Raw genomic sequence first — 100,042 nt, forward strand, 5'->3', positions numbered from 1 at the left:
GCCGGCGTCGGGGGTGAAATCCACGTCAAATACTCCTTGAAAGTAAAGTCTTGCTGATTGCTACTGGTGACAACGCTACCGGGTGGAGGGGATATTCCTCACCTTGTTGCAGGGTGGGTGCCTGTGCCGCGCTGGCAGTCTGTGCCACTATGGATCCCATGTGCGGACGATACGTTATGGCGAGGGCAGTGGGCGATCTGGTGGCGGAGCTGGAAGCGGAGGCCGAGGCGTCCCTTGAGCTGCGGAGCTCCTACAACGTTGCCCCCACCACGGATGTGCCCATTGTGCTGGAACGGCTCATTGACGGGGCGGTCCACCGGCAAATCCACGTTGCCAAGTGGGGCCTGGTGCCGGGCTGGGCCAAGGATCCGGCCGTGGGGGTGCGCGCCTTCAATGCGCGCAGTGAAACAGTGGCGGAGAAGCCTACGTTCCGCTCGGCCCTGAAGTCCAAACGGTGCGGCGTGCCCGTGCAGGGCTACTACGAATGGAAGAAGTCGCCGGACGGCAAGAGCAAGCAGGCCTATTTTGTGCACAGCGCCGACGGCGCGTTGATCACCTTTGCCGGGCTCTACGAATGGTGGAAGGACCCTGCCAAGGACAACGGGGCGCCCGATCAGTGGCTGCTGTCCGCCAGCATCATCACCATGGCCTCGCCTCCTGAGGGTGAGCTGGCCACCTTGCATGACAGGCTGCCGGTGCCCCTGACCGCTGAGGGATTGGCCGAATGGCTCAACCCGGAGGCTGGTGCGCCGGCACAGCTGCTGGAGATGGTCCTGGCGGATGCCTACGGCCAGGCCGCCAGCTGGCGGCTTGACCCTGTCAGCGCCGCAGTGGGTAATGTGCGCAATGACGGCCCCGAACTCATCGAGCCGATCGCACTGTAGGAGGTCAGCGCTGTAGGGTGCCGGGTACCAGCTAGACGGTGACGTTTCCGGCGTCGTCCACGGCCCAGGTGGGATTGAACGCAACTTCCCAGCGGAAACCGTCAGGATCGGCAAAGTAGCCGCTGTACCCGCCCCAGGGCTGTTGCACGGCGGGATGATCGACGACGGCGCCCGCCTCGAGTGCCTGCGCCAAGACGGCGTCGACCTCGGCAACACTGCCAACGTTGTGGCTCAGGGTGATGGGAGGGACGCCGTCGGAGGGTTCAACACCCAACTCGGCGGCCATGGCTTCCCGGTTCCACAGCGACAAAATGAGCCCATGGTTCAGCTGCAGGAAAATGACCTGGCCGGGCACTTCCTGATGAGCCGTCCAGCCCAAACCTGTGAGATAAAACTCACGGGAGCTTTCCACATTGCGGACTCCCAAAGAAATAAACGTCAACCGCTGGTCCATGGTGGAGGTTTAGTCCTCTTCGGGGGACCAGCGGCGGAAGTCCAGTGACAGGTACAGGGCCAGGGCTGCGGAATTGGTGGATTCCACCCGCAGGGCCACATCCGCCTTACCGTCGTTGAACAAGGTGTCCATGGTGGCAAGGACCAGATCCTCGGCCAGGCCGCGGCGGCGGTGTTCACGGTCGGTGATCAGTTCAATGATGAAGGGGGCATCGGGAGTGTCGTTGCCAATGGCGTGCTCCACCACGAGTACGGCAGCCACGATTTTGCCGTCGTCATCCAGGGCAACATGGGAGGCGTTGGGGAGGAAATGGCCGTATTTGCCCGCCAGGGAAGCCTGCATGTCGGCCAAGGCAACTTCGATCGAATCGCCAGCGGCGCCGGCGTCGTAGGCGGTGAAGTACAGCTCACCGAGGCGTGGGAGGTCTGACTCCTGCACGGTACGGGAAGCCATCTTGAGCTCCCGTTCCAACGGAGTGGTCTTGGCGATGAGGGTGACCATGTCAGTCATGGAACGCTCCTTCAAAAAATCGTGGTGACGCCGTCAGTGCGACTAGGCCAATGGCCATAAGGCCATGCTAGACGTCAGTTGCGTTGTCAGCTATCTACATAACGCTTTATGCGCAGAACAAATGTCCGCTCCGGCGTTTCTTCCCAATAAGCGGGTTACTTTCCGCGTGAAACTGAGCGTACACTTAAATCTATTCGGATATATGTACTAATAAGTCATTCGGATCAAGAACATGATGCTGAGTTGGCGTCGCCGGGTGGAGGTGGAGTGCACGCATGGGCACCTTTAGCGAATCAGTTACTGTGGTGCGCTCAGCCGAGGGGGTGCTGGTGCAGCTGTGGTGGCGTGGACGGCTCCATGACCTTGCCGCCGAACCATTGTGTTGGTATGAACGGCGGCCCTGGTGGGAAAGCGAGACCCGCATGCGTCCGGGCGAGGGAGTGGGATCTGTGGACACCCAAATGTGGCGGGTGCAGGTGCGCCAGGAGGGAAGTGCGGAGCTGTTAACCCTGGACCTGGTGAGGTACCGGCCCAGCGACCGCTGGCGTGTCATAAAAATCCATGACGCACTGGATGAGCACTTTAAGGAGTTGCAGGAGGGTGCATAACTTTGTCCACTTGCATTGCGCCTCGGCCTTCAGTGCCCACTACGGGGTGTCCTGGCCCGATGACTTGGCTGCAGCCGCAGCAGCTGACGGCGCCAACGCGCTTGCCATTACCGACCGGGACGGGCTCTACGGTGCCGTCAAACACGTCAAGGCCTGCATGGCTGCCGGGATTGACCCCCTTCTTGGTGTTGACCTTGCCGTGCTGGAAGAGGGGCACAACGGTGTGGAAGTGGCGGGGCGGGTGGTGATCCTGGCCCATGGTGGGGGATTCGTGGCGCCGGGCGCAGGGTACGGTGCCCTGTGCCGCCTCATTTCTGCCGCGCATGAGCAGCCCCTGGTGGGCCTCACCCTGGCCCAACTGGCCACAGCCGTGCTGGATCCGGCGTCCGGCAGGGCCGCGCTGACAGTTTTGCTGGGTCCCGCATCTCCCGTGGGCAGGGCGCTCAACGGGCGCAAATACCTCCTTCCACGCACCAAATTCCTTGCATGGCGCAATGCCATGCCCGTGGGGTCCCTTGTGGTGGAAATCCTGAGTCACCTGAGCGCTCCCGGCGCGCCCATGAGCACCTCCCATGCCGTGCGCATGCTGAAACTGGCGCAGGAATTTGATGTGCCTGCCGTTCTGAGCAACGCCGTGCGCTACAGCTGTGAAGACGATGCCCCAACGGCGGATGTCCTGGACGCTGCCAGGAACATCTCGCCCCTGGAAAAGCTCAATGACCTGCAACCCACGGGGCAGGCCTGGCTTAAAAATGCTGCCCAGATGCAGGCAGTGGCCCAGGAGATTGTCCACCAGGGCGGCTATGGCGGTGCCGAGCTGAGGCAGTTGTGGTCCAACACGGAACAATTGGCGGACAAGTGCAGGCTTGACCCCGCAGCCGATCTTGGCTGGAAGCAGCCCAAAACCCCGGAGTCATCGGTGTTGGGGCTGACGCAGCCAGCAGGCATGGAGCTGCGTCAACGCACTGAAGCCGGGCTGAACCAGCGCTTTGGGGGACTCCCGGACGGACAGCTGCGCACGGTGCGCAGCCGGTTGGAAACAGAACTGGCCACCATCAGCGGCTTGGGCTTCGATTCTTATTTTCTTACCGTGGCCGAGGTCTCGGAGATGATCCGTGACATGGGGGTGCGCCGGGCGGCACGCGGGTCCGGGGCGTCGTCGCTGGTCAACTATTTGCTGGGCATCAGCGCGGTTGACCCCATCGCCAACGACCTGCTCTTTGAACGGTTCCTCTCCCTAGACAGGTCAACGCTGCCGGACATTGACCTTGATGTGGAAAGCGCCGAACGCCACAACGTGTACAGGCGCATCTTTGAGCGTTTCGGCCCACAACGGGTCACCCTGATGAGCATGCAAAACAGCTACCGGGCCCGCGGTGCTGTCAGGGATGCGGGCCTGGCGCTGGGCATGGACAAAGGTGAGATTGACCAAATTGCCAAACAGCTGTGGCGGTTTTCGGCTGGATCCTTCAGGGAAGCATTGGAGGAGAAACCCGAGCTGCGTGACTTTGCCGCCCAGGTGGAAAGCTCCCGCAATGCGCCAGGAAGCGCCCAGCTGGATCTGCTGGTTGACCTCACCGAACGCCTGGACAGTTTGCCTAGGCACATTTCCATGCACCCGTGCGGGGTGATTCTGGGGGATTCGACCCTGCTGAACAGGACGCCCGTGCAACCGAGCGGGCTGGGCCTGCCCATGAGCCAATTTGATAAACACGACATGGATGCCATGGGCATGCTCAAACTCGATGTGCTGGGTGTGCGCATGCAAAGCGCCATGGCCTATGCCGTACGGGAAATCATCCGCCTGCACCCCTCCAGGGAAGCCGTTGCCGCCGAGGGCGGGCACCCCCCGGAGGCGCCGTTCATCAGCGACGGCGGCGGCATTGACCTAGATGCCGTCCCGTTCGACGACGAACCCACCTTTGAACTGATCCGCAGCACCCACACGCTGGGCTGTTTTCAGATTGAGTCCCCGGGCCAGCGTGAACTGGTGGGCAAGATGGCGCCCACCGAGTTCAGTGACCTGGTCATTGACATTTCCTTGTTCAGGCCCGGGCCCATGAAATCAAACATGGTGAAACCGTTCCTGGAGAACAGGGCGGGCTTCACCCCCGCCCACTACGCTCACCCGGATCTCATCCCGGCCCTTGCGGAGACGCATGGGGTGACGGTTTTTCATGAGCAGGTGCTGCGGACCTTCAGCGTCATGACCAAATGCACCCTGTCACGTGCCGACGAGTTCCGGCGCGGGCTGGGAAAACCGGCAGTGGAGCCAGCCATCGAAAAGTACTTCAGGGAACACGCGGCTGCGCACGGCTACAGCACGGCTGTCATTGATGAGGTCTGGGAGACACTGAAGGCTTTTGGGAGTTTTGGTTTCTGCAAGGCCCATGGGGCCGCTTTTGCCGTGCCCACCTATCAGTCGGCGTGGCTGAAGGCGCACCATCCGGCCGAGTTCCTGACGGGGCTGTGGGAGCACGATCCCGGTATGTACCCGCGGCGTCTGCTGGTGGCCGAGGCCCGGCGCCTGGGCATCCCCATTCTGCCGCTGGACATCAACGCCAGCGGTGGCCAATACAGTGCCGAGCGGACGGCCGGCAATGTGACGGGCATCCGCATGAGCATGGCCGGCGTGTATGGACTCTCCGGGACGGAACTGAAACGGATCCTCAACGGCCAGCCCTATGACTCGCTGGCTGATCTGCGCGATCGGGCCAGGCTGAGCCGGCCGGCGTTGAAGCGGCTCGCCCAGCTGGGTGCCCTGGATTCCCTGCACCACCAGGCGCAAAGCCTGACCGGCAATACGGCAAACCGGGCCGACCTCATAGCCCATGTCAACAGCCTGCCCGCGGGCAAGTCCAGCAAGCGCAACCATCCCATTGCGGGCCAGCTGCACCTGCCCATGGGGGATGTGGAATTGGGCGCTTTGCCAGCTGTGCACCCGGCGGCCAGTATGGCGGAGACGGTGCGCACAGAACTTGACCTGCTGTCCATGGACGTGAGCGATCACCTGATGGGAAGTTATGCACCACTTCTGAATCAGTTGGGGGTGAGCCGGGCGGATCAGCTGCTGGGCCTGCGCAATAACAGTGAGGTGTTGGTGGCAGGGGTTCGGGTGGCCACGCAAACGCCACCCATGAGGGGCGGGAAGCGGGTGGTGTTCATCAGCATTGACGACGGCACCGGGTGCGTGGACACCACCTTCTTCACGGAGGCGCAGGAAAAGTCGGGGCCCTTGCTTTTCGGCACTAGGATGCTCCTGATCCGGGGCCTGACGCGGCGCACGGGACCACGGGGGATCACTGTGCAGGCATTGGAGGCCTGGGACTTGCAAAACACGCCCCTGCTCCCGGCGCCTCCCGTGTTGGAAGGGGTCCCACCAACCCGATACCATCAAAGAGGCTCACAGCAACCCCCGTATGTTGCTTAGACATGGAGCCACACAGGACAAAACAAGGAGTTAAACGTGCCAGTGGATACACAAATCACCATCAATGTCGAGGGCGTCGCGACTTCGGTGGCCACCGGCACCACCGGCGCGGAGCTGTTCTTTGAACGCCGCGAAGTAGTTGTCATGCGCGTGGACGGGGTGTTGAAGGACCTTTCGGCAGTGCTGGATGCGGACGCTTCCGTGGAGCCCGTGGCCATTGATTCCCCCGACGGCCTAGACGTTTTGCGCCACTCAACGGCCCACGTCATGGCCCAGGCTGTGCAGCAGCTGCGCCCCGACGCCAAGCTGGGCATTGGCCCGTACATCACCGACGGCTTCTACTTCGATTTTGACGTGGCCGAGCCCTTCACACCCGAGGACCTGAAGACCCTTGAGAAGATGATGCTCAAGATTGTCAACCAAAACCAAAAGTTTGCCCGCCGCGTGGTGACCGAGGACGAGGCCCGCGTGGCCATGGCCAACGAGCCCTACAAGCTGGAGCTTTTGGGCAAGAAAAACGACGACGCTGCCGACTCCGCCGAAGGCGTGAACGTTGAGGTCGGCGCCGGAGACATCACCATCTACGAAAACGTTGACCGCAAGAGCGGCGAGGCAGTGTGGTGCGATCTGTGCCGCGGCCCGCACCTGCAAAACACCAAGCTCATCTCCAACGCCTTCGCGTTGACCCGCACCTCCGCGGCCTACTGGCTGGGCAACCAGAACAACCAGCAGCTGCAGCGCATCTACGGCACGGCCTGGCCCACCAAGGAAGCCCTGAAGGCTTATCAGGAGCGCATCGCCGAGGCCGAGCGCCGCGACCACCGCAAGCTGGGCGTCGAGCTGGACCTGTTCTCCTTCCCCGACGAGCTGGGCTCCGGCCTGCCCGTGTTCCACCCCAAGGGCGGCATCATCCGCAAGGAGATGGAAGACTACTCGCGCAAGCGCCACGTCGAGGCCGGCTACGACTTCGTCTACACACCGCACATCACCAAGGGCCACCTCTACGAAGTCTCCGGGCACCTTGACTGGTACCGCGATGGCATGTTCCCGCCCATGCACGTTGATGCTGAGCTGAATGAGGACGGCACGGTGCGCAAGCCCGGCCAGGACTACTTCCTCAAGCCCATGAACTGCCCCATGCACAACCTGATCTTCCGCTCCCGCGGGCGCTCCTACCGCGAACTGCCGCTGCGCCTGTTCGAATTCGGCTCGGTGTACCGCTACGAGAAGTCCGGCGTGGTGCACGGACTGACCCGTGTGCGCGGCATGACACAGGACGACGCCCACATCTACTGCACCAAGGAGCAGATGAAGGATGAGCTCACCGAGACGCTGAACTTTGTCCTCTCCCTGCTCAAGGATTACGGCCTGGAAGACTTTTACCTGGAGCTCTCCACGAAGAACCCGGAGAAGTTCGTCGGCGACGACGACGTCTGGGACGAGGCCACGCGCACGCTGGCAGAGGTTGCCGAGGCGTCCGGCCTGGAACTCGTCGCCGATCCCGGTGGAGCCGCGTTCTACGGTCCCAAGATCTCCGTGCAGGCCAAGGACGCCCTGGGCCGCACCTGGCAGATGTCCACCATCCAGCTGGACTTCAACCTGCCCGAGCGTTTTGAACTGGAATATCAGGCAGCCGACGGCACCCGCCAGCGCCCGGTCATGATCCACCGTGCGCTGTTCGGCTCGGTGGAGCGTTTCATGGGTGTTCTGACCGAGCACTACGCCGGCGCGTTCCCGGCCTGGCTCTCACCCGTCCAGGTTGTGGCCATCCCGGTTGCCGAGGCGTTCAACGACTACATGTTCGACGTCGTCGCTCAGCTGAAGAAGGCCGGCATCCGTGCCGAGGTGGACATCTCCAGCGACCGTTTCCCCAAGAAGATCCGCACCGCCAGCAAGGACAAAGTTCCCTTTGTGCTGATTGCCGGTGGTGACGACGCCGATGCCAACGCTGTTTCCTTCCGTTTCCGGGACGGCAGCCAGGACAACGGTGTGCCGGTATCCGAGGCCGTGGCCCGCATTGTTGAAGCCGTTCGGAACCGCACGGCGTGAGTGAAATCGGTGGGGCGCCCTGGCCCGTTGTGGACAATTTTGAACTCCCCGGGGTTCCGGATGCCTTTCAACGTCTCTGGACGCCCCACCGGCTCGCCTATGTAAAAGGCGGGCAGGAGCAGGTCACTGGCAGCCACAACTGCCCTTTCTGTGAGGCCCCCTCGCGCAGCGATGAGGATTCACTCATCGTCCACCGCGGGGAACTGGCCTATGTTGTGCTGAATCTTTTCCCGTACAACCCCGGCCACCTGCTGGTGTGCCCCTACCGCCATGTCCCCGACTACACGGACCTGACCCTGGCGGAGACGGCAGAGTTTGCCGCGCTGACGCAACAGGGCATGAAGGTGCTGCGTGAAGTGGCCAACCCCTCAGGATTCAATTTGGGCATGAACCAGGGTGTCACGGGCGGGGCAGGCATTGCCGCCCACCTGCACCAGCACATTGTGCCAAGGTGGGGCGGGGATGGAAACTTCATGCCCATCATCGCCGGCACCAAGGCCATCACCCAAACTCTCGGTGACGTGCGCCAGCAAGTCTCTGCAGCATGGGCAGCGGCTGGCGACAACACGCTCACGCCCGAAAAGGACAGCGATGCTTAACAAGTACGCTCGCGCGCTCTTTGCCGCGATCTTCACCCCCGTCGCCGCCATTTTGGTGCGTTTGAAGGTTTCCCCTGACGCGGTCACCATCATCGGCACCCTGGGTGTGGCGGCCGGCGCACTGATCGGCTACCCGCTGGGTGAATTGTTCTGGGGCACGGTGGTCATCACCGTATTTGTGTTCTCTGACATTGTTGACGGGCTCATGGCGCGCATGTTGGGCCGCTCCGGGCCTTGGGGCGCCTTCCTGGACTCCACCTTGGACAGGGTGGGGGACGGGGCGGTCTTTGCCGGTATCGTCATCTGGTTCTACACCGGCGGCAACAACCACTTCATCGCCGCCATGGCGTTGACATGCCTAGTGCTTGGCTCCATCGTCTCCTACGCCAAGGCGCGGGCCGAGGGCCTGGGCATGACGGCCAACGTTGGCATCGCCGAGCGTTCCGACAGGCTGGTAGTGGTGCTCGTGGCGACCGGGCTGGTGGGCCTGGGCATCCCCGAAGCCGTGCTCGCCGTCGTGCTGGTCCTGCTCGCCGCAGCGAGCCTGGTGACAGTGTTCCAAAGGGTGGGAACTGTGCGCAGGCAGGCCCTTGAGCAGGTCTTGCCCAACGGGCAGTAACACTCGTTTCAACTGCAGGAAACCCCCGGAATAGAATGATCCTGGCTGTGCGGCGTATCACGTCCACAGTGACTCTTTTTCGTTCCTTCCCAGAGGGGTTTTCTGTGTCTACACCCGAAGCAACACCTGTGACCGGCAGCAGCCGCGTCAAGCGCGGCATGGCCGAGATGCTCAAGGGCGGCGTCATCATGGACGTTGTCAACGTTGAACAAGCCAAGATCGCCGAAGATGCCGGCGCCGTTGCCGTCATGGCCTTGGAGCGCGTTCCCGCGGACATCCGCGCCCAGGGCGGCGTTTCCCGCGCCAGTGACCCGGACATGATTGACGCCATCATTGCTGCCGTCTCCATCCCCGTCATGGCCAAGGCACGCATCGGCCACTTCGTTGAGGCCCAGGTCCTGGAGTCCTTGGGCGTTGACTACATCGACGAGTCCGAGGTCCTGACCCCGGCCGACTACGAGCACCACATCGACAAGTGGAACTTCAAGGTTCCGTTCGTTTGCGGTGCAACCAACCTGGGCGAGGCCCTGCGCCGCATCAATGAGGGTGCCGCCATGATCCGTTCCAAGGGTGAAGCCGGCACCGGCGACGTTTCCAACGCCACTGGCCACATGCGCAAGATTCGCACCCAGATCGCCCAGCTGGCTGCCCTGCCCGAGGACGAGCTGTACGTTGCCGCCAAGGAACTGCAGGCCCCGTACGAGCTCGTCAAGGAAGTTGCCGCAACAGGCAAGCTCCCCGTGGTCATGTTCACCGCCGGTGGCATTGCCACCCCGGCCGACGCTGCCATGATGATGCAGCTCGGCGCCGACGGCGTATTTGTTGGCTCCGGCATCTTCAAGTCCGGCAACCCGGCGCAGCGTGCCGCCGCAGTGGTCAAGGCAACCACGTTCTTCGACGATGCGTCCGTGATTGCCAACGTCTCCCGCGGCCTGGGTGAGGCTATGGTTGGCATCAACGTAGCCGACATCCCCGAACCGCACCGTCTGGCCGAGCGCGGCTGGTAACCCCCGCCCTCAACGCTCTCGCAGCAATGGTCACTTTTTGACCGACGCTGTCGCAGTTTTGACGCCGAGCCTGCCGAGATCAATTGATCCTGGCAGGCTCGACGACGTTAAAGGGAGTAGCCGAAGTCCTTGCGCGTGAGAATCTTCCCGTGAAGGTTCACTCTGAAATAGGAGGGAACGGTGTTGAATCCTGTGTAGTGCTGACCACAAATGGGCAGAGCTTCAGCAGCCAACGTCTCGGAGTGCCTCTACGTGATCTGGACCCTGCCCGTATCCGCCCAGATCTTGTTCCAACCGAGCGGAGCCGTGCCACCGTTCCTGGGTGCCCTCCAGGCCTCGCTGCCCGGGCTCAGCTTTCTCCGCACCACACGCGACAGCGGGCGGGAACTTCTTCGCCCCACCGTAATGGTTGTACTGATTTTTGTCAGTTGTGGACTACTGGCCGGCTTTATTCTGTGCGTGGGGATGGCCTTCATGGCCTTCATGGCCGAGGCAGCCCCAATGGTGAGAGATGTGTCCATGTGGGTGGGTATCTCGTCACCGATTCTGGCCGTCGCCCTGTCCATGCTCCTCGCCGGAATCGTCCGGACCAAGGAGGCGGGGGAGCCGGAATCAAGGCGACTCAAGGCCACCAAAGACTGGCTGTACCTGTCCCCGACGGCGTTCTTCCTGATCTGCCAGGCACTGTTCATCGTGGGCAGCCCCGTCGGATGACCTATAAAGGCCGCCAACTCATGCACCAGCGAGGCCTCCCAGACACCGGATGCTCACTGCTGCAAACTAGCTGCCCGTCAGGCAACTACGTTGAAAACCGGAGTGAACGCTTCTGCTGGGATGAGACCTTCTCCTCCCACGACGACGGGAAAGATGGTCCCGATATGGAAGTCCGTCCCCACCGATGCTGGAGTAGAGGCCGACTCTGCGAGAGTTCGCAAAGGCGGCCACTTGGAACGCCGTAGAGCGTTCCCGAACGGGGCGCCGTCTCGAGTCGTAGAACTTCATGCTGGCCGTAGAAACTACGCTCTTGACATGCTCCGATGAGACCGGCTCTCCTCGGGGCTTCTGCTTTGCCCGGACATCAGATCCGGGACAAAGCTAGACAAGCGGCCCAGCTGAGCCTCATTTGCCCGGGCGGCCGGTCTTGGGTCGACGCAGGCCGAGCACCACAAGGATGATGCCGACGCCCGCGACGATCAGCCCGATGGAGAGCCACATTCGGTTGCCGGTCATGAAACTTCCCGGGATCAGGTTCATTCCCTGCCCGGCGAATACTCCACCGATGATCACAGCGATCCAACCGATGGCGATGAGGGCGATGCGCCCGACACTACTGGTCACATTGCCTAGCTTACCCTTGACCACTTCGCGCTGATCGGAGACCGCCATCAACGTGCCTGTCTCAGGGCCAAGAACGCGGGTGGAATCACTGTCGGATGGATCCATCATCGCGATCAGCTCGTTCCCAGTTGCGCCACATGGTGGTGAGTTCGCTCAGCCACTGTTGGATCCCAAGTTGCCTTTCCTCAACGGATCGTTCTGACCTGCGACTCTGTGCAGGCGCAGTCCACTCAAATTCTCATTATCGTGTCATTTTGCTTACAGACTGATTTCCGTTGATGAAGATGACGGCGCTACGTTCCGAGTGCGACGAGCCAACTATCTGCGCCGTCGGGTATTGGCGCTCATGAACTCAGCGATTGTCGGAGCCAGAAGACTGGCCACATATTGACGGAAATCATGTCCCGCATAGGGGCCGGGCATTTTCGCGGGCGGGGTATACGGGAATTTGGCGAACGCGGAAGCACCCGGATAGTTATTCCAAGGAATTGTGGTGGTGGCTGGACCCGTCACGGACCGGCTTGCGGGACGGCATGGGAGCATTGTGAAATGCCTACCTTTGACCTTCGTCCGCTACCGGCCGGACAAGTGGAATTGCACGATGCACGACGGAAACACCGTTGGACCGTCCATCTGGAACCATTCGAGATTGGGGCCATCTCCGTCACCACGGTGCAGTACGCGCAGCTGATGGGTAATAGCGAAACAGGCTCCCAAGCACCTCTAGTAGATATCAATTGGTTGGAAGCCATCAAGTTGTGCAATGCAGCGTCAATGAATGAAGGACTTGCCCCTGCATACATCTTCGAGGCAGGCGAGGTGAGTTGGCAGACCAACGCCTCCGGGTACCGCCTGCCTACCGAAGCCGAATGGGAATATGCGTGCCGCGCTGGCACAGTGGGGCCACATTATGGCCCCCTCGATGCCATTGGGTGGACAGCGAATGAAAAGCTAGAGAACCCGAAAGAAGTTGGTCAAAAACTACCCAATGCCTTCGGACTCCACGACACCCTTGGAAACGTCTGGGAATGGTGCTGGGATCTACTCGATCCGGCCCGCTACGACGATTACCGAGTCTTCCGCGGGGGAGGTTTTGCTGATAAGTCGTGGAGCGTGCGGGCTTCCACACGTCGCGGTGGTGCGCCTGGGATGAGCCACCCAGACCTTGGTCTGCGCATGGCACGGGGTGCCTTCGATGATGCACAGGCAGCGCAAGGCTGGTCAGCCGAGGCTGATTCTGAACGGGGAAAGATAACTGGCATGCTGCCATCCGGGTGGACACCCCGGCGATACTGAGACTGACCAATGCAGGTCAGCCCATATACACGGCGGCGGGTGTCCCACAGGAGGTCGGCTATTGGACCCGCCGATAGAGCCCCAGTCTCCTACGGCCTGGTGTCTGTTGATTTGGGGCCGTCAAGACCAGCCCCAATTTGGTATTCGTTAGGCTGGCAGTCATGAATCAGATCGATAGCGCACCAACAGTTTCGAGCCACAGTGCTGTTCTGCATGATGGTGTTCGTCCTGTCTGGTCGGCTGAGGCGGTTTCGTGGCTGCTGGGGTCACCCGTGCGCGGCCACCTCCTGTCAGTCCTGGATCTGGGAGCCGGCACAGGCCTAGGAACCCGGACCGTCGCAGCTCTCGGACATACCGTCACCGCAGTCGATACTGACAAAGAGATGCTGTCTGTGCTCCGAAAGTCCTCTGAGGAACTCCCGCCCGAAGTCGCTGATAGGATCATGCCGGCTAGCGGCTCAGCGGAGTGCATCCCTCTGGAAGATCAAAGTGTGGACGCCATTGTTTGCCTCCAAGCCTGGCACTAGGTGGATCCCGAACGGGCAACGTCAGAATGCAATCGTGTACTCAGGCAAAACGGCATGATGGGTCTGGCCTGGCACACCTGGGACCGCACCAGCGAGTGGGTGAAGGCACTCGCTGCAATCGTCGAGCCTGACGGAACCCCTGCTGACCAAACCCGAGGCGTACCCGTAGAGTTTGCCGGGCGAGGCTCCTTTGAACGCAAGGATTTCCTCTTCAATTACGAGTTGTCCGTCGACCAACTCGTTCAGCTTGCCAGCTCATGGGCATTCGTCGCACAGAGATCGGACCAAGGCGCCGCCTTGGCGAAAATCCGTCGTCTGGGCGAACAAGCGGAGTCACCTGACACAGGCCTTGTTGGATTCCCACACATCACGGCCGCCTTTCGCCTACAACGGCTAGGCAGAGCAGTCGTGGAGTAGGTGGAACAACGTTTCACAATGAGAGTGCAACTAACGCCGAAAAGTGTCCGAAGTGATCATCCCGTAGAGCGTTCCTGTTCGAAACATTGTGAACCGAGAGTCATTGCGTTTGGCGTTGGGAGATTTGGCGTTGAAAGCCACAACGGTGGGCTTTCCCGCCGCCAAGACTTGTTGTCAGCCTCGGGCGAGGAAGGGCAATGAATTAGAGTGTGTTGATCCAGTAGCGGCGCTTACCGTTGCGGCTGTCTTCGAAGACGCCCCCATTCTTTTCGATAGTGGCACGGGAACCGGCATTGTCCTCATCACAGGTGACGAGAACCCGGGAAATCTCCAGATCGTGGGCAATGACCAAGGCGTCATTCAACGCCTTGGAGGCATGCCCGCGGCGGCGCGCGGATGGGCGAACGCTGTATCCAATGTGCCCGCCTTCATGCAGCAGGAAATCATTGAGTTCATGGCGGATGGCAAGGGAACCAAGGACCACTTCTCCTTCAACGATCCACAGATAGGTGCACGGCACGTAGCCAGGCTTCCGTGGGCTCTCGGGTAGTGCGCCAGCAACTAGTTCGTCAACGAATCGGCCGAAGTCCAGCGGATTTCGGAGGTCTTCCAATGACCAATCCTCACCTCCGCCACCATCCCGGTGGACCCCATTGAATTCCATGGCAGCTTCTAGCCAGGAGGATTGGAAATTTGTGTTGGGAGCGATGAGGATAGCCATTTAAAGATCCTAGCCGCCTGTTTTGCTCTTTCTGACACCCTGCACGATAGCTTTGTACCGTTGTCAGAGTCTCTCCGCGATATTGAATTCTCATTCAGGGAAGAACAACGCACAACTGGCGATCATCTGTCCCGTAGAGGGTTCCAACAACGGCCTCATTCCGCACCGCATACGCTATAAGTTCGGCGAACAAAAGGACTGGAGTGCTTTGTGAGAGCCTCCTTCGACTCTATTGGGTTCACCCGGCCAAAAGGACAACCATCATGGCATGCTCGCCTAGTGGTCTAGTGTCACCAGCGCCGCGCCTGCTGAAGGTTCAGCCTGCGGACTGGCCAGGCGTCGAACGTCATGCTTCCACCCCCGAGAATCCGGTAGTCGGTCATCAACCAGCTTGCGGGGCAAGTCGCCGCCCAAATGTCAGGGTCGCTTATGAGCTCCAAGTGTGCCCGACTGGTCCACGTCATGAGGCAATAGGAATTTTCACTGCCCGTATGATCTGAGGGCATCCGGTTACCAAAAGGAGTCCCAATGTCAGCCTTGCAGGAGTTTGTCTCTCCCACCGCAGTTGCAGAACAGGTGAATCGATCACAAATCCTTTCATCTGAAATTCAGCCACTGTGGGAAGGTGCGAAACTGAGCGGGCCAGCCTATACGGTGCGCTGCGCCCCGGGAGACAACTTGATGCTCCATGCAGCGATTCACCGCGCACCTGCTGGTTCAGTGCTCGTAGTCGATGGTGGTGACGCGTCCCATGCGATTGCCGGCGGAAACGTTTGTGCCGTCGCGCACCGACGCGGGATCGCTGGCCTTACAGTCGACGGCGCCATCCGCGATGTCAAAGAAATCCGTGAACTCGGGTTTCCAGTATTCGCCCGGGCTGTGGTGCCCAAGCCCGGACTGAAAGCTGTTGTTCTTCCACTGCAACAACCCGTGAACTGCGGTGGCGTTCTCGTGCACTCAGGTGATTTCATGACGGCAGACGAGGATGGCATCGTCGCCGTGCCAGCCGAACGAGTCAAAACTGTACTAGCAGCAGTGGCGGAGAAGGCCAGCCTGGAGAAAGCCCAAACACTTTACGAGTGGGATGCCGAACACAATGCGACGATCGACTCGATTTTGCGAGCTGCTGGCGTGGATTGGTAAGCAATTAGGCGTAGGCCAGGATCCTCGCGATATAAGCATCTGAACGTATCAGCTAGACAGTGTCCCGGTCAGTGTTCCCGTTGCGGGTTGAGCCGGTTGGTGATGTTCCTGACGCACCATGTCCTTGAGCTTCCACCACAGGCCACGCCGCGATCCCTCGAATCCGCAACGACGACACAACCTTCCGTCCGCCCCGTGGGAATCGTCAGGCACATCGAGGTCTTCCGAATAGCCTGTGTGTGAACTTCCGTCATCGGGAGACCTCGACCCCTACCCTGGTGCCGACGTGCCGCTATCGACGACATCATGCGCCCGCTATACCCTCAACTGTGGAGAGCTGCTAATGTGGGGCACCCCAAAGCAAAGGAGCGCCCCGTGGGCAAGATTGTCATGAACGGCTCGGTGTCGGTGGATGGCTTCGTTGCGGACGAGAACGACCAGCCCGGACCGTTGTTCGACTGGTTGTCCAGCGGTGACGTCCCGTTGGACGTGAGCGGCGAGTTGAAGGTGTCGCGGACATCCTATGACTACACCCGGCCGTATTGGGATCAGATCGGGGTGACAATCGTGGGCCGCCACGTCTTCGACATGACGGACGGCTGGGACGGGAAGCCTCCGGGCGGGGTCGACCACGTGGTCGTCGTGACGCACCGGCCCATGCCCGAGGGCTGGGACCCTGAGACGCCATTTCACTTCGTTGACGGTGTGGAAGCAGCCGTGGCCAAGGCGCAGGAGCTCGCAGGTGACCGCATCGTCGAGGTCGCCGCTGGCGACGTCGGTGGACAGGTGCTTGCCGCGGGCCTCGTTGACGAGGTGCGTATGGACGTCGTTCCGGTCGTGCTCGGATCCGGCAAGCGCTACTTCGGGCCGGTCCACTCACAGCACCTGTTGGGAGATCCCGACGTGGTGATTCAGGGCAACCGGGTGCTTCACCTGCGCTATCGGGTGCGCCATTGACCGGTCAGAGTGGGCCTCTTGCTGCGGTTGCGCATCGCTGCCCTGGGACAGGCGCGACGCCGTGAAGGGCTTGGGAGGAGTGCGGCTACGTGCGAGGAAGCGACAGTGAATAGTTCCAAAAACACCCGGCTGAGACGAGGTGCGGCCATCGTTGCACTTGCGGCCATGGTTGCGGCGTTCGCCGCCATTGCTGCCATCAGCCTTGTTGTGGGGTTGGTGGCAAAATCGAAAGCCGCCAGAACCAGCATGTAGGGCGGCCTACGCGTTGGCCCCGTTTTGGGCGCCCAGCTGCGGCACCTGGTACCACCAGGTCTGGCCCTTCCCGATGAGCTCAAAGCCATAGTTGCGGTAGAGTCGCTGGCCGTCGGGGGTGGCGTTGAGCAGAAGATGCTCGGCGCCGGCGTTGAAGGCCGCCTCGGAGAGCTTGTTGAGCAGGGACGTGCCCAACCCCAGACGGCGGTATTCTGCCTCCACCGACATGTCGAAAATCCCGGCCAAATGCTTGGTCCCCTGCTCCGGCGGGAAGTACGCATAGGACTGCCCCACTACATCCAAGCCGACCCGGGCCGTGGCGAGCCACACCTGATTCTCCACGGCGTCGTTGACGGTAACGCGGTCATCAACCGCCTCGCTGGCCGCGGCCACGGTTTCCACATCAAGGCTCCGTGTCATCCACCACGGCTGGCCGCCCGGTTCAAAACGGAAGTTGGCCAGGTGCCCGGCCCGGACGGCAGCATTGAGCCAGATGCCCACAGTCGCCGCCCCGCGCCGTTCGGCCTCGGCCAGGGCAGGAAAAAGGCCGGCCTCGGTGACGTTGGTGGGGAACATGCACAGCATTTCCCGTGTCTGCGGCAGCCACACCCAGTCCATCTGATGCGTGGTAAACGAACGTCCGCCCGTGGCCTCGGCAAGTGCCCTGAACCAGGCGTGCTGGGTGCGCTGACAATCAGCGATCGTCACCATGATGTATCTTCCGTTTGTGAATGGGCTATTTAACAGCGTGAGGCGCGCACCCAGCGAAGGGTGCGCGCCTCGGCGCCAGTGGTGCTACTTCTGGGTGAACACCAGAGACATGGGGGTTGTCTCGGTGGTCTGGCCCTGCGGGTTGTCGCGGAAGATGTTTTCCAAGACTGCCTTGGGCAGTGCTGTGTCGTGGCCCAGGGCTACAACACCGAGATCGTTGGCGTCCATGATGGCGGTGCCAGCAAACGTCGCCGCAAACTCGGCCGGGACAGCGGCCCGGACCAGGGCGCTGAGGCGGGCTGCCACGCCGTCGGGGTCGATGGGAGCATACTTCACGGAGTGCGTGGAGGTGCCCACCTGGTAGCCGGCGGCGCCGTCGATCGCGTTGATGTTGTGGCCAACCACCTCGTAGAACACGCCCGACTTGCCCTGCAGCTTGCCAATGACGGAGCGTGCGGAGGCGTACATGATGCGGGGCAGGCCCACCTCGTCAATGGCCAGCTGCATGGACCAGGGACTGGCCAGGCCAATGCCGCCCGGGTTGCGGGTGACGAACTTGCTGAAGATGCGTGCGGCGTTGGAGACCTTGATGTCCCACACAGGGATGGAGCGGCCCTGGGTCATGGCAACGATCTTTTCCGACACGAACAAGTACCACGGCGTGTTGGCCGTGGCCGCAACGTGGTCCCCGCCTGCTGTGGGCAGGCCGTCGAAGTAACGCTTGACGTAGGTCATCACGGCCGGGTCAAAGTCGGTTTCCTTGTAGAAAACCTCTGTGCGCAGCGGGTAGCGGCGGAACGTTCCGGCGCCGTCGGGCACCGTGATGTCCAGGTCCTTGTCGGCGTTGGGGATGTAGTCGCTCTTGCCCTCGATGCCGGCCTTGACCTCTGGCTCGTCAAAGAACTCGCGCAGCCACAGCTCGGTGTTGATCAGGCGCCAGAACACCATGGTGGAGCCGGCGGACTTGCCGCTGAGGTATTCCTCGAACGCGTAAATGACCGCGTCCTGATTCCAGTAGGGCCGTGAACCGAAGGAGGAGGAAAGGAAGATCTCGTAGATTTTTTCCTTCATCAAGCCAAACCACTCGGCCTCTGGGGTGGTGAAGCCGATCTTGTTGCGGCGGTTGCTGATCATCTCCGGCAGCAGCTCGCGGGTGGCGTCACGCAGGATGCGCTTGTTCCAGCCGCCCTTGATGATCGACTCATCGGAGAGGCTGAAGAGGAACTTCACCACTTCCTTGTCCAGGAACGGCACGCGGCCCTCCAGGGAGAAGCGCATGGTGTTCTTGTCCTCGTAGCGCAGCACGGCCGGCAGGGACTTGTGGAAGAGGTCATCAATGAGACGCAGCTTCAAGTTGTCCGGGATGTTGGAGAACGTCTCGGACTTGTGCGCGGCGGTGAACTTCTTGTTCAGTAGCGGGGTGATCCCCGCAGCCTTCTTGAAGGTCAGTGCACCCTGAATGCGGAAGCGGGCCAGGCGGAACAGGATGTCGGAGCTGGAGACCAATTCCTTGGCCAGTTTGGCGTTCTGGCCGTTCTTTTTCAACTGGCGCAGGTACGCGAAGTAGTAGGGGATGTAGCCGGCCATCATCTCATCGGCGCCCTGGCCGTCCAGGAGCACCGTGACGTGCTTGGAGGCCTCGCGCATGACCTGGTACTGGGCGTACGGGCCGGAGGAGATGATGGGTTCCTCCATGGTGCGCACAAAGTCCTCAAGGTCTTCCACGAACTCGGAGGCCTGCGGGCGGATCTTGTGGCTGATGACGTTGCCTTCGCAGCGGGCCAGCACGGCGTCGGCGTACTTTTCCTCGTCATTGAGCGAGTTGGGGAACACTGCGGAGAAGGTCTGCTGCTGGGCACCGAGGGAATCGGTGGCAGCTGCCTTCTCCTGCATGAGTTTGTTGATGGTCACCACGACGGCGGAGGAGTCCAGTCCGCCGGAAAGGGCTGTGCCCACGGGGACCTCGGACTGCAGGCGCAGGCGGACACCCTCGGTGAAACGTTCCCGGTATTCGTCAATGACGGCCTTGGAGTAGGGGGTTTCAATCTTGGCCAGTTCGGCCAGCTCTTCCTTGAAACGCGTGTAGGAACTGATGGTGACGGTGCCAGCTGGGCCGGCTTCCGTATCAACAGTGTTCAGCACCAGCTTCTCGCCGGGCATCAGTTTTTGCACGCCGTTGAAGAAGGTGGCGGATTCGTCGTCGTGAATCCGGAACTGCAGGTAGCGGTACAGGATCCGCTCGTTGACGCCGGTCTCAATCTTGTTGGCAGCCAGCAGGGGCTTGATCTCGGAGCCGAACAGCAGCGTGGGGGCCGCGGCGGTGCCGGAGGTGGCGTAGTACAGCGGCTTGATGCCGAAGTGGTCGCGGGCCAGAACCAGACGGTTGTTCTTCCTGTCATGGATGGCAAAGCCAAACATGCCGTTGAACTTGTCAAACGCGGCGTCGCCCCACTCCTCGTAGGACTGCAGCACCACTTCGGTGTCCGACTTGGTGGAGAACGTCCGGCCCAAGGCTTCCAGCTCGGCACGCAGGTCAAGGTAGTTGTAAACCTCACCGTTGTAGATGAGGACGGTTTCCCCGTCGGCGCTGTACATCGGCTCCTGGCCGTGGGCCACATCGATGATGGAGAGACGGCGGTGGGCCAGGCCCACGTTCCCGTGGGTGTAAATGCCCTCACCGTCGGGGCCGCGGTGCACAATGCACGCGTTCATCTCTTGCAGGAGCGTTTCGTCCGCTCCATAACCGTAATAACCAGCGATTCCGCACATACTACTTACCTCATCTTTAGCACGTCAGTCCTCGCACAATGCTACTTGCTTGAGCACTGCGGTGCTGCCAACCGTCACGGCGCGTAAGTGAAGTAATCCATGTGACTTTGCGCCCAACTAAGATGTAAATGTGACTATGACATCCCATGAAACCCTTGATTCCGCAGCGCCCAAACAGCCCCTGGTGGGTGTTTTGGCTCTGCAGGGCGATGTGCGCGAACACGCCCGGGCCGCTGAGGCCGCCGGCGCGCGTGTCATCAGTGTTCGACGCCGGTCCGAGCTGGCCGCCGTCGACGGTCTGATCCTGCCCGGCGGGGAATCGACAACCATTGACAAACTGACCCGCATCTTTGAACTGCGTGAGCCCCTGCGGGAGCGGATCGCCGCCGGCATGCCCGTCTACGGCAGCTGCGCGGGCATGATCCTGCTGGCCAACGACATCGCCGATCCCGCCAAGGATCTCAAGGGTGAGGCGCAGCAGACCCTGGGCGGGCTGGATATCACCGTGCGGCGCAACGCCTTTGGCCGCCAGGTTGACTCCTTTGAGACCGAGCTGAACTTCACCGGTCTGGCCCTGGCCGGGGAGCCTGAAACCCCCGTGCATGCCGTGTTTATCCGGGCACCGTGGGTGGAGCGGGTGGGGGAGTCCGTGCAGGTCCTTGCTAGTGTTGAACTCCCTGCGGATGAGCAAACCGGTAGAATCGTCCCAGAAGTCCGTGCAGTAGCCGTTCGATCGCAGCATTTGCTGGCCACCTCCTTCCATCCGGAAGTGACGGGTGAGCGCCGCATCCACGAACTGTTTATTCGAATGATTAGAGGGGAAGCGTAACCATGTCAGGCCACTCCAAATGGGCAACAACCAAGCACAAAAAGGCGATTCTTGACAGCCGCCGCGCAAAGTCGTTTGCCAAGCTCATCAAGACCATTGAAGTTGCCGCGCGCGGTGGCGGAGCTGACCTCCAGGGCAACCCTGCGCTTGAATTGGCCGTCTCCAAGGCCAAGAAGACTTCGGTTCCGGCAGACAATATTGACCGCGCCATCAAGCGCGGTGCCGGCCTGCTCGGCGACGCCGTTGACTACCAGACCATCATGTATGAGGGCTACGGCCCCCAGGGCACGGCCATCCTGATCGAGTGCCTTACCGACAACAAAAACCGCGCAGCCTCAGAGGTCCGCCTCGCCGTGGGCCGCAACGGCGGCAACATGGGAGACCCCGGCTCGGTGGCCTACATGTTCACCCGCAAGGGCATTGTCAGCCTGCCCAAGAACGATCTCAGCGAAGATGACCTGCTCATGGCGGTCCTGGACGCTGGAGCCGAAGAGGTCAAGGACCAGGGCGAAAGCTTTGAAATCATCTCCGATCCCCAGGACCTGCCCGCGATCCGTGCAGCCCTGGCCGAGGCCGGCATCGAGTATGAAACTGATGAGGCAGGCTTTGTCCCGTCCATGCAGGTTGAGCTGGATGTGGACAACGCCCGCAAGTTCATGAAGCTCTACGACGCCTTGGAAGACCTGGATGACGTCCAGAACATCTACTCCAACGCTGACATGAGCGCCGAGGTTCTCGCCGCACTCGAAGAGGACTAAGACCTGCGTGTTTTAGGAGTCGACCCGGGCTTGACCCGGTGCGGGCTCGGCGTCGTTGACGTTGCCCCCAACCGCACGGCCACCCTGGTGGGTGTTGGTGTGGTGGGAAGCTCGCATGTTTTAACGTTGGACGCCCGGCTGCTGGTCATCGCGGAAGCGATCGATCAGTGGCTGGACGCGTTTAAGCCCGATGTTTTGGCCATTGAACGCGTGTTTGCCCAAACCAACCTCAGCACAGTCATGGGCGTGGCACAGGTGTCAGGTGTTGTCATGGTGGCTGCTGCCCGGCGCGGCATACCCGTGGCCATGCACACCCCGTCGGAGGTCAAGGCCGCCGTGACGGGCAATGGCCGCGCGGACAAAGCCTCCGTCACAGCCATGGTGACAAGGCTTTTGCGCCTGCCCGAGCCGCCCAAACCCGCCGATGCGGCCGACGCCCTGGCCCTGGCCATAGCCCATGCCTGGCGCAGCGGCGTCGCCTTCTCCCAAGGCTCCACCAGTACGACGGCGGCGCAACAGTTATGGCGCGACGCCGAGACCAAGTCCAAGGTCCAAAAGAACAAGGAAAAGCCCGGGGCCACCTGGCACTAGTTGTTAGTACGTATGTTCTATATACTGGCTGTAATTCGTTTGCTAGTCAGTTACGGTTTGGTTCCAGTGTTTCCAGTGTGTTGTCAGGAGCAGTTGCAATGATCAGTTTTGTCCGGGGACCCGTGGCCCATCTCTCGCTGGCCCAGGCCGTCATCGACGTCAACGGGGTGGGCATGCTTGTTCATGCCACGCCGAAGACTCTCGGCAACTTGCGCCTAGGGGAGGAGTCCACCCTCACCACCACCATGATTGTGCGCGAGGACTCCATGACCCTCTACGGTTTTGCCGATGCGGACGAGCGCGAAGTTTTTGACGTGTTGCTCAGTGTCAGCGGCATTGGCCCCCGCCTTGCCCTGGCCATCTTGGCTGTTCTGGAGCCCGAAGCCATCCGGCGGGCTGTGGCGGACGGTGACGGGAAGGCCTTCACCAAGGTTCCCGGCGTTGGACCCAAGGTGGCTGGGCGCATTGTTCTTGAGCTCAAGGGCAAGCTCGTCCCCACCGGTGCCCCCGTCACAGCTTCCAAGCCGGCTGTGGCCATGGCCTGGAAGGACCAGGTGGTTGCCGCCATGACCAGCCTTGGCTGGAATGAACGCGACGCACTCAAGAGCATCGATGCGGCCGTTGCCGACGATCCGGAACTGGCTGAAAGCGCCAACGTGCCCGCCATCTTGCGGGCCACACTGCGGTGGCTGGGCCAGGACAACTCCCGTTCAAGCACTAGGGTGCGCTAGGCCATGGCGCCTTCCGAGGAGCCCGGCCTCCTGCCGGGACAAATCAGCATTGGCGGCGGCACGGGCCGCACGGGGAATGCCGCCGATTTGGCTGTGCCCGCCCCCGAGCCCGAGGAGCGGGAGCTTGAAGCTGCCCTGCGCCCTAAAAACCTTGATGATTTTGTGGGTCAGGAGCGGGTTCGCAAACAGCTCTCGCTGGTCCTTGCCGCGTCCAAGATTCGTGGCCGCAGCGCCGACCACGTCTTGATGTCCGGTCCGCCCGGCCTGGGCAAGACCACGCTGGCCATGATCGTTGCCGCTGAAATGAATGCGCCGCTGCGCATCAGCTCCGGCCCCGCCATCCAGCACGCGGGTGACCTGGCCGCGATTCTCTCCTCACTGTCCGAGGGTGAAGTTCTGTTCCTCGATGAGATCCACCGCATGTCCAGGCCAGCCGAGGAAATGCTGTACATGGCCATGGAGGACTTCCGTGTGGACATCATTGTGGGCAAGGGTGCCGGCGCAACGGCCATTCCACTGGAACTGCCACCGTTTACCCTGGTAGGCGCCACCACGCGTGCGGGCCTGCTTCCAGGTCCCCTGCGTGACCGATTCGGTTTTACCGGCCACCTGGAGTTTTATTCCGTGGGGGAACTGGAACTCGTGTTGCGCCGTTCGGCTGGCATGCTGGATTTGAAGCTGACCAGCGCTGGGTTTTCCGAGATTGCCGGGCGCTCCCGAGGCACACCACGCATTGCCAATCGACTGTTGCGGCGGGTGCGTGACTGGGCGCTTGTTCACGGCATAGAGACCATTGACGCACGCACAGCATCGGCCGCCCTGGACATGTACGAGGTGGATGTCAGGGGCCTTGACCGCCTGGACAGATCGGTGCTGGAAGCCCTGGTCAACAAATTCAATGGCGGCCCGGTTGGCCTGTCCACCCTGGCCATTGCCGTGGGAGAGGAGTCCGAGACTGTTGAAACAGTGGCGGAACCTTTCCTGGTGCGGGAAGGGCTGTTGGGACGGACGCCCCGGGGGCGCATAGCGTTGCCTGCGGCGTGGGAACACCTTGGCTTGAAGATGCCGCGAAATGCTGTGGCGGCTGCCATGTTGCCCTTTGATGAGGATGCCGACGAGCAATAGCGGCCGCCTATACAGTGATCTTGGACAAGCGGAACTGGCACTGCTTGTATCGCTGCAGCCCTGAGTTCCTGCGCCTGGGTGCCAATGTCACCCCTTGGGCCGGTCCAGCAACGACACAATGCGCTTCGTTGTGTGTATTTGTGAGCAATTGTGGGCGGTTTATCATCCAACGTTCAGTTTTACCCTCTAGACTGGTATGACGTCCGGCACGTTTGCTCCGTGTCTGGATCCACGTGTACTTAAAAGAATGGAACCCTAGCTGTGTCCTTCAGCAGTATTTTAGCCGCCGATGCGCCCGCCGCACCCAGTCTGTTCAGCGGCACCAACATCCTTTTGTTCGCCATGTTCGGTTTGCTCATCTTCATGATGATGCGCAAACAAAAGAAGACCAAGGCAGCTGCAGCAGAACAGCGCTCCAAGCTTGCCCCGGGTGTTGAAATGATGACCAACTTTGGCTTGTTCGGCAAGGTCCTCTCCATTGATGAGGATGAGAACAAGATCGTTTTGGAAATCTCCCCCGGCGTCACCGCAACTGTCCACCGTCAGACAGTTGCCAAGATCATCGAGCCCGAGACGGTCGAGGCCATTGTTCCCGATGACGCTTCCGCCTTGACCCTGGATCTTGAGAAGAAAGCACCTGCCGGGGAAACCGTTGAGGAATCCCTTGAGCGCCTAAAGAACGACAACAAAGACAACTAGCCTTATGCGGGTTGGCAGCTGCTGTGCCGGAGGAAATCCTGCACAGCAGCATTGCCATGTTCTCTACACCCGTGACCAATAGAAGGATCCCTTGATGGCACGAACAGGTCCGACGTCCACAGCCCGCAGAACTCTTCTGTGGCTTGCGGCGATCATCATTGCATGCACCTTGGCGGTAGGCGGCGGCGTCCTCGCCGGAGCCGCCTCATGGTCGCCAAAACTGGGTCTTGACCTTGAGGGCGGTACCCAGATGATTCTGGCGCCCAAGGTTGAAGGCGCTGGAAGTATCACCAGCGAGCAGTTGGATCAGGCTGTGTCCATCATCCGTCAGCGTGTTGACGGTTCGGGTGTTTCGGAAGCGCAGATTTCCACCGAAGGCGGTAACAACGTTGTTGTGAACATGCCTGGCAAACCCACGGATGCAGAGCGCGATCTCATCAAGGCCTCGGCCAACATGAACTTCCGCCCTGTCATTGTTGCCACACAGGTTCCCAGCGGTGCCGTGCCGGAAGCCGAGCGGACTCCCGCGGACAAGCTACCGGTTCCCACGGCCGCCCCCGTCAATGCGAGCGACCCCAACTGGGTTGACGCCGCGCTGATGAAGCAGTTCGAGGCGACCAGCTGCATCCCCCCGCTCACCGACCGACCCACAAGCTCGGATCCAAACAAGCCGCTCGTGAGCTGCGAGCCTGACTCCGGCATCAAGTACATCCTCGGCCCGGTGGAGATTCCCGGCAAGTGGATCAAAACCGCCAGCTACGGCCTGCAGGCTGGCGCGCAGGGCGCAACCACCAATGAATGGTCTGTTCAGCTCACGCTGACCAAGCCTGAGGGTGCCCAGGCATTCAAGGATGTCACCCAGCGTTTGAACGCCAAGTACCTGGCCAACCCGCAGGATCCGCAGTCACGATTCGCCATTGTGCTCGATGACAGTGTCATCTCCGCCCCGGCGTCCATGGCTGTCATCACGGACGGCCAGTCCTCCATCACCGGACAGTTCACCGAAGAAAGCGCAAAGTCGCTGGCGGACAAGCTCAAGTTCGGTTCGCTGCCCATCAGCTTTGAGATTCAGAGCGAACTCCAGATCTCGGCAACACTTGGTTTGCAGCAGCTGGAAATGGGCATGTTGGCCGGTTTGATCGGTCTTGGCCTGGTGGTCATCTACTCCCTCTTCCAGTACCGGGCCCTTGGCCTTGTCACCATCATGTCCCTGGTGATCGCAGGTGTCATCACCTACTTGGCCATCATCTTGCTGGGTTGGGCCGAAAACTACCGCCTCTCACTGGCCGGTGTGGCGGGCATCATCGTGGCGATCGGCCAGACTGCCGACTCGTTCATTGTTTACTTTGAACGTGTCAGGGACGAGCTCCGTGACGGCCGGGGGCTGGTGGCCGCTGTTGAAAACGGCTGGGCACGCGCCAAACGCACCATCCTGGCCTCCAAGGCAGTGAACCTCTTGGCCGCCTTGGTGCTGTACTTCGTCTCCGTAGGAAACGTCAAGGGCTTCGCCTTCACGCTGGGGCTCACGGCCGTGGCTGACCTCATTGTGGTCTTCATGTTCACCCATCCCACCTTGCAGTTGCTGGCTCGCACCAAGTTCTTCGGTGAAGGCCACCGCTTCTCCGGCCTTGATCCCGTTCAGCTTGGCGCCATTCCCTTGTACCGCGGTGCGGGCCGTTTGCGGACGCCCGAAGAGACCATGGAAGTAGTCAAGGGCAAGAACGCCCGCGCAGCCGGCGAAGCAGAACGCCGCCAGACCATTGCGGAACGCCGTCTGGCAGCCAAGGAAGCTGAATTGGTTGGCAGCAGGGGTGCCGGGGCTGCAAAGTCCGAGTCCAACGACGACTCGAAGGAGAACAAGTAATGAAGAGTTTCGCCACTTTTGGTAACGAGCTTTACACCGGTGAACGGTCCTACGAGTTTGTAGGGAAACGCAAGATCTGGTTTGGTATCACGGGCCTTGCGGTTCTGCTGTCGCTGCTGATTCCCATGTTGGGTGGTGGCTTCAACTTCGGCATTGAGTTCCGCGGTGGGTCACAGTTCACCATCTCCGAAGTTGCCCACACCGATGCCGCCATTGGTGAAGAGGCTGTTGCCAAGGCTGTGCCCGGCACGGCAGCCGTGGTCACCAACATTGCTGGCAAGACCATGCAGGTCCAGACCGACAGGCTCTCCGATGACGAGACCTTGAAGGTCAAGGACGCGTTGAAGACTGCCTACGGTGTAACGGAAGACCACATCACCTCCACGTTCGTTGGGCCCACCTGGGGACAGGACGTGTCACGTCAGGCCATCATCGGCTTCATTGTCTTTGTGCTTCTGGCAACAGTGTTGATGGCCGTCTACTTCCGAACCTGGCGCATGTCCATTGCCGCCGTGGTGGGCATGCTGGTGGTCATGGTTGTCACGGCCGGCGTTTACGCGGCATCCAACTTTGAAGTCACGCCGTCGGCCATCATCGGCTTCCTGACCATTTTGAGCTACTCGCTCTATGACACGGTGGTGGTCTTTGACAAGATTCGGGAAAACACGGCCGACATCAGCACCTCGGTGCGCAGGACTTTTGGCGAGGAAGTGAACCTGGCCGTCAACCAGACCCTGGTCCGCTCCATCAACACCATGATGGTTGCCGTGCTGCCCGTTGGCTCCATCTTGTTCATCGGTGCGTTCCTGCTCGGTGCCGGAACGCTGCGGGACCTGTCCCTGGCCTTGTTCATCGGCATTATTGTGAGTACTTTCTCCACGATCTTCGTTGCGGCCCCGTTGTACGCCTGGTTGCGTGAGCGTGAACCGGAACTGGCCAAGCAGGCCAAGAAGGTGCACTCGCGTCGCGCCGGCGAAGCAAACGAGACGGCCAAGACCGTCACCGTCTAACAGCGCTCCAGTTTGGCCCGTAGCCGGGGGAGGATGCACAGCATCCGCCCCCGGCTATCCTTTTGGTCAAAGATTCCCCATCTGCGCCTTACACTGGATAAATGCTCCGCAGTGGGAGCGTACGGCCGCAAATTCGAGGGAGGTAATGCGTTGAACGATGAATCGCCCTCGCATGAGATATTGACGGAATCCGGGTCCCCACCTCCCGGCGACTCCAGTGTTTCCAAGCCGCGCCCTGCGGAACTGCGCCCCACCTTTCCGGGCCGCCGCGAGCGCACCCGGTCGCGTCTGGCCCGCCTGACAGGTTGGTCCAATGAGAGCTACTCGCCCATCCTGGAGCCGTTGCTGCGTATTGTGCGGGCCAAGAACCCCAAGGAAGACTTTGAGCTAATTCAGCGTGCCTTCTCGGTTGCCGAGAAGTACCACGAAGGCCAGAAGCGCAAGAGCGGTGACCCCTACATCACGCACCCGGTTGCCGTGACCACCATCCTTGCCGAGCTGGGCATGAGCGGCAGCACTCTCGCCGCTGCCCTGCTGCATGACACGGTGGAGGATACCGCCTACACCCTGGCCGAGCTGGAACGGGACTTCGGCCCCGAGATCACCATGCTGGTGGACGGCGTTACCAAGCTGGACAAGGTTGAGTTCGGTGATGCGGCACAGGCGGAGACGGTCCGCAAAATGGTCATCGCCATGGCCAAGGACATCCGGGTGTTGGTGATCAAGCTTGCGGACAGGCTGCACAACGCCCGCACGTGGAGGTTCGTCTCGGCAGCCTCTTCCGAGAAGAAAGCCCGGGAAACCCTGGACATCTTCGCGCCGCTGGCGCACCGGCTGGGCATGAACGCCATGAAATGGGAGCTCGAAGAACTTTCCTTCGCCGCCTTGTACCCCAAGGTGTATGAAGAGATTGTCCGGATGGTCCAGGACCGCTCTCCCGAGCGTGAAAAGCAACTGAGCATCATTCGCCGTGAAATTGCCGAGTCCATGCGGGTCTCCAAGATCAAGGCGGAGATCACGGGTCGGCCCAAGCACTACTACTCCATTTACCAAAAGATGGTGGTGCGCAACAAGGACTTTGATGACATCAACGATCTCATCGGCGTCCGTGTCTTGGTGGACACGGTGGGTGACTGCTATGCCGCACTGGGCCAGATTCACTCGCTGTGGAACCCCCTGGTGGGGCGTTTCAAGGACTACATTGCCCTGCCAAAGTTCAATATGTACCAGTCGCTGCACACCACAGTGGTGGGCCCGGGCGGCAAATTGGTTGAAATTCAGATCCGCACCCTGGAAATGCACCAGCGGGCGGAATACGGTGTGGCCGCCCACTGGAAGTACAAGACAGGGAACAAGGCCCCCGTCACGAGCCAGGACGACATGAACTGGCTGCGCACCTTGGTGGACTGGCAGCAGGAGACCAAGGACCCCAACGAGTTCCTGGAATCACTGCGCTATGAGATGAACGCCAAGGAAGTGTTTGTCTACACGCCCAAGGGCGCGGTCATAGCACTGCCTGAGGGTTCCACGCCCGTGGACTTTGCCTACAGCGTCCACACTGAGGTGGGCCACAGGACCATTGGGGCGCGCGTCAACGGCAAACTGGTGCCGCTGAACAGTGAGCTCTCCCACGGTGACACGGTGGAGATCTTCACCAACAAGGCGGAGGGTGCGGGCCCCAGCCAGGATTGGCAGAACTTTGTCAAGAGTGCCCGTGCCCGCAACAAGATCCGCCAGTGGTTCACCAAGGAACGACGCGAAGAGTCCATTGAAAAGGGCAAGGAACTCCTCACCAAGGGCATGCGCAAGGCCAACCTGCCCTTGCAAAAAATGATGACGCACGACGCCCTCATGGCCGTCGCGGAACATTTCCACTATACAGACATTGCCGGCCTCTATGCGGCTGTGGGGGACGGGCACACGTCCACCCAATCGGTGGTTGAGCGGCTGCGTGAAGTTCTCGGCGTCCACCACGACATAGACGACACTCCGGCACCGTTGGACACCCATGTCTCCACCAGCCGCCCCCGCATCTCCGATTCCGGCGTGGTTGTCCACGGTGTTGGCGAAGTATTGGTGAAGCTGGCCCGGTGCTGTACCCCCGTGCCCCCGGATCCCATCTCCGGGTTCGTCACCAAGGGCTCAGGGGTGTCAGTGCACCGCCAGGACTGCCCCAATCTATTGAATCTTCAAAATGAGCCTGACCGGCTCGTTGAGGTTGAATGGGCCCAAGCGCAAAAGGGCGTGTTCCTCGTGGAGATCCAGGTGGAAGCCCTGGACCGGAAGAGTCTGCTCTCCGATGTGACGCGTGTGCTGGCCGAATGCCACGTGAACATTTTGGCGGCCAGTGTCAGCACCACCCGCAACCGGGTGGCCATGTCCAAATTCGCCTTTGAAATGGGCGATCCAAAGTACCTCGACAACGTGCTCAACGCTGTGCGCCGCATTGACGGTGTCTACGACGTCTACAGGGCCACCGGATCACAACGGCGCACCTAGGGCAGCTGACCGGTGCTGAGCATGCTCTGGACCAGACGCTGTGCCCGGAGCTTGCCGGGTACATGCGTGGCTGCGGCCAGGGCCCGCAGCATGGCGTCCACGCTGCACTCCAATGCGCACTCCCCGGCCATGGCCGTCAGGACTTCCCGCGCCGTGCCTTCCGGGGCGGAACGGGCCACATCCAGGGCAGTCCGCAGCGGGCTCGTCACCAAGGCGCCGCCCACGCGTTGCACATCAGCCGCCGCCAGATGGACCTGGCGCAGGGTGCAGCCGCTGTGGACTGGCAGTGATGCGGTATTTCCGTCATTGTCCACAAGGAGTGAAATGACCAGCGGAGGGGGAGCACAACCGTAAACCCATGCCGCCGCCAGCTGCCCCAGCACGGCCCGCTTTTCCAGCGCCGCGGGAACGCTCAGGTACAGCGCCCCGGCCCGCAATGCGGGCGTCTGGGCGACCGCACAGGGGCGAAACGCCTCGCCCACCACAGGGGCCAGCACGCCGTCGAGCTTCATGGCGTGAAGTTCCCCCAGGATGAACAGGTCCCCGGGAAACAAAAGTGCGCCGGGGCTGCTACTTGTTTCGCTCATGCACCAAGACTGCACCTGCGCACGGCAAACGCAAAGGCCCCACGGCCGGATTGTGGACAACCCGGCCCTGGGGCCCTGTGAACTGCTGAAAATACTTGCTAGGAGAAGTCCGCAGCTGCCTTCTGGATCTGTTCCAGCCACAGCTCGCGGGCTGCCAATGCTTCAGTGGCCTTGGCAACCTTGCGGGCGTCCCCGGCCTTCTGGGCCTTGGCAAGATCGTCCTTCAAGCCAGCAATGGTCGCCTCAAGCTGGCTCAGGGCCCTGCTGGTGCGGGCCTTGGCTTCGGGGTCGCTGCGGCGCCAGTTGTCCTCGTCGGCGGCACGAACGGCGTCCTCAACCTTGCGGAAACCGGCTTCAACACGCTGCATGTCGTTGCGGGGAACCTTGCCGGCTTCCTCCCACTTGTCACGAATGGCCTGCAGGGCCTTCTTGGTGGCGTTGAGGTCCTTGATGGGCAGCAGAGCCTCGGCCTCGGAAATCAGGGCTTCCTTGACCAGCAAGTTGGCGCCGAATTCCTCATCCAAGGCGTTGTTGGCTGCCTGGCGGGCAGCAAAGAACTTGTCCTGCGCACCGCGGAAACGGGCCCACAGGGCGTCGTCGTCCTTGCGGCTGGCGCGCGGCGAGCTCTTCCACTGGTCCATCAAGCGGCGGTACTCGCCAGCGGCGAAGCCCCAGTCGGTTGACGTTGCCAATTCCTCGGCAGCCTCAATCAAGGACTCCTTGGTGTTCTTGGCTGCGGCGTTGTTGTTGTCCAGCTGGGAGAAGTAGGCGCGGCGATGACGGTCAAACACGGTGCGGGCACTGCGGAACCGCTTCCACAGGCCTTCCTCCGTGGCACGGCCAAGACGCATGCCGGACTTCTGTGCCTGCTTCCAGAACTCAAAGAGTTCATTCATGCGGGCGCTGCTGACCTTCCACTGAATGGCTGCGGGGTCTTCGGCCGCAATGGCTTCAGCCTCGGCCACAATGGCCTCGCGTGCTGCCAGCTCCACCGCGCGGGCAGCCTCATGGGTTGCGCGCTCCGCGGCGGTCAGCGCCTTGATGCTCTCATCGAGAGCCACCAGACGGGCCAAGGCGGCGTTGACGTCACCCACCGACGTGCGTTCGCCAAGCTGCTCACGCAAGTGCGTGACAGTCTTGTGCATGTCGGTGGTGGGGGCCTTGGCCTCAACACGCTGCTCAAGCAACGTCACCTGGGCCAGGATGTCCTCGAACTTGCGAGCAAAGTAGGCCAAGGCCTCATCCTTGCTGGCACCCGGGTACTGGCCCACAGGGAACTCTTCGCCGTCCAGCAGCAGGAAAACGTGTCCGTCTTCTTCGGCGCGGCCAAACTTGGCAGCTTCCACCAGGTTCACAGCCGGAACTGCCACGGCAGGAGCGGCAACAGGGGCCGCCGGTGCTGCAGGAGCCTTGGGCCGGGCAGCAAAGGCAGCCGGTGAAGGTGAAGGTGAGGGAGCTGGAACAGGGGCCTGTTCCGCGTCGGCAACAACCGGTGCAGAGCTTTCCTGGGCAGGCATGGCCGGCTCGGTTGTTGAGGCAAGTGTTTCGTCGGATTCTTGACTGTGTGTCACCGCTAAAAGTCTTTCGCTGGAGGGAACTGAGGGGTGGAGCAAAACGATCTGGCCATGATCGCGCTGAAACGTATTTTCGGGGCGGGCGTTAATGCATTCCGCCGGGAGTGGCCGTGTGAAATCTAATCAAGCTTGAACGAGTCTATCGTCACCTTGGTCTTGGGTGCGCCGTCTGTGGCGTCTGCCGCGATGCCGCCGTCGGCAATTGCGTTCACAACATCCAGGCCGCTGGTGACCTTGCCAACAATTGTGTAGCCGCCGGTGTCCTGCGGCAGGACCGTGTCCTTGAAGGTGATGAAGAACTGCGTGCCATTGGAGAAGGTGGTGTTTGCGCGGGCTACGGCAATGGTGCCGGCGGGGTATTTGCCATCAGCCGGGGTGTTTTCCACCGGGCCCCACAGGTAGCTGGGATCCCCCTGGCCGTCGCCCTTGAGGGAACCGCACTGCAACACACCGAAGTCGGGCGCGTCGGCCAGACGGTGGCAGCTCTTGCCCGTCATGAAGCCGGTATCAGCCAGGGACTTGAAGACGGCCGCAGCTTGGGGGGCCGTGGTGCCGTCCAGGCTCACGCCCACGGGCTGGCCATTGAGGCTCAGGGATCCGGTGAAGGTTTTGCCCTTGGCGGTGTCAGCCTTGGGAACCGTGGGGCTGTTGGTCTGGGCCGGGGCGGCGGTTGTGGGCGCTGCCGTGGCTGCGGCGGTTGCCGTGGGCTCCGGGTCGGCGGAGGCCTTTTCCTTGGGGGTGAACACAGTCAACGCCAGCACAATGGCAACCACCAGGGCAACAGCAATGGCGATGGCCGCAATCAAGTTGTCGCGTTTGCGGCGATTCAGCTGCTCCTGGTGCAGGGTCTGATTGGCCTGCATGCGGGCAACGCGTGCCTTTGCCTCGCGGTTGGACTTATTGCTGTTGACCAACTGTGCCTCTCCTTCTGGTGAGACCCGCGCCGTGCAAGCGTGGCGGGGGTAGGTTAGGGGTGGAGTGCCAAACCTTATAAAATGGCATTCGGTGTCAGTTTACTCATGTATTTGCCGCAAAGCTGCGAGCATGACTGGGGCAGGCTCACACCATGACGTTTACCCGCCCCGCCACAACTCGAGATTGAACTCCTTTGAGTGGCGCATGTTAGGAGAGCATTACCCATGGCACGCAACGCCTCCTTGTCCGGTTTTCCCGAGTGGCTTCCCGAGGAACGGCTGGTGGAACAGCATGTGTTGGACACCCTGCGCCGCACCTTTGAACTCCACGGGTTCAGCTCAGTAGAGACCCGGGCGGTGGAGACTGTGGGCCAACTTCTGCGCAAGGGCGAGATTGATAAAGAGGTGTACGCGCTCTCCCGCCTGCAGGACGACGACGGGAACGCGGCCGCAGCTGCCAAGGCCGACCCCAACCAGCTGGCCCTGCACTTTGACTTGACTGTGCCCTTTGCCCGCTACGTGGTGGAGAACGCCGGATACCTGTCCTTCCCGTTCCGCCGCTACCAGATCCAGAAGGTGTGGCGCGGCGAGCGTCCGCAGGAGGGACGCGCCCGCGAGTTCACCCAGGCAGACATTGACGTAGTGGCCGACGGCGAACTTCCCTTCCGCTACGACGTGGAACTTGCGCTGGTGATTGCCGAGGCACTCTCCGCCCTGCCCATCCCCGCCTTCAAGCTGCGCATCAACAACCGCAAATTGGCTGAAGGCTTCTACCGGGGGATTGGCCTCACCGACACGGCCGGGGTGCTGCGCAGCATCGACAAGCTGGAAAAGATTGGCGCGGACAAGGTTGCCGAACTGCTCAAGAACGAGCTCGGCGCCACCGACGAACAGGCCGCCAAGGCCCTAGCCCTGGCCTCCATCCGCACCGAGGACACCTCATTTGTGGCTGCCGTGCGTGCCCTGGGTGTCACCGACGAGCTCATGGAGGAAGGCCTGAACGAGCTGGAGCAGGTCATTGCCGCAGCAGTGAAGAGCGCCCCCGGCTCAGTGGTGGCTGACCTCTCCATCGCCCGAGGCCTGGACTACTACACAGGAACCGTCTACGAGACTGTCCTGGTGGGCCACGAAGCCCTGGGCTCCATCTGCTCCGGTGGCCGCTATGACGCACTCGCCTCCAAGGGCAACCGCAAGTTCCCCGGCGTCGGGCTCTCCATTGGTGTGACCCGCCTGGTGGCCCGCATCCTCAGCCAGGAATTCGCCAAGGCCTCCCGCAGCGTCCCCACGGCCGTGCTGGTCACCCTGGTGGATGAGGACAGCTGGTCGGACGCCCAAGATGTGGCCGCAGCCTTGCGTGCCCGCGGCATCTCCACCGAGGTTGCCGCCAAGGCGGACAAGTTCGGCAAGCAGATCAAGTACGCGGACAAGCGCGGCATTCCCTACGTGTGGTTCACCGACGAGTCTGGCACCCACCAGGTCAAGGACATTCGCAGCGGCGAGCAGGTAGTGGCGGATCCGGCCAGCTGGACGCCGCCAGCTGCTGATCTGGTCCCGCAGATCGTTCAGGCGTAGTACCAGCCGCACCCGTGGTCACCTAACGGGGCAGGACCGGCTCCGGCGGGAACCGCGAACCATGCGGGGAAATCCATCCCCGCTCCGAGGTCCGCGATTCCCACCGTGGCGAGACGTGCCCGCCACGGGTGCCTGTCTCATCACGGTAAACTTCTAGACAAACTCTTTCCACGGCAGCCGATCGCGCGCCGTTCACCACCATTGAAAGGAATGCTGTGCTGCGCACACATGACCTGGGCTCCCTGCGGGCCGAACATATTGGCCAGACCGTCGTACTCTCAGGCTGGGTTGCCCGCCGTCGCGACCACGGTGGTGTTGCGTTCCTTGATCTGCGTGACTCCTCGGGCGTGTCGCAGATTGTGGTGCGTGAAGAGGACGTGTTCCATGCCTTGCGCAACGAATTCGTTTTGCAGATCACCGGAACTGTTTCCCGCCGCCCCGAGGGCAACGAGAACCCGGCCCTCGCCACAGGTGAGATCGAGGTGATGGCGGATTCCGTCGTCGTACTCAATGAAGCAGCCCCCCTGCCGTTCCAGGTGGACGAGCACGTTGAGGTGGGTGAGGAAGCGCGCCTGAAGCACCGCTACCTGGACCTGCGCCGTCCCGGCATGCAGCGCAACCTGCGCCTGCGCTCCGAGGCCAACCGTGTGGCCCGCAACCTGCTGCACGAGCAGGGCTACACCGAGATTGAAACGCCCACGCTGACGCGTTCCACCCCCGAAGGTGCCCGCGACTTCGTGGTGCCCGCCCGTTTGGCCCCGGGATCCTGGTACGCGCTGCCGCAGTCCCCGCAGCTGTTCAAGCAGCTCCTGCAGGTGGGCGGCTTTGAGAAGTACTACCAGATCGCCCGCTGCTACCGCGACGAGGACTTCCGCGCGGACCGCCAGCCGGAGTTCACCCAGCTGGACATCGAGGCAAGCTTCGTTGACCAGGATGACATCATCGCCCTGGGCGAGAAGATTGTCTCCGAGCTGTGGAAGCTGATCGACGTCGAGATCCCGCTGCCCATCCAGCGCATGACCTACCGCGACGCCATGGCCCGCTACGGCTCCGACAAGCCCGACCTGCGTTTCGGTCAGGAACTGACGGAGATGACGGAGTTCTTCAAGGACACCGAGTTCGGCGTCTTCAAGGCACCTTACGTGGGTGCTGTTGTCATGCCCGGTGGCGCCTCACAGCCCCGCCGCCAGCTGGATGCCTGGCAGGAATGGGCCAAGCAGCGCGGCGCCAAGGGCCTTGCTTACGTGCTGGTCAAGGAAGAAGGCGAACTGACTGGCCCGGTTGCCAAGAACCTGACGGACACCGAGCGTGCCGGCCTGGCCGACGCCGTTGGGGCCAAGATCGGCGACTGCATCTTCTTCGCCGCCGGTGAGGTTTCCCCCTCCCGCGCACTCCTGGGGGCAGCCCGCGTTGAGATCGGCCACCGCACCGGCTTGATCAACCCGGCCGACTGGGCGTTTGTGTGGGTTGTTGACGCACCCATGTTTGAGCCTGCCTCCGACGCCGTTGCCTCCGGTGACGTTGCTGTTGGTGCCGGCAAGTGGACCGCAGTGCACCACGCGTTCACCTCGCCCAAGCCCGAGTTCATGGACACCTTCGACACCGATCCGGAGTCGGCACTGGCGTTTGCCTACGACATCGTGTGCAACGGCAACGAAATCGGTGGCGGTTCCATCCGTATCCACCGCAACGACGTGCAGAAGCGTGTCTTTGAGGTCATGGGCCTGAGCAACGAAGAGGCAGAAGAGAAGTTCGGCTTCCTGCTCGAGGGCTTCAAGTTCGGCGCCCCGCCGCACGGCGGCATCGCCATTGGCTGGGACCGTGCCGTGTCCCTGCTGGCGGGCGTGGATTCCATCCGCGACGTCATCGCGTTCCCGAAGTCCGGCGGCGGCTACGACCCGCTGACGGCAGCACCGGCGCCCATCACGGCACAGCAGCGCAAGGAAGCCGGCGTTGATTTCAAGCCGGAAGCCAAGTAGCACCTGCTCCACGTAAATGCCGGCTTCCCCTGATGGGGAGGCCGGCATTTTTTGGTCCTGGCCTCCGGCGGTGATCGAGTCGAGCGCACCGTCAGCGCCGCCCGGCTACGATGAACAATGTGAATGACTCTGCGTCGCAAGACTGTACAGTGGGCGCCGTTGAGGTGTTGCTGAATGCGGCCTGGCCTGCCCCGGAGGCTGTGGACAGCGGTGGTTGGGTGCTGCGATCAGCTAGCTCCGTCACCCAGCGGGCCAACTCGGTGTGGCCGCGGTCTCAGCCCGCCGACCTTGAGGCGGCGCTGCGGGAGACTGCGCGCTGGTACGCCGCGCGCCGTCAGCCCGTCATCTTCCAAATGACGCAGCGCCCGGAAAATGGCGCTTTGGAAGAGTTACTGGATCTGCAGCGGTACTCCCGCCAGTCGGAGACAGTGATCATGAGCGCCGGTTTCGGTGTTGACAAGGGCTTTCCCGCGCCGGCGGGCGTTGCGCTGACGTTGAGCGATTCGCCGTCGAAGGAGTGGATGGAGTTGTGGTGGCGGGTCGACGGCAGGGGAGGGCCTGCAGAACGCGAGGTGGCTTGGGGGATTCTTACGGGCATCCCGTCGCTCTACGCCTCGGCTGTGAATGGCGACGGCGTGGTGGTGGGCACGGGGCGGCTGACACTCGTCAACGGCTGGGCCGGGATCTATTGCATGAGTGTCCATCCGGACTTTCGCCGCCAAGGGATTGCGGCAGCCATAATGTGCCAGCTCCTTCACGCGGCCCGTGAGAGGGGCGCGGCGCAGGCGTGGCTGCTGGTGACCGCCGCGAATTTCGGTGCGCGGGCACTATATGAGGGCGGTGGATTTAGCGAAGTTGGCAGGTACCATTACCGGCAGGCTCCGCTACGCCGAGCACCCATGGCCTGTTGAGCGGCAGCACCGGGGAAGAAACGTCCACTCGCATGTGAGCTAGAGAATGAGCTTGAACCCCACGTGCGATGCGGTGAATCCCAGCCGCTCATAGAAGCGATGCGCAGCGTCCCGGGATTTGTCGCTGGTCAACTGGACCAAGGAGGCTCCCCGGCGCCGCCCCTCCGCCACAGCCCATTCCAGCATTGCCGATCCTAAGCCGTTGCCACGCAACCGCTCGTCCACCCGGACAGCCTCCACCAACAATCGGGTCGCCCCCAAACGGGCCAGCCCCGGAATAACCGTCAACTGCAGGGTAGCCACAACGGTTTCCAGATCATCCACGACGGCGACCAGCAACTGTGCGGGGTCCGCGTCGATGGCGTGGAAGGCAGCCAGATACGATGCGTGGTCCCCGGGCGCGGCGGAATTCTCCGCCTGCCGGATTGTGTCGTTGACCATCAGTTCTACTATCGGGACAACATCGGCTTCGGCGGCCCTGCGCAGGTGAAAGTTCTTGCCGGACAGGACGAAAGTTTCCAGGATCATGAACTGATCCTTTCACGCCCACACGCCACCTGGAGTTTCGCCGGCATCCTGGCCGTGCAGGATTATGTGGAACAGGTTGTGGTCCTGCCACGCCCCGGCGATCAACAAATACTTCGGTGCCATCCCTATCTTGTGGAAGCCGGCCTTCAACAGCACCCGCTGCGAGCCAGCGTTGTGCAGAAGGGTTCCAGCCTCAATGCGGTGCAGTCCGAGATCGTCACGGGCGGTGTCGACGATCACCCTGACAGCAGCGGATGCCAGGCCGCGGCCCGCGAACTGCCGGTCCACCCAGTAGCCCAGCCCAGCGCTCTGGAAGGGGCCGCGGACAATCCCCGCCAAGCTGAACCGGCCCACCAGGTCATCGCCGGCAAACAAGCCGAAGGGATACCCCAGGCCGGCTTCAGCGGCGTCGAGCCTGCTGGCAAGGTCGCCAGCCTGCCAGGCCTCGGTGTAGTACTCCTCGGGGCGCACTGGTTCCCACGGGGCGAGGTAGTCACGGTTGCGGACGTAGGCTGCGGCAAGCGCCGGCGCATCGCCGGGCCGCAAGATACGCATGCGAACGTCGTCGCTCAGTTTGCAGGATTCAAACACCCGCCAACCCTACGCCATGCGTGCTTCCTATGGCTGGGAGTTGTCGGTGAGTGTTAGCCGCATGAAGACGCTGTGGGGGTCAAGGCTATAGGTGCCAAAGGGTGGGCGCCGGGTGAATCCGTGCCGTTCGTAAAGTCGCCGGGCCGGTGCGAAGAAGTCATGGCTACCGGTTTCCAGATAGAGATACTTGTAGTTGCGGAGCCGGGCCTCTGCAACAATCCTGTGGAGAAGCAGGGCCGCAATGCCCTGTCCACGCGCGGCAGGTGCGGTGCGCATTGACTTGACCTCGGCGGTGGCTGAGTCAAGGACTTTCAGGGCGCCACAGCTGAGCAGCTCTTCGCCGCAGCGCACGGTCCAAAACGTCACACCTTGTTCGGAGAGCGCCGAATGGTCAAGGGCATGGACGCTGCCAGCGGGCGAGGTGGCAAACATGTCGGCCAAATGATCATCCAGCAGTCGCCGGACATCAGCCTTCTTCGGATCGTCAATCTCAATCAAAACCATGGGAAGAATATACCTTCACCTCTTGCCCGATGAGCCAGCGGACGACGTCGGGCACGTCACCTGCGGCGCATATGCTCTACTCTCCCCGTGGCGCCGTTCCTCATCGGCGGGTCCCTCTGGTATTTTTCCCAGAATGCCGGAGGCTGGGATGAGCTGAGATTCTTCCTCATCCTGATACTCTCGATGCCCGTCCTCGCCGGGATGGCAGCTTTCTCAGTCGTGTTCGCGTTTCGGAAGGATGACGGCGTCCGCAAACTGAGGCTAACATCCAGGGTCGCCAGTGTTGTGTCACTGGCCGTGTTCGGCGGCCTGGTGCTCATGGGCTGTGCTGGAATCATCCAATCCCTCCGGTTTTAGTGTCCGGGGCGTGGACTTTCCAGGCGGTCTGCGATTCAAGTCGAGCAGGATCAAAGAAGCGCAGCCTTCCGGCCCGGCCTAGAGTGGAAGCCGTACAGCAGACCATTGAAAGGAACCCGCCATGAGCACCACTTTCAGCGCCGAGGAAAAAGCGGCGATGCGTGCGGCCGCGGCCGAAGCCAAGGCCGCACAACAGGGCGCGGACCTGGAAGCGGCGTGTCTGGCCGCAATTTCCGCCATGACCGGCACAGACCGGGAACTGGCTGAGACCCTGCACCAGCTGGTCAAGACGCACACATCACTGGGAGCAAAGACCTGGTACGGAATGCCGGCCTACACCAACGCCGATGGCAAGGTGGTGGTGTTTTTCCAGAGCGCCGCCAAGTTCAAGGTGCGCTACGCCACCATCGGTTTCCAGCCCGATGCCAGGCTTGATGACGGCAACTTCTGGCCTAGCTCCTACGCCGTGACAAAGCTCACCGCGGCGGACCAGCAACAACTACTGGCGTTGCTGCAGAAAGCCGTTGGCTAGAGGCGCCGGACGCGGCCCCTGACCCCGGAAACGGGCACAAGCACCTCCGGTCTCCGCCACGGGAGCAGAACAACCTAGAGTTACTCCGGCCCGCAGTGTCTGCAGCATGAATATCCCGCATTGCCGGAAGGGTGGCTGTGCCAAGTTCCCGATCGTGAAAGCATGCTCAGGAGATATGGAGTCGCCATGGACAACAATGGATTTTGGGACCTGCAGGAAAAAGTACGCGGCCAGGTCATCACGTCCCACGGCCCCATGGCATGATTCTCAAGTTGCGGATGTCATCGCGAGAGTCAACTGTGCGCGCTGAGGGTCTGGACCTTGCACGTTGAGGTGGCCGGCACATCCTTGGAGGTCGGTCTGCGTCCCGTCGAGGTGGTGCACGGCGGTATCGTCATCTACCGGCTCGAGCACCTTCCATCAGGGCCCGCTCCCGTACCCGATGCTCGACACTCTTTTCGACCCGCTTCTGCCCCCAGGCGAGCAAGCAAATTGGCATGCGGAGTTCCGCCCAGAACTAAGCGACGTTGTGATCGGCGCTGCCCAACGCGTATCCCAGGAAGAGGCTGCCTATCCTTACCGGGACGTCAACGTCTCGATAGTCATCGCCGGAATGTGGGAATCCCCGGCGGACAACGAAGCCAGCACGCAGTGGGTCAAAGACTGCTATCAGGCACTCCATCCCCACGGGGCCCGGTTGGCAAGGATCAAGGCGAAGTGCGATCCCAGCAACCCGTTCCATATCAATCAGAACATCCAACCGGTGGCCTGAAACGCGCAAAAGTGTTCACTGAGCGCAGCTACTGAGGGAGGCATGGGACGGGACGGAACAGGCATGCACCATGATTGCTCCTGCCCTCAGGTCACACCGCCCGTGGCCGACGCCCATTCAGCGGTCGGAAAACCATTTGAAATCCGTCATCGAGCTCAACACGGCGAACCCCGATCTGGTATGCGGCCTCGACGTTGCCCTTGGTCAAAACCTCTGAGGGTGATCCCTGAGCAACGACACGCCCTTGATGAAGCAGTAGGAGGCGGTCGCAGTATGTCGCGGCCAGGTTCAGGTCATGGAGAATTACGGCTACCGCGTGCTTGCTGCTGTGGGCAAGGTCGCGCACCAATTCGAGGACTTCATGTTGGTAGCGGACGTCAAGGTGGTTGGTTGGCTCATCCAAAAGCAGGTGAGTGGTTTGTTGCGCCAGGGCGCGGGCAATGAGCACCCTTTGCCGTTCCCCGCCGGATAGTTGCTCGAAATGCTGGCCTGCAAGAGCCAGCATACCCACGCGCTCCAGCGCAGCAGCGGCGATTCTTTCATCCATGCCGGTGACCCGATTGAAGGTTCCCCGGTGGGGAGTGCGGCCCAACAAGACCATGTCCGAGACCAGCAGTGGAAGGTCCCCAGGATTTTCCTGCACCACCACGGACACGGTGCGTGCAATGTCCCGGGCACTGAGCCGGTGTATCTCGGAATGGTCCAGAAACACTTTGCCCGCACTTGGGGACAAAGATCCGTAGAGGGTTCGCAGGAGCGTGGTCTTCCCGCTTCCATTGGGACCCACCAACCCCAGAACTTCCCCACGGCTGGCGCGCAGATCCACGCCGTCGAGCACCTCGCGGGAGCCGTACGCGAAGGAGATGCCGGCGCCGGAAATCACTGGCGGAACCGTTCGATGATGCGTTCCAGGCCCTCGATGGTCAGGGGAGAGGCAGGTTCGGTGAAATTGAAAAGCTGCGTCATGACGTCATGATTTGCGATGGCCGTGATTGATTCGGCGCCCTTCATGGACAGGATGGCGTTGGAAATCTGTTCCGGATGCCCGGTCGAGTGCAACAGAACCAGGACATCGGGGTTCCGCCCAATAAGTTCTTCCCGGCTGACCTCGAAGACCCGCTGGTCGACGTCGGCGAACACGTTGGTGAAACCGGCCGCCTCCAATTGGGGGTGTGCCATTGATTTGGTGCCGTAGGCATACGTGACGCCGCCGCCAAGGGTTGGATAGAGTACGGCTGCGGTGCGCTTATCCGAAACGCCCGTTGGGAGTGCGGCGTTCTTCACCCGTTCCTCGAGTTCAAGGGTAGCCGCCGCCCCGCCGTCCGGGATTCCGAAGGCCCGCGCGTAGATCTTCATCTGCTCGCCAATAGTGGCAAAACTTGGGTGCTCCGGGGATTCCGGGCAGAAGGAGGGCTCCTCTAGGAGCGGTATGCCGGAGGCTGCAAGGGTTCCGCGATTCATGCCCTGGGCCGTGCCCAGCACCAGGTCCGGCCCCTGGGTCATGATGACTTCTTGGGAAATCTGCAGGTGGCCTGCTGTGTCCAGTTTGTCCGTCAACAACGGGATCCGCTCGATTTCCTGCCGGGTTTCTGCGTCGAAGTATGCGGTGGGGTAGGTGCCTGCCCTGGCCACGACTTTGTCCAGGACGCCCAGTGCGTGCAGATAGCTTACAGGTGAGCTTTCCAGCAGCACCACCCGTTCGGGGGCTTTTTCCAAGGTGACGGCTGTTCCGCAATTCATGATGGTCAACGGGAAGGAAATGGATGCGTGGTCACTGCTTCCGGCTGTGCTCCCGCACGCGGTCAGTATGAGTGCGGCCAGGCTTGCCGCGGCAAGCGGCTTAACACCGAGTTTCATCAGGTGACTCCAAAATAGTGGTTCAGGGGTGGCGCTGCGTTGCCCCCGGCATCAGCTGCCGGGGTGCAGGCGGCGGAGAAGGTAGATCAGGAAGGGGGCGCCAACCAGGGCGGTAATGATGCCGATGGGGAGTTCCTGCGGCTGCATCAGAATGCGGGCCAACAAGTCTGCCCACACCAGGAAGATGGCTCCCAGCAGTGCTGACACAGGAACCGCCCACACATGTGCGGCGCCGACAAGCCGACGGGCCAGATGCGGAATCACCAGGCCCACGAAGCCAATGCTGCCCGAAGAGGCCACCACCACGCCGATGCACAGCGAAACGAGAATCAGCAACAGGATGCGGAATCTGGCCGGCGAAATGCCCAAGACAAGGGCTGTCTCGTCGCCGATCGCCAGAGCGTCGAGGCGGTGACCCCACAGCGTCAGCACCGTGCCGGTAAATATCACGACGATGACGACCGCCGCCAGGGGAGTGCCCCAACCAGCCATCGAGAGGGAGCCGAGCAGCCAAAACATCATGGATCTGGCCCCTTCGGCGGAGCCGGACGCGAAGATCAGGAAACTCGTCACGGCCGTCAGGGCGTAGCCGATCGCAACACCGGACAGCAGCAGCCTCATGGACGTCACACGGCCAGCTGCGCGGGCAACCACAAGCACCACGAGCGATGCGGCCAGCGCACCCACAAAAGCGCTGACCGGCAGTGCATGTTCGCCCATGCCCAGCCCAACACCAAAAAGAATCATGGCGGCGGCACCACTGGAGGCTCCGGAGTTGATGCCCAGCAGGTAGGGATCCGCAAGCATGTTGCGCACCATCGCCTGGAGGGCAACGCCGCACATTGCCAGCCCCGACCCCACCGCGGCACCCAGGATGACGCGCGGCAACCGAACGCCCCAGACGATGGCGTTCGCGGTCGCATCGGCATCCGATCCGAGGTCTGTCAGGGCCAGATGGAAACCCAATATCCTTGCCACGGTCCCCGGGGCAATTGTTATGGGTCCGATGGCGACTGCCATGACGATCGAGACCAGCAGGGCCAGGCACAATGACGCGAGCCACGCCGTGTTTCTGCGACGGCGCAGGGAGCGCCCGAGGGGGTCTGATGTCAGCAAATCGAGCATGGTGGTGGTTTTGTTTTTGCGCGCGGCAAAGCCGGGCAGGAAAGAGAAAATGGTTGCCTCCGAGGGGATGTTTCCAGCTTAGCCACTTGGTCACAGATGGCAAACGCAGGGACTCGGGCCCTGCGTTTGGCGATTGGACTCCCCGGAAAAAATATTGACAGCATGCTGTCACCTGCGGAAGAATGACAGTACGCTGTCAATGGAAGAGATAGGGCAGAAAATGAAGAATGTGGTTCTTTACGCGACAGACACCATGGCGGACTGGGAGTATGGCTATCTGCTCGCCGGCCTCACCATGGCTGAGCAGGCAGCACCTGGCCGGTTCACGTTGTTGGTGGCCTCCGCGGGAACGGGGCAGCAGGTGACAACCATGGGCGGCTTGCGCATTCACCCAGATGTGCAGCTCAGCGAACTAAAGCTCGACGACATTGCTGTGCTGATCCTCCCCGGAGCCGATACGTGGAACGCCGGTCATGAAAGTGTGCTTTGTCTTGCCGGGGATCTGTTGCTGGCGGGCACGCCCGTCGCAGCAATCTGTGGAGCAACGCTTGGGCTGGCGCGGGCGGGGTTGCTCAATAATGCGCGGCACACCAGCAACGCCCCAGAATTTCTCCTGGGCGCCCCCGCGTACCAAGGGGCGGCCCGCTATCTGGCACAGAAGACAGTCACCGATGGAAACCTCATCACCGCCCCGGCAACGGCTCCCATTGAGTTCGCCAGGGCCGTTTTTGAGCGGCTGGAGTTCTTCCCCCAGCCGGTTATCGATGCCTGGTACGGGCTGTACACCACCGGTGACAAAAAGTACTTTGACCAGCTGGTTGGCGCATCTGAATGAGCGATCGAACCGCCGGCGGTGATGCGCTGACCAGCCTGGTCCTGCCGATCTTCGAACTACACGGAGAGTTTCTTGCCGCCGCCCGCGACATTGCAGAACCGGCCGGACTCACTCCCGCCTGGTGGCAAGTCTTGGGCGCAACATTGGATGAACCGCGGACGGTTTCCGAGATTGCGCGCCGTGTCGGTTTGGGCCTGGCCCGCCAGAGCGTGCAGCGAAGCGCCGACATTCTCGTGGAGAAGGGGTGGGCCGAGTATCTTGAGAATCCGCGGCACCAGAGAGCCAAGTTGCTCACGCCAACCCCGGGCGGCCGGGCATCAATCATGCGATTGCGCAATGCCCAGCACCAGTGGGCCGACGCCGTGGGGGATGCCGTGGGTGAAAATGAACTGCTGGCCGTCCAGGCGACGATTCAACGCATCATCGCGGCGTCGCGGGCATACCGGGGGGATCTGCCGCAGCGCCTCGAAGGGATCTAGCACCACCCTCCCCGGCTGAACGGCGTGGATTGGGGCGGTGGCATGACGAGTTGACGAGTGATCTTTGATCAGGCTCGACGGCGAAAAACCCGCCAGGCCCGGCTTGCGCCAATGAAGGACAAGGCCGCAAGCCCCAGCGGGAACCAGAGGGCGGCGTCCCCTTCCCAGCCAATGCCAATCCCGTCGGCGGTGGAGAACGCCAGGACGTCCACAAAGAAAAAGTGTGAGTTGAATCCCCCACCTGCCTGGTGGGCCACGGAGAGCATGCCCAGGGTGTAGGTGAACAATAGAATCCAGTACACGAGCAGGGCCGCCAGCCCGGCCGCCACCCCAATTGTCCACAAGATGTGGGTCTTGGACGTGCCCTCGGCATAGCTGGCAGCCAGTTCGCGGGGCCGGCCGAGTCCTGACATGACCTCATTCAGTGTGGTCAGCTCAGCTTCGGCGTCGATGACGTTGCGAAGTTCGCGCAGAATTTCCTTGCGGCGCCGGCCGGGGACGCGCCCGTCCAGGTATAGATCGACGTTGAACAGATACCACTCCCGCCGCATGGCGTGGCGCAATTTTCGCGATGTGCCCGGGGCCTTGCTCGAATGTTCTGTGCCCAGCTGCTGGTGGCTTTGCGTCATGACGTGCTCCGATCTGTTGGCTGCTCTGAGGTGTTGTTGGCGGGGGAGAGGCCGCGCTCGGCCACGTCGGCAATGTCCCGCCACCCCCGCACCGCAACAACACGGGCCAACTGGCCTTGCTTGGTCAACAAGTAGTACTTTCTGGCCGGTCCTGATGGGGACTTCTGGGTGTAACTGCTGAGCAGGCCGTCGCGTTCAAAGCGGCTCAATACCGGGTATACGGCGCCTGTTGCCAAGCCTGCCAGTCCCAGGGCCCGCAGGCGTTCCACCAGCTCATAGCCATAGGATTCCCGGACACCCAACAAGGCAAGGATCAGCATGGGCAACACGCCGCGCAGCAGTTGGGGGTCATGTGGTTCGGCTGCTCTGTCCATGAGCGGTAGTCTGCCACAACTATTACTCAATAACTAGTAGTTCCCAGCTGATAGGTGGCAAAATGGGCAAGAGTGTGGTTGCCTCAAGGGTGAAGCAACGAGGAGGGAACGTCGTGGCGCAAATGCATGAGTTCGCCAATACCGATGCCTGGGAATCCTGGCTCGCCGGGCACCACAGTGAAGAGAATGAGGCGTGGCTGCGGGTCGGCAAAAAGCATGCAGCCCTGGAGCTGATTACCATTGCCGAAGCCGCTGACGTTGGCCTGTGCTTCGGCTGGATCGACGGTCAGCGCAAGGGCTGTGACCAATTCTCCTTTCTGCAGCGGTACTCGCGTCGGCGGCCAAAAAGTTCCTGGTCACTCATCAATGTGCATAAGGTGGAGGCGCTGGTGGCCGCCGGGCGCATGCGTCCGTCGGGGCTCCTGGAGGTCGACGCCGCCAAGGCTGACGGTCGGTGGGCGGCAGCCTACGAACCGCAGCGGACAGCAAGCGTTCCGGCGCTGCTGCTTGCCGCGCTGAACACCAACCCATTGGCCCGCGAAGCGTTCGAGGGCTTGGGCAAGTCCGAGCGTTACCTGATGATGCTGCCGCTGCTCAAGGCTGTCACCGACGTTGCCAGGGCGAAGGAGCTAGAGCGGATCCTTGCGCAATTGCTCAACTAAGCCAACGCGTCGGCGATCCGGATGCGAATCGAGCAAAAATCCGCCGCGGCCCGCGTCAGCACATCCATCTTCGGGTCCGTGACGGCAAGGGGTGCCAGCCGGGGCAGCCTTGCGTAGTGGCGCAGGGCAGGGGCTGCCAGGACGGACTCCACCAGCAGCTTGTCGCCACCTGCGGCGAGGTATTCAAAGTTCGCCGTGCCAAAGATCCTGGCAGCCTCCTGCGCGGCCCGTTCGGCCACGGCGGCACCGGCGTCACCGCCGCGGGACCGTGCGGAGGCACTGCCCACCTTGTGAGCCAGCAGTTTTCCCGCCACGGCAACGCCCACGGCAAAGCCACCGCGGCGCGCCAACAGAATCCCGAGCCGGCGTTCCTGCGCGGCCACGGACACCAGCCGCTCCAACGCATCAGCCCCACGCCCGGGGCGTCCATCGTCCGGCCACGGCGCGCCCAGCAGCGCGGTGGCACCGTCGCACATGCGCAACTCCACGCCGTCGTCCGTGTCTTCGGCGAGCTCCAAACCTCCATGGGCGGCGGAAAACCGCTCCACCCAGCCAGGTGCGCGGGCGGCGGAAACAAAAGCGGTGCGGTTGGGGGTGTTCACGCAGCAAGACTACCGGGGGATAGCCTAGAGGGGTGAGTGACCTCTTTAGCAGTGCAAACGACGGCGACGACGACATGGACGACGCCGGATCCCTCACCTTTGGGGGCGGCTCCAGCACGCAGGCCTCGCGCCCGCGCAGCCCTCTGGCGGTGCGCATGCGCCCGCGAAGCCTGGAGGAAGTGGTGGGCCAGCAGCACCTTTTGGGCCCCGGCTCCCCCTTGCAAATGTTGGCGGCCGGCGGCAGTGCCGGCGGTCCTGCCGGACCCGCCTCCGTCATGCTGTGGGGGCCTCCCGGCACCGGAAAAACCACTCTTGCCCATGTCATTGCGCGCGGGCCGGGCCGCAAATTCGTGGAGCTCTCGGCCATCACGGCCGGCGTGAAAGATGTGCGCCGGGTCATGGACCAGGCGCTCACCGACAGGGACCTGCACGGGCGCACCACCGTCTTGTTCCTCGATGAGATCCACCGCTTCAACAAGGCCCAGCAGGATGCCCTGCTGCCCGGAGTGGAGAACCGCTGGGTGGTGCTAATAGCAGCCACCACCGAAAATCCGTCCTTCTCCGTGGTGGCGCCGCTGCTCTCACGCTCCATTTTGCTGACCCTGCAGCCGTTGACCAATGCGGACATCCAGGGCCTGCTGGAACGGGCCATCCTTGATCCGCGCGGCCTGGATGGGCTGGTCACGGTCACCGATGACGCCATGGACCACCTGGTGCGGTTGGCCAGTGGCGACGCACGGCGGGCGCTGACCACCCTGGAGGCCGCGGCCGGTGTTGCGCTGTCGGAGCTGGAAGGCACTCTGCTCGACACGGCAGGGCCCGAAGCGGCAGACGGCCCCGTGGCTGTTGACCTGGCCATTGCCGAGCGGGCCATTGACGCCGCCGCTGTGCGCTACGACCGGGCAGGTGACCAGCACTATGACATCATCAGCGCCTTCATCAAATCCGTGCGCGGCTCCGATGTGGACGCGGCGCTACACTACTTGGCCCGCATGCTCGAGGCGGGGGAGGACCCCCGCTTCATCAGCCGGCGCATCATGATCTCCGCTGCGGAGGATGTTGGCATGGCCGATCCCACCGCCCTGCAAACGGCTGTTGCCGCGGCCCAGGCTGTGGCACTGATTGGCATGCCCGAGGCCCGAATCATTCTGGCCGAGGCCGTGGTGCATGTGGCAACGGCGCCCAAATCCAATGCCGCCTACCTGGGCATCAACGCGGCCATTGCCGATGTGCGCGCGGGCAAGGGGACCATGGTGCCGCCGCCGTTGCGCGATGCCCACTATTCGGGCTCCGCAGGGTTGGGGCACGGCAAGGGCTACATTTACGCCCACGATGCGCCCCACTCCATCGCCGCCCAGCAGTACCCGCCGGATGACCTGGTGGGACGCAACTACTACGTGCCCACGCAGAACGGCCACGAACGGGATCTGGGCACACGCGTGGCACGGCTCCGGGAGCTCATCCGCGGCACGGAACCCGGCACCAAGCGCTAAAGTGGCGCGCTGACACGGGCGGCAACTTGGTGCCCGTGTTGGGTGAAGTGGTAGAGTTGATGCTGCACTGGCAAGCCTTGGCTCCATACACAACATCACCGCTGAAAAAGCGCGAATCTTCGCGCCCTTTCACTAGCTTGTTGCGCATGCCCAGGTGCTGTAGCGATGGGTTGCAATAGCCCCAACTCTCCACAATGGAGGCCAGGACAAATACTTATTGCAAATATTGGAAGGACACAAGTGGCTAACAACACACGTGCCCGCCGTCAGGCTCGCCTTTCGCGAGCCCTCGGCATTGCTTTGACCCCGAAGGCTGCCAAGTACCTGGAACGCCGCCCGTACGGCCCCGGTGAGCATGGCCGCGCCCGCAAGAAGCAGGACAGCGACTACGCGGTACGCTTGCGCGAAAAGCAGCGTCTGCGCGCCCAGTACGGCATCCGCGAAGCACAGATGACCCGTGCCTTCGAAGAAGCCAAGCACACCAAGGGCATGACCGGTGAGAACCTGGTTGAGATCTTGGAAACCCGTTTGGACGCTTTGGTTCTGCGTGCCGGCTTCGCCCGCACCACGGCCCAGGCTCGCCAGCTGGTTGTGCACCGCCACATCATGGTTGACGGCGCCCGCGTGGACCGCCCGTCATTCCGCGTTGCCGAGGGTCAGCTGATCCACGTGCACCCGCGCAGCCAGTCCATGGCTCCTTTGCAGCTTGCTGCAGCTGGTGCTCACCGCGACGTGCTCCCCGCCGTCCCGGCCTACTTGGATGTGAAGCTGGAGAGCCTGCAGGCTCGTCTGGTTCGCAAGCCCAAGCGCGCCGAGGTTCCCGTAACCTGTGAAGAGCAGCTGGTTGTTGAATTCTACTCACGCTAAATTTCATTAGCGTCGGTAGAGCTTACGATCATACGTAGCTTGAAACACAAGACAGCCCGCGGCACGCGCCGCGGGCTGTTTTGTAGCCAAAGCACCTTTACTGTTCGGTAGGGTACTTAGGAACGAAACTTACGTCCACGAGCCAAGGAATTGAGGCAGCCCTCCATGAGTGGTGGCGATATTGCAGGATTGATAGCGGCAGGCGTCTTTGCCGTCTTGGTCGCCATACTGGCTGTTCCCATTCTGAAATTGGGCAAGGTCTTCGATGAAATGCGCGTGACCATCAAGCAAATCAGTGACGGCACGACGCCCCTCATTGATGAGGTCACAGCCACTGTGGCCACCACCAACACGGCCCTGGGCAAGGTGGACGGCATTTCCAACAACGTTTCGGACGCCACAGCCAATATTTCGGCCCTCTCGGCGTTGGTGGCCGCCACGATCGGCTCACCGCTGATCAAGGTCGCAGCGTTTTCCTACGGCGTGCGCCAGGCCTTTGCCGGCCGAGGCAAGCCCAAACGCGGCAAGCGCAGCCGCTAAAAGAAGCCACTGAAGGAGAAACTCATGAAGAAGATCTTTTGGCTTGGGGTGGGCATCACCATAGGTGTCATTGCCGCCCGCAAGATTTCCGCTGCACAGGGCGCCCTGGGGCCCGCGGGCCTCAACCGCGCGGTTGGCCGTGTCAGCGACTCGATTCACGACTTTGCCGATGCGCTGCGTGAGAACATGAATGAGCGCGAATCGGATTTGCGCGTGGCACTGGGCGTTGATCCGGCCAGCGGCTCCGAACGCCGCTAAACACTTTTCACACGCCTGCACATTTGTTGTACTTTTTTGCCCGCTAGAACGCTAGAACTATTGAAGGAGCCACCAGGCTAATGAAATCGCACGACATTGCAAGCCGCTGGGTAGATTTTTTCGCCAGCAAGTCACACACCCCCGTGCCCTCAGCTTCACTGGTGTCCTCCGACCCGTCACTGTTGTTCACAGTTGCCGGCATGGTTCCGTTCATTCCCTACCTCACGGCCCGTGAAGTTCCCCCGTTCCAGCGTGCCACGAGCGTGCAGAAGTGCATCCGCACCGGCGACATCGACGAGGTGGGCAAGACCGTCCGCCACGGTACCTTCTTCCAAATGTGCGGCAACTTCTCCTTTGGCGACTACTTCAAGGAAGGCGCCATCAGCTACGCCTGGGAGCTGCTGACCAGCCCCCTGGCTGCGGGCGGCTATGGCCTGCCGGCCGAGAAGCTGTGGGTCACCGTCTACCTCGACGACGAGGAAGCCCTGGAAATCTGGCGCGACAAGATCGGCGTCCCCGCTGACCGCATCCAGAAAATGGGCAAGGCGGATAACTACTGGTCCACCGGCCAGCCCGGCCCCGCCGGCCCCTGCTCGGAAATCTTCTACGACCGCGGCCCCGAGTACGGCGTGGACGGCGGCCCGGCCGCTGATGACACCCGTTACATTGAAATCTGGAACCTCGTATTCATGCAGTTCCAGCGCGGCGAAGGCACCGGCAAGGACAACTTTGAGATCCTGGGCGAACTGCCCAAGAAGAACATCGACACCGGCCTTGGGCTGGAGCGCCTGGCCATGATTCTCCAGGGCGTGGAGAACATGTACGAGACCGACCAGGTCCGTCCCGTCCTGGACAAGGCCGCCGAACTGGCCGGCAAGAACTACACCTCCACCGAGGACCCCAAGGACCCGCACCACACCGACGACGTGCGCCTGCGCGTGGTTGCCGACCACATCCGTTCATCCCTGATGTTGATTTCCGACGGCGTATCACCCTCCAACGAGGGCCGCGGCTACGTGCTGCGCCGCCTCATCCGCCGTGCCGTGCGCGCCATGCGCCTGCTGGGCGTGGAAACCGCCGTGCTGCCGGATTTGCTGCCCGTCTCCCGCGACGCCATGAAGGGCGCCTATCCCGAGGTTGAGACTGACTTTGCGCGTATTGCCCGCATTGCCTACGCCGAGGAACGCTCCTTCCTGCGCACCATCGCCAGTGGCACCGCACGCCTGGAAGAGGCCGTCAAGGAATCCAAGGCCGCCAACACCAACCTGTCAGCTGCCGAGGCCTTCGCCCTGCACGACACCTACGGGTTCCCCATTGACCTGACCTTGGAAATGGCTGGCGAAGCCGGCCTTGCCGTGGATGAAAGCGGCTTCCGCGCCCTCATGCTGGAGCAGCGCCAGCGCGCCCAGAAGGATGCCAAGGCCAAGAAGAGCGGCCACGCCGATCTCACAGTCTTTCACGAGCTGCTGGCCAAGGGTGAAACCGTCTTCACCGGATACAACGAGTTGGAGAGCCAGGGCCGTGTGCGCTCCATCCTCTCCAACGGGGCGCCTGTGGCGTTCGCCTCCACCGGCCAGGAAATCTCCCTGATCCTGGACGAGACACCCTTCTACGCCGAAGCAGGCGGCCAGGCGGCAGACACCGGCCTGATCACCGGCGACGGCTTTGTGGTGGAGGTCCTGGACGTCCAGCGCCCCATCAAGGGACTGAGCGTCCACCAGGCAATCGTTCGCGAGGGTGAACTGCCCGCCGACGCCGTGGTGCGCGCCGCCGTCGACCGTGAACGCCGCCACGCAGGCGAGCAGGCCCACACGGGCACGCACATTGTGCACGCAGCCCTGCACCAGATCCTCGGCCCGGAGGCACTGCAGCGCGGCTCCTACAACAAGGCCGGATACCTGCGCTTCGACTTCTCCTGGGGTGAGGGCCTGAGTGCTGCCACCCGTTCGGAAATTGAAGAAGTGGCGAACATTGCCATCCGCAACAACTACCGCGTTGACACCAAGGTCATGGACCTGGACGCCGCCAAGGCGCTGGGCGCAACGGCCCTGTTCGGCGAGAACTACGGTGCGCAGGTGCGTGTTGTGGAGATCGACGGCGCATGGTCCCGTGAACTCTGCGGCGGCACCCACGTGGACAGCACGTCCCGCATCGGTTCGCTGACGTTGTTGGGCGAGCAGTCTGTGGGTTCCGGAAACCGCCGCGTGGAGGCCTTTGTGGGGATGGATGCGTTCCGTCACCTAGCTGCCGAACGCGCACTGGTCAGCTCCCTCTCCGACATGCTCAAGGTTCCCTCCAACCTGCTCCCGGAGCGCGTGGCGGCAACCCTGGCCAAGCTCAAGACTGCGGAGAAGGAACTGGAGCGTCTGCGCAAGGAACAGCTCGGTGCGGCCGCGGCCAACCTGGCCGGCTCCTTTGTGGAGGCCAACGGCGTGCGGGTCATTGCGCACGACGCAGGCGAGGTCAGCAGCGCCGACGACCTGCGCGCCCTGGCCCTGGATTTGCGCGACCGCCTCGGTTCGCCGCCGTCCACGATTGCCGTCGCCGGTGCCAGCAATGGCCGGCCCATCATCCTGGTGGTCACCAATGAGGGTGCACGCGAGGCAGGCATTAAGGCAGGCAACCTGGTCAAACTGGCATCGGGCATCCTCGGCGGCGGTGGCGGCGGCAAGCCGGACATGGCTCAGGGCGGCGGCAGCGACGTGAAGGCCATTGGCGCCGCGTTGGCTGCTGTCAGTGACGCCGTGAAGAACCGGTCATAGGGTTCTGGTGCCGGAGAAAAATTACCCGCAGGGGGTCAAACTTGGTGTGGACGTTGGCATGGTCCGTGTTGGTTTGGCCTCCTGCGACCCTGATGGGATTCTCGCCACGCCGGTGAAAACCTTGAGCCGCGATCTGAAGAAGAACAGCGACATCAAGGTTTTGGTCAAGGAAGCGGCCGCGCGCGGCGCATGCCAGGTCTTTGTGGGCCTGCCACGGACCATGAAGGGTGAGGAAAAAGCTTCGGCACAGATGGCGCGCAGCTACGCCCAGCTCCTGGCACAGGCGCTGGCGGCTGCCGAATTGGCGGTGCCGGTGTTGCTGATTGATGAGCGGCTGACAACTGTCAGCGCCCACAATGCTCTGCACAGCGCTGGTGTGAGTAGCCGTGAACACCGTAAAGTAGTAGATCAAGTTGCAGCTGTCGAGATATTGCAACATGCTATCGATATGCAAAAAGCGCGCAACGCCAATGTTGGAGAGCAAGTGCGCGTACATCAGCCGAGCGTTGTGGGGACTGCCGGTGAATCTGACCACGAAGAGGTTTCCACCATTTCCACGCCAAGCAGTGTGCCGGATGAATCGAGCACGGCCCGATGAATAATGTATTCCGGGACGGTACAGACGCCCCGCACGATGAACAGGCCCAGCACGACGGCGACCCCGAAGAGTTTTGGGAGCACGAACACGCTCCCGAGGATCACGGCACCGAATACTTTGCCGAACCGCACCGCGAGGACCACGAGGAAGCCCTGCCATCGCGCCGGACCAGCCGTGTGTCCAAACGGGTCCGCAAGCGCCGCCGCAGCCTGGTGTTCTTGATCATTCTGGTCATGTTCGCCGCAGTGGTGTACTTTGCCGTCCAAGCCGTGCGGCCCATGCTCGGCGGCTTCACGGTTGCCGACTACCCCGGCCCAGGTACGGGGTCTGTGCAGATTGTGGTGCCCACCGGTGCCACGGGCCGCACCGTGGCGAGCGAGCTCAAGTCCAAGGACGTTGTGGCCAGCGAGCAGGCGTTCCTGGATGCGCTAAAGGCGGCCGACGGCTCCGGATCCTTGCAGCCGGGCAACTTCTCGATGAAGCTGCAGATGAAGGCCGCCGACGCGGTCACCATCTTGCTGGCCGCCGGCGATGACAAGGTCCACTACGCAGCCGTGGCACAAAACCTGCGCATCAATGACACCCTTGCCGTTTTGGCCAAGAGCACGGGCATGCCTCTGGCCGACTTTGAGGCGCTGGCCAAACAGCCCAAACTCTTTGAACTGCCCGCCCAGGCCAAAAACCTTGAAGGCTACCTGGCCCCGGGGGAGTACCGTTTCCCCATTGAGCTGGACGCCAAGGGAATTCTTGCCCAGATGGTCACGGCCACCAAAAAGTCACTCACCGACACAGGAATCACCGATCCGGCTGAACAGTACCGGGTGTTGACCGTTGCAAGCATCATTGAATTCGAAGGCAATGAGGCAAACTACGCCAAGATTTCCGGTGCCATTGAGAACCGCATCAACAACCCCAACGGCGAAACCGGTGGCAGGCTCGAATCCGATGCCACTGTGGCCTACGGGCTGGGCCTGAAAACGTACAACCTGACGGCCGAACAAAAAGCTGACAAGACCAACCTGTACAACACCTTCGCCCTGCCCGGCCTGCCGGTGGGTCCCATCGGCTCACCCGGCATCAAGGCCATCGAGGCGGCAGCACACCCGCAGTCAAACCCGTACTACTTCTGGGTGACAGTGGATCTGAAGACAGGCGAGACGCTGTATGCGGCCACGTTTGCCGAGCACCAGGTCAATGTGGCCAAGTACGTGGCCTGGTGTGAAGCGAACCCGGGAGAGTGCAAGTAATTGGCTGATCCGCTTCGCGGCGCGGTGCTGGGCCACCCCATTGGCCATTCCAAGTCACCGGCCCTGCACAACGCTGCCTACGCCGCCCTGGGCGCCGATCTGGCCTACACGGCCATCGACGTCCAGGAGTCCGGCCTGGCGGGCTTCCTGGCCCAGGTGCGGGCCGAGAAGAACTGGTATGGGCTCTCCGTCACCATGCCGCTGAAAAACGTGGCCGTGGAGCTGATGGATGAACTCACCCCCACGGCCCGGGCGCTGGGTGCCGTCAACACCATTGTGTGCACCCAAACGCCCGCAGGTGTTGCCCACCTGCGCGGCGACAACACGGATGTTGCGGGCCTTGTCAACGCTTTGCGCCATGCCGGGGTGGTTGAGCGTCCGCGTGCAGCCATCCTGGGCGGCGGCGGCACGGCCGTTTCGGCCGTGGCCGCGCTGGCCCAGCTGGGTGCCCCGGAGATCACCGTCTTTGTGCGCAAGCTGGCCAAGGGTGCCGAGGTGCAGGCGGTCGCGGCGGCGCTGGGGGTCACCCTGTCACTTGAGCTCTTCGACGGCGCCCCGGGCGCCCTGGCGGGGTTCGACGTCGTCATCTCCACCCTGCCGCCCCGCGCGGCGGATGCCACGGCGCACGCCTTCGCCGGGCAAGGGTCAGCGGTGGAGGGTGCAGTGCTGCTTGACGCCGCCTATGACCCCTGGCCCAGTGCGTTGGCGCAGGCATGGGAGCAGGCCGGCGGCGTTGTGGTGGCCGGCATTGAAATGCTTTTGTACCAAGGTGTGGAACAAGTCAAGCTGTTTGCAGTCGCTGGAGGGTACAGCGCACTGGACGCAGCACAAGTAGGGGACGTCATGGATGTGATGTGCGACGCAATCGGCGTCCATCGGCGGGATCCCCACGAGCAGAACATGGCAGGATAGAGAGTATGTTGCGTTGGTTGACCGCCGGAGAATCACATGGCCCGGCACTCGTGGGAATTATTGAAGGCGTGCCTGCCGGTGTGGAGCTCACGAGCGCCCACATCCAGGACGCCCTGGCACGGCGCCGGCTGGGCTACGGCCGCGGTGCCCGGATGAAGTTTGAGCAGGACGTGGTGACCATCTTGGGTGGTGTCCGCCATGGACTCACGCAGGGCGGTCCGGTGGCCATCCAGATTGCGAACTCGGAATGGCCCAAGTGGGAGCAGATCATGTCTGCTGACCCCGTGGATGCCGCCGAGCTTGCGGGTCAGGCCCGCAACGCCCCCTTGACGCGTCCGCGCCCCGGCCACGCAGACTTCACCGGCATGCAGAAGTACTCCTTCAGTGAGGCCCGCCCCGTGCTGGAGCGTGCCAGCGCCCGCGAAACAGCCACCCGCGTGGCCCTGGGTGTTGTTGCCGCCCAGATGCTCGCCGCCGTTGGGGTTGAACTGGTCAGCCATACGGTGCAGATTGCCGGCGTTGCCTCACCCGAGGACGCGGCACTGCCGGTCTTTGCAGATGTTGTAGCCCTGGACGCAGATCCGCTGCGTTGCTTTGACGCAGTCACCTCCGCGGCCATGGTTGCCGAAGTTGACACGGCCCAGAAGCAGGGCGAAACCCTGGGCGGCGTCGTAGAGGTTTTGGCCTACAACCTGCCCCCCGGTTTGGGTAGCTACGTGCATTGGGACCGCCGCCTGGATTCACGCCTGGCCGGTGCCCTCATGGGCATCCAGGCCATCAAGGGTGTTGAGGTGGGCGACGGCTTCGCCACGGCCGCCCGCAGGGGTTCGGCTGCACACGATGAGATTGTGCGCGACGCCGACGGCCGGATCATCCGCACCTCCAACCGCGCAGGCGGCATTGAGGGCGGCATGAGCATGGGGGATGTGCTGCGTGTCCGTGCGGCCATGAAGCCCATCGCCACGGTGCCGCGCGCCCTGAAGACGATTGATGTTGCCACCGGCGAGCCCGCCAAGGCGCACCACCAGCGTTCGGACGTTTGCGCAGTGCCCGCGGCAGGCGTTGTGGCCGAGGCCATGACAGCCCTGGTGCTGGCCGAGGCACTCGTGGAGAAGTTCGGCGGGGACTCCATTGCCGAAACCAAGCGCAACATGGACAGCTACCTGGCCGCGATCCCGGCGAATCTGGACACCCTGGCGCACTGATGGCAGCTGACAAGGAACCGGGCGCGGCACAGCGCTTCACGCCACACCGGCCCATTGTCATGATCGGCCCCATGGCCGTTGGAAAATCCGTGATTGGGGCAGAGTTGGCCCGCGTCCTGGGGGTGGAGTTCATTGACTCCGACCACAAGATCGTGGCCAAGCACGGCCCCGTGGCCCGCATCTTCGCTGGGCGCGGGGAGCACCACTTCCGGCAGCTCGAGGCCCGGACCATCGCCGATGTGCTCGATTCGCCCAAGCCCAAGCCCGTGGTCCTGTCCCTGGGCGGGGGCGCCGTGCTGGATTCGGGTACGCAGCAACTGCTGGCCCGGGCCACGGTGGTTTTCCTCAGCGCGGATGTGGAAACCGTCAGGGAACGCATCCTGCGCAACACCGGCCGGCCCCTACTGGCCAGCGACCCCGTGGCCACCTGGCAGCGACTGGCCGGTGTTCGCGGCCCCGTCTATGCCCGGCTGGCAAACATCACCCTTGATGTGAGCAACTCTAATGTGCCGCAACTAGTTGAGCGGCTGATCGATCTGCTGGAAGCAGAACCAAGGAAAGAGAATTCCGCACAGTGAATACCGAAAACGCAACAGCAACTCCCAACACCGTCATCAAGGTCACCGGCGCCCTGCCCGGTGAGAACTACGACGTGGTGGTGGGCCGTGGGCTTTTGTCCCAGCTGCCGGCCCTGCTGGGGGAGCGCGTCAAGAAGGTCCTGGTGATTCATCCGCGTGCCCTGCGCCTGACAGGTGACACTGTCCGTGACGACCTGGAGGCCGCGGGCTTCACAACGCTCACGGCCGAGATCCCCGACGCCGAAGAGGGCAAGCACATCCAGGTGGCGGCCTTCTGCTGGCAGGTGCTGGGGCAGAACGATTTCACCCGCTCCGACGCCATTGTTGCCGTGGGCGGCGGCGCCGTGACCGACGTCGCAGGTTTTGTGGCAGCCACCTGGTTGCGCGGCGTCAAGGTGGTTCACATGCCCACCTCCCTGCTGGGTATGGTGGACGCCTCCGTGGGCGGCAAGACGGGCATCAACACGGCCGAGGGCAAGAACCTGGTGGGGGCATTCCACCCGCCGGCCGGCGTCCTGGTGGACCTGGACACGCTGGACACCCTGCCACCCAATGAGCTCATCTCCGGCATGGCCGAGGTCATCAAGTGCGGCTTCATCGCAGACCCGGTCATCCTTGACCTGATTGAGGCGAACCCGGAGGCCGTCAAGGACCCGCGTTCACCCATTTTGCGTGAACTCGTGGAGCGCGCCATCACCGTCAAGGCCAAGGTGGTCTCCGCGGACCTGAAGGAGTCGGGCCTGCGCGAAATTCTCAACTACGGCCACACCCTGGGCCATGCCATCGAGTTGACCGAGCGCTACTCCTGGCGCCACGGTGCAGCGGTTTCCGTTGGCATGATGTTTGCCGCGGAGCTGGCCCGCAGCGTGGGGCGTCTCAGCGATGCCGAGGCCGACCGCCACAGGACCATCCTGGAGCAGTTGGGGCTGCCCCTGAGCTACCGCAGGGACCGCTGGCAGGCCCTGCTCGATGCCATGCGCCGGGACAAGAAGACCCGCGGCGACCTGTTGCGCTTTGTGGTGCTCGACGGCGTGGGCCGGCCCGGGATCCTGGACGTCCCGGACACGTCTTTGCTGTTTGCCGCCTACCAAGAGATTGCGTCATAAATGGGGTTGAAGGATTGGCCCTCAGCCGGTTTTCCGGGCACCGCGCTCAACCCCGACACGCTCCTGCCGGAGGTTGTGGATGAGGACGTGTGTGCGGAGGCGCTGGCGCGTTCCGACGATGCCGGCGACGCCATTTTTGTGATGTTGGCCCGCGGCTTCACGAGCGAGGCCGCCGAGGCTGTGGCGCTGGCCCGCCTGGCCGACCCGGCCTCCATCAGGTTGCAGGTGCTCGATGCCGAGGTGCTGCGTGCCTCGAAGCATTTTGTCCGGGCCGAGAAATTGCTCAAGGCCCTGCTGCCCGAGGTGGGTGCCACGTCCCTGGAACCGTGGATTTTCCAGCAGCTTGGCAAGGTGTACTTCAGCAACGGCCAGTTTGTGGCTGCGGCGCAGAAGTTTGCCACGGCGTTGGAGCTGAGGGTGGCATCGGGGGCGGATGCCACGGCCATTTATTCCTCAACAGTTTCGCTGAAACGGGCCCTGGATCTGGCCGAACGGGCCGAGGACTTCAAATAAGGCGGTTCGGCTGTGCCGCCAATTGCGTCATGGTGGTGAGGATCATGCGGCGCCGCCCGGCTTAGTGCGGTAATATGGTCAATGGATTTTTGATAACACTTATACGTAAGAGGCTACTGTGGCAACGACTAACGACATTAAGAACGGCACTGTTCTCAAGCTTGAGGGCCAACTGTGGAACATCATTGAGTTCCAGCACGTCAAGCCCGGCAAGGGTGGCGCGTTTGTTCGCACCAAGATGCGCAATATCCTCTCCGGCAAGGTTGTTGACAAGACGTTCAACGCTGGCCTGAAGATTGAAACGGCAGTTGTTGACCGCTCCGATTACCAGTACCTGTACCAGGACGGCGAAGACTTCGTCTTCATGGACAACCAGAACTTTGACCAGCTGACGGTTCCGGCCAAGACTGTTGGTGACGCCACCAACTTCATGCTCGAAAACATCAACGTCACCATCGCCTTGCACGAAGGCACCCCGCTGTACATTGAACTGCCCCCGTCGGTTCAGCTGCGCATCACGTACACCGAGCCCGGCCTCCAGGGTGACCGCTCCTCCGCCGGCACCAAGCCCGCCACGGTGGAAACCGGCTACGAGATCCAGGTTCCCTTGTTCGTTGAGAACAACACACTTGTCAAGGTTGACACGCGTGACGGAAGCTACCAGGGACGTGTAAGCGAGTAGTGGCAAGCCCCCAGATAAGCCCCACGGGCAAACCGAATTCGGCGCGTAGCAAGGCTCGCCGCCGTGCCTTGGACATTTTGTTCGAGGCTGAACAGCGCGACGTCAGCGCCATGTCCGCGCTGACCGCCCGCCGCGAGAAGATTGATCAAATCATCAACCCGTACACGGTCGATTTGGTTGAGGGCGTCACGGCCATGGCTGAGAGCATCGACGAGTTCCTGCAGACGTATTCGCAGGGCTGGACGCTCGAGCGCATGCCTGCCGTTGACCGCATCATCTTGCGCATTGGCACCTGGGAGCTGCTGTACAACGACGACGTCCCCGACGCCGTGGCTGTCAGTGAAGCTGTTGAACTGGCCAAGATTCTCTCCACGGATGAATCCCCGCAGTTCGTCAACGGTCTGCTGGGCCGTTTGCAGCAGATCAAGCCCTCCCTCCTGGCCTGACACTTTTTACAACTGACCCGCAGAAAACGGCGAAAATCACGGTAAAACCGTGTATTTTCGCCGTTTTCTGCGGGTCAGTTGTTTAAGGGGCTAATAGCGCGGGGGTTGGACGTTGTGCACCTATTGTTGCATGTGCTGCGCCAGCTGGGCCTGTTGGATCTGCTGGGCGGACCACACGGCGTGGGCGTGGCGGCCCAGCAGCTCGTTGCGCACGGCAGTGATCTTCTCCAGCAGCGTCAGCTCCAGCACCTGGCCGGTGGCAAAGCGCCGTGCCGCGCCGCTGCCTGGCGCGCCCTTGGCGTCCACCAGGAGCCGCTGCCGGGTGAAGGCCAGCCGTGTGGCCAGGCGGATGAACTCCTTCATGACGGGCCCGGCCGCGAATGTCTTGGCCCACGCCATGGCACGACGCCGGCCGGCGCCTGTTGCGAGCATCGGCACCTCCTGCTCGGTGAACCAGCCGGACGGGACGTAGTCGGCCAGGCGCTTGCGCGTCAGTTTTGCCTCGGAGCGGCGCAGCCAGATGATGCCAAGGATGAACACGATGAACAGCGGCACCTGGAGCATGCCGTACACAATGAAGAAGTTTGCGCCCAGGAACGATGTGCCGTTCCACAGGCCGTGCAGGAACATGGCCGGAACCAGCCCCACCACCCAGGCGCCCAGTACCATCAGCGTGCCGCCGTTGCGGGCTGCGTACCCCACACAGAGCCCCAGGGTGGCTGTGAACATGACGTGGGCAAAGGGGGACATGAGTCCCCGCATGACAAAGATGGCCACGAGCCCGCCGGCTGCGCCATTGGATTCCTGCAGTTCATTGCCAAAATAGAGAATGTTCTCGGTGAAGGCGAAGCCGGCGGCGATGATGCCGGCGTAGACAACGCCGTCGACCGGGCCGTCAAAGGTGCGCCGGCGCAGAAAGAACAGCAGCAGCAGACCAACGCCTTTGCAAAATTCCTCCACCAGCGGGGCCTGGATGACAGCCCCCACCATGTCGGCGTCGGCCTCGCTGCCTCCGGCCATGAGCAGCGGCTGCACCCAACTGCCCAGCACCAGTGTGGTGATGACTGCCATGCCGGCGCCCCAGCAAAAACCAAGGATGAGGGCTGGAATGGGTTCCGGTTCCCACCGGTCAATCCAGAGCAGCGTGAACACGCAAATGGTCAGCGGGATCAGGGCCAGCAGCCCGCAGATCAGGAATACGCTCATGCCCAGCGAAAAGGCAAAGAACACCAAGGTGCCACCGGCAACCAGACCAAACACGCAGAGCAGGATGATGTTCATCACTTTGGTGCCGGTCCCGGCGGCCCGCTTGGGCAGCGGGGCGGGTGCCGGATGGGCCCAATAGTCCGGCTTGTAATTCAGGGCCGTGCCCGGCCCCTGGGCCTGGGGTAGCGGCGGTTGGCCATCCTGTGGCTGTTGATTCGGGGCGCCGTCGGCGGGGTTGTGCCAGTGGCCGGGTTCACTCATAGTTCTCAGACTAGGGCCAGCCGCTGCGCTGTGAAAGATGGCGCGCGCAAAGACCCTGCGGCGGGCTCTGCGGCTCGGGCCGGTGGTGGCTGTTGTGGTACTTTTGAGGGAAGCAATCAACCTTTTAATTCCGTCCTGTGAGGCGGGGAAAGGGGACGCGAGAAAATGAATAATTCCTCTTCAGCTTTTGAGGACGTTCACAACAGCTCAGCGCCGCTCAATGTGTCCCGCGTGGTTCTTACCGCGGCAGATATTGAACGGGCGTTGACTCGTATCGCCTATGAAATTCTGGAAGCCAACAAGGGCTCAGCCAACCTGCTGCTGCTCGGTATCCCGCGACGCGGGTATCCCTTGGCCCAGCGACTGGCCGCCAAACTGGCCGCCAGCGACCCCGCGATCGATCCGGCAGCCATTGTGGGCCAACTTGATGTCACCATGTTCCGTGACGATCTTGCCCACCAGCCCACCCGGGCCCCGCAGCGAACCGAGCTTCCCGTCTCCGGCATTGATGGCAAAACCATTGTGCTGGTCGATGACGTGCTGTACTCCGGACGCACCATCCGGGCAGCCCTGGACGCCCTCGTGGACCTGGGCCGGCCCCGCGCCGTGCGCCTGGCCGTCCTGGTGGATCGCGGCCACAGGGAATTGCCCATCCGGGCTGACCACGTGGGCAAGAACCTGCCCACCTCCTCGAGCGAAAAAGTGCGGGTGCACCTTGCCGAGATCGACGGCGTGGATGTCCCGGATGAGGTTGTCATCGAATCAGGACCAGTTGTTATTGAGGGCGGCGCATGAGGCATTTGTTGGGAACCGAGGCGCTCGGCCGTGAAAACGCCATCCAGATCCTGGACACAGCCCAGGAAATGGCTGCCGTGGGGGAGCGTGAAGTCAAAAAGCTTCCGGCCCTGCGCGGACGCACGGTTGTAAACCTCTTCTTCGAAGACTCCACCCGCACCCGCATCTCCTTTGAAGCAGCCGCCAAGCGCCTCTCAGCAGATGTCATCAATTTCAGTGCCAAGGGCTCCTCCGTCTCCAAGGGTGAATCGCTCAAGGACACGGCCCAAACCCTGCAGGCCATGGGGGCCGACGCCGTAGTCATCCGCCACTGGGCCTCCGGTGCTCCGGCTCGACTGGCCAACTCGGGCTGGATTGACGCCGCCGTCATCAACGCCGGCGACGGCACCCACGCCCACCCCACGCAGGCCCTGCTGGATGCGTTCACCATGCGCGCCCATTGGGCCAAGCTCAGCGGCACCTCCTCGGTGGGCGCAGACTTGTCAGGCATGCGTGTGGTCATCGCCGGGGACGTGTTGCACTCCCGCGTGGCCCGCTCCAATGTGTGGCTGCTGCGCACTCTTGGCGCCCATGTGACGCTCGTTGCGCCGCCCACCCTGCTGCCCATCGGCGTCGAACACTGGCCCTGCGAGGTCAGCTACGACCTGGATGCAACGCTGGAGGCCGGTGTGGACGCCGTCATGATGCTGCGGGTGCAGGCCGAACGCATGAATGCCTCCTTCTTCCCCTCCACCCGCGAGTACGCCCGCCGCTGGGGCTTCGACGACGCGCGGCTGGCCAAGCTGGATGCGCTGAACCTCAAGGACACCATCATCATGCACCCCGGGCCGATGAACCGCGGGCTGGAGATTTCCTCCGCGGCGGCAGATTCGCCCCGCTCAACAGTGTTGGCCCAGGTGCGCAACGGCGTCTCCGTGCGTATGGCCACCCTGTACCTGCTGCTCGCCGGGGAACTGCGCGAGAACACCACTTCTTCCACACCTGCTGTAGTGAAAAATACAGTGCCGAACGCTAAGGACCACTCATGACTTCCTCCAGTTACCTGATTCGCGCAGCGTCCCTGCTGGGCAACACCACAGCCGACATCCTGGTTGCCGACGGCATCATCACGGCCGTGGGCGTGGACCTCCCCGCGGAGGTTGTTGGAGACGCAACCGTCATCGACGCCGCGGGCCTGGTGGCGCTGCCGGGCATGGTTGACCTGCACACCCACCTGCGCGAACCCGGCCGCGAAGACGCCGAAACCGTGGAGACCGGCACCCGTGCGGCCGCCCTGGGCGGATTCACTGCTGTGCACGCCATGGCCAACAGTTCACCAGTTGCGGACACCGCGGGCGTTGTTGAGCAGGTCTACTCCCTGGGCCGCGAGTCCGGCTGGGTGGATGTGCGCCCCGTGGGTGCCGTCACCGTGGGTCTGGCCGGCAAGCAACTCGCCGAACTGGGCGCCATGGCCGATTCCAAGGCCCGCGTCCGGGTGTTCTCCGACGACGGCATCTGCGTCAGCGACCCCGTCATGATGCGCCGTGCGCTGGAGTATGTGAAGGCGTTCGACGGCGTGATCGCCCAGCACGCGCAGGAACCCCGCCTCACGGAAGGAGCCCAGATGAACGAGGGCGTTGTCTCCGCCGATCTGGGCCTGGCCGGCTGGCCCGCAGTGGCCGAGGAATCCATCATTGCCCGCGACGTTTTGCTGGCACAGCACGTGGGTTCACGCCTGCACGTTTGCCACGTCTCCACAGCGGGTTCGGTGGAGATCATCCGCTGGGCCAAGGAACGCGGCATTTCCGTCACGGCCGAGGTCACCCCGCACCACCTGCTCCTTACCGAGGAATTGGTGCGCAGCTACAACCCCGTGTACAAGGTCAACCCGCCGCTGCGCGCCGACGCCGACGTCCACGCCCTGCGTGCGGCCCTGGCCGACGGCACCATCGACATTGTGGGCACCGACCACGCACCGCACCCCAGCGAAGCCAAGGAATGCGAATGGGCCTCGGCCGCCATGGGCATGACAGGCCTGGAAACGGCCCTCTCAGTGGTGGCGGAAACCATGATTGAAACCGGCCTGATGAGCTGGGCCGACTTTGCCCGCGTCACCTCCACCGCCCCGGCACGGATTGGCCAGCTGGCCGATCAGGGCCGGCCCCTGGAAGTGGGGGAGCCGGCCAACATTGTGCTGGTGGACCCTGCAGCACGCTGGAACGTTGACCCGCACGCCATGGCCACCAAGGGACGCAACTCGCCCTTCGCCGGGCTGGTATTGCCCGGCAAGGTCATGGCCACGTTCTTCAACGGCCACCCCACGGTACTCGACGGCAAGCTGAACACCCCGTACAACTACGGAGCGAACTAGTGGATGAGCGTATCCTGCCGGGCATCCTGACACTGCTGATTGTTGTGGTGGCCTTTGCCTTGATGTGGTGGGGCTGGCGCAACAAGCTCAAACGCCAGGGAAGTGTGGGGGAACTGCCTGGCGTTCCGGCCGATCTGGGCGCCGCACTGATCAGTGTTCCCGGGCAGTATGTTGTCACCACCAACGCAGGGGACTGGCTTGACCGCCTGGCCGTTCACAGCCTGGGCATCAGGACACCGGCCGTGGTGCACGTTTACAGCACAGGCGTTGTGGTGGAGCGCAAAGGTGGCCAGGACTTGTTCATGGCAGCGGCGGATCTCACCGAGGTGGGAACCAAGGCAGGCATGGCCGGCAAGTTCGTCGAGAGGGACGGTCTGGTGGTCATCAGTTGGCTGCTGGCCGGCACCGAAGTGGACACAGGATTCCGAACAGCGGAAGCCGGGGCGAAGCGTCCACTGCTCGACGCCCTCACAGCCTTGTTGCCCCAGAACCATGGCGGCATGGCTGACAATGTTGTAGAAGAAGTACAAGGCACGCCTTTGACTAAGGCCCCTTTTGATGGCAAAGAAACACCAGCCGCAGACAGCAACGGAAAGAACAATTGAGAATGAGTGATGCAATTATGCCTGCACAGGCACTTTTGGTCTTGGAAGACGGCCGCACTTTCCGTGGCACCAGCTACGGAGCGCAGGGCACCGCCCTGGGCGAGGCAGTCTTCACCACCGGCATGACCGGATACCAGGAAACCCTCACGGATCCCTCCTACGCCCGCCAGCTGATTGTCCAGACGGCCCCGCACATCGGCAACACCGGTGTCAACGCCGCAGACAATGAGTCCAGCAAGATCTGGGCCGCCGGTTACGTTGTCCGCGACGCCGCCCGCCGCCCGTCCAACTGGCGCTCGGAGGGATCGCTCGACGACGAGCTCACCTCCCAGGGCATCGTTGGGATCCAGGGCGTTGACACCCGCGCCATCACCCGCCACCTGCGTGAACGCGGTGCCATGAAGGCAGGCATTTTCTCCGGTGCCGCTGCAGAGAGCACCCACGCCGAGCTCCTGGCCGAGGTGCTGGCCCAGCCCTCCATGGAAGGCCTACAGCTCGCTGAAGAGGTCAGCGTGAAGGAAGCCTACGTCGTCGAGCCCTCAGCACACGGCTGGGAAGGCGAGCCGCTGTTCTCCATCGCGGCGCTGGACCTTGGCATCAAGGCCATGACGCCCACCCGCTTCGCCGAGCGCGGCGTGCGCGTCCACGTGCTGCCGGCAGCCACCACCTTCGAAGAAGCAATGGCGCTGAACCCCGACGGCGTATTCCTCTCCAACGGCCCCGGCGACCCCGCTACGGCCAACCGCCAGGTGGGCTTTGTGCGCAGCTTCCTGGATGCCGGCGTGCCGTACTTTGGCATCTGCTTCGGCAACCAGATCCTGGGCCGCGCCCTGGGCTACGGCACCTACAAGCTGCGCTACGGCCACCGCGGCATCAACCAGCCCGTCATGGACCGCAGCACGGGCAAGGTGGAAATCACCAGCCAGAACCACGGCTTCGCCGTGGACGCCCCCCTGGATGGCCCCACCCAGGCTCCCGAGGAGCGTTTTGGCCGGGTTGAAGTAAGTCACATCAGCCTTAACGACCAGGTGGTGGAAGGGCTCTCCTGCCTGGACATTCCGGCCTTCTCCGTCCAGTACCACCCCGAGGCTGCAGCCGGCCCGCACGACGCCGCCTACCTCTTTGACCGGTTCATCGCCTTGATGAGCGCCACCAAGAACGCACAGACTGAGGAATCCAAGTAATGCCGAAGAGAGAAGATCTTAAGTCCGTCCTGGTCATTGGATCCGGTCCCATTGTGATCGGCCAGGCCGCAGAGTTTGACTACTCCGGCACCCAGGCCCTGCGCGTGTTGAAGGAGGAGGGCCTGCGGGTCATCCTGGTCAACTCCAACCCGGCCACCATCATGACCGATCCCGAGTTTGCTGATGCAACCTACGTGGAGCCGATCACCCCCGAGGTGGTTGAGAAGATCATCGCCAAGGAACGCCCCGACGCCATCTTGCCCACACTGGGCGGGCAGACGGCCCTGAACACGGCCATCGCGCTGGATAAGAACGGCGTGCTGGCCAAGTACAACGTCGAGCTGATCGGCGCCAACATTGCCGCCATCGAACTCGGTGAAGACCGCGAAAAGTTCAAGGGCGTCGTTGAGCGCTGTGGCGCCGAGTCGGCCCGCAGCCACATCATCCACACCATGGATGAGGCGTTTGCAGCAGCCGAGGACCTGGGCTACCCCATGGTGGTGCGCCCCTCCTTCACCATGGGTGGGCTCGGCTCCGGCCTGGCCTACAGCCCAGAGGACTTGACCCGCATTGTGGGCCAGGGCCTGCAGTACAGCCCCACCACCGAGGTTTTGCTGGAAGAGAGCATCCTGGGCTGGAAGGAATACGAGCTGGAGATGATGCGCGACAAGAACGACAATGTCGTTGTGGTCTGCTCCATTGAAAACTTTGACCCGGTGGGCGTCCACACGGGTGACTCCATCACGGTGGCCCCGGCCATGACCCTGACGGACCGCGAATACCAGAACCTGCGCGACATCTCCATCGCCGTCATCCGCGAGGTTGGCGTTGACACAGGTGGTTGCAACATCCAGTTCGCCATCGAGCCCGACACCGGCCGCGTCGTCGTGATTGAGATGAACCCGCGCGTGTCCCGCTCCTCGGCACTGGCCTCGAAGGCTACAGGCTTCGCCATCGCCAAGATCGCCACCAAGCTCTCCCTGGGCTACACCCTGGATGAGATCCCCAACGACATCACCCAGAAAACGCCGGCCTCCTTCGAGCCGAGCCTTGACTACGTTGTTGTGAAGGTGCCCCGCTTCGCGTTCGAGAAGTTCCCGGCGGCGGACCCCACGCTGACCACCACCATGAAGAGCGTTGGCGAAGCCATGGCCATGGGCCGCAACTTCACCGAGGCCCTGCAGAAGGCGCTGCGCTCCCTGGAGCAGAAGGGCGCCAGCCTTGACTTCTCCTCCGTCAACGCCCTGGATGTCCCCGATCTGATCGAGGCCGCCAAGCGCCCCACCACCGATCGGCTCTCCCAGGTCCAGCGCGCCCTGTTGGGTGGCGGCACGGTTGAGGAACTGTACGCTGCCACCGGCATCGATCCCTGGTACCTTGACCAGCTCGTGCTGCTGAACGAGGTTTCGGCCACGATCCGCCAGTCCACGGCCCTGACACCGGAGATGCTCAAGCTGGCCAAGCGCCACGGCTTCTCCGACGCCCAGATCGGCGCCCTGACCAACAATTCCGAGGCCGTGGTGCGCGGTGTGCGCCAGGCCCTGGGCATCCGCCCCGTCTACAAGACGGTGGACACCTGTGCGGCCGAGTTCAACGCCTACACGCCGTACCACTACTCCTCCTACGACGAGGAGGATGAGATTGCGCTGCACGAGAAGCCGTCCATCATCATCCTGGGCTCCGGACCGAACCGCATTGGCCAGGGCATCGAGTTTGACTACTCCTGCGTGCACGCCTCCATGGCACTGCGCAAGGCCGGCTACGAGACCGTCATGGTCAATTGCAACCCGGAAACCGTCTCCACCGACTACGACGTCTCCACCCGCCTGTACTTTGAGCCGCTGACGCTCGAGGACGTGCTGGAAGTCATCGCTGCTGAAGAGCGCACCGGCGGCGTCATGGGTGTGTTCGTCCAGTTGGGCGGCCAAACCCCGTTGAAGCTGGCCCAGGAACTGGCCGACGCCGGTGTCCCCATCCTTGGCACCTCGCCCGAAGCCATTGACCTGGCCGAGCACCGCGGCATGTTTTCCCGCGTGCTGGATGACGCAGGCCTGATTGCGCCCAAGAACGGCACAGCCGTGTCCTTCAACGATGCCAAGAAGATCGCCGATGAGATTGGCTACCCCGTCCTGGTCCGCCCGTCCTACGTTTTGGGCGGCCGCGGCATGGAGATCGTCTACGACGAAGCCAACCTGTCCCGCTACATCAAGAACGCCACGGAAATCACCGAGGCGCACCCGGTCCTGATCGACCGGTTCCTGGAAGACGCCATCGAAATTGACGTTGACGCGTTGTTCGACGGCAAGGACATGTACCTCGGCGGCATCATGGAGCACATTGAAGAGGCCGGGATTCACTCCGGTGACTCCGCCTGTGTGCTGCCTCCCATCACCCTGGGCAAGGACGTGCAGGACCGCGTCCGGGCAGCAACCCGCGCCATCGCCGAAGGCGTGGGCGTCCGTGGCCTGATCAACATCCAGTTCGCCCTGGCCGCTGACATCCTCTACGTCTTGGAAGCCAACCCGCGGGCCTCGCGCACCGTGCCGTTTGTTTCCAAGGCAACGGGTGTGCAGATGGCCAAGGCCGCAGCGCTGATCGGTGTTGGCGTGTCCATCGCCCACCTGCGCAGCGTCCACCACATCCTGCCGGAAATTGGCGACGGCGGCACCCTGCCGGACAGTGCACCGGTGTCCGTCAAGGAAGCTGTCATGCCGTTCAACCGTTTCCGCACCCCGGAGGGTCACGTTGTTGACTCGCTGCTGGGCCCGGAAATGCGTTCAACCGGCGAGGTCATGGGTATTGACAAGCACTTTGACACGGCGTTCGCCAAGAGCCAGGCCGGCGCCAACAACGCCCTGCCCGTCTCTGGCAAGGTTTTTGTCTCGGTGGCCAACCGTGACAAGCGCTCCATCATTATGGCCGTCAAGCGCCTCTCCGACCTGGGCTACGAGATCGTTTCCACGGGCGGCACGGCGGATGTGCTGCGCCGCAACGGTATCGCCTCCACCATTGTGCGCAAGATCGGTGAAGGCACGTCCGTGGACGGTGAAGGAACCATTGTTGATCTGATCAACAACGGCGACATCGACATGATCTTCAACACCCCCACCGGCGGCCAGGCCCGCGGCGACGGCTACGAGATCCGTGCTGCAGCCGTCTCCAACGGCAAACCCTGCATCACCACGGTTGCCGAGTTCAACGTGGCCGTCCAGGCCATGGAGGCCCTGCGTACCTACGAGTGGGATGTCACCAGCTTGCAGGAGCATGCGAAGGTTCTGGCAGCTGGCCAAGCCTTGCAAAACAGTCAGGCCGAGCAGCATGCCAAGTAACAACACTGGCTTCGGCACGCGCCTGGCCGCGGCCATGGTCGCCAAGGGTCCCCTGTGTGTGGGCATCGACCCGCACCCGGGGCTCCTGGCGGCCTGGGGCCTGCCGGACTCTGCCCAGGGCCTGCGGACGTTCTCCCAGACCGTGCTGGAGGCCGTGGCGCCCCTGGCCGCGGCCATCAAGCCGCAGGTGGCGCTCTACGAGCGTCACGGCTCGGCCGGCCTGGCAGCACTGGAGGAACTCCTTGAGGCCTCCGTGCAGGCCCATGTGTTGACCATTGCCGACGCCAAGCGCGGAGACATTGGCTCCACCATGGCCGGCTACGCCGATGCCTGGCTGCGCGACGGTTCCGCCCTTGCCGCGGATTCCGTGACCCTGAGCCCGTACCTGGGCTTCGAGTCGCTGCGTCCGGCCCTGGACCTGGCGGCAAGCAACGGGCGCGGCGTTTTCGTCCTGGCGCTGACCTCCAACCCCGAGGGTGCCTCCGTGCAGCACGTGGGCGGGCACGAATCTGTGGCCAAACGCATTGTGCAGGCGGCAGCGGCCGAGAACCAGCGCTACGCCAATGAGACCTTGGGCTCAGTTGGTTTGGTGGTGGGTGCCACAGTTGGCGCGGCATTGACGGAGCTGGGCATAGACTTGGCTTCCGTCAACGGCCCCATCCTGGCACCCGGGCTTGGTGCCCAAGGCGCCACGGGGGCGGATATGCGCGCCACTTTTGGTGCCGCCTATCCGGCCGTTCTGGGTACCTCCAGCCGCGGCATCTTGGCAGCCGGGCCGGATATCTCCGCCCTGCGCCAGGCCACAGTGGAGACCTTGGCGGGTTTGTAGTTTCCTGGCGGATTGATTTGATCCCTTGGTGCGGATAGGTTCAAAGAATTACTTTGTTCCTGTCCGCACCATTGTTCGTCATCGCTAGGGGAGTCTTTACGTGAATTTGCCAGCACTTTCACTCCAAGATCGCGCCGATGCACGGCTGAAGGCAATAGCAGCGCGGGGCATCAGATCACGGATCAAGGCTGATCTAAAAAATGGCCAGATGACAGTTGGTGCTGTTCTCGCTGCGGCGGCACAGGAACCAGCCGTGGACAGGCTTAAAGTTTGTGAACTATTGGAAGCCCTTCCGGGCATTGGAAAGGTACGTGCAACTGTGATCATGAGCGAGCTGGGGATTGCCCCAACCCGCAGGGTGCGTGGCCTGGGCGTGCATCAGCGCCGGGCCTTGGTGGACTATCTGGGGCAGGGATCATGAGCGACGTCCATGTACCCAGCGAGAATGTCACCCGCACCAAGCCGCGCAGCGGTGTAACAGTCCTGGCGGGCCCCACGGCCGTTGGCAAGGGAACTGTTTCCACCTTCATCCGGGACAACTACCCTGTGGTGTGGCTGTCAGTTTCGGCCACCACGCGCCCGGCCCGTCCTGGGGAAGAAGAAGGAATCCACTACTTTTTCAAGACGGCCGAAGAATTCGATGGACTGGTTGCCGACGGCGACTTGCTCGAGTGGGCCGTGGTGCACGGCGTCAACCGGTACGGCACGCTGCGCAGCACCGTTGAGGCTGCTGTGGCTGCAGGAAAGTCCGTGCTGCTGGAGATTGACCTGCAAGGGGCGCGCCAAGTCAAAGCGGCCATGCCGGAAGCCGATTTTGTGTTCCTCGCACCGCCCAGCTGGGACGAATTGGTTCGCCGTTTGGTGGGACGCGGCACAGAAACGGCCCAGGAACAGCAGCGCCGCCTAGAAACAGCTAAACTGGAACTTGCTGCCGCGCCGGAGTTTGACTACATCATCGTCAATGACGATGTCAGCCGTGCTGCAGCCGCGCTTGTTGACTTGATGGGGCTCACGCCTCACCACATTGTTTGATCCGTCTTAGATTGATCGGCAAGACCCCTTTACACACTTTTTGGAGAAGTAATTGACTACACAACCCGAAGGCATCATCAATCCCTCGATCGATTCGCTGCTTGAAGCAGCCGACTCGAAGTACGGACTGGTCATCTTTGGTGCCAAGCGCGCACGCCAGATCAACGCATACTACGCACAGCTCCACGAGGGCCTGTTCGAATACGTTGGCCCCTTGGTGGACACCAAGCTCAACGAGAAGTCCCTCTCCATCGCTTTCCGTGAAATCGACGAGGGTCTGCTGGTTTCCACTCCCGTAGAGACCGTCTAATCAACGCGTAAAGAACACTGACGGTGTCACGACTTAACATTGTTTTGGGGGTAGGCGGCGGCATCGCCGCCTACAAGTCGGCTTTGTTGCTGCGCCTTTTCACCGAGGCCGGCCATGACGTCACTGTCATCCCCACCGACGCGTCCACGAAATTTGTGGGCGTGGCCACGTGGGAGGCGCTGAGCGGCCACCCCGTCACCAACAGTGTGTTTGACGCCGTCGATACCGTTAATCACGTTCGGCTGGGCCACGAGGCCGATCTGATAGTGGTGGCACCGGCCACGGCTGACCTACTGGCCAAGGCAGCCGGCGGCCACGCCAACGATCTTTTGACCACCACCTTGCTGATGGCCCGGGGGCCGGTACTTTTTGCCCCGGCCATGCACACGGAAATGTGGCAGCACGGCGCCACGGTGGCCAATGTGGCCACCCTGCGTGCCCGTGGCGTCCACATCATGGATCCCGCCGTGGGCCGGTTGACGGGCCCCGACTCGGGTCCCGGACGTCTGCCGGAACCGGCAGACATTTTTGCCGCTGCCTTGGCCCTGGTTGAGCAGCCGGAACCGGCCTTGGCCGCAGAAGTTTTGGCCGCAGTAAATCTGCGTCCGGCAACTGTGGAGACCAGCACCGTGGAGCCCAGCCCCGCCGAGCCCACGGCAGAAACCAGCGCTCTCCTTGCCGGCAAGCGTGTCCTCATCACAGCCGGCGGCACCCGGGAACCCCTGGATCCGGTGCGGTATTTGGGCAACAAGTCCTCGGGCAAGCAGGGTGTGGCACTCGTAGAGGCCGCCCTAGCTGCCGGGGCCGACGTGACCTTGATCCACGCGCCCATGGATGTGCCGGCTCCTGCCGGGGCAAAACTGCAGCAGATTGAAACAGCCCTGGAACTGCGGGCCGCCACCTTGGCTGCCGCGGTAACGGCGGATGTTGTCATCATGGCCGCGGCCGTTGCCGACTTCCGTCCCGCCAACATCTCCACTGGCAAGATCAAAAAGCGGGACAACACCGATGACCCCGTCATCACCCTGGTCCGCAACCCCGACATCCTGCTGGAACTGGTGGCCCACAGGGCCGCACAGAACCAGCAGCAGCTCATTGTTGGCTTCGCCGCCGAAACAGGTGACGAGCAGGCCGATGCCAGAACGTACGCACAGGCAAAACTGCAGCGCAAGGGTTGTGATCTCCTGGTGGTCAACGAAGTTGGCCCCGGTGACTCCGGCTCCGAACGTGTCTTTGGCCAGGACACCAACCAGGTTGAAATCCTGGCCCTGGACGGTGCCGAGCCCGTGCAAACCGGTGGGAGCAAGCGCGAGGTTGCCAACGCCGTCGTACATCTTATTGCGCAGCGGCTGGGCGGCCGCTAAACCGTGCGTCAAAGCAATGTGTATGACAATCCATGTCTGCCGCCAATGGAGCGCGGCACTTTCCCCAGTAAAGTAGAACAGTGACTTCAGCAAACCCCCTGCGCCTATTTACCTCCGAATCCGTGACGGCAGGCCACCCCGACAAAATCTGCGACCAGATCAGCGACGCCATTTTGGATGCGTTGCTGGCCGAAGACCCCGATTCCCGGGTGGCCGTTGAAACCATGGCCACCACTGGCCTGGTCCACGTTGCCGGCGAGGTGACAACCAACGCCTACGTGGAAATCCCGGCGATTGTGCGCAACACCATTTTAGACATTGGCTACGATTCCTCGGCCAACGGCTTCGACGGTGCCCGCTGCGGCGTTTCCGTCTCGATCGGCCAGCAGTCCCAGGACATTTCCGACGGCGTCTTCAACGCTCTGGAGGTCCGTGAAGGCACCGCCGTGGACAAGTACGACACCCAGGGCGCAGGAGACCAGGGCCTGATGTTTGGCTACGCCAGCAACGAGACCGCCTCCTACATGCCCACCCCCATCTTCCTGGCCCACCGGCTCTCGGAGCGTCTGACGGACGTGCGCAAGTCAGGGCTGTTGTCCTATCTGCGCCCCGACGGCAAGACCCAGGTGACCATCGGGTACGACGGCGAAACGCCCGTTTCGGTGGACACAGTGGTCATCTCCAGCCAGCACGCCGAAGGGACGGAACTGGCCAAGCTGCGTGCCGACCTGCAGGAATTTGTTATTGCACCGGTCATGGACGCCTCGGGCCTGGATGTCTCAGCCATCAAGACGTACCTGAACCCCGCAGGCCCGTTTGTGGTGGGCGGACCCGTGGGCGACGCAGGCCTGACCGGGCGCAAGATCATCGTTGACACTTACGGCGGCATGGCCCGCCACGGTGGCGGCGCGTTCTCCGGCAAGGATCCGTCAAAGGTTGACCGCTCCGCCGCCTACGCCATGCGCTGGGTTGCCAAGAACGTGGTTGCCGCCGGCCTGGCGTCACGTGCAGAAGTACAGGTTGGCTACGCCATTGGTGTGGCGCGCCCCGTGGGCGTCTATGTGGAAACCTTCGGCACCGAGACGGTTGACCCGCGCCGCATCGAGGACGCCATCGCGGCCATCTTCGACCTGCGCCCCATGGCCATCATCGACAGCCTTGACTTGAAGCGCCCCATCTACGCCAAGACGGCAGCCCACGGCCACTTCGGCCGCGACGAGCCCGATTTCACCTGGGAAAACCTTGACCGGGTTGATGCCTTGAAGGCATTCTTCAACGCCTAAGCAGTTTGCAAGCCACAGCGTTATCCACAGCTAAGCACGGTTCGCTGACTTCTTTGTCGGTGGGCTGTGCTTAGCTTGTTTTAGCTGCCTTTTTATTGGGCCGCCACAGCACGCCACAGCACGCCACAGCACGCCACAGCCCCACGCCACAGAAGAGAGGACGCCATGGAAGAAGACCAAAGCCATGGCGTGCAGCTGAGCCTGCTCAGCGGTTTTGTGGCCAAGGAACGCGTACCCGATCCGCACAGTGGCGTTGTCCTGGCGCCGCGGCTGCCGGTGGCCCAGGTGATCATTGATTCGCCCCTGCCGCACCTGGACCGGATCTTCGACTACTCGGTGCCCCTTGAGCTGGACGCCAGCGCCCAGCCGGGGGTTCGGGTGCGGGTGAAGTTCTCCGGCCAGGACCTCAACGGCTTCCTCGTGGCCCGGGTGGCCGAGTCGCAGAGCGAGCGTTTGGTGCCCCTGAACCGGGTCTACTCCGCGGTTCCGGTGCTGACCCCCGCCGTGCTGGAGCTGGCCCACAAGGTGGCCGAACGGTATTGCGGCACAGTGGCGGACGTGCTCCGCGTTGCCATCCCGCCGCGTGTTGCCAGCCTGGAGAAAATCTACTTGGCGAAGGACACCGCTGCGGCTCATGATGCGCTTGAGCCAGCCCCCGCAGCCCACCCCGGTGCCTCCCTGTTCGGGGACTATTCCCACGCCGAGGACTTCCTGACACAGCTGGCCATGGGGGCGTCGCCTAAGGCGGTGTTGGGCGCACTGAGCGGTTTCGGGGCACATTCGTGGCAGCACCAGCTGGCCCAGGCCGTGGCGTACTGCCAGCTTTCGGGCCGCGGAGCCATAGTGGTTGTTCCCGACCTGCGTGATCTGGATTTGCTGGAGGGCGCCTTCGCCGCTGTTTTGCCGCCCGACAGTTTCGTAAAACTGACGGCCGATGCCGGCCCCAGCCTGCGCTACGCCAACTACCTGCGCGTTCTTGCAGGGGACGTGAAAATTGTCATTGGCACCCGCTCGGCGGCCTACGCGCCCGTGGCGGACCTGGGCCTGGTGTGCTGCTGGGACGACGGCGATGAGCTGCACGTGGAGCGCCGGGCCCCCTACCAACACAGCCGGGACGTGCTGCTGCTGCGCTCGGAGGTTGAAGGCACCGCCGTGCTGATGGCCGGGCACAGCCGCAGCAGCGAGTCCCAGCGCCTAGTGGCCACGGGGTGGGCCCAGGAGTTGGTGGCCGGGCGCACCACTGTGCGCAAGTCCACACCCCGGGTCATCAGTACCTCCGATTCCTATGAGCAGGAACGTGACCCTGCCGCCGCGATGGCCCGCCTGCCGCACAGGGCCTGGGAAACGGCCAAAGCAGCGTTGAAATTTGGCCCCGTCCTGGTGCAAGTTGCCCGGACCGGATACGCCCCGGCCCTGGCGTGCCAGCGCTGCCGGGAGGTGGCGCGCTGCAAACACTGCACGGGGCCGTTGATGCAATCGCGGTCCCCAGGATCCACCTCCGTCATGGTCACATGCAAGTGGTGCGGCCAAGCCGAGACTGCGTTCAGCTGCAGCACCTGCGGAAACCATGAGTTGCGCGCCATCGTCGTGGGGGCGCTACGCACTGCGGAGGAGCTGGGCCGGGCCTTCCCTTCGGTGCCTGTCATCTCCTCCTCGGGGGAAAACATCAAGGGGACCGTGCCGGACAAGCCTGCCATTGTGGTGGCGACTATTGGGGCGGAACCCGTTGCACCCCATGGCTACGCGGCGGCCTTGTTGCTCGACGGCGATTCCATGCTGCGCCGTGAATCCCTGCGGGCCGGGGAGGAGACGCTGCGGCGTTGGATGAACGCGGCCGCCCTGGTCCGTTCTGCCAAGGACGGCGGGATAGTGGTGGTCACGGCCGAAGAATCTGTGGAAGTGGCGGCCCTGGTCCGTTGGGATCCGGCCGGTCACGCAGAAAGGGAGTTTGCCCTGCGGCACGAGCTGGGACTGCCCCCCGCTATGCGCCTTGCCTCGCTGACTGGAAGCGAAAAGGATGTTGAGGCGTTCACGGCAGCCCTGAACTTGCCGGATTCCGTGCGCACCATTGGTCCTGCGCCCGTCACAGGCGGCCGTGGCGCCGTCCCCGGGGATGAGGCACCCGACTACAGGACCATCCTGCTGTTTCCCTATGCCATGGCAGCAGCCGTCACGGCCAGCATGCGGGCCCTCAAGGCAGCCAACGCGGCCCGGCGCCTCGGTTCCCCCGTGCAGGTTCGTTGCGACGGTCTGGACGTTCTCTAGGGCCTGCCAGCATTCTTCGCCATGGCGCTGCGACCCTGAGCCCAAGGGTGCACCCCTGAGGCGAAATTGGGGGGTTTACCCCATAGCCCGGCGGCGCGTGGCCACGTAGCGTTGATGTCATGAGCAACCACAGCGCCAAAGCCCCACGACCCGTTTTGGCTGATCGAACGGGACAGTGCGCCTGTGCTGGTGGTTCTTGTGGGTGAGCTCAGCACACTCTTTGGAGCGTTGACAGATCTCCTGCTGGGAGCGGCAGGGCAGCCATGGATCTATCTGGTGGTTGTCCTAGGCTGCATCATTGACGGCTTCTTCCCGCCCTTTCCTAGCGAGGCCATTGTGGTGGGTCTGGCAGCCTTGATGCTCACCCAGGAGGGACCGTCGCCCTGGCTGTTGCTGCCGGCTGCGGCTCTGGGAGCCTTCATTGGGGACAATATTGCCTACGCGATCGGTCGGCGAGTGGGCACCACGCGCTTCAAATGGATGCGGGCCCCCATCATGGCGCGCTCCTTTGGCCGGGTGGGCCAAAAGCTCGAGCAGCGTGCCGTGTCCTTCATCCTTGTGGCCCGTTTCCTCCCCGTGGTGAGGGTTGCCGTGAATCTCACGGCCGGAGCCACCGGGTACTCTCGCACATGCTTCATGGCCATAACGGCATTCTCGGCCACCCTGTGGGCAGGCTACTCACTGGGCATCGGTGTCCTGGCCGGGACATGGTTCCAGGGCAGTCCCATGCTTGGACTCGTTGTGGCCATTGCCATCGCTGCGTCGCTGGGTCTCATCGCAGATTGGGTGGCGGGACTTTTCCGCCGTAAGGCACGGCCGGGGGCCATCGGTCAGGGCGTTCCAGCCGAGTCCAGCCAAGACCAGCTCGTCAGCAGCTAAAGCGCCTGCCGAACGTACAGTTGATGCCGATGTTGCCTGGCAACATCGGCATCAACTGTACGTTCGGCAGGCTCAACGGTGTCTAGTGCCGCACTAGGGTCGCAGTTCCTGGGCAATGGCCAGCAGTTCCTGCGCCGAGGCATCCCAGCTGAACGCCGCAGCCTGGGCCACGGACGCCACGGAACTGGCCGACCATGCGGCGTGGGAGTCCAGCGACCGCACGGCAGCGGCAAAGCCGGCGGGCGAATCGGCGGGCACGTAGTGCGCTGCCGTGCCGCCCACTTCCCGGAAAATCTCGGTGTCGGCAACAACAACAGGCGTACCCAGGGCCATGGCCTCAACCAGCGGCAAACCATAGCCCTCGGCCTTGCTCAGGGTGACTAGCGCCGTGGTGCGCAGCAGGAGTTCGTCGTACTCCGCGTCCGTGACGCCGTTGTGGAACACCACCTTTGCCCCCGAAGGCACCAGCGCCTCAAGCTCGGCCCGGCGATCGGGCGTGATGCGGCTGAGCAGGTTCAGCGTGAAATCGGGCAGCTCAGCCATGCCGCGGATCAGGGTCTCCACATTCTTGTACGGCATGAACGAGCCCATGTAGGCGAGCGACTTCTCCGGCGCAACGGCCGGGTCACGGGGCGTCCGCTCACCTTGCGGCGCATTGCCGATGATCCGCACGGGCCGCTTGGTGAGGCGGTGCTTGTGCATGAGCCCCAAGGTGGTCTGGCTGATGGTGGCCACCACGTTGGCCCGGTTGAGCAGCACCCGCTGCGGCCAGTACGCCTTGTGGTACAGGCGCCACAGCACACGCACAGGTGCCGGCAGGAAGCCGGGCGGGGCGGGGTGCTCGTAGTAGATGAGGTCGTGCAGGGTCAGCACCAGCGGATACTTCCGGCCCCAACTGCCCATGGTCTGCATGGGGCAAAACACCAGATCGGCGCCCAGCTTGTTCACCTGCCTGGCCACAAGGAGTTCCACGGGCGACAGCGGGGAGTTGATCCTCACCCACGGCAGATCGGGCAGCAGGGCTAGTTGGCGCTCGTCGTGAATCAACATGGTCACCTTGGCATAAGGTGCGACGGCGGCCATGAGGCTCGCGCCGTAGCGGCTGATGCCGTCGTGGTGGTCCATCCGGGTGAACCGGGCGTCCATGACGATGTGCGGCTTGCTTGATGCGACGGGCATGCTCACGGTGCGGGGTGCCTTTCCAGGAAGTCGGTGATGGCAGCGGCTGCCGGTTCGGGTGTTTCGTAGTGGATCAGGTGGCCCACATTCTCAATGACCACCAATTCACCCTGCGGCAGCAGTTCCTCAAGCTTGTGCTGGTGCGGGAGCGTGGCAATCTCATCCTGCGCGCCGGCAATCAACAAGGTGGGCAGCTGCAGCTGGGCCGCCACTTCCCGCACGGTGCCGCTGACGGAGGCCCTGAACGATTCCAGCAGCATGTCCCGGTCGGCGAAGCCGCTGAAATACGCGTGGTGCTGGCCATGAATGAACGCCAGCAGTTCCGGCTCGCGCGTCTTGGCCATGGTCACACTCATGATGTGGACCACCAGTTTGCTGCGCAATAAGGCGTTGCCCAGGCGGGCCGGCAGTTTGGCTGAGGCCCAGTAGTAGAACACCGCCAGTTTTGTCATGATGCCCTTGGGCCCCTCCAGGGCTGGGGACGCAATGGGGTTGACTAGGATCAGCGGGTAGACCCTCCCGGGGTGGGTGGCCACAAAGTGGCTGACCACAATGGAGCCGAAGGAGTGCCCCAGCAGCACGGTGTTGGGACCTAGATTCAGGGCCACCAGGAAATCGTTAAGGAAATCGCCGTAGCCGGCAATGTCATGAGATCGGCCTGCCACCCCGCCCGGAGCGAACGCGGGCGACTCGCCAAAGCCGGGGAGATCGGCCATGATGATCCGGTACTCCGGGAGACGTTCAACCACGCGCTCCAGGCCATGGTGGTCGCCACGGAAACCATGCACCATGACAATGGTGCGCGCGCCAGCCTGGGCGGCTGCGTACTCCCAGTAGTGCACCGGGGTGCCTGCCAGCTCAAGGATGTGGGCGCTCTCCCGATCGGCCAGGTCCACAGCGATACGTGAGGTCAACGGCGTCGTACTTCTTTTCACTGCCATTCCTAGTTCATGAGTTTGGGGTCGGACCCGGAGCGGCGGCCACTCTCCAGGGCAGCGATGCGCGCCATGTCAGGCTCGCTCAAGGTGAAGTCAAAGACGTGCAAGTTCTCCTGGATGCGCTCCACCGTGCTGGCCTTGGGAATCACCAGATGCCCAGACTGCACATGCCAGCGCAGCACAATCTGCGCCGTGGTGCGGCCATGCGCGGCGGCAAGTTCAGCCAGTACTGGGTCGGCCAAAATACTGCCACGGGCCAGGGGGCTCCACGCCTGGGTGGCGATGCCAAGCGAGGCATGGAGGGCGCGCAATTCGGTTTGGGGGAGCCACGGGTGGAGCTCCACCTGGTTCACGGCGGGCACCACGTGGCACGCGTCGAGCAGCTGCGCCAGGTGCTCCGCCTCAAAGTTGCTGACGCCGATGGCCCGGACGCGGCCCTGCTGGTACAGCGTCTCGAGAGCCTTGTAGGTGGGGATGAACAGCCCGCGCTCGGGGCACGGCCAATGGATCAGGAACATGTCAAGGTAGTCCAGGCCAAGGCGGTCCATGCTCGCGTCAAAGGCCGCCAGGGTGGAGTCGTAGCCGTGCTCGGTGTTCCACACCTTGGAGGTCACAAACAGCTGCTCGCGGGGCGTTCCGCCGGCAACGGCGCCGGCGATGGCCGCGCCAACACCCTCCTCATTGGCGTAGAGGGCCGCGGTGTCCACCGTCCGGTACCCGGTATCCAGAGCCGTGGAGACAAGGTCCGCGCACTCCTGGGCCGGGACCTTGTAGACACCGAAGCCGAGAACGTCAATGCTGACACCATTGTTGAGCAGGTATTTGGGGGAGCGTTGCATAGTAATGACTTTACCCAGTCAGGGCGCCCGCCCCGGCATTGCCGCGCGGCTCAGAGGCCGTCCAGGCCATGCAGGAAGCCAAAGATGGGGTCGGAGGAGGGGCTGCTTTGCTCCACCAGCTCCCGTGCCGTTATCTCATCCAGGATCAGGTCGGTGACCAGCCCGGCGGCGAGTGCGCCGCGCAGTCCGGTGATCTTCTTGGGGCCTGAGACAACACAAATTCGACGCCGGACCTTGCGCAGGCTGTCCAGGCTGGGCCCGCTGGAACGGTCGTTGAGGACAATGCCGGCGTCGCTGCCATCGGAGCGGAAGAAGACTGTGGCCACATCCCCGGCCACGCCGCTGGCATCAAGGGCGTCCAGGTCTGTGGTGTCCAGGTAGCCGCCGCTGTAAACGTGGCTGGGAATTTCGGCATCCATGGAGCCCACCCCAAAGATGGCGATGGTCATGCGCTCCTGCAGGTCAAGGATGCGCCGGACGCTGCGCTCCTTCCACATCATCTCTTTCGTTTCTGCATGGTCAAAGAATGCCGGGACGGGGAATTGCTCCACCTTGGCCCCATAGGCCGTGCCAAAGCGGCGGACGATTTCCGAGGCGTACGTGATCCCGGAGGTTTGGGTGTTACCCGCCCCGTTGAGCTGGACGATCGTGGTGCCGTGGGTGGTCTTGCGGGTCAGGTGGCGGCTGACGGTGCTCACCGTGGACCCCCAGGCCACGCCGATGACGGCGTTGGATCCCACCAACGGGCCAATGGTGCGTGCCGCCTGCATGCTCACACGCTCCAACACCTCCACCTCGCTGAGCATGTCGGAGACGGGTACCACGTGAACCTCCACCTTGTGGCGGTTGCGGATGACCCGTTCCAGCTCGGGCGCCCTATCAGAAGGAGTCTTGATTTGGATCTGGACCAAACCGCTTTCCCGGGCGGAGGACAGGAGCCTGGAGACGGTGGATCGGGAGGTGCGCAATTCGCGGGCAATGGCGTCCATTGTCTGGTCCTGCAAGTAGTACATTTGTGCAGCCCGGAGCGTATCCTGCTGTCTCGTTCGCTTGGAAGCCATGGGATCTCAGCCCTTTCTGCACGTTCGTGCATCCCTGTTGACTATATTTTCCATCTGTTCAAACAATAATGGGAATAGGCGCGTAAGGCGCAACCCAACGGGACTCGAATGAGGTCAATGTGAGAATCCTAGGCAACGCTGGCAAGAACCATGATTCACAGGATGTCCACCCTGCGGTACGCACCCAGGTGGAGGCTTTAAAGGAGCGTCCGCGTGCAAGCGTGTTGATCATTGGCGGCGGCATCAACGGTGTTGGCACCTTCCGTGACCTTGCCCTGCAGGGTGTGGACGTGGCGTTGGTGGAACGCGGCGACTACTGCCAAGGTGCCTCCGGTGCCTCCTCCCACATGATCCATGGCGGCATCCGCTACCTGGAAAATGGCGAGTTCCGCCTAGTCAAGGAATCGGTCATGGAGCGCAACGGGCTGCTCAAGATCGCGCCCCATTACGTCAAGCCGCTGCAGACAACCATCCCCATCTTCAGCACCTTCTCCGGCATCCTCAGCGCCCCCATGCGTTTTTTGACCCACAAGCAGGGCAAGCCCCAGGAGCGCGGCGCCTTCTTGATCAAGGTTGGACTGTCACTTTATGACGCGTTCTCCCGCGACGGCGGCACCGTTCCCCGCCACGATTTCAAGGGCCGCAAGAAGGCCCTGACGGAGCTGCCCCAGCTGCACCCGGGCATCAAGTACGCAGCCACGTACTATGACGCATCGGTGCACAACCCGGAGCGGCTTACTTTGGATGTCCTCCAGGATGGCGAAAAGGCTGGCGTGAGCACGGCCGGGGCAACAAACGCCCGGGCCACCAACTACTTGGCGCTCACGGCAGTGACGGACGACGGCGTCGAACTCACCGACCAGCTCACCGGCGAGTCCTTCACCTTCAACGCCGACGTCATTGTCAACACCACCGGTGCCTGGGTGGATATGACCAACGCGGACATGGGTGCAGCCACCCGCTTCATGGGCGGCACCAAGGGATCCCACATTGTGTTGGACCACCCCGGCCTGCTGGCAGCCTGCAACGGCCGCGAAATCTTCTTCGAACACACTGATGGCCGCATCGTGCTGATCTACCCCATGGGTGACAGGGTCCTGGTGGGCACCACAGATGTTAACGCCGACATGAACGCGGACGCCGTCTGCACGGAAGAAGAGATCGACTACTTCTTTGATTTGGTGGGCCATGTGTTCCCCAACGTCTTGGTCACCCGTGAGGACATTGTGTACAGCTTTGCCGGTGTGCGCCCCTTGCCCCGCCATGATGAGACGGCCCCGGGCTTCGTGTCCCGCGACTACCGCATTGAGCGCGCGGACCGCACCATTGCCGGCTCCGCGGTTCCGGTCCTCAGCCTGGTGGGCGGCAAGTGGACAACGTTCCGTGCCCTGTCCGAGCACATGACCAATGACGTCCTGGCCATTTTGGGCAAGAGCCGCAAGATCAGCACGGCGAAGCTGCCCATCGGCGGCGGTGCCAACTTCCCGGCCACCGACGCAGCCATTGAGGCGTGGATCGCAGCTCACACCAGCGAGTCGGTTGACGCTGCCCGGGCCGGGGTGCTGCTGACCCGCTACGGTACGCGCGCCCAGGATGTCCTAAACTACCTCAACGCAGGCGTTGACACGGTCTTCGACTCCACCCGTGAACTGAGCAGCCGCGAGGTGGCCTTCATGGTGGAGAACGAACAGATCGGCCACCTCATTGACGTCATGATCCGCCGCACATCACTGGCCTTCCGTGGCCTAGTCACCAGCGAACTGCTGGCTGAGACTGCGGCGGCACTGGCCGGTCCGCTGGGCTGGGACAGCGCCAAGGTGGCAGCTGAGATCAGCCACAGCATTGAGATTCTGGACCGTTTCCACGGTGTCCAGGTACAAAGCTTGATTGCCTAAGCCCCTGGGGGCAAAGGGGGCTCAAGAGGGCCACACACAGGTGTGAGCCTTTTAGTGAATTACCAACCAAAAGGAGTCAAAGATGTCTCTTGGAATTGTGTTCCTGTCTGAAGTGATGGGAACCATGATGCTGACCCTGCTGGGTTGTGGTGTTGTGGCCAACGTTGCCTTGAAGGGAAATAAGGGCAACGGTGGCGGTTTTCTCATGGTCAACTGGGGTTGGGGCCTGGCCGTCATGGCCGGTGTCTTTGTAGCCGCCAAATCCGGTGCCCATTTGAACCCAGCTGTAACAGTAGGTGTCGCCGCAAGCGGCGCCAAGGAATTTGTCCCCGGCGTCCCGGTTGATGCCGCGTCCATGTTCACCTATTTCGGCGGGGAGTTGGTCGGCGCGTTCATCGGTGCCGTGGTCTGCTGGTTGGCGTACAAGCAGCACTTCGATGCAGAACCCGAAGCCGCCACCAAGTTGGGTGTCTTCTCCACAGGACCGGCCATTCGCAACAACGTATGGAATCTCGTCACTGAAATCATCGGCACCTTTGTTCTGGTCTTCGTCATCTTGATGTTCGGCAACCAGCCGAACCAGCTTGGCCCGCTGGCCGTGGCACTTCTGGTGGTTGGTATCGGCGCATCCCTCGGTGGACCCACCGGCTATGCCATCAACCCGGCACGTGACCTTGGGCCGCGCATTGCCCACGCACTGCTTCCCATCAAGGGCAAGGGTTCCAGCGACTGGGCCTACTCCTGGGTCCCGATCGTCGGACCCCTGATCGGTGGCCTGCTCGGTGGCCTCATGTCCCAGTGGCTCCCGCTTCTGGTCAAGTAGACCCGTCATCAGCCTTCCTGCACCAATTTCCTACAGAAAGAAACAATGATGTCTCAATATGTAATTGCCATTGACCAGGGAACCACCAGCAGCCGTGCGATCGTTTTCGATCATGATGGCAACATCGTCTCCACCGGCCAGCTCGAACACGAGCAGATCTTCCCCAAAGCCGGTTGGGTGGAGCACAACGCCGCAGAGATCTGGAACAACACCCGCGAGGTGATCGGCACAGCGCTGGCCCAGGCCAACCTGACCCGTCACGACATTGTGGGCGTGGGCATCACCAACCAACGCGAGACGGCAGTTGTCTGGGACAAGAACACCGGCGTGCCGGTCTACAACGCCATCGTGTGGCAGGACACCCGCACGCAGGACATTGTGGATCAGCTGGCAGCTGATGGCGGCGTGGAGCGCTTCAAGGCCAAGGTTGGCCTGCCCCTGGCCACCTACTTCTCCGGCACCAAAATCAAGTGGATCCTTGACAACGTTGAGGGCGCCCGCGCCCGCGCCGAAGCCGGGGACCTGCTCTTTGGCAACACCGACAGCTGGGTCACCTGGAACCTCACGGGTGGCCCGGATGGCGGCGTGCACATCACGGACGTCACCAACGCCTCCCGCACCATGTTCATGGACCTGGAGACGCTGTCCTGGGATGAGGAGATCCTGGCCATCTTCGGTGTGCCGAAGTCAATGATGCCAGCCATCAAGTCCTCCTCCGAGGTCTACGGCCACGTCCACACCTCGCAGTTGCTGCGCGAGGTCCCCGTGGCCGGCATCCTGGGTGACCAGCAGGCGGCAACGTTCGGCCAGGCCGCCTTCAACCAGGGCGAAGCCAAGAACACCTACGGCACGGGCTGCTTCCTGATCTTCAACACGGGTACGGAAATTGTCCACTCGAAGAACGGTCTGCTCACCACGCTTGGCTACAAGCTTGGCGACGCAGCCCCGCATTACGCCCTTGAGGGTTCCATCGCTGTCACGGGTTCCTTGATCCAGTGGCTGCGCGACAATATCGGCATGATCAGCTCGGCTCCCGAGGTTGAGGAGCTGGCTGCGTCGGTGGAGAACAACGGTGGCGTGTACATTGTTCCGGCGTTCTCCGGCCTCTTCGCCCCGTATTGGCGTTCCGATGCCCGCGGCGCCATTGTGGGACTCACCCGCTTTGTGAACAAGAGCCACATTGCCCGTGCGGCCTTGGAGGCAACAGCGTTCCAGACCCGCGAGGTGCTCGATGCCGTCAACGCCGATTCCGGCGTGGATTTGACCGAGTTGAAGGTCGACGGCGGCATGGTCGCCAACGACGCCCTCATGCAGTTCCAGGCCGACATTCTGGGTGTGCCGGTGATCCGTCCCAAGGTTACCGAGACCACAGCGCTCGGTGCGGCCTACGCTGCCGGCCTGGCCGTGGGCTTCTGGAAAGATCTGGGCGAACTGCGGTCCAACTGGGCCGAGGACAAGCGCTGGGAGCCGAACATGGATCCGGCGGAGCGTGACCGCCAGATGCGCCTGTGGAAGAAGGCAGTGACCAAGTCCATGGACTGGGTCGACGAGGACGTGCTCTAAGCGCACCTCATGAACGACGGCGGGGCCCCACCCAGGTGGGCGTCCCGCCGTCGTACTTTAATTGCGCTTCCCAGTGCAGTTGCGGCAACGTGGACGTGGCAGGCAAGTGCGCTAAAGTAAAGGGGTGCAGACAAACCTTCTCCTTACCTAGCCGCATTGAATTGATGCGGCCGCCCCTTGCCATGTCGAGGGGCTTTTGTGTGTGACGGGCCAGACGGTGCAATAAAGCCAATGATGAATGAAGAGGCAGGGTACGTGAGCGTGCAGTCCCAGACTGAAGAAAACAGCGAAGAGGGCGTCTACAATTTCGCCGCGATGGAAGCCAAATGGCCGGCCATCTGGGACGATCTTAAGGTGTTTACGCCCCTTGACGACGGCTCCAAGGAACGGCGCTACGTCCTTGACATGTTCCCGTACCCCTCCGGCGACCTGCACATGGGCCACGCCGAAGCCTTCGCCATGGGCGATGTTGTCTCCCGCTACTGGCGCCAGCTCGGCTACGACGTGCTGCACCCGATCGGCTGGGACTCCTTTGGCCTGCCCGCCGAGAACGCCGCCATCAAGCGCAACGCCCATCCCAGCGAGTGGACGTACGCCAACATCGACACCCAGGCGGAGTCGTTCAAACGCTACGCCATCTCCGTGGACTGGTCACGCCGCCTGCAGACCTCCGACCCCGAGTACTACCGGTGGACGCAGTGGCTGTTCAAGCGTTTCCACGAGCGTGGCCTGGCCTACCGGAAGAACTCACCGGTCAACTGGTGCCCCACGGACCAGACGGTGCTGGCCAACGAGCAGGTCGTCAACGGCGCCTGCGAACGCTGTGGCACCATTGTCACCAAGAAGTCCCTGAACCAGTGGTACTTCAAGATCACCGACTACGCCGACCGCCTGCTGGACGACATGGACGCGCTGAAGGGCCACTGGCCGGACCGCGTGCTGGCCATGCAGAAGAACTGGATCGGCCGCTCCGAGGGCGCCCACGTCACCTTCGTGATTGAATCTGCCGGCGAAGAGAAGCCGCAGCAGGAACTCACCGTCTTCACCACCCGCCCGGACACCCTGTACGGTGCCACGTTCTTTGTGGTGGCAGCGGATGCGCCCCTGGCCCTTGACCTTGTCACGGCCGAGCACGCAGAGGCCCTCAGCGACTACCGCGAGCAGGTCAAGGCACTGAGCGACATTGAGCGCCAGTCCACCGAACGCCCCAAGTCGGGGGTGTTCACGGGCCGCTACGCCATCAACCCGCTGACGGGTGAAAAGCTGCCCGTGTGGGCCGCCGACTACGTGCTGGCCGACTACGGCACCGGCGCCATCATGGCCGTGCCCGCCCACGACCAGCGCGACCTCGACTTTGCCAAGGCCTTCGACCTGCCTGTCCAGGCAGTTCTGGACACCGGCATGGAGGACCCCGCAGAAACCGGCACCGCCAGCACCGGGGAGGGCACGCTGATCAACTCCGGTGAGCTCAACGGCCTGTCCAAGGCTGAGGGCATCCCGGCAGCGATCGACATTCTGGAAAAGCTGGGCACGGGCAAGAAGTTCATCAACTTCCGCCTGCGTGACTGGCTGCTCTCCCGCCAGCGTTTCTGGGGCACCCCCATCCCCATCATCCACTGCGCCGACTGTGGCGAGGTTCCCGTGCCGGATGACCAGCTGCCCGTGCGCCTGCCGGACAACCTGCGCGGCGAGGACCTCTCCCCGAAGGGCACCTCCCCGCTGGCGGCTGCTGCCGACTGGGTCAACGTGGACTGCCCCAGCTGTGGCAAGCCCGCCAAGCGCGACACCGACACCATGGACACGTTCGTTGACTCGTCCTGGTACTTCCTGCGCTTCGCCTCACCGGACTACACCGAGGGTCCGTTTGACCCGGCCAAGATCAATGACTGGATGCCCGTTGGCCAGTACGTGGGTGGCGTGGAGCACGCCATCTTGCACCTGCTGTACGCGCGTTTCTTCACCAAGGTCATCCACGACATGGGCATGCTGGACGCCACCGAGCCCTTCAGTGCGCTGCTGAACCAGGGCCAGGTGCTTAACGGCGGCAAGTCGATGAGCAAGTCCCTGGGCAACGGTGTTGACCTGGGCGAGCAGCTGGACAAGTTCGGTGTTGACGCCGTGCGCCTGACCATGGTCTTTGCCGGTCCTCCCGAGGACGACGTCGACTGGGCGGACGTTTCGCCGTCGGGCTCGGCCAAGTTCCTGGCCCGTGCCTGGCGCCTGGCGCGTGACGTTGCCAGCGAGCCGGGCACCGACCCGGCCGCCGGGGACGCCGCGCTGCGTTCGCTGACCCACCGCACGGTCCATGAGGCCAAGGCCCTGCTGGAAGGCCACAAGTTCAACGTGGTGGTGGCCAAGCTCATGGAACTGGTCAACGCCACCCGCAAGGTCATCGACTCCGGTGCCGGCGCAGGCGACCCGGCCGTCCGTGAGGCTGCCGAAGCCGTGGCCGTTGTGCTGAGCCTCTTTGCCCCGTACACGGCCGAGGACATGTGGAACACCCTGGGCCACCCGGCCTCGGTTGCCAACGCCGGCTTCCCGGCGGTGGAGGAGGCCCTGCTGGTGCAGCAGAGCGTCACAGCCGTTGTGCAGGTCCAGGGCAAGGTCAAGGACCGCCTGGAGGTGTCCCCTGACATCACCGAGGCGGCCTTGCGCGAGCTGGCCCTGGCCTCCGAGCCGGTGCAGAAGGCACTTGACGGCCGCGGCATCCGCACAGTGATTGTCCGTGCGCCTAAACTGGTGAATATTGTTCCTGCCTAGGCAGGAGTGACACCGCAGGTTCATGCCGCACGCATGAACCGCACGTGCCCTCCTCGCCCCCACGGGCGTTGGAGGGCACTTCTGTTTTGGGAAAGGCGGACCGGTGGTACCTGACACAAGCGCTGCGCGCACCTGGATCCGTGCGCAGGTCCAGCGGCTGCGCCCCAAACCTGGGCCGGACGAGTCCGCGCCGCAGCTGCCCAAGCCCCGGATCGCCGTCGTGACCGATTCCGCCGCCGCCCTGCCCCCGGAATGGGTGGGCTGGTTCGCCCAGAGCCTGCAGCTGAGCGTGGTGCCCATGCCCGTGGTCATCGGCGAGCACGTCTATTCCGACGACGACGCCGAGCTGGAGACCCACATCTCCCTCGCCTTGGTCTCCGGCACCAGCGTAAAAACTTCCCGCCCGTCGCCTGGCCAATTTGACCGGGCGTACAGGAATGCCGCTGAGGCAGGATTTGAGGCAGTAGTTTCGCTTCACATCTCCAGCAAACTTTCGGGAACGTTCGACGCCGCGCATCTTGCCGGGCAGCGGGCAACCCTACCGGTGCACGTGCTGGATTCGGGCACGGTGGGCATGGGGCAGGGCATTGGTGTCCAGGCTGCCGTGGCCGCTGCCTTGGCGGGAGCTGACGCCGAAGCCGTCCAGGCGGCCGCCAGTGCCGCCATTGCGGCCACTGACGTGTACTTCTATGTGCCCAGCCTGGAGCAGCTGCGCCGCGGCGGACGCATCAGCATGGCCTCCTCGTGGCTGGGGACAGTGCTGGACATCAAGCCAATTCTGGGGATTAGGGACGGCTCAGTGGTTCCCCTGGAAAAGGTGCGCTCGGCGGCCAAGGCCATTGCCCGGCTGCAGGAGCTGGCCGCTGTCAACATTGCGGCCCGCGGCGCAGCAAAAACGCAAGTCAGCGTGCACCACTTTGGCAACGAGGACCAGGCCCGCGCCCTGGATGAAGCCCTGCATCTTGCCTGCCCGGGGCTGGGTTCTTCGACCCTGACCAGATTGCCCGCCGTCCTGGCCGCCCATGCCGGCCTTGGCGTCCTGGTGGTTGTTGTTGCCGACTCCCTTGTTCCTCCACAGGCGGAGCTGCAACCGTAGTTGTTCACAGCGGGGTCTATTGGGGTCCCGATGCACCCCTTGTGGGCCTACCGTGAGTTCATGAGCGGTGTTGGTGGTGACTCGAGCTGGACCCCACGGGGGTCCGGCAGGTCCTCCTTGGCTGGCTCGCAGCCTGCTGCCCGCGGGCCGCGCTGGATTATCTCACTACGGGCCCTGGTGGTTGTGCTGGCCATGCTGGCGGCCGCGGTGGGCGTGCTCTGGATTGAGTCGGCCAGCGTGCAGGGCGCGTCGGCAGGACTTGGTGCACAGGAGTTGGGGAAGGTGACGGTCCCGCCGGTACGGGGCGCCGCGGGGTCCTTGCAGGCTTCCTCTTCGGCACAGGGTGGCGCCGCTGCAGCCACGAGCGCCGCCGTTCCGGGCAGCACGACCGCTGCGCCCTCGGCGGGCTTGTTGGTGCATGTGGCGGGCGCCGTCAAGAACCCGGGTGTGTACATCCTGCCAGTGGGCAGCAGGGCCTTCCAGGCTGTGGAGGCGGCCGGGGGCGCCCTGCCCGCGGCGGAACTGTCAGCACTCAATCTTGCCGCCCAACTCAGCGACGGCACGCAACTTCTGGTTCCCACCAAGGGGCAGCCGGTGCTGCCGGCAGCCCCGGCCAGTGGTGCCGGACCGCCGGTCCAAAAAGTGGGTCCACTGATCAATCTCAACACTGCCTCCGCCGCGGACCTTGACGCCCTGCCCGGTGTTGGCCCGGTTCTGGCGCAGCGGATTGTTGCCTGGCGCATTGATCATGGGCCGTTTGTCTCCGTCGATGCCCTGGACGCCGTTTCAGGAATCGGAGCCACCTTGCTGGCCGGCCTTCGGGACTTGGTGACTGTCTGATGAGGGCGCGTGATCCGCTGTGGGCCCGCTTCGCCAAGGCCGCTGTGGGCGGGGCTCGGCAAGTCGAGGACACCACCCGCCTGCCACGCCTGCGCAACGTGCTGGGCAAGGTGGGCCGCCGTCTTGCGCAAGCACGTCAAGATCAGGCAATCGCCACTGTGCGCAGACGGGCTGACATCAGGTTGCTGCCGGCCGTGGCAGCCACCTGGGTAGCGGCGGCCATCGCCATCACCGTGGACGGGCCGTGGCTTTTGGGCGGCGCAGCGGTTCTGGGTGCCGGCTTGATGGCCGCCGTTGCCCTGTTCTGGCTTCGCCGCTCTATTCGGGGTGCTGCCATGCCGGGGAGCGGTGCGGCGGGCCCACAGCGGGGGCTATGGGGAACAGTTCGCGGAGTGTTGGCGACTGGCGTGGCCACTGGGCTTGTCGTGGCCTTCTGCGTTGCCGCCGTATTGACGGCAGTTGGCTTGCGGCACGCCGCCTCCGCCTCTTCTGCCCTGGCACAAACTGTCGGCCGGGGCGAGGAACTGGCGCTGAGCATTGAGGTGGGTACGGTGCCGCGCGCCCTGGAATCCGGACGTGGCCCTGCCCAACTCATCTTCGATGCCGTTGTTGTCAGTGCCACCGCCAACGGACGCACCATGACCGGTCGGGTGCCCGTCCGGGTTGTTGCGGCAGCCAACTGGGGTGCGGTTCAGCCGGGGGACAGGGTCACTACAGCCGGCAAGGTTGCGCCAACGGCAGCAAGCGGTCACACGGCGGGCTTTCTGCACCCGGCCACCGCGCCCCTGGACGTGACGCCCGTACGCACGGGGTTGAACGCAGCTGTTGCGGACATGCGATCGTCCTGGGTGGAGTCAGTGAAACAAGTTTGGGTGCCGCTGAGCCCCGATGCGGCGGCCATGCTGCCGGGGATGGTCATGGGGGAGCGCAGCGGCATGGACGCTCCACTCAACGAGGCCATGAAGGTGGTTGGGCTGACACACCTGACAGCCGTCAGCGGCACCAACTGCACCCTAGTGTTGGCTTCGCTGACCCTGCTGGTGCGGTCACTGCGGGCGCCAAGAGCTGCGGCATTGCTCACCTCAGGTGCCGGGCTGCTGGGTTTCGTTGTGCTGGTGGGACCAGATCCCAGCGTGCTCCGTGCTGCCGTCATGGGTGCCATTGGGGCATTGGCCATCATGGGTGGACGGCCCAAGCGGGTTGGCGCCCTGCTCTGCGTGAGCATTCTGGTTCTACTGCTGGCGGATCCCTGGCTAGCTGCGGATTTTGCCTTCATCTTGTCAGTGCTGGCTACGTTGGGGATTCATCTGGTGGGGCGGCGCTGTGTGGACTGGCTGGCCGCCTGGTGGCCCGTGTGGTTGGCACAGGCAGTGGCCATACCGTTGGCGGCACAATTGCTCTGCGCCCCGGTGATTGTCCTGCTGCAGCCACGCCTGACCCCCTACACAATTCCCGCCAACATGCTGGCGGCGCCCGTTGTAGCCCTGGTGACCACGGTGGGCACGTTGGGGCTGGTGGTGGCTGCCGTACTGCCCGCCATCGCCTCGGCGTGTGCCTTCGTCAGTGGCCTGGGCGCCTGGTGGGTGGCCACGCTTTCGCGGTGGATGGCGGAACTGCCCGCGGCTAGTTTGCCGTGGCCAGCGGGCCTTGACGGTGTTCTCCTGATGGCTGTCTTGAACGCCGTGACACTCACTGCCCTGTTCGCACTTGTGGAGCAGGAACGCGCCAAGGCAGCAACTGTGCGCGTGTTGCGATTGTTTCCGCCCAGGTGGCGTGCCCGCTTCGGTTTTGGCACTGTGGTGTTTCTTGCCGCGGTGGCCACAGCGTGGTGGTGCGCGGCCGTTGTGAGGTTGTGAGAGCGTGAAACCAAGGGAGCCGGTCCTGGCCGGGTTGGGAATCACCAGCAGGGATGGCACAGTAGATGCTGTGAATAATGCGTGGACAGGACAGCAACCATGAGCCCGGCACCCAGGGCCGCACAGCGTCCGTCAGCGGGCGCCGATTGGCGTGATGTTCCCCTTGCCCCGGTGGTGTTGCTTTTTGGTCCGGAGGACTTCATTGCAAGCCGCGCGGTGGATGACATCAGGGCCAAGCTCCGGGCGCAGAATCCGGACCTGGAATTGACCTCCCTGGACGCATCCAGCTACACGGCCGGAGCGCTGGGCATGGTGGCCAGCCCGTCACTGTTCAGCGAGCCCAAGCTGATCCAGGCCACGGCCCTGGCCAGCATGAGCGATGATTTCTTGATCGACGCCCTCGCCTATATTAAGGATCCGGCGCCCGATGTGACCGTTGTGCTGGTTCACGGCGGCGGCACCCGGGGCAAGAAGCTCCTTGATGCGCTCAAGGCCCTCGGTGTCCCGCGGGTGGAGTGCCAGCCCCTGAAGAAGGATGCCGAGAAATCTTCCTTTGTCAGCGCAGAGTTCTCCAGGGCAAAGCGCCGCATCGATGCCCAGGCCGTCCACGCCCTGGTGGCGGCCGTGGGTGCAAGCCTGTCCGAGCTCGCCGCTGCCTGTTCCCAACTGATAGCCGACACCACCGGAATGGTCAGCAGCGATGACGTGGACAAGTACTACGGCGGCAGGGTCGAGGCCACTGCCTTCCGCGTCGCCGATGCCGCGCTGGCCGGCAACGCCCCGGTTGCCTTGTCCACGCTGCGCCATGCCCTGGCCACTGGGGTTGATCCGGTTCCGCTAGTTGCCGCCCTGGCCATGAAGGTCCGTCAGGTCGCCAAGGTGTATTCCCTGCGCGGTAGTTCGGCCCAACTGGCCCGCGACTTGGGCATGTCGCCGTGGCAGGTGGACGCTGCGCGCCGTGATGCCGGTCATTGGAGTGGAGAGGCCCTTGTAGCGGCCATTAAAGTCCTGGCTGAGGCTGATGCCCAGGTCAAGGGCGCGGCTAGGGACCCCGTCTATGCGGTGGAGCGGGCAGTCATTGTCATTGCCACGAGCGCACGGCGCTGACAGGTAGGGAGCCGGCGGGGTTGGGGCAAGCCCAGCTGGCCAGTTTTTGTGAACTGCAGCTCGGGGAATTGCGTTTCGGACAAGGTTGATCCGCGCAGCCCGCTGGGGGACCGGCACGGCTCAACGTCGTGGGATATGTCATGCTGCTAGCTGTCTGTGAGTTCGCCAACCATCCACAGTTTCCCCGTGACGCAGTCGCGCCCCGACCATGAGTCCATAAACGAATCAACGCCACCTCCGCCAATATCCAGGGGCACCCCGGAGTGCGCCACAACCGTGTTGCTCGCATCCAAAATTTCAAAGGACTTCGAGTCCCCTCTGACGTTGTACCCTTGTGGCCACACCAGTGTGACTGGATCTTCCGCCGTGCCGGCATGGACGCAGCCGTTTGCGTCAATGGCCAACGACGCCCGAAGTAGTGCTTGCATGCCGCTTGGCTGGGACACATTGGAGGTGACTACTCGAAGGGCTTGCTGCCCTTGGATATCACTGGCGATGCTGCCCTTTCGGAGGAAAGGGGCCGGCTGGGTGCTGCCGAAGGGCCACTGGTGAATTGTGACGGGGACATGGTCTGGAATCCGGACACTGCGGAACTGACCGTTCAGATGTAGAGCGGGGATGCCGTGAACGAGGCTCGGTCCATTCTGTCCGGGGCAAAGACAGCACTCAAGACCAAGGTGGTGCAGGTGAAATACGCGGCGAACGAGTTGGCTGGCCTCGCCACTCAACTTTTGGGCAATCAGCGTCAGTGGGCGGGCGCGACCGGTATTGGTGGTGGGTATGAGCCACAGTCCAACCGAGTAGTCCTGCAAGTCGATCGCGGATACAAGGACGCTTCAGGTCTTATTGCGGCCATTGACCAGCTGAACGACCCGCGGGTTTCCCGCCAGCTCGTCGAGTCAGTAGCTGGGTGGATGCCCGAAGTCCGCGTCGACAACTTATCTGCCCTGTTAAATACGTTGGGCCCCCACCAATGGTGGGGGCCCAACGTTTGAGTTGCGAAGCAGATCAGCTTCTCTTAGAGGGCGTTAACCTTCTTGGAGATGGCTGACTTGCGGTTGGCAGCGTTGTTGGCGTGGATAACGCCCTTGCTGACAGCCTTGTCCAGCTTGCGGCCTGCATTCACCAATGCAACCACAGCTGCATCCTTGTCGGCCTTGGCCACTGCCGTGTTTACTGCACGGATAGCGGTCTTCAGCTCGGACCGAACGGAGAGGTTGCGCTGACGCGCCTTCTCGTTGGTGAGGATGCGCTTCTTCTGAGACTTGATATTAGCCACGTTGTATAACTCTCTTTTGATACGTAAATTCGGTCGTAGAGGGCGTAGCTTGACCGTTGACAGCGGCGTGGGGATGCTCGAATTATGGTGAACGTCAGGTCAAGCTGCTGTACCCGCCGACCTGCACGGGCACACACTAATAAAAATTCTATCAGATCAGTGACTAACGGCAGGTGTGAGATTACTTCCAGCCGTGTCGCTGGCGCAGCCCCGCGGCCACTGCGGCAAAGCGCTTGGCATCGAGTACGGCGCCGTCACGGCGCAGATCGGCCTCGGCCACCTGCAGGACCCGGTCGAGCTTGACCTCGCTGGGCCGGCCCTGACGGTCCCACCCGCCGGTGCCAATGTCCACGTAGTCGTTGTCTCCCCGCCGGTCAGTGCTGTGGTCCTTGCTGGTGAGCATGAGTGCCAGCAGCCGCTTCCCGGAGCGGCCCACCACCAGCACGGGCCTGTCCTTGCCCTGGCTGTAGTCCTCCTCGAAGGGTACCCAGGTCCACACGATTTCACCCGGGTCAGCAGCGCCGTCGGGCTTGGGGGAATAGCCCACGGTGGAAGTTCCGGTGAAATCGCCCGGGTAGGGGGCATGCAGGCCTGTGATCTGCCCGGGGCGCTGGGCCGGGCGCGAACCCGCCCTGGGGGTGGGCTTGCCACCGGGCTTCCCGCCCTGGCGGGGGCGCGTCGGTGCGGACTTCCCGGGGCTGAAAAGGGTGCGGGCAATTGAACGCAGAAGGCCAATGATGCGGTCGGTTGTTGAAGGCATGGCTTCTACAGTAGCGAATGGGGCTCTCGGTTCTCATCTGGGGCCCTAAACGTGGGAGACTTGAAGGCAGTTAGTGTCCGCCCGTTCACCGCGCGGACACACCCCCTGCACGGTGGCGGTTAATCCTCTGCCATCCCTGCGTTCACGCAACAGTAAGGAACACCAGTGTCACCCATGGCCCGCACTGCTCCGGTGCCCGCCGCGACCGATCCGGCGATCATCAGGAACTTCTGCATCATCGCTCACATTGACCACGGGAAATCAACCCTGGCGGACCGGATGCTCCAGCTCACTGGAGTCGTCAAGCAGCGTGACATGAAAGCCCAGTACCTGGACCGGATGGATATTGAGCGTGAACGCGGTATCACCATCAAGTCCCAGGCAGTCCGCATCCCCTGGGAGGTTGATGGCACGGCCTACTGCTTGAACATGATTGACACCCCGGGCCACGTTGACTTCACCTATGAGGTGTCCCGGTCGCTGGCCGCCTGCGAAGGTGCCATCCTGCTGGTGGATGCCGCGCAGGGTATTGAGGCCCAGACACTGGCCAACCTGTACCTGGCCATGGAGAACAACCTCACCATCATCCCGGTGCTGAACAAGATTGACCTCCCGGCCGCCCAGCCGGAGAAGTACGCGCTGGAGCTGGCCAACCTGATTGGCGGCAAGCCGGAGGACGTCTTGATGGTTTCCGGCAAGACGGGTGTTGGCGTTGAGGAACTGCTGGACCTGATCGTCCGCGATCTGCCGGCACCCGTTGGCGATCCCAATGCGCCGGCACGCGCCATGATTTTTGACTCCGTGTATGACACCTACCGTGGCGTTGTCACCTACGTCCGCGTCATTGACGGCAGCCTGAGCCCGCGCGAAAAAATTCAGATGATGTCCACCCGCGCCACCCACGAGCTGCTGGAAATTGGTGTCAGCGCCCCGGAGCCCACCCCCTCCAAGGGTCTGGGTGTTGGCGAGGTTGGCTACCTGATCACGGGCGTGAAGGACGTGCGCCTGTCCAAGGTGGGCGACACCGTCACCACGTTCAGCAAGCCCGCATCGGAGGCCCTGGCCGGCTACCACGACGCCAAGCCCATGGTGTTCTCCGGCCTGTACCCCATGGACGGCACGGACTACCCGGTGTTGCGTGACGCACTGGAAAAGCTCATGCTCAATGACGCAGCCCTGATTTACGAACCGGAAACCTCCGCGGCCCTCGGCTTCGGCTTCCGTGTGGGCTTCCTGGGCCTGCTGCACCTGGAAATTACGCGTGAGCGTCTGGAGCGCGAACACAACCTTGACCTGATCTCCACAGCCCCCAATGTGGAATACGAGGTCACCCTCGAGGACAAGAAGGTTGTCCACGTCACCAACCCCAGTGAATACCCTTCGGGCAAAATTGCCGAGGTGCGCGAGCCCATGGTGGCCGCCACCATCTTGGCTCCCACAGAGTTCGTGGGCGCCATCATGGAACTGTGCCAGACCCGCCGAGGAATTTTGGGTGGCATGGACTACCTCTCCGAAGACCGCGTCGAGATCCGCTACCGCCTGCCGCTGGCCGAGATTGTCTTTGACTTCTTCGACATCCTCAAGTCCAAGACCCGCGGCTACGGCTCCCTTGACTGGAAGGCCGACGGCGATCAGGTCGCCGACCTTGTCAAGGTCGACATCCTGCTCCAGGGCGAGCAAGTGGATGCCTTCAGCGCCATCACCCACCGGGACAAGGCCTACGCCTACGGTGTCATGATGACCGGCAAGCTCCGTGAACTGATCCCGCGCCAGCAGTTCGAGGTGCCCATTCAGGCTGCCATCGGTGCCCGCATCATTGCCCGCGAAAGCATCCGAGCCATCCGCAAGGATGTCCTGGCCAAGTGCTACGGCGGTGACATTTCCCGTAAGCGCAAGCTGTTGGAAAAGCAGAAGGAAGGCAAGAAGCGCATGAAGATGGTGGGCCGGGTTGAGGTACCCCAGGAGGCCTTCATCGCCGCGCTGACAACTGCCGAAGCGCCCAAGGACAAGTCAAAGAAGTGACACCCAGCGCTTTACCCCTTGGCGATCCGGCCCCGGCCGACGGTATCCTGCCCGCGCAGGCTGCCGTCGGCGCGGCGGACCGCAAATTCAGCCTGTACACGCACATCCCTTTTTGTGCCGTGCGTTGCGGCTACTGCGATTTCAACACCTATACGGCCACGGAACTTGGCGGCGGTGCGTCACAGGACGCCTACGCCGAAACCGCCGTCCGCGAAGTGGAGTTTGCCGCCCGGGCCATGGCAGCCTCCGGCCTGCCCCCTCGCAAACTCAGCACCGTCTTCTTTGGCGGTGGCACACCCACCCTCCTGCCCGCCGGCGACCTCACCCGCATTCTGGGTGCCGCCGTCGAACAGTGGGGTCTGGAGGACGGGGCCGAGGTCACCACTGAAGCCAACCCGGACTCCGTCACCAAGGAATCGCTGCAGGACTTGTTCGACGGCGGATTCACCCGTGTGTCCTTTGGCATGCAGTCGGCCGTTCCGCACGTTTTGAAGGTCCTGGACAGGACCCACAACCCAGAGCGGGTTCCGCAGGCCGTGGCCTGGGCGCGCGAGGTTGGCCTGAACGTGAGCGTTGACTTGATCTACGGCACCCCGGGGGAGTCGATCGCCGATTGGGAGACGTCCGTGCGGACGGCCCTGAGCTACGAGCCCGACCATATTTCCGCGTACTCGCTCATTGTTGAGGAGGGCACCAAGCTGGCCGCCCAAATCCGCCGTGGCCAGGTTCCCAACATCGACGACGACGACCACGCCGTCAAGTATGAGCTTGCCGATGCCCTCTTCACCGAGGCCGGGTTGTCTTGGTATGAGGTCAGCAATTGGTCACGGACCCCGGCGGATGCCTGCCAGCACAACCTGGCCTACTGGCGGGGGGATGATTGGTGGGGGATCGGCCCCGGAGCCCACTCCCACGTTGGGGGTGTGCGCTGGTGGAACGTCAAACACCCCACGGCCTACGCCAACCGACTCGACAAGGGGGAATCGCCTGCTGCCGGTAGGGAAACCCTTGACGCGGACACCCGGGCCATGGAACGCATCATGCTGACCTCGCGCCTGTCCGAGGGCCTGGCCATCAACACGCTCAGCCCCGAAGCTCGCAAGGCTGTGGCGGGGCTCATTGCCCAGGAACTGGTGGATCCGCTCAAGGCCTTCGCCGGCACCCTGGTGCTGACCCTCAAGGGCCGCCTCTTGGGCGACGCCGTGACCAGGGCCCTGCTGGACTAGCCGCCTTGACGGTGATTGATCTTGGTCTCAGCCACATCGGTGGCTGAGGGCGTGGGGGAGAGGGGGGGGGGGGGGGGGGGTTGTGTGCCCCCCCCCCCCCCTCGCCCCCCCCCCCCTT

The 100,042-nt window shown here is 62.9% G+C and carries 97 protein-coding genes (1 of these 97 only partly in view); 70 read left to right on the forward strand and 27 right to left on the reverse strand.

Features of this window, described 5'->3' with window-relative positions; genetic code table 11:
* Nucleotides 1-24, reverse strand: partial view of a mycoredoxin gene (locus ACX80Q_RS05325; RefSeq protein ID WP_459329485.1) — the start only. It extends 234 nt beyond the left edge of the window; 24 of the gene's 258 nt are visible here — the first part of the coding sequence; it begins with the start codon at nt 22-24; its stop codon lies off the left edge, out of view.
* A 134-nt stretch (nt 25-158) separates the two neighbouring features.
* On the opposite strand from ACX80Q_RS05325, the gene ACX80Q_RS05330 reads away from it, so the two are divergent.
* Nucleotides 159-884 (forward strand): SOS response-associated peptidase, encoded by a 726-nt coding sequence (locus ACX80Q_RS05330; RefSeq protein WP_459329486.1) that lies wholly within the window; start codon nt 159-161, stop codon nt 882-884.
* Between the two features lie 31 nt (nt 885-915).
* Here the strand turns inward: ACX80Q_RS05330 and ACX80Q_RS05335 are convergent, their stop codons facing one another.
* Both ACX80Q_RS05335 and ACX80Q_RS05340 read right to left on the reverse strand, forming a co-directional pair.
* Complete coding sequence (locus ACX80Q_RS05335) at nt 916-1,338, reverse strand: VOC family protein (RefSeq protein WP_459329487.1); 423 nt, start codon at nt 1,336-1,338, stop codon at nt 916-918.
* 9 nt (nt 1,339-1,347) lie between these two features.
* On the reverse strand, nt 1,348-1,848 hold the full coding sequence (locus tag ACX80Q_RS05340; protein ID WP_459329488.1) for a GNAT family N-acetyltransferase: 501 nt from the start codon (nt 1,846-1,848) through the stop codon (nt 1,348-1,350).
* Between the two features lie 275 nt (nt 1,849-2,123).
* Between ACX80Q_RS05340 and ACX80Q_RS05345 the strand changes: the two genes are divergently transcribed.
* The 7 genes from ACX80Q_RS05345 to ACX80Q_RS05375 all read left to right on the forward strand — a co-directional run bounded on the left by ACX80Q_RS05345 (nt 2,124) and on the right by ACX80Q_RS05375 (nt 10,874).
* On the forward strand, nt 2,124-2,456 hold the full coding sequence (locus tag ACX80Q_RS05345) for a DUF6504 family protein (RefSeq protein ID WP_459329489.1): 333 nt from the start codon (nt 2,124-2,126) through the stop codon (nt 2,454-2,456).
* Nucleotides 2,449-5,886: a DNA polymerase III subunit alpha gene (locus ACX80Q_RS05350; protein WP_459329490.1), complete on the forward strand. Its 3,438-nt coding sequence runs from the start codon at nt 2,449-2,451 to the stop codon at nt 5,884-5,886. Before ACX80Q_RS05345 ends, ACX80Q_RS05350 begins: the two co-directional genes overlap by 8 nt.
* Nucleotides 5,887-5,928: 42 nt before the next feature.
* Nucleotides 5,929-7,935 carry a threonine--tRNA ligase gene (gene thrS, locus ACX80Q_RS05355; protein WP_459329491.1) on the forward strand — a complete coding sequence of 669 codons (2,007 nt, stop codon included), beginning with the start codon at nt 5,929-5,931 and terminating at the stop codon, nt 7,933-7,935.
* Entirely contained in the window at nt 7,932-8,534 is a 603-nt protein-coding gene (locus tag ACX80Q_RS05360; RefSeq protein ID WP_459329492.1) for an HIT family protein, read from the forward strand. Before thrS ends, ACX80Q_RS05360 begins: the two co-directional genes overlap by 4 nt.
* A complete protein-coding gene (gene pgsA, locus ACX80Q_RS05365; RefSeq protein ID WP_459329493.1) occupies nt 8,527-9,153 on the forward strand; it encodes a phosphatidylinositol phosphate synthase in 627 nt (208 codons plus the stop codon). Before ACX80Q_RS05360 ends, pgsA begins: the two co-directional genes overlap by 8 nt.
* A 104-nt stretch (nt 9,154-9,257) precedes the next feature.
* Nucleotides 9,258-10,160: a pyridoxal 5'-phosphate synthase lyase subunit PdxS gene (gene pdxS, locus ACX80Q_RS05370; protein WP_459329494.1), complete on the forward strand. Its 903-nt coding sequence runs from the start codon at nt 9,258-9,260 to the stop codon at nt 10,158-10,160.
* 210 nt (nt 10,161-10,370) lie between these two features.
* Nucleotides 10,371-10,874, forward strand: coding sequence for a hypothetical protein (locus tag ACX80Q_RS05375; RefSeq protein WP_459329495.1), 504 nt, complete (start codon nt 10,371-10,373; stop codon nt 10,872-10,874).
* A gap of 405 nt (nt 10,875-11,279) precedes the next feature.
* Here ACX80Q_RS05375 and ACX80Q_RS05380 read toward each other — a convergent pair whose 3' ends face one another.
* Nucleotides 11,280-11,546: a hypothetical protein gene (locus tag ACX80Q_RS05380; RefSeq protein WP_459329496.1), complete on the reverse strand. Its 267-nt coding sequence runs from the start codon at nt 11,544-11,546 to the stop codon at nt 11,280-11,282.
* 501 nt (nt 11,547-12,047) lie between these two features.
* Between ACX80Q_RS05380 and ACX80Q_RS05385 the strand changes: the two genes are divergently transcribed.
* Together ACX80Q_RS05385 and ACX80Q_RS05390 are read left to right on the forward strand one after the other, a co-directional pair.
* A complete protein-coding gene (locus tag ACX80Q_RS05385; protein WP_459329497.1) occupies nt 12,048-12,794 on the forward strand; it encodes a formylglycine-generating enzyme family protein in 747 nt (248 codons plus the stop codon).
* 161 nt (nt 12,795-12,955) lie between these two features.
* Nucleotides 12,956-13,321: a class I SAM-dependent methyltransferase gene (locus ACX80Q_RS05390; RefSeq protein WP_459329498.1), complete on the forward strand. Its 366-nt coding sequence runs from the start codon at nt 12,956-12,958 to the stop codon at nt 13,319-13,321.
* A 619-nt stretch (nt 13,322-13,940) separates the two neighbouring features.
* Here the strand turns inward: ACX80Q_RS05390 and ACX80Q_RS05395 are convergent.
* Nucleotides 13,941-14,459 carry a GNAT family N-acetyltransferase gene (locus ACX80Q_RS05395; protein ID WP_459329499.1) on the reverse strand — a complete coding sequence of 173 codons (519 nt, stop codon included), beginning with the start codon at nt 14,457-14,459 and terminating at the stop codon, nt 13,941-13,943.
* A gap of 528 nt (nt 14,460-14,987) precedes the next feature.
* Between ACX80Q_RS05395 and ACX80Q_RS05400 the strand changes: the two genes are divergently transcribed.
* From ACX80Q_RS05400 to ACX80Q_RS05410, 3 genes are all read left to right on the forward strand, one after another.
* A complete protein-coding gene (locus ACX80Q_RS05400) occupies nt 14,988-15,602 on the forward strand; it encodes an RraA family protein (protein WP_459329500.1) in 615 nt (204 codons plus the stop codon).
* Between the two features lie 375 nt (nt 15,603-15,977).
* Nucleotides 15,978-16,559: a dihydrofolate reductase family protein gene (locus ACX80Q_RS05405; RefSeq protein WP_459329501.1), complete on the forward strand. Its 582-nt coding sequence runs from the start codon at nt 15,978-15,980 to the stop codon at nt 16,557-16,559.
* Between the two features lie 105 nt (nt 16,560-16,664).
* On the forward strand, nt 16,665-16,811 hold the full coding sequence (locus tag ACX80Q_RS05410; RefSeq protein WP_459329502.1) for a hypothetical protein: 147 nt from the start codon (nt 16,665-16,667) through the stop codon (nt 16,809-16,811).
* A gap of 6 nt (nt 16,812-16,817) precedes the next feature.
* Here the strand turns inward: ACX80Q_RS05410 and ACX80Q_RS05415 are convergent, their stop codons facing one another.
* Both ACX80Q_RS05415 and asnB read right to left on the reverse strand, forming a co-directional pair.
* Nucleotides 16,818-17,522, reverse strand: coding sequence for a GNAT family N-acetyltransferase (locus ACX80Q_RS05415; RefSeq protein ID WP_459329503.1), 705 nt, complete (start codon nt 17,520-17,522; stop codon nt 16,818-16,820).
* A gap of 84 nt (nt 17,523-17,606) precedes the next feature.
* Nucleotides 17,607-20,291, reverse strand: a complete 2,685-nt coding sequence (gene asnB, locus ACX80Q_RS05420; RefSeq protein ID WP_459329504.1) for an asparagine synthase (glutamine-hydrolyzing) — start codon at nt 20,289-20,291, stop codon at nt 17,607-17,609.
* Nucleotides 20,292-20,427: 136 nt separating this feature from the next.
* On the opposite strand from asnB, the gene pdxT reads away from it, so the two are divergent.
* From pdxT to ACX80Q_RS05465, 9 genes are all read left to right on the forward strand, one after another.
* A complete protein-coding gene (gene pdxT, locus ACX80Q_RS05425; RefSeq protein WP_459329569.1) occupies nt 20,428-21,120 on the forward strand; it encodes a pyridoxal 5'-phosphate synthase glutaminase subunit PdxT in 693 nt (230 codons plus the stop codon).
* Nucleotides 21,121-21,122: 2 nt separating this feature from the next.
* Nucleotides 21,123-21,878 carry a YebC/PmpR family DNA-binding transcriptional regulator gene (locus tag ACX80Q_RS05430; protein WP_459329505.1) on the forward strand — a complete coding sequence of 252 codons (756 nt, stop codon included), beginning with the start codon at nt 21,123-21,125 and terminating at the stop codon, nt 21,876-21,878.
* A gap of 3 nt (nt 21,879-21,881) precedes the next feature.
* The gene (gene ruvC, locus ACX80Q_RS05435) at nt 21,882-22,469 is read left to right on the forward strand and encodes a crossover junction endodeoxyribonuclease RuvC (RefSeq protein WP_459329570.1); all 588 of its coding nucleotides are present in this window, start codon (nt 21,882-21,884) and stop codon (nt 22,467-22,469) included.
* Between the two features lie 98 nt (nt 22,470-22,567).
* Complete coding sequence (ruvA, locus tag ACX80Q_RS05440) at nt 22,568-23,200, forward strand: Holliday junction branch migration protein RuvA (RefSeq protein ID WP_459329506.1); 633 nt, start codon at nt 22,568-22,570, stop codon at nt 23,198-23,200.
* Between the two features lie 3 nt (nt 23,201-23,203).
* Nucleotides 23,204-24,325 carry a Holliday junction branch migration DNA helicase RuvB gene (ruvB, locus tag ACX80Q_RS05445; RefSeq protein WP_459329507.1) on the forward strand — a complete coding sequence of 374 codons (1,122 nt, stop codon included), beginning with the start codon at nt 23,204-23,206 and terminating at the stop codon, nt 24,323-24,325.
* Between the two features lie 261 nt (nt 24,326-24,586).
* Nucleotides 24,587-25,024 carry a preprotein translocase subunit YajC gene (gene yajC, locus ACX80Q_RS05450; protein ID WP_459329508.1) on the forward strand — a complete coding sequence of 146 codons (438 nt, stop codon included), beginning with the start codon at nt 24,587-24,589 and terminating at the stop codon, nt 25,022-25,024.
* A gap of 94 nt (nt 25,025-25,118) precedes the next feature.
* On the forward strand, nt 25,119-26,888 hold the full coding sequence (secD, locus tag ACX80Q_RS05455; RefSeq protein WP_459329509.1) for a protein translocase subunit SecD: 1,770 nt from the start codon (nt 25,119-25,121) through the stop codon (nt 26,886-26,888).
* Entirely contained in the window at nt 26,888-27,898 is a 1,011-nt protein-coding gene (gene secF / locus ACX80Q_RS05460) for a protein translocase subunit SecF (protein ID WP_459329510.1), read from the forward strand. Before secD ends, secF begins: the two co-directional genes overlap by 1 nt.
* Nucleotides 27,899-28,141: 243 nt before the next feature.
* Nucleotides 28,142-30,397 (forward strand): RelA/SpoT family protein, encoded by a 2,256-nt coding sequence (locus ACX80Q_RS05465; RefSeq protein ID WP_459329571.1) that lies wholly within the window; start codon nt 28,142-28,144, stop codon nt 30,395-30,397.
* Here the strand turns inward: ACX80Q_RS05465 and ACX80Q_RS05470 are convergent.
* The 3 genes from ACX80Q_RS05470 to ACX80Q_RS05480 form a co-directional block, all read right to left on the reverse strand.
* Nucleotides 30,394-30,984 (reverse strand): hypothetical protein, encoded by a 591-nt coding sequence (locus ACX80Q_RS05470; protein ID WP_459329511.1) that lies wholly within the window; start codon nt 30,982-30,984, stop codon nt 30,394-30,396. The two genes, ACX80Q_RS05465 and ACX80Q_RS05470, sit on opposite strands and share 4 nt — an antisense overlap.
* A 98-nt stretch (nt 30,985-31,082) precedes the next feature.
* A complete protein-coding gene (locus ACX80Q_RS05475; RefSeq protein WP_459329512.1) occupies nt 31,083-32,555 on the reverse strand; it encodes a DUF349 domain-containing protein in 1,473 nt (490 codons plus the stop codon).
* 122 nt (nt 32,556-32,677) lie between these two features.
* Nucleotides 32,678-33,472 (reverse strand): peptidylprolyl isomerase, encoded by a 795-nt coding sequence (locus tag ACX80Q_RS05480; RefSeq protein WP_459329513.1) that lies wholly within the window; start codon nt 33,470-33,472, stop codon nt 32,678-32,680.
* A gap of 225 nt (nt 33,473-33,697) precedes the next feature.
* Between ACX80Q_RS05480 and hisS the strand changes: the two genes are divergently transcribed.
* From hisS to ACX80Q_RS05495, 3 genes are all read left to right on the forward strand, one after another.
* Complete coding sequence (gene hisS / locus ACX80Q_RS05485) at nt 33,698-35,044, forward strand: histidine--tRNA ligase (protein WP_459329514.1); 1,347 nt, start codon at nt 33,698-33,700, stop codon at nt 35,042-35,044.
* A 215-nt stretch (nt 35,045-35,259) separates the two neighbouring features.
* Entirely contained in the window at nt 35,260-37,023 is a 1,764-nt protein-coding gene (gene aspS / locus ACX80Q_RS05490; protein ID WP_459329515.1) for an aspartate--tRNA ligase, read from the forward strand.
* A 119-nt stretch (nt 37,024-37,142) separates the two neighbouring features.
* Nucleotides 37,143-37,934, forward strand: coding sequence for a GNAT family N-acetyltransferase (locus tag ACX80Q_RS05495; RefSeq protein WP_459329516.1), 792 nt, complete (start codon nt 37,143-37,145; stop codon nt 37,932-37,934).
* Between the two features lie 39 nt (nt 37,935-37,973).
* Here ACX80Q_RS05495 and ACX80Q_RS05500 read toward each other — a convergent pair whose 3' ends face one another.
* The 3 genes from ACX80Q_RS05500 to ACX80Q_RS05510 are packed head-to-tail and all read right to left on the reverse strand — an operon-like array spanning nt 37,974 to nt 39,557.
* Nucleotides 37,974-38,462, reverse strand: coding sequence for a GNAT family N-acetyltransferase (locus ACX80Q_RS05500; protein WP_459329517.1), 489 nt, complete (start codon nt 38,460-38,462; stop codon nt 37,974-37,976).
* Between the two features lie 12 nt (nt 38,463-38,474).
* Nucleotides 38,475-39,053, reverse strand: coding sequence for a GNAT family N-acetyltransferase (locus ACX80Q_RS05505; protein WP_459329518.1), 579 nt, complete (start codon nt 39,051-39,053; stop codon nt 38,475-38,477).
* A 27-nt stretch (nt 39,054-39,080) separates the two neighbouring features.
* Nucleotides 39,081-39,557, reverse strand: coding sequence for a GNAT family N-acetyltransferase (locus ACX80Q_RS05510; protein WP_459329519.1), 477 nt, complete (start codon nt 39,555-39,557; stop codon nt 39,081-39,083).
* Between the two features lie 87 nt (nt 39,558-39,644).
* Between ACX80Q_RS05510 and ACX80Q_RS05515 the strand changes: the two genes are divergently transcribed.
* The 3 genes from ACX80Q_RS05515 to ACX80Q_RS05525 all read left to right on the forward strand — a co-directional run bounded on the left by ACX80Q_RS05515 (nt 39,645) and on the right by ACX80Q_RS05525 (nt 41,218).
* Entirely contained in the window at nt 39,645-39,914 is a 270-nt protein-coding gene (locus tag ACX80Q_RS05515) for a hypothetical protein (RefSeq protein ID WP_459329520.1), read from the forward strand.
* 121 nt (nt 39,915-40,035) lie between these two features.
* Nucleotides 40,036-40,446, forward strand: a complete 411-nt coding sequence (locus ACX80Q_RS05520; protein WP_459329521.1) for a hypothetical protein — start codon at nt 40,036-40,038, stop codon at nt 40,444-40,446.
* A 442-nt stretch (nt 40,447-40,888) separates the two neighbouring features.
* Nucleotides 40,889-41,218 carry a BBE domain-containing protein gene (locus ACX80Q_RS05525; protein ID WP_459329522.1) on the forward strand — a complete coding sequence of 110 codons (330 nt, stop codon included), beginning with the start codon at nt 40,889-40,891 and terminating at the stop codon, nt 41,216-41,218.
* Nucleotides 41,219-41,309: 91 nt separating this feature from the next.
* On the opposite strand, the gene ACX80Q_RS05530 is transcribed toward ACX80Q_RS05525, so the two are convergent.
* From ACX80Q_RS05530 to ACX80Q_RS05540, 3 genes are read right to left on the reverse strand one after another with little or no spacing between them, the layout of a single operon-like run.
* Nucleotides 41,310-42,101, reverse strand: coding sequence for an ABC transporter ATP-binding protein (locus ACX80Q_RS05530; RefSeq protein ID WP_459329523.1), 792 nt, complete (start codon nt 42,099-42,101; stop codon nt 41,310-41,312).
* Nucleotides 42,098-43,075 carry an ABC transporter substrate-binding protein gene (locus ACX80Q_RS05535; RefSeq protein ID WP_459329524.1) on the reverse strand — a complete coding sequence of 326 codons (978 nt, stop codon included), beginning with the start codon at nt 43,073-43,075 and terminating at the stop codon, nt 42,098-42,100. The genes ACX80Q_RS05530 and ACX80Q_RS05535 overlap by 4 nt, the downstream gene beginning before the upstream one ends.
* A 51-nt stretch (nt 43,076-43,126) precedes the next feature.
* Nucleotides 43,127-44,200 carry a FecCD family ABC transporter permease gene (locus tag ACX80Q_RS05540; RefSeq protein ID WP_459329525.1) on the reverse strand — a complete coding sequence of 358 codons (1,074 nt, stop codon included), beginning with the start codon at nt 44,198-44,200 and terminating at the stop codon, nt 43,127-43,129.
* A 220-nt stretch (nt 44,201-44,420) separates the two neighbouring features.
* Between ACX80Q_RS05540 and ACX80Q_RS05545 the strand changes: the two genes are divergently transcribed.
* Together ACX80Q_RS05545 and ACX80Q_RS05550 are read left to right on the forward strand one after the other, a co-directional pair.
* On the forward strand, nt 44,421-45,035 hold the full coding sequence (locus ACX80Q_RS05545) for a DJ-1/PfpI family protein (RefSeq protein ID WP_459329526.1): 615 nt from the start codon (nt 44,421-44,423) through the stop codon (nt 45,033-45,035).
* A complete protein-coding gene (locus tag ACX80Q_RS05550) occupies nt 45,032-45,514 on the forward strand; it encodes a MarR family winged helix-turn-helix transcriptional regulator (protein ID WP_459329527.1) in 483 nt (160 codons plus the stop codon). Before ACX80Q_RS05545 ends, ACX80Q_RS05550 begins: the two co-directional genes overlap by 4 nt.
* A gap of 68 nt (nt 45,515-45,582) precedes the next feature.
* Here ACX80Q_RS05550 and ACX80Q_RS05555 read toward each other — a convergent pair whose 3' ends face one another.
* Nucleotides 45,583-46,143 (reverse strand): hypothetical protein, encoded by a 561-nt coding sequence (locus tag ACX80Q_RS05555; protein WP_459329528.1) that lies wholly within the window; start codon nt 46,141-46,143, stop codon nt 45,583-45,585.
* Entirely contained in the window at nt 46,140-46,517 is a 378-nt protein-coding gene (locus ACX80Q_RS05560; protein ID WP_459329529.1) for a PadR family transcriptional regulator, read from the reverse strand. The genes ACX80Q_RS05555 and ACX80Q_RS05560 overlap by 4 nt, the downstream gene beginning before the upstream one ends.
* A gap of 122 nt (nt 46,518-46,639) precedes the next feature.
* Here ACX80Q_RS05560 and ACX80Q_RS05565 point away from each other — a divergent pair, with 122 nt between their 5' ends.
* A complete protein-coding gene (locus ACX80Q_RS05565; RefSeq protein WP_459329572.1) occupies nt 46,640-47,179 on the forward strand; it encodes a YdeI/OmpD-associated family protein in 540 nt (179 codons plus the stop codon).
* Here ACX80Q_RS05565 and ACX80Q_RS05570 read toward each other — a convergent pair.
* On the reverse strand, nt 47,176-47,781 hold the full coding sequence (locus tag ACX80Q_RS05570; RefSeq protein ID WP_459329530.1) for an acVLRF1 family peptidyl-tRNA hydrolase: 606 nt from the start codon (nt 47,779-47,781) through the stop codon (nt 47,176-47,178). The genes ACX80Q_RS05565 and ACX80Q_RS05570 overlap by 4 nt on opposite strands.
* A 32-nt stretch (nt 47,782-47,813) precedes the next feature.
* Here ACX80Q_RS05570 and ACX80Q_RS05575 point away from each other — a divergent pair, with 32 nt between their 5' ends.
* From ACX80Q_RS05575 to nusB, 14 genes are all read left to right on the forward strand, one after another.
* Nucleotides 47,814-49,274 (forward strand): replication-associated recombination protein A, encoded by a 1,461-nt coding sequence (locus ACX80Q_RS05575; protein WP_459329531.1) that lies wholly within the window; start codon nt 47,814-47,816, stop codon nt 49,272-49,274.
* 240 nt (nt 49,275-49,514) lie between these two features.
* Nucleotides 49,515-50,141, forward strand: coding sequence for a 30S ribosomal protein S4 (gene rpsD, locus ACX80Q_RS05580; protein WP_459329532.1), 627 nt, complete (start codon nt 49,515-49,517; stop codon nt 50,139-50,141).
* A 165-nt stretch (nt 50,142-50,306) separates the two neighbouring features.
* On the forward strand, nt 50,307-50,681 hold the full coding sequence (locus tag ACX80Q_RS05585) for a DUF948 domain-containing protein (RefSeq protein WP_103465589.1): 375 nt from the start codon (nt 50,307-50,309) through the stop codon (nt 50,679-50,681).
* Between the two features lie 24 nt (nt 50,682-50,705).
* Nucleotides 50,706-50,939, forward strand: a complete 234-nt coding sequence (locus tag ACX80Q_RS05590; RefSeq protein ID WP_459329533.1) for a hypothetical protein — start codon at nt 50,706-50,708, stop codon at nt 50,937-50,939.
* A gap of 80 nt (nt 50,940-51,019) precedes the next feature.
* Nucleotides 51,020-53,701, forward strand: a complete 2,682-nt coding sequence (alaS, locus tag ACX80Q_RS05595) for an alanine--tRNA ligase (protein WP_459329534.1) — start codon at nt 51,020-51,022, stop codon at nt 53,699-53,701.
* Nucleotides 53,702-53,759: 58 nt separating this feature from the next.
* Complete coding sequence (ruvX, locus tag ACX80Q_RS05600) at nt 53,760-54,299, forward strand: Holliday junction resolvase RuvX (protein WP_459329573.1); 540 nt, start codon at nt 53,760-53,762, stop codon at nt 54,297-54,299.
* Entirely contained in the window at nt 54,296-55,546 is a 1,251-nt protein-coding gene (mltG, locus tag ACX80Q_RS05605; RefSeq protein ID WP_459329535.1) for an endolytic transglycosylase MltG, read from the forward strand. The genes ruvX and mltG overlap by 4 nt, the downstream gene beginning before the upstream one ends.
* Nucleotides 55,547-56,458, forward strand: a complete 912-nt coding sequence (locus tag ACX80Q_RS05610) for a shikimate dehydrogenase (RefSeq protein WP_459329536.1) — start codon at nt 55,547-55,549, stop codon at nt 56,456-56,458.
* 5 nt (nt 56,459-56,463) lie between these two features.
* Nucleotides 56,464-57,663: a chorismate synthase gene (aroC, locus tag ACX80Q_RS05615; protein ID WP_459329537.1), complete on the forward strand. Its 1,200-nt coding sequence runs from the start codon at nt 56,464-56,466 to the stop codon at nt 57,661-57,663.
* The gene (locus ACX80Q_RS05620; RefSeq protein ID WP_459329538.1) at nt 57,663-58,241 is read left to right on the forward strand and encodes a shikimate kinase; all 579 of its coding nucleotides are present in this window, start codon (nt 57,663-57,665) and stop codon (nt 58,239-58,241) included. The genes aroC and ACX80Q_RS05620 overlap by 1 nt, the downstream gene beginning before the upstream one ends.
* Complete coding sequence (gene aroB / locus ACX80Q_RS05625) at nt 58,238-59,347, forward strand: 3-dehydroquinate synthase (RefSeq protein ID WP_459329539.1); 1,110 nt, start codon at nt 58,238-58,240, stop codon at nt 59,345-59,347. Before ACX80Q_RS05620 ends, aroB begins: the two co-directional genes overlap by 4 nt.
* A complete protein-coding gene (locus ACX80Q_RS05630; protein WP_459329540.1) occupies nt 59,348-59,860 on the forward strand; it encodes a tetratricopeptide repeat protein in 513 nt (170 codons plus the stop codon).
* 118 nt (nt 59,861-59,978) lie between these two features.
* Nucleotides 59,979-60,542 (forward strand): elongation factor P, encoded by a 564-nt coding sequence (efp, locus tag ACX80Q_RS05635; RefSeq protein WP_103465598.1) that lies wholly within the window; start codon nt 59,979-59,981, stop codon nt 60,540-60,542.
* Between the two features lie 14 nt (nt 60,543-60,556).
* Nucleotides 60,557-60,988 carry a transcription antitermination factor NusB gene (gene nusB / locus ACX80Q_RS05640; protein WP_459329574.1) on the forward strand — a complete coding sequence of 144 codons (432 nt, stop codon included), beginning with the start codon at nt 60,557-60,559 and terminating at the stop codon, nt 60,986-60,988.
* 120 nt (nt 60,989-61,108) lie between these two features.
* On the opposite strand, the gene ACX80Q_RS05645 is transcribed toward nusB, so the two are convergent.
* Entirely contained in the window at nt 61,109-62,455 is a 1,347-nt protein-coding gene (locus ACX80Q_RS05645; RefSeq protein ID WP_459329541.1) for a PrsW family intramembrane metalloprotease, read from the reverse strand.
* 165 nt (nt 62,456-62,620) lie between these two features.
* On the opposite strand from ACX80Q_RS05645, the gene pyrR reads away from it, so the two are divergent.
* From pyrR to ACX80Q_RS05715, 14 genes are all read left to right on the forward strand, one after another.
* A complete protein-coding gene (gene pyrR / locus ACX80Q_RS05650; RefSeq protein WP_103465601.1) occupies nt 62,621-63,250 on the forward strand; it encodes a bifunctional pyr operon transcriptional regulator/uracil phosphoribosyltransferase PyrR in 630 nt (209 codons plus the stop codon).
* On the forward strand, nt 63,247-64,278 hold the full coding sequence (locus tag ACX80Q_RS05655; protein ID WP_459329542.1) for an aspartate carbamoyltransferase catalytic subunit: 1,032 nt from the start codon (nt 63,247-63,249) through the stop codon (nt 64,276-64,278). Before pyrR ends, ACX80Q_RS05655 begins: the two co-directional genes overlap by 4 nt.
* On the forward strand, nt 64,275-65,600 hold the full coding sequence (locus tag ACX80Q_RS05660) for a dihydroorotase (RefSeq protein WP_459329543.1): 1,326 nt from the start codon (nt 64,275-64,277) through the stop codon (nt 65,598-65,600). The genes ACX80Q_RS05655 and ACX80Q_RS05660 overlap by 4 nt, the downstream gene beginning before the upstream one ends.
* Nucleotides 65,600-66,205: a PH-like domain-containing protein gene (locus ACX80Q_RS05665; RefSeq protein ID WP_459329544.1), complete on the forward strand. Its 606-nt coding sequence runs from the start codon at nt 65,600-65,602 to the stop codon at nt 66,203-66,205. Before ACX80Q_RS05660 ends, ACX80Q_RS05665 begins: the two co-directional genes overlap by 1 nt.
* A 2-nt stretch (nt 66,206-66,207) precedes the next feature.
* Nucleotides 66,208-67,389: a glutamine-hydrolyzing carbamoyl-phosphate synthase small subunit gene (carA, locus tag ACX80Q_RS05670; protein WP_459329545.1), complete on the forward strand. Its 1,182-nt coding sequence runs from the start codon at nt 66,208-66,210 to the stop codon at nt 67,387-67,389.
* Nucleotides 67,389-70,718 carry a carbamoyl-phosphate synthase large subunit gene (carB, locus tag ACX80Q_RS05675; RefSeq protein ID WP_459329546.1) on the forward strand — a complete coding sequence of 1,110 codons (3,330 nt, stop codon included), beginning with the start codon at nt 67,389-67,391 and terminating at the stop codon, nt 70,716-70,718. Before carA ends, carB begins: the two co-directional genes overlap by 1 nt.
* Complete coding sequence (pyrF, locus tag ACX80Q_RS05680; protein WP_459329547.1) at nt 70,708-71,547, forward strand: orotidine-5'-phosphate decarboxylase; 840 nt, start codon at nt 70,708-70,710, stop codon at nt 71,545-71,547. The genes carB and pyrF overlap by 11 nt, the downstream gene beginning before the upstream one ends.
* A gap of 100 nt (nt 71,548-71,647) precedes the next feature.
* Nucleotides 71,648-71,968, forward strand: a complete 321-nt coding sequence (gene mihF, locus ACX80Q_RS05685; RefSeq protein ID WP_459329548.1) for an integration host factor, actinobacterial type — start codon at nt 71,648-71,650, stop codon at nt 71,966-71,968.
* Entirely contained in the window at nt 71,965-72,579 is a 615-nt protein-coding gene (gene gmk, locus ACX80Q_RS05690) for a guanylate kinase (protein ID WP_459329549.1), read from the forward strand. The genes mihF and gmk overlap by 4 nt, the downstream gene beginning before the upstream one ends.
* A 52-nt stretch (nt 72,580-72,631) precedes the next feature.
* Nucleotides 72,632-72,889 (forward strand): DNA-directed RNA polymerase subunit omega, encoded by a 258-nt coding sequence (gene rpoZ, locus ACX80Q_RS05695; protein WP_038462701.1) that lies wholly within the window; start codon nt 72,632-72,634, stop codon nt 72,887-72,889.
* Between the two features lie 23 nt (nt 72,890-72,912).
* Nucleotides 72,913-74,253 (forward strand): bifunctional phosphopantothenoylcysteine decarboxylase/phosphopantothenate synthase, encoded by a 1,341-nt coding sequence (locus tag ACX80Q_RS05700; RefSeq protein ID WP_459329550.1) that lies wholly within the window; start codon nt 72,913-72,915, stop codon nt 74,251-74,253.
* An 80-nt stretch (nt 74,254-74,333) separates the two neighbouring features.
* Nucleotides 74,334-75,536: a methionine adenosyltransferase gene (gene metK, locus ACX80Q_RS05705; protein ID WP_459329551.1), complete on the forward strand. Its 1,203-nt coding sequence runs from the start codon at nt 74,334-74,336 to the stop codon at nt 75,534-75,536.
* Between the two features lie 165 nt (nt 75,537-75,701).
* Nucleotides 75,702-77,801 carry a primosomal protein N' gene (locus ACX80Q_RS05710; protein ID WP_459329552.1) on the forward strand — a complete coding sequence of 700 codons (2,100 nt, stop codon included), beginning with the start codon at nt 75,702-75,704 and terminating at the stop codon, nt 77,799-77,801.
* A gap of 183 nt (nt 77,802-77,984) precedes the next feature.
* Complete coding sequence (locus ACX80Q_RS05715; RefSeq protein ID WP_459329553.1) at nt 77,985-78,680, forward strand: DedA family protein; 696 nt, start codon at nt 77,985-77,987, stop codon at nt 78,678-78,680.
* Between the two features lie 93 nt (nt 78,681-78,773).
* On the opposite strand, the gene ACX80Q_RS05720 is transcribed toward ACX80Q_RS05715, so the two are convergent.
* From ACX80Q_RS05720 to ACX80Q_RS05735, 4 genes are read right to left on the reverse strand one after another with little or no spacing between them, the layout of a single operon-like run.
* Complete coding sequence (locus tag ACX80Q_RS05720; protein WP_459329575.1) at nt 78,774-79,859, reverse strand: glycosyltransferase; 1,086 nt, start codon at nt 79,857-79,859, stop codon at nt 78,774-78,776.
* Nucleotides 79,860-79,861: 2 nt separating this feature from the next.
* Nucleotides 79,862-80,800 (reverse strand): alpha/beta fold hydrolase, encoded by a 939-nt coding sequence (locus ACX80Q_RS05725; RefSeq protein WP_459329554.1) that lies wholly within the window; start codon nt 80,798-80,800, stop codon nt 79,862-79,864.
* Between the two features lie 2 nt (nt 80,801-80,802).
* The gene (locus tag ACX80Q_RS05730) at nt 80,803-81,636 is read right to left on the reverse strand and encodes an aldo/keto reductase (RefSeq protein ID WP_459329555.1); all 834 of its coding nucleotides are present in this window, start codon (nt 81,634-81,636) and stop codon (nt 80,803-80,805) included.
* A 50-nt stretch (nt 81,637-81,686) separates the two neighbouring features.
* Entirely contained in the window at nt 81,687-82,649 is a 963-nt protein-coding gene (locus ACX80Q_RS05735) for a sugar-binding transcriptional regulator (protein WP_459329556.1), read from the reverse strand.
* A gap of 173 nt (nt 82,650-82,822) precedes the next feature.
* Between ACX80Q_RS05735 and ACX80Q_RS05740 the strand changes: the two genes are divergently transcribed.
* The 8 genes from ACX80Q_RS05740 (at nt 82,823) to holA (ending at nt 94,637) form a co-directional block, all read left to right on the forward strand.
* The gene (locus ACX80Q_RS05740) at nt 82,823-84,592 is read left to right on the forward strand and encodes a glycerol-3-phosphate dehydrogenase/oxidase (RefSeq protein WP_459329576.1); all 1,770 of its coding nucleotides are present in this window, start codon (nt 82,823-82,825) and stop codon (nt 84,590-84,592) included.
* A gap of 82 nt (nt 84,593-84,674) precedes the next feature.
* Nucleotides 84,675-85,415 (forward strand): MIP/aquaporin family protein, encoded by a 741-nt coding sequence (locus tag ACX80Q_RS05745; RefSeq protein WP_459329557.1) that lies wholly within the window; start codon nt 84,675-84,677, stop codon nt 85,413-85,415.
* 48 nt (nt 85,416-85,463) lie between these two features.
* Nucleotides 85,464-86,978, forward strand: coding sequence for a glycerol kinase GlpK (gene glpK / locus ACX80Q_RS05750; RefSeq protein ID WP_459329558.1), 1,515 nt, complete (start codon nt 85,464-85,466; stop codon nt 86,976-86,978).
* A gap of 255 nt (nt 86,979-87,233) precedes the next feature.
* The gene (gene leuS / locus ACX80Q_RS05755; protein ID WP_459329577.1) at nt 87,234-89,738 is read left to right on the forward strand and encodes a leucine--tRNA ligase; all 2,505 of its coding nucleotides are present in this window, start codon (nt 87,234-87,236) and stop codon (nt 89,736-89,738) included.
* Nucleotides 89,739-89,841: 103 nt separating this feature from the next.
* Entirely contained in the window at nt 89,842-90,834 is a 993-nt protein-coding gene (locus tag ACX80Q_RS05760; protein ID WP_459329559.1) for a DegV family protein, read from the forward strand.
* Nucleotides 90,835-90,894: 60 nt separating this feature from the next.
* Nucleotides 90,895-91,674, forward strand: a complete 780-nt coding sequence (locus tag ACX80Q_RS05765) for a helix-hairpin-helix domain-containing protein (protein WP_459329560.1) — start codon at nt 90,895-90,897, stop codon at nt 91,672-91,674.
* Complete coding sequence (locus ACX80Q_RS05770; protein WP_459329561.1) at nt 91,674-93,530, forward strand: ComEC/Rec2 family competence protein; 1,857 nt, start codon at nt 91,674-91,676, stop codon at nt 93,528-93,530. Before ACX80Q_RS05765 ends, ACX80Q_RS05770 begins: the two co-directional genes overlap by 1 nt.
* 99 nt (nt 93,531-93,629) lie before the next feature.
* Nucleotides 93,630-94,637, forward strand: a complete 1,008-nt coding sequence (gene holA / locus ACX80Q_RS05775; protein WP_459329562.1) for a DNA polymerase III subunit delta — start codon at nt 93,630-93,632, stop codon at nt 94,635-94,637.
* A 146-nt stretch (nt 94,638-94,783) separates the two neighbouring features.
* Here the strand turns inward: holA and ACX80Q_RS05780 are convergent, their stop codons facing one another.
* Nucleotides 94,784-95,065, reverse strand: a complete 282-nt coding sequence (locus ACX80Q_RS05780; RefSeq protein WP_459329563.1) for a hypothetical protein — start codon at nt 95,063-95,065, stop codon at nt 94,784-94,786.
* Between the two features lie 195 nt (nt 95,066-95,260).
* Here ACX80Q_RS05780 and ACX80Q_RS05785 point away from each other — a divergent pair, with 195 nt between their 5' ends.
* Nucleotides 95,261-95,632 (forward strand): hypothetical protein, encoded by a 372-nt coding sequence (locus tag ACX80Q_RS05785; protein ID WP_459329564.1) that lies wholly within the window; start codon nt 95,261-95,263, stop codon nt 95,630-95,632.
* A 23-nt stretch (nt 95,633-95,655) separates the two neighbouring features.
* Here ACX80Q_RS05785 and rpsT read toward each other — a convergent pair whose 3' ends face one another.
* Together rpsT and ACX80Q_RS05795 are read right to left on the reverse strand one after the other, a co-directional pair.
* Complete coding sequence (rpsT, locus tag ACX80Q_RS05790) at nt 95,656-95,916, reverse strand: 30S ribosomal protein S20 (RefSeq protein WP_103465789.1); 261 nt, start codon at nt 95,914-95,916, stop codon at nt 95,656-95,658.
* Nucleotides 95,917-96,097: 181 nt separating this feature from the next.
* On the reverse strand, nt 96,098-96,676 hold the full coding sequence (locus ACX80Q_RS05795) for a type II toxin-antitoxin system PemK/MazF family toxin (protein ID WP_459329565.1): 579 nt from the start codon (nt 96,674-96,676) through the stop codon (nt 96,098-96,100).
* A gap of 165 nt (nt 96,677-96,841) precedes the next feature.
* On the opposite strand from ACX80Q_RS05795, the gene lepA reads away from it, so the two are divergent.
* Nucleotides 96,842-98,698 (forward strand): translation elongation factor 4, encoded by a 1,857-nt coding sequence (gene lepA, locus ACX80Q_RS05800; protein WP_459329566.1) that lies wholly within the window; start codon nt 96,842-96,844, stop codon nt 98,696-98,698.
* Nucleotides 98,695-99,924: a radical SAM family heme chaperone HemW gene (gene hemW / locus ACX80Q_RS05805; RefSeq protein ID WP_459329567.1), complete on the forward strand. Its 1,230-nt coding sequence runs from the start codon at nt 98,695-98,697 to the stop codon at nt 99,922-99,924. Before lepA ends, hemW begins: the two co-directional genes overlap by 4 nt.
* Nucleotides 99,925-100,042: the final 118 nt, after the last annotated feature.

This window comes from Arthrobacter sp. HLT1-20, from assembly GCF_054510895.1.

Bases quoted from the DNA above. Each gene is read 5' to 3' on its own strand.
- ACX80Q_RS05630 (WP_459329540.1), top strand. From the start codon at position 59,348: ATGGGGTTGAAGGATTGGCCCTCAGCCGGTTTTCCGGGCACCGCGCTC.
- ACX80Q_RS05660 (WP_459329543.1), top strand. From the start codon at position 64,275: ATGACTTCCTCCAGTTACCTGATTCGCGCAGCGTCCCTGCTGGGCAAC.
- gmk (WP_459329549.1), top strand. From the start codon at position 71,965: ATGAGCGACGTCCATGTACCCAGCGAGAATGTCACCCGCACCAAGCCG.
- ACX80Q_RS05620 (WP_459329538.1), top strand. From the start codon at position 57,663: ATGGCAGCTGACAAGGAACCGGGCGCGGCACAGCGCTTCACGCCACAC.
- ACX80Q_RS05525 (WP_459329522.1), top strand. From the start codon at position 40,889: ATGCTCGACACTCTTTTCGACCCGCTTCTGCCCCCAGGCGAGCAAGCA.
- ACX80Q_RS05795 (WP_459329565.1), bottom strand. From the start codon at position 96,676: ATGCCTTCAACAACCGACCGCATCATTGGCCTTCTGCGTTCAATTGCC.
- pdxT (WP_459329569.1), top strand. From the start codon at position 20,428: ATGACATCCCATGAAACCCTTGATTCCGCAGCGCCCAAACAGCCCCTG.
- hisS (WP_459329514.1), top strand. From the start codon at position 33,698: ATGGCACGCAACGCCTCCTTGTCCGGTTTTCCCGAGTGGCTTCCCGAG.
- glpK (WP_459329558.1), top strand. From the start codon at position 85,464: ATGTCTCAATATGTAATTGCCATTGACCAGGGAACCACCAGCAGCCGT.
- holA (WP_459329562.1), top strand. From the start codon at position 93,630: ATGAGCCCGGCACCCAGGGCCGCACAGCGTCCGTCAGCGGGCGCCGAT.
- ruvB (WP_459329507.1), top strand. From the start codon at position 23,204: ATGGCGCCTTCCGAGGAGCCCGGCCTCCTGCCGGGACAAATCAGCATT.
- ACX80Q_RS05395 (WP_459329499.1), bottom strand. From the start codon at position 14,459: ATGGCTATCCTCATCGCTCCCAACACAAATTTCCAATCCTCCTGGCTA.
- ACX80Q_RS05330 (WP_459329486.1), top strand. From the start codon at position 159: ATGTGCGGACGATACGTTATGGCGAGGGCAGTGGGCGATCTGGTGGCG.
- carB (WP_459329546.1), top strand. From the start codon at position 67,389: ATGCCGAAGAGAGAAGATCTTAAGTCCGTCCTGGTCATTGGATCCGGT.
- ACX80Q_RS05655 (WP_459329542.1), top strand. From the start codon at position 63,247: ATGAGGCATTTGTTGGGAACCGAGGCGCTCGGCCGTGAAAACGCCATC.
- ACX80Q_RS05510 (WP_459329519.1), bottom strand. From the start codon at position 39,557: ATGGTTTTGATTGAGATTGACGATCCGAAGAAGGCTGATGTCCGGCGA.
- ACX80Q_RS05430 (WP_459329505.1), top strand. From the start codon at position 21,123: ATGTCAGGCCACTCCAAATGGGCAACAACCAAGCACAAAAAGGCGATT.
- ACX80Q_RS05520 (WP_459329521.1), top strand. From the start codon at position 40,036: ATGAGCACCACTTTCAGCGCCGAGGAAAAAGCGGCGATGCGTGCGGCC.
- ACX80Q_RS05380 (WP_459329496.1), bottom strand. From the start codon at position 11,546: ATGGCGGTCTCCGATCAGCGCGAAGTGGTCAAGGGTAAGCTAGGCAAT.
- ACX80Q_RS05735 (WP_459329556.1), bottom strand. From the start codon at position 82,649: ATGTACTACTTGCAGGACCAGACAATGGACGCCATTGCCCGCGAATTG.
- ACX80Q_RS05345 (WP_459329489.1), top strand. From the start codon at position 2,124: ATGGGCACCTTTAGCGAATCAGTTACTGTGGTGCGCTCAGCCGAGGGG.
- ACX80Q_RS05780 (WP_459329563.1), bottom strand. From the start codon at position 95,065: ATGCAAGCACTACTTCGGGCGTCGTTGGCCATTGACGCAAACGGCTGC.
- mltG (WP_459329535.1), top strand. From the start codon at position 54,296: ATGAATAATGTATTCCGGGACGGTACAGACGCCCCGCACGATGAACAG.
- ACX80Q_RS05725 (WP_459329554.1), bottom strand. From the start codon at position 80,800: ATGGCAGTGAAAAGAAGTACGACGCCGTTGACCTCACGTATCGCTGTG.
- ACX80Q_RS05745 (WP_459329557.1), top strand. From the start codon at position 84,675: ATGTCTCTTGGAATTGTGTTCCTGTCTGAAGTGATGGGAACCATGATG.
- ACX80Q_RS05565 (WP_459329572.1), top strand. From the start codon at position 46,640: ATGCATGAGTTCGCCAATACCGATGCCTGGGAATCCTGGCTCGCCGGG.
- ACX80Q_RS05720 (WP_459329575.1), bottom strand. From the start codon at position 79,859: ATGCCCGTCGCATCAAGCAAGCCGCACATCGTCATGGACGCCCGGTTC.
- aroC (WP_459329537.1), top strand. From the start codon at position 56,464: ATGTTGCGTTGGTTGACCGCCGGAGAATCACATGGCCCGGCACTCGTG.
- ACX80Q_RS05470 (WP_459329511.1), bottom strand. From the start codon at position 30,984: ATGAGCGAAACAAGTAGCAGCCCCGGCGCACTTTTGTTTCCCGGGGAC.
- ACX80Q_RS05390 (WP_459329498.1), top strand. From the start codon at position 12,956: ATGAATCAGATCGATAGCGCACCAACAGTTTCGAGCCACAGTGCTGTT.
- ACX80Q_RS05645 (WP_459329541.1), bottom strand. From the start codon at position 62,455: ATGAGTGAACCCGGCCACTGGCACAACCCCGCCGACGGCGCCCCGAAT.
- alaS (WP_459329534.1), top strand. From the start codon at position 51,020: ATGAAATCGCACGACATTGCAAGCCGCTGGGTAGATTTTTTCGCCAGC.
- ACX80Q_RS05550 (WP_459329527.1), top strand. From the start codon at position 45,032: ATGAGCGATCGAACCGCCGGCGGTGATGCGCTGACCAGCCTGGTCCTG.
- ACX80Q_RS05340 (WP_459329488.1), bottom strand. From the start codon at position 1,848: ATGACTGACATGGTCACCCTCATCGCCAAGACCACTCCGTTGGAACGG.
- asnB (WP_459329504.1), bottom strand. From the start codon at position 20,291: ATGTGCGGAATCGCTGGTTATTACGGTTATGGAGCGGACGAAACGCTC.
- carA (WP_459329545.1), top strand. From the start codon at position 66,208: ATGAGTGATGCAATTATGCCTGCACAGGCACTTTTGGTCTTGGAAGAC.
- ACX80Q_RS05590 (WP_459329533.1), top strand. From the start codon at position 50,706: ATGAAGAAGATCTTTTGGCTTGGGGTGGGCATCACCATAGGTGTCATT.
- ACX80Q_RS05535 (WP_459329524.1), bottom strand. From the start codon at position 43,075: ATGAAACTCGGTGTTAAGCCGCTTGCCGCGGCAAGCCTGGCCGCACTC.
- ACX80Q_RS05540 (WP_459329525.1), bottom strand. From the start codon at position 44,200: ATGCTCGATTTGCTGACATCAGACCCCCTCGGGCGCTCCCTGCGCCGT.
- ACX80Q_RS05335 (WP_459329487.1), bottom strand. From the start codon at position 1,338: ATGGACCAGCGGTTGACGTTTATTTCTTTGGGAGTCCGCAATGTGGAA.
- ruvA (WP_459329506.1), top strand. From the start codon at position 22,568: ATGATCAGTTTTGTCCGGGGACCCGTGGCCCATCTCTCGCTGGCCCAG.
- ACX80Q_RS05765 (WP_459329560.1), top strand. From the start codon at position 90,895: ATGAGCGGTGTTGGTGGTGACTCGAGCTGGACCCCACGGGGGTCCGGC.
- ACX80Q_RS05385 (WP_459329497.1), top strand. From the start codon at position 12,048: ATGCCTACCTTTGACCTTCGTCCGCTACCGGCCGGACAAGTGGAATTG.
- pgsA (WP_459329493.1), top strand. From the start codon at position 8,527: ATGCTTAACAAGTACGCTCGCGCGCTCTTTGCCGCGATCTTCACCCCC.
- ruvX (WP_459329573.1), top strand. From the start codon at position 53,760: ATGGTCCGTGTTGGTTTGGCCTCCTGCGACCCTGATGGGATTCTCGCC.
- ACX80Q_RS05585 (WP_103465589.1), top strand. From the start codon at position 50,307: ATGAGTGGTGGCGATATTGCAGGATTGATAGCGGCAGGCGTCTTTGCC.
- pyrR (WP_103465601.1), top strand. From the start codon at position 62,621: ATGAATAATTCCTCTTCAGCTTTTGAGGACGTTCACAACAGCTCAGCG.
- ACX80Q_RS05710 (WP_459329552.1), top strand. From the start codon at position 75,702: ATGGAAGAAGACCAAAGCCATGGCGTGCAGCTGAGCCTGCTCAGCGGT.
- ACX80Q_RS05415 (WP_459329503.1), bottom strand. From the start codon at position 17,522: ATGGTGACGATCGCTGATTGTCAGCGCACCCAGCACGCCTGGTTCAGG.
- ACX80Q_RS05500 (WP_459329517.1), bottom strand. From the start codon at position 38,462: ATGATCCTGGAAACTTTCGTCCTGTCCGGCAAGAACTTTCACCTGCGC.
- ACX80Q_RS05560 (WP_459329529.1), bottom strand. From the start codon at position 46,517: ATGGACAGAGCAGCCGAACCACATGACCCCCAACTGCTGCGCGGCGTG.
- secD (WP_459329509.1), top strand. From the start codon at position 25,119: ATGGCACGAACAGGTCCGACGTCCACAGCCCGCAGAACTCTTCTGTGG.
- ACX80Q_RS05730 (WP_459329555.1), bottom strand. From the start codon at position 81,636: ATGCAACGCTCCCCCAAATACCTGCTCAACAATGGTGTCAGCATTGAC.
- pyrF (WP_459329547.1), top strand. From the start codon at position 70,708: ATGCCAAGTAACAACACTGGCTTCGGCACGCGCCTGGCCGCGGCCATG.
- ACX80Q_RS05555 (WP_459329528.1), bottom strand. From the start codon at position 46,143: ATGACGCAAAGCCACCAGCAGCTGGGCACAGAACATTCGAGCAAGGCC.
- ACX80Q_RS05375 (WP_459329495.1), top strand. From the start codon at position 10,371: ATGGGCAGAGCTTCAGCAGCCAACGTCTCGGAGTGCCTCTACGTGATC.
- ACX80Q_RS05545 (WP_459329526.1), top strand. From the start codon at position 44,421: ATGAAGAATGTGGTTCTTTACGCGACAGACACCATGGCGGACTGGGAG.
- ACX80Q_RS05400 (WP_459329500.1), top strand. From the start codon at position 14,988: ATGTCAGCCTTGCAGGAGTTTGTCTCTCCCACCGCAGTTGCAGAACAG.
- secF (WP_459329510.1), top strand. From the start codon at position 26,888: ATGAAGAGTTTCGCCACTTTTGGTAACGAGCTTTACACCGGTGAACGG.
- ACX80Q_RS05770 (WP_459329561.1), top strand. From the start codon at position 91,674: ATGAGGGCGCGTGATCCGCTGTGGGCCCGCTTCGCCAAGGCCGCTGTG.